Genomic DNA, 115,343 nt, shown 5'->3' with positions numbered 1-115,343 from the left:
CCGATCTTCCCAAGATCAGTGGATATGCTGCCTGACTCCTCTGTTACAGTGGCGGGACCGCGCCGGCATCACACCGGACTTCCCTTTTAAGCTTCTGTCCAAGCGGACAGAGCACCAAGTTCCACGTATTTAATTCAGCTTAAGGCTGTTATCTGCTGCACTTCTGTATCAGTATAGCGGCATACGGAATAATGTTCAAAACTTTTCTTTCAATATTGAAATTGATAAATGCGGCTAATCTCGCACTCGCGAACCCTTCGGCGATATGCCTGTCACACGTTTGAACATTTTGGAAAAGAGCAGCGGGTCGGTGTATCCAACGGAGTGGGCTACTTCACTCACGGACAGCATCGGGTTGCGCAGCAGCTCCGCTGCACGATTCATGCGATACTCCAGGAAAAAGGCCTGCAGTGACTTGCCATATCGCTCTTTGAACAATCCTGATAAATAGGTTCGATCCAGCCCGACAGCCTGTGCGATATCCAGAATTGAGGTGCGCTGGCTGTACCTGTTCTCCATAAACTGCACAGCCTGCCGAATATAAGTTTCTTTAGGCGAAAGAAGCGGGCTTTCTTCCTCTTTAATCGGTGCAGATGCAATTAACGCTGCCATAAGTCGGTATAACAAACTTTGATGCATCACATCTCCTCCTGGAAGTTGGCTCGTTCCCGCTCGAAGCATTTCATCATACAGCGCTGCCATGATATTCGGTTCATGAGCAGTAAACACCGGATGGGCCTCGCTTAACTGTGCACGCTGCATAAAGGCTTTTGCCTGTACACCTCTGAAGCCAAACCATGAATATGTCCATGGCTCCTCTGCATCGGCCTCATAATGGATAACTGTGTCGGGTAATATGAGAAATCCTTGGCCCTCACTCAGATGATATTTCCGATCATCCATATACAGCGTGCCATGGCCCTCATGAATGTAATGCACAATATAGGAATCACGTACCCCCGGTCCCCAATAATGGGCAGGATCACATGCCTCCCATCCATAAAATAATAAGACCAGCTCCATCTGTGTCCAGCCCGCAGAAACGACATTCATTTCAATTTTCCGGCTCATGTTAACCTCCTTTCGACGTTGATGATCAACTATCATAAATGAAACCTGAATAGTCCTCACTTGTAATAACACTAAATTATAACAGGTGAAAAACGCAAATTATTCATGAAAACGAAAACATAAATGGGATTATGCCATGTTTGGGAGGGGTTGAACCATAGTGATATGAGCCTGTTCGGCCTATAGTTGGGGTACAACATTTTTTCGGGAAGGATGAACATGGGATGAATAAAATTACGTTTCTTGGTGCGGGCAGCACCGTTTTTGTTAAAAATGTATTAGGTGATGTCATGATGACGGAGGCTCTGCAGGATTTTGAACTGGCCTTGTTTGATATTGACGCCGAGCGTCTCGGCGACTCCGAGCGCTTGTTAACCAGCTTGGCCCAATCGCTGGGCAGCCGCTGTTCCGTGAAGACATATCATGACCGCAAGGAAGCGCTGCGCGGAGCCAAATATGTAATTAATGCAATTCAAGTCGGCGGGTATGACCCGTGTACGATCACCGATTTTGAAATTCCGAAGAAATACGGCCTGCGTCAAACGATTGCCGATACCCTCGGCATTGGCGGCATCTTCCGCAACCTGCGCACCATCCCGGTGATGCTGGACTTCGCCAAGGATATGCAGGAAGTATGCCCGGATGCCTGGTTCCTGAACTATACGAATCCGATGGCTGTGCTTACTAATGTTATGAACGTGCATGGCGGGATCAAAACGGTAGGACTGTGCCACAGTGTGCAGGTCTGCGTACCCCATCTCTTCGATGCGCTGGGGATCGATCAGACAGGTGTTATCGCCAAGATTGCTGGTATTAACCATATGGCATGGCTGCTGGAGGTTACAAAAGATGGACAGGATCTCTATCCTGAGATCAAACGACTTGCGAGACAAAAGCAGCAGGAAACCCATGACGATATGGTACGTTATGAGCTGATGCACCGTTTTGGTTACTACGTAACCGAGTCCTCCGAGCATAACGCGGAGTATCACCCGTACTTTATCAAACGTAACTACCCGGAACTGATCGAACGCTTCAACATTCCGCTGGATGAGTATCCACGCCGCTGTGTAAACCAGATTGCCGAATGGAAGGAGATGCGGGAGAAGCTGTTCGCAAGCGAAAATATTCAGCATACCCGCAGCCGCGAATATGCCTCGCACATTATGGAAGCCATGGAGACAGATCGACCGTACAAGATCGGCGGAAATGTCATGAATAACGGACTCATCACTAATCTGCCGCGTGAAGCATGTGTCGAAGTTCCTTGTCTGGTTGATGGTTCCGGTATCAGCCCAACATACATTGGCGACCTGCCGCCGCAGCTGGCAGCACTGAACCGCACCAACATCAACACGCAACTGCTCACCATTGAAGCCGCAATGACAGGCAAAAAGGAGCATATCTATCACGCGGCTATGCTTGATCCGCATACTGCTGCCGAGCTGTCCATGGACGACATTGTGGCCATGTGCGACGATTTAATTGAAGCCCACGGCGACTGGCTGCCCAAATTCTCATAATATAAAAATCGAGCACTGTTCCTTTAGAATGTTAAAGGGACGGTGCTCTTTGAATTTATTTTAAGAAGACCATGAACTTTTTCGCCGTACTTTACCGAGATCCCTGAAACGTATACATCGCACCGTACTGTCCTCCCTGAAACTTGTAACATACTGCTACTCCGCAAACAGCAGAAAACGATATCCGATGCCTGGTTCTGTCTGGATATAGATTGGGCGGGTGGGGTCTTCTTTTAACTTTTTACGCAAATGGCCCACATAAATCCGCAGATAGTGACTGTCTGATTCATGATGGTGTGCACCCCATACCTGCTGCAAAAGCTGACGCTGGGTAATAATTTTACCCGCATTGGAGGCAAGCACCTTCAGCATCTCATATTCCGTCGGCGTTAACTTGATCTGCTCTCCATCCAGCTCAACCTGTCTGAGAGCCAAATCAATTACCAATGGACCAAAGCGCAGAACCGGTTCATCGGTTGTTTTGGCCACATGCCGCAGCGCCACCCGGATTCGGGCCACCAGTTCACCCATGCCAAACGGCTTGGTCACATAATCATCTGCGCCACCATCCAGTGCAGCAATTTTATCCGCTTCCTGATCCTTCGCTGTAAGCACAATGATCGGCACCTGTGACCATTCCCTTATCCGGCGAAGTACGTCCATGCCGGACATTCCTGGTAAACCGAGATCGAGTATGATCAAATCAGGATGCATGATGCTTGCCTGCATAATTCCGTTCTCCCCATCAGCACACTCGTAATGCTCATACTGGTGAGCCTGAAGAGTCACTTTTAACAGTTTGCGAATCTGCGGCTCATCGTCAATCACCAGAATACGAGCTCCTGATGCGTCGTTCATCTATTCTCCAACCTCTCCTTGCCCTGAACAGGAACACGGCAATTCTTCTGTTCCCTCAGGCAGTTCTATACGTATTCTCGTTCCCCCATCCGGATTTGCCTCAGCTTGAATTGTACCTCCGTGAACTTCCACGATACCTTTGCAGATGGCAAGCCCCAATCCGGTTCCCGTAATATGCTGCGTGGATGGAGAACGATAAAACTTATCGAAAATGCGAGCGCGCTCCGGCTCCGGAATGCCGATACCCTGGTCATCTACGATGAAGGTCAGGGAAGCTTGATTTCTTTCCTTCTTAACCTGAATAGTAACCCTGCTCTCATCGGGTGAATACTTAACCGCGTTGCTTACGATGTTTACAAGCACCTGTTCCAAGAGCACTTCATCTCCGTAATAAAATACAGGTTCCTCCGGCAACTGCACCGCAATCTCACGATGAAGGCTGAATTCCCTCACCTTCATCAGTACAATGCTGATCATATCCCCTACGTCACACCATTTGCGATTCAACTGCAGCATGCCGCTCTCCAGCCGTACCATCCCCAGCAGGTTGGTCACCAGACGATTCATACGCAGTGCGCCATCGCGGATGTTGCCAGTCAATTCTTTTCGGTCCTCTGCTGTAAAAAGGTGGTCATTCTCAATAAGTCCAGTGGCCGAGCCGATAATGGCGGTTAAAGGTGTGCGCAGTTCGTGGGAGACGGAATCCAGCAGTGCAGTTCGAATACGCTCGGATTCGGCGGTAACCTGGGCGAGGCGAGCCTCCTCAGCCAGCTTCATCCGAGCGATAGCACCTGCTGCAAGGCTTCCGCAGGCATCCAGCAGCAGATGCTGCTCCTGCTGTTTCTCCGTCCCGCCAGCGGTCATGTCTGCGGCAAGCACACCGTGAATGCGATCCTCTGTCCGAAGCGGAATGTACAGGCCGGAGGACTCCCCGAGTTTGGTCGATCCTCTGCCCGCAGTCTGTCCGTGTTTAAACACCCAATCCGCGATAGCCAGCTCCGAGGGACGGGTTCCCCAGATACTCTTCTCTGTACCTTGACCAGATGCATAGTTCATCCCAAGCTTTAGTTCACCCTGCTGATCCGGCAGATAAATGGCTGCCGGACTTCCTATCATAAGGGATATCTGGCGAGTCATGTTATCCAGCAGGGTATCGAGATCCGTAATTGCAGTGATCTGACGGCTCAAATCATACAAGGCATTCGTTACTGCTTCCCGTGATTTAACCCTCTCCAGCTGATGCCGCAGCCGGCCTGCAAGACTTGCCGTCATAACAGCAACTGCCAGATATACTGCGAACGAGATCAGATACTGCAAATCTTCCACAGTAAAACTGAGGTAAGGTGGAACAAAAAAGAAATCAAACATAACAACACTGAGCGCTGCCGCATACACGGCAGGCCCCATTCCACAATATACGGCACTGATCAGTACGGGAAACAGGTAAACCAGGGCAGCGTTCACCAAGTCGCCACTCATGCGGGTGGCATGAAGCACGACAGTTAACAGAATGATGCCAAGTGTAACCCATATATAAGCAGGGGACCTTCTCCAGCGAAACGGCTCCTGTTTACTTTTCTCATGCCTGCCCTTTTTCATATGCTCCGACAAATTGAATTCCACCTGCTTTATCTATAATCATCATCTGCCACGATCAACACATCAAGATGCCTCGACAGACGCACAAGCTTGTTCACCACGGAACCCGATCCGCGTTGGCCGTTCAGCCACCAGATTCGCTTGGCCTGCCCCACCACAAGCTGTGTCGCCTTCGCTTCCGCAGCCTTCGCAGTCAAAATACCAGGCACCTCACCCAGCTTCGAGCTGTAATGGACGTGAAAATGACCCCCGAGCCTCACAGTGAGCTGCTCCAAACCTGCCAGATGAAGCTTCATCTCACTACTCATAGCCGGACCGATGTGTACATGGTGGACATGCCAGGCTGCCTTCAAACGATAAGCCATCCGAAAACCTCTACGGATTAAACGCTCAGCGTGCTGATCGCTGCTGACACATACAAAAACGGATTCCTCACGCCGCCATGGCCCCCGAAGTGTACGTGCTGATGCCTGTGATTCGAGCCGCTCATCCACATCATCTGCAAGTTCACGCAGAGCCAGTTCACGCAGTGCAATCAGATTGCCCATTTTAAAAAAATTCGCAAGTGCCTGCTCGATCTTGGCAGCTGCATAGATTTTACCCTCTCGCATGCGCTGCCGCAAGGCCCCAGGTGCCACATCAATCAGCTGCACCTCATCTGCCGATTGAATAATTCGATCAGGCACCGTTTCCCGTACCCGTACACCTGTAATCTGCTCCACCGCATCGTTTAAACTTTCAAGGTGCTGCACATTCACGGTTGTAATGACGGATATGCCTGCGTCCAGCAGTCGAAGCACATCTTCATAGCGTTTTTGCCTTCTACTGCCAGGCACGTTCGTATGAGCCAGTTCATCCACCAGCACAACTTCCGGATGTACTCGCAATATCGCTTCGGTGTCCATCTCCTCCAGCTGCGTCCCTTGATACAAGCGCTGCTCACGCGGAATGACGGGTAAATGCCCGATCTGTTTCTTTGTATCTGCTCGACCATGTGTTTCCAGCAGCCCGATCCGCACATCGATGCCTTTGTGAAGCAGATCATTGCCTTCCCGCAGCATCATGTAGGTTTTGCCCACACCTGGGGCAGCCCCGATATAGATTTTGAACGTACCGCGCCGAATCAGTTCAATCTGTTCATGCATCTCCTGTTCACTCAGTCTGCGATAGGTCTTGGTCTGCATATCGCTTACCTTCGCTGGAACAACCCACTCACCCTCACGAGCTGACCGATCCGCAACAAGCAGCAGATCAACACCCTGCAGTCTGCGAAGCAGCGCATTAATGATGGAGCCCTGCCATACCTCCTGCCAGCGTGTACGCCGTGAATGTCCCATGATTATCCGGGTAATCTGCTGTTTGATAGCATACTGTGCCAATGTGGCAGGAATATAGCGACGGTGTAAGACCGGAAGTTCCTCCATGTGTCCGCCGATTTTCTCCACCAGTTTCATCATGCTGCGGCGAAATACCGCTGCTTCCCTCGTCAGCGGCTGTTTCATTTGACGGAAGACAACGACATGCAGGCTCCCGTTCAATCGACGGGCAATCTGCTGTCCACGCTGAATGTAGACCGAACCGTTGCAGTGGTACTGCGCGGAGACAAAAATACGTTCCATAATGCCTGTTGTGGGCGGAAGACCCATTTCCTCCCGATGTTCACGCAGAGATTCATTAACCCCTTCTGCTACAAGTTTCAACGCAAGCTCACGTAAAATGCCGAGATTGCCTTCCTGAAAAACGGCTGTGCTGCCGTGGCCCTCCAGGTGACCTTCAGCAAAACGAGTCAAAATGGTTTCTGGTGTAACATCGATCAGCTTCACTTCATCTGCAAGTTCCAGTGTGTCTGCAGGCACGGTATATGCTGCCTTGATTCCCGTCAGCTGTCTTGCCAGTTCGGTATAACCTTCCAGCTCATATACGTTCACCGTCGTCATAACGCTGATGTTGTGGCGCAGCAGGAAACGGATATCCTCCAACCGGGTTGCATGTACTGCACCCTTCCGGTTTCGATGAGCCAACCCATCAACCAGTACAACCTCGGGATTACGCACCAACAATGCATCCAGATTCAAGTCTTTCATCTCTGTTCCATCACTGCTCCGAGTCCAGTGAATGCTGGGTACGCGCTCAAGCTCACCAAGCTGTTCAACCGTTTCAGGCCTTCTCATCGTGGACACAGCACAGATCACCACATCTACGCCCTGTTCGCGCAAATGATTGCCGTCCCTGAGCATATGATAGGTTTTGCCTGAACCGCTGACCGGGCCAATGTAGATTTTCAGTGTGCCTTCCTGCAGCTTCGAAATCAGGTGGAGCATCTCTTCAGGAGATTTGCGCTTGAAGCTGTCCTCCATGCTCATATCCTCCTTTCCGCAATAATAGAGAAAGCCCCCTCCAGGATTGGAAGGAGCCCCCTTTCTACTTTTGTTGTGCTGCAGTGAGTGCCAGGTTTAGCTCCATTACGTTTACATGCGGCTCGCCGAATATACCCAACTGGCGGCCTTGCGTATGTTCCTTGATAAGCTCAGTCAACTGCTGCTCACTTAGTCCTGTCGCTCGGCTGATCCGGGGAATCTGCGCCTCCGCCGCTTCAGGAGACAGATCGGGGTCAAGTCCTGAACCGGAACCAGTAACCAGATCGGCCGGGATTCGAGAGGGTAGAGAGGGATTTTCCTGACGGAGCGCAGCCAGCTTTTCATTCATCTCTGCGATATATTCCGGTGAGGCAACTGCACGATTCGAACCTGCGGAAGCGGTCGGATCGTATTTAGCGTTGGATGCCCGAGGCTGGAACAGCCCCGGCGACTTCACTTCCTGCGCGAGCAGAGAGGAACCGATGATTTTCCCACCTTGAGTGATGAGACTGCCGTTCGCTTGTGAAGGAAACAGCCGCTGAGCCACTCCTGTTGTTACCAGAGGATAGGCCAGACCGCAGAGAAGCATCAGCACAACCGCTAACCGCAGTGCGGGTAAAAACATCTTCATACGAATCACTTCCTGAATGGATTTAGTGTATTAAGTTTAGACAAAAGACTTATAGGTATTGCCTTTCGATGGGGCTGCCGCTAGTTACCTTTTCAATCCGATTTTATTTTTCTCGCGATATCAACGCAGTACGGTTCTTCGCTATTATTCCATTACATCAAGCCCGACAAAATCAAGTCAATGAGCTTGATGCCGATAAACGGTACAATTACACCGCCGACACCATAGATAAACACGTTGCGGCTCAGCAGCCGTTCGGCAGACATCGGACGATACTTGACGCCCTTCATTGCAATCGGAATGAGCAGTGGAATAATAATCGCGTTGAAAATGAGTGCCGACAGAATCGCGGATTGCGGTGAAGAGAGATTCATAATGTTCAGTGCCTGAAGCTGCGGCATAGCGAGAATGAACATAGCCGGAATGATGGCAAAATATTTGGCGATATCATTGGATATGGAAAAGGTGGTCAGCGCGCCCCGTGTAATCAGCAGCTGCTTGCCTATGGAGACCACCGACAACAGCTTGGTCGGGTCGGAGTCCAGGTCGATCATGTTAGCCGCTTCTTTGGCCGCCATGGTTCCCGAATTCATCGCCAGGCCAACATCGGCCTGCGCCAGGGCAGGAGCATCGTTCGTGCCGTCGCCTGTCATGGCGACGAGTTTGCCCTCCTGCTGCTCTTTTTGGATCGCCGCAATCTTATCCTCAGGCTTCGCTTCTGCTATAAAATCATCCACACCGGCTTCCATTGCTATCGTCGCTGCCGTCAGGGGGTTGTCACCTGTGCACATAATCGTTTTGATGCCCATGGCACGCATCTCGGCAAATTTCTCCTTGAGACCGGGTTTCACGGTGTCTTTCAAATAAATTACACCATAGATTCGATTATTGATGGCTGCCGCCAGCGGCGTACCCCCGGCCTTCGCAATGCGTGTCGCAATATCTTCCAGATCCCCCGGCACACGTCCACCTTCGGAGGTCACGTAACGTTTGATCGCATCTACCGCGCCTTTGCGAATTTTCGTGCCATCACTAAGGTTTAAACCGGACATGCGTGTTTCGGCAGTAAACTCAATACTTTCGGCATCCGTGTAGTTGCTTTCGTCCCAGCTCTGTCCCTGCTCACCTGCAAGCTCTACAACAGAGCGGCCTTCCGGTGTCTCATCTCGTACAGATGCTTGAAGTGCCGCCCTTGTCATCTCAGGTACAGTCACGCCCTGAACAGGGATAAATTCGGAAGCCATCCGGTTGCCGTATGTGATCGTGCCTGTTTTGTCCAGAATCAATGTGTCGATATCACCCGCTGCTTCCACCGCTTTCCCCGACATGGCCAGAACGTTAAACTGTGTCACCCGATCCATACCCGCAATCCCGATGGCAGACAGCAGGCCGCCGATGGTGGTTGGTATCAGGCAGACGAGCAGGGCAATCAGCGTTGCCAGATCAAGATGAATACCCAGGTAATTCGCCATCGGAACCATCGTCAGTATGACGATCAGGAAAATCAGCGTTAATACGGCAAGAAGTGTGGTCAAGGCAATCTCATTTGGCGTTTTCTGACGCTGTGCGCCCTCCACAAGAGAGATCATTCGGTCCAGAAACGATTCGCCGGGATCGGTCTGCACCCGCATGATGATGTAATCTGAAGTCACCCGTGTACCTCCGGTGACTGAAGAGAAATCGCCGCCGGCTTCCTTGATCACCGGGGCCGATTCCCCTGTAATGGCCGATTCATCAATCGAAGCCAGCCCTTCGATAATTTCACCGTCCGTTGGAATCAGCTGACCCGCTTCCACACGGACGAGATCCCCTTTTTTCAACTGAGTCGAAGCCACTTGTTTCAATGTTCCGTCTTTCTGAATCAGATTCGCCATCGTATCCGATTTGGTCTTACGCAGTGTGTCCGCCTGTGCTTTCCCCCGCCCTTCAGCCAGCGCCTCGGCAAAATTGGCAAACAGCAGCGTGAAAAGCAGAATGAAAAATACAGCCACATTGTACCCCCGCCCTGCATCAGATGCGGTGAACAAGTGGGGATCAAAACATAACAGCAGTGTGATAAATGTACCGACTTCTACAATGAACATGACTGGATTTTTGATCATCACCATCGGATTCAGTTTTTTGAATGCATCACGCATGGCTTGGTATACCATCTGTTTATTTAAAGACTTTTTGGATGCAGGATGATAATGAGCATGACTGCTGCTTTGATGTTTTCGTTCTTGCGTTCGTTCCACTGCATTCATCGCGAATGCCACCTCCATACGTTATGACTTGCCCTTTTTACTCATTGAACCATCGCCAGATGCTCCGCAATTGGACCAAGAGCCAGCGACGGGAAGAATGTCAGGGCACCCACGACCATAATCATCATCACCAGAATGCCGGCAAATAGCGGTGTATGTGTCCGAAGCGTTCCAGTCGTGACGGGTACAACCCTTTTCACGGCAAGTGAACCTGCGATCGCAAGCATGGCAATCATCGAGATATATCTTCCCAGCAGCATAACAATGCCGATCGTGATGTTGTAAAAGTCTGTATTCGCGTTCAGTCCGGCAAAAGCCGATCCGTTATTGGCAGCACCAGAGGAAAAAGCGTACAGCACCTCGGTCAGTCCATGCGTGCCGCCATTGGAGATGGATGCCGCAGCCTCAGGCCGCATTAAAGCAAGCGCAGTTGGCACGAGAATAATCAACGGATGAATCAGCAGGGCGATACAAGCCAGCTTGATCTCTTTGCCTTCAATCTTTTTGCCCAGAAACTCCGGTGTTCGTCCGACCATCAAGCCGCAGATAAATACCGCAATGATCACATACAGCAGGCCGTTCAGCAGACCTACACCCTTTCCGCCAAATACATTGTTCAGCATCATCTGAGCAAGAGAAACCAATCCCCCAAGCGGAGTAAGTGACTCATGCATATTGTTCACTGATCCTGTCGTTGCCGCCGTAGTTACAGCCGTAAACAGAGCCGATTCTGGAATGCCAAACCTGACCTCTTTACCTTCCATGTTGGTTTGTAATCCATTCGCATCCAGCGCAGGCACTCCGCGATACTCGGAAACAAACACCGTTGTCAGCATCACTAGAAACAGAACTCCCATTGCAGCAAACAACGTCCAGCCCTGCTTACGGTTGTTCACCATCAAGCCAAAGGCATACACCAGCGCCGTGGGCAGCAGCAGCATACAAACGATATGCACCAGATTGCTCAGTGCCGTGGGATTCTCAAACGGATGAGCAGCATTGGTGCCAAACCAGCCTCCTCCGTTGGTGCCAATGTGTTTAATCGACTCCAGCGAAGCCACTAATCCGCGTGTGATGGTCTGCTGTGTACCCTCCAGCGTGGTTGCGTTCACCGCACCGGCCAGCGTTTGCGGCACCCCTTGAAATACAAGGAACAAGGCCACGATGAAGCTGAGCGGTAAAAAAATACGAGTAATCGACCGAACCAGGTCGACATAGAAGCTGCCCAGATCATCCTGGCGTCCTACCAGTCCGCGAATAAAGGCAATCGCCACTGCAAACCCCGTTGCTGCCGAGGTGAACATCGGAAATGTCACCGCCAGCAGTTGAGACAGATACGACAGCGCGTTCTCGCCTGTATATGACTGCCAATTGGTATTGGTCATAAAGGATACGGCTGTATTGAATGCCTGTGCTGCTGGCATATTATCAATCCCGTCCGGATTGAGCGGCAGGAACTTTTGCAGCCGCAGCACCAGAAACATCAGGATCAGCATGACCGCATTGGAGATGAGTATGGCGGTGAGATATTTTTTCCACCCCATTGCTTCATCCTCTCGCACACCGATCAGCCGATATAACAACCGCTCCGGTCCGCCAAACACCCGATCAAGCCCGGTTCGCTGTCTGCCAAACACCTTGACCAGATAACTGCCCATCGGCTTCACCAGCAGCATAATGATTAGCAGCGTAACCGCCACTTGTACTACACCGATACCCATATCTGCATATCCTCCCTAATCAACTAAACGTAAACGTGCCTTTGCTTTTTGTTACTCGCTTCTGACCACGATCAGATCAGCAGGTCAAAAATATGAATAACAGCGTCAAAACTTCTCAGGTTTTACGAGTACATACCCGAGGTAGACCATCAGAGCCAGAACAATAAAGCCGATGAAGATCATCCTTTAGAACCCACCTTTCTTCCCTCAGGCCTTCTCGCAAAACTTCACAAATCCCCAAAACACCGCAAACAACAGTACGATCAGTCCAATCATCGCTGCATCACTAACCATGCGTCCTTCATCCCTCTCTTCTACCGTTCACCTTCCTTGCTGCAGTAAAATCGTAATATGAATCGCTGTAAAAAGGGGGTAAAGAAATACAGCTATGGCTGTAAAAAAAGCGTAAAAAAGACCCGCTCTTCTCAGCAGTCAGCTGAAAGAACGGGTCCATCGTAAATGTATATCCATAATGTATATCCATCTAGGATTACATTGCGTAAGTTATCCCTTTTTAAGAACTGCGGGTAGTCTTGCCCTTCATATCACGAATCTTGGCATTCGGACTACTTTTCATATATTTGTTGAAAAACACCCAGTTTTTCGGAAAGTTGCTTTCTCGAATATCCATGCATGATGCGCAGATTGGTCAAATTTTCACCCATGAACACACGGTTCCCTCCTTAAAATATAAGTTAAACTAAGATGATTACACGGACCACTCCGATGACAGGACAACCTTCCAATCGCTGTTATCCCCAGATTTTTTTGATTCCCTTTTTTCAAAGGGAAAATCCGGTGATGAAGGCGAACGCTTCGCTTTTTCAGGTTTTTTCTGTCCTCTCCGTTTCGGTGTAATTAAATAGTTCAACTTATAGAGGCTAGGGGTGGGTTATCCCTGCCGCTCTTCTTCTAAAATTTCGATATCATATGCTGCCGGATCAAGTATATCGTCCACGTCAGGCGCGAGAACTTCACGCTCATGATCGCTAAGTTCCGCGCCTGAGATGAGATCAGACAGATCTTCTATAAAATAGGCTATATTATCATGCGGATTAGGCAAATAGTGCTTTACTTCGGATATTTGATACGCATCATCAATAGCATAGGTGAGAATGTGAAACTCATTATACAGGGATGACAGCTGTTTAAGTTCTTCTTTCACACGAGTAACCTGACTTACTTGAATAGGCAAGGAAAGCTGAACTACCTTTTCTGATTGATGTGCATCATTCAGGGGTGGCTCTATCGGAAAGTCCAAATCCACATTAATTTTGGACAGATCATGTAGATATGTGCGCATTACCCCCTTAAGGTCACCACCCGTAGGTAGTTTTGCCCAACTCACCCAAATGGATTCTCCGCCCACTGCGTCAGTCGTTTTTTGGTGATCTGTCCATGTGAAGTGTGTTTGATGACCTGCCCTTGGTCGAGCAGCAGCACCTGCGGGGATTCATGGCGAACCTCGGTCTCTTCCGCAATGTGGCGGGATAACGAACGGTTCTCGATGACTTTCACCATCCGATATTCCATCGTCTGTTTGGGATCAGATGCATTCGTGCCGACAAAAGCCATGAACTCTCTATATGCTCGTGCACTGACGGGACAAGTTGTGCTGTGTTTCAGCAAAAGTACTGGATGCTCCTGCGAGCGTTGAAGGGCCTCTTCCCAGTCCTGCAGCTTGTGCAGTTCCAGAACATGCTCGCTTAACATCTCATGGGAATCAGCACCCTTCCGTTTGCTGACCACCGAACCGATGACAACGCCAAGAGCAGCGCCAAAGGCAATGCCCAGTCCAATCTGCCCGGTCGCTGTACCAATACTAACCCCAAGGGCCACCCCAACTGCCAGCCAAAGGGCTTGATGATTCACCTTTTTCTCCATCAAAATCATCCTTCCTCTAAGTATGTATTTAAGCTGTATAAGTTAATTTAAAGATGATATAGATGACGCTGCGATGACAGAGTGTTCATCCGTATATTTGGTTCAAATTATAACACAGCCCCTGCACATGGGCTTTCAGAATCTCCATCTTTCGGGTACATAATGTGATACACTGATGTTAATTTGGAAACGATGAATACAAGAGCAGCTGAAAGGCGGAAAATCGACATGACATACGCTTTTACGATTGAACCACCAGATTACTACGCACTGGACAACGAAGACGAGTTAATTGCCAAGTGTCAGGAGTGGGGCCTGATTTCGGCCAAAGCGACCAAACTCAAAACGTTCTACTATAAAGGAAACGGCCTGAACCTGCCCTGCACCATTCTCGGTTATGTGGATCACATGACGGCAGTCATCGAGCTGGATAATGGGGACAAACACTGTATACATCCATCCTATTTGAAAGAAATGCAGGCTTCCGGCTACAGCACAAGAGGATTAAGTGCAGCGGGAGCAGAGGCAGGCACAGATCAGGAAGCCGCAGAGCAAAATACGGATACGGCTGCTGCAGATGATTCCGCTGCTTCCGTGAACGGTAAATCTACGTCTGTACAATCAGGGAGTGCCGCTGGATCATCCGTTAAAGCCGACTCCCCAGCCGAGCCGGTTGATCCGGAGGAAGACATGGACGAGTCCCATTCATTCTCAGGCCTCAAAGGCGACCCTGACGGATTAGTAGAGGAATACATCGGTCCCCTGACAGGTACTGGAACCGATACAGCTTCGGGAACCAAACCAAAATCCAAGGCTGCCCCCAAGGCCAAAGCCGTCAAAATCGATCTGCCGGATGGCAAAGTGAAGATGAGCGCGGTGGTCAAAGAATTTACGACGGTACCGAATCATTTCTCGGATAATGACGACGAAGTTATTATTTATGAGTCCGTAACCATCACGGAGCCTGACGTGATTGAGGTTGGTGAAGCCTGGTCCAGCCACAGTGCAACGATGAAGAAACAGGAGCTGGAGGTTGGCGACGTACTTAGTTTTGAAGCCAAAATTATTAAGAAAAAGCTGACCCGCAACCCGGTACCTTACAAAATTAACAATCCGTCCAAGATTCAGAAGGAAGATTAGTTTTTCTTCTGAAAAAGTACAAAAAACCTCCACGCTGCATTATGCAGTGACTGGAGGTTTTCATTCAACACATACGACTTATAGCTGTGTCTACGCTTGTCCGGGAGTCGCGCTGATTTGGAACTGTACACCAAATTTATCAGTAACATTACCGTAAGCCGGGCTCCAGAAGGTTTCTTGAATCGGCATATTTACTTTACCGCCTACTTCAAGTTTAGCGAAAATGTCCTTCGCCTGCTCAGCTGTATCCGTATTGACCGTCACCGTGATGTTATCCCCAATGGTGTGCGGCATACCGGGGAGTGTGTCAGATAACATCAGCACCGAGCTGCCAATTTGCAGAGAAGCGTGCATAATCCAATCTTTCGCTTCTGGTGGAATTGGATGATCCGGACTGGATGGGCCTTCTCCAAAAGTCTGCATCGCGAGCACTTCCGCATCAAATGCCTCTTTGTAGAACTCGACAGCTTCACGCCCGTTACCGTTGGTAACAAGGTACACATTCAAGTTAATTGCCATGGATTGTTCATCTCCCCTGAGTTCATGTAATAGGTCAGGCCACTTGCGACAAGAGTATATAGGAATGGATTATCCTTTGACAAGCGCAAATTCCTACTCTTATCAGTGACTATCTCGAAGGTATATTTCCCCAAATATTCTGTGCGCATTCTCCGTGCTTCACTTACGCCTAAACCTGCGCTCAAGAAAAAAGCCACTCGCCCGAGTTCTGCCCGGTAAAATGGCTATAGAGTTCTATTCTGTTATTACCCGTGTGATGCAAGGCTGCGCTAAATTCCCTGTAATTATTGTGCCTGCACAATGCGATCAATTTCACTTTTTAACAAAAGGTATCGATGCACACTTCTCATAATGGGTACCTTGGTGAGTTTGTTTTTATCCACGTATAACTTCATCTGGTCTTTACTCAGCCCCAGCAGGCTGCCCGCTTCAGTTACCGTCAATACCGCCTCGGGATTGGTTGCGTTAAACGTCTTCTTCACCTTTTGGTTCCAGTCTTCAAATACCTGCATAGATTCATGATCTCTCCTATCCATAGCCAGTTATTTTCAGGCTGCATATGTTCAGTATACCATACTTGTGATTATCGTCACTTATGCCTCTTTATGGCATATCGCTGTTATCTCCTGGATTGTATACTGCGTATGCCAAAAAGAGCCGCGAAAACGCGGCCCTACACCAAATCTCTGCTATCGTTCCTTCCTATGCCTCATCCCAAAAACGGCGCAGATTGTGCATCGCAATTTTGGAAGCGGCTTTGCATTCCTCCATGCCTTCGAACTCCACCGTGATATTTCCATCATAACCGGAGTCTTTGATCAGCTTGACGATTTTGCGAATGGGGATATCACCCTGTCCCACGATTGCACCGCGCAGGAAGTTACCATAGGTTGTGGTGAACCACTCCCCTTCCCCCGGATGCTCATCATACGGACGGAAGTAGAAGTCTTTGAAATGAATAAGCGAAGCGTACGGCAGATTTTTCATTACACCGATAATCGGGTTTTCGTCTGCACACATGAAGTTGCCAATATCCAGCGTCGTTTTGAAGTTGGGCCGATCTACGGCATGCAGCACCCGCTGCACCCGATCACTAGCCTGCACGCTGAAACCATGATTCTCAATCGTGGTTGTCATCCCGTACTGCGCAGCATAATCCGCAATGATCTGGCTTCCTCTGACCATGAGCGGCAGATGCTGTTCAAACCAGGCAATGGTTGTGCTCTCCTTGGGCAGCTTGAATGCGGTAACGTCGTGGCGCAGATGCCTGACTCCCATCCGGTGTGCGGTATCCACATGTCTTTTGACCCGGGCCATCTCTTCTTCAAAAGCCTCTTCCGTCTCCTGCACGAAGTTGGCCGGCATCGAGTAGTTCGACAGCTCAATGCCTGCTGCTGCGGCTCGCTCCCGAATCGCATCCGCTAGCTCATGATTATCCTCCACCGTATATCCGTAGGGAACCATCTCCATGTGCTCGCCGCCGTTCGCTGCAATCCAGTCGATGACATCCAGTACCGTCATGGCTCCCGAATTCAGATCATTCAACAAACTGTACGTGCTCAGACCTACCTTCATCTGCTCCACTCCTATCGATATTGTTTGATGAACTGCACGGCTTTGCGAATGTCTTTCTCCGGTTGGTCTCCCACTTCGCGCTCAATGGTCAGATACCCTGTATAACCAATCTCCTGCAGCGCAGTGAAGTAGGCATCAAAATCAACAGCTCCCTCACCCAATGGCACTTCACGGAAAAAAGAACCGGAAGCTACCATTTCGGCGATTTTCTCATGATCCATTGGAGCGTACCCAACAGCACCATACACGTCTCGCGGATCGACCTCTTTCAGCCGCAAACCGTCCTTCACATGGGTGTGCACGATATAATCCTTGAGCAGCTTCACTCCGTGCACCGGATCATCCCCTGTCACCATCACCATATTCGCCGGGTCAAAGTTGACGGATACCCCGTTCGTAGAGAGGGTATCCAAAAAACCTTTCAGATCCGCAGCCGTTTCCGGACCAGTCTCGATGGCAAAGTAGGCACCGACACTTTTGGCGTACTGTCCCAACTCCTCGCAAGCCGTGTGCAGTGTTTCGTATACTTCGGAAGAAGGATCATGTGGAACGATACCGATGTGCGTGGTGACAATATCTGTACCCAGATCAAGTGCCAGATCAACAATTCGTTTAGACTTTTCCACCTTCCATGTATTGTCTTCCTTGACCTGAAAGCCATGACCGCCCAGATCACCAACCAATGCCGAAATCTCAAGGCCAAGACCTTTTATATAGCTTCGGAGCTCTTTACGTGCTGCAGGAGACAGATTCTCCGGTTCCATCTCCCCCTTCACTGCGTAGATCTGCACACCTTCTGCCCCTGCATCCTTGGCTTTCAACAGCCCTTCCCGTACGCCTACGCCAAAACTGTCTACGATCACACCGATCTTATTGGTTAATTTCATGTCGTACCTCCCATGAGATTAGATGAGTTGCGCTGTGTAAATGAATAGTTCAACTTATATCGTATCAACTTGATGGCACAAGCATTACCGACTTGATTTCATAGGGCTTAAACGTCAGTTTAAAACTTCCATTCTCGCAAGCGAGGGGCTCAAGCTCATCTTCCAGCAGGTTAATAATGGAGGCACTCACATTTTGCTCATTCCACTGCACCTGTACCGTTTCACGGCCTCCGCTTGATTCATAGAAACGCAGTACCGTTCCTAATCCGTCCTCTGACACCTTGATCGTATCCAAAATGACATGTTCACTGTGGAATTGAAGCCAGCTGTGTTCTGAGGGTTTTACACCCGCATGTGGTTTGGATGCAGCCACCTGCACCGGATGATTGAGTTCCATCGCACGCCGTACCACATCAGCCTGACGCCAGTCCCCTGCATGCGGCAGCACCGAATATGTGAATTCATGCTGCCCTTGATCGGCATGTACATCCGGCCATTTTGGCGCTCGCAACAGGGAAAGACGAATGGTTCGATCCTTAATGTCGCAGCCATACTTGCAATCATTCAGCAAACTAATACCGCTATTGCCCTCCGAAAGATCAGCCCAGCGATGCCCGCACACCTCAAACTGTGCCCGTTCCCAACTCGTATTGTTATGCGTGGCCCGCTCCAAAGCGCCAAATGGAATCTCATAGGTTGCTTTGGCCGCCACCAGATCTGCCGGAAACGCGACCTTGAGCAACTTGTGACTTTCATTCCAATCGATCCGGGTTTTAAAATCAACGCGCCGCTGATGATGAAATAAAATTATATCCTGGCTAATCTCGGAATCATTCAGCTTCCAACGGAAACGCAGCACATCCTGCACAGAACCTCGCTGTACAACCTCTTTAGAGATAAGTTGCACGGTACCTGCCCGCTGAGATTCAAACCGCGGGTCTATATCCCACGCATCCCAATACGTCGGTTTGTCATGGAAAAACTGCCACTCATTCGCTCGATCGCCTGGCCTCAGCCATTCACGCTCTACTGACTTGTCATACCATCTTGTGATCTCACCCAAGTCGTTGAATTCAAGCAAGTAGAACTCGGTTTCCCAACATGCAGGTATTTGCTCAAACTTAGCTGTCTTTTGGAGCGCTGACCCCACGTCTAGAACCGCATCTGTTGTTCTTTTCCCTACTGGGATGTCACCCTCACCTGTTGCTCCTAATGCGCTTTCCGCTCCCTGTTCTACGGTTACCGCTATTTCTTCTTTTGCATATCGTTCTGCTTCTTCTTTTTCTTCAGCTTCCACACGCAGCATTTCATCTTCTGCCTCACGCAGCCATATGGTGTTATACCCAAACGCAGGAATCGAAGGAACAAGAACATGCAGGCTAACCCTATTTTCATGCTCTTGCCGCTCTACCTCACTAATCAAGCAATTTCCATAGCGATCATACGCCGCCAATCCAGCTAAATCGGCATCCCCGGAGATGCAGATCACTTCGTTTCGTTCCCAGCCAAGACTGTTGAATACAACGTACGGCTTACCTGGTACTTCATCTGTCTTAATGTTATCCGTTAGCGCATCGAGCGAATCCTGCAGCACTTCATCGCCAAGCGCAAACACCTTCGTATACTCCTCAGTAGAAGTTACATAGACTTCGGGAATCGACGTACCCGGGATAATATCATGGAACTGGTTCAGCATGATCAGCTTCCAACCTTCATCAAGCACTTCCTTGTGATCTAACATTCGGCCGTGATTCTGATCCCACTGGCTCCAGATTTCTGCTTCGCGATAGAGCACTTCGGCCTTGCGGTTGCTGCGTTTATTGCGCGCGTGGGTGGTATACGTGCCCCGATGCAGCTCCAGATACAGGTCACCGTGCCACTTCGGCAGCGTTGGTTTACTTGCTGCAATCCCTTCAAAAAAAGCTCCCGCCGTGTTGAATTGACTGATAGGCTGCCCTGCCATCAGATGGGAACGTTCGGCAAACTCCACCATCTCACTCGTCACGCCGCCGCCACCATCCCCGTGTCCATAGAGCAGCATCTGCTCCGCATGAACGTCTTTTTGTTTGTAGGACTGCCAGTGTTCATGCACATCTTTGGGGCGCGTATGTTCGTTGACTCCATGATTCAGGTAAGACAGCACCGAGGTACCGTCAATCCCCACCCATTCGAACAGATCATACGGGAACACATTCGTATCATTCCAGTTCAATTTGGTCGTCATAAAATAAGGAATGTCGGCAAGCCTCAGTATCTGAGGCAGTGAAGCACAGTATCCAAACGTATCCGGCAGCCATTCAATATTTGAACGTTTGCCAAATTCCGACTGATAGAACTGCTGTCCGTACAAAATCTGCCGCACCAAAGACTCGCCGCTCGGAATATTCAAGTCCGGCTCCACCCACATGCCGCCGACCAGTTCCCAGCGCCCCTCGGCAATACGCGCCTTCACCCGTTCATACAGCTCGGGATAATGCTCCTTAACAAAAGCATATAGCTGCGGCTGGCTCTGGGAGTACACAAAATCCGGATACGTGTCCATTAGTGTACACATCGTAGAGAACGTCCGGCTCGATTTGCGCACGGTTTCCCGCACAGGCCAGAGCCAAGCCACATCAATATGAGACTGTCCAACCAGATGCATAAACCCGCTTCGATGCTGCTCCGGGTCTTCCCGCTCCACGATCTGGGCAATTCTCAGCTCCAGCTCGTGCAGCCACACACCATCCTGCCAGCGTCCCGGATCATGGTACATCTCATCCATCACCTGATGGACAGCCCGAACCAGTGTTGTGCGTTTCAAATCCTTCTCCGGTAAAGCCTGCAGCGATTCTGAAAGTACCATTATGCTGTACATCAGGCTCTGCAGTGGTTGATTCACATGCACCAGCGCCGCTCGTATCCCCTGAATTGGGGGCTGAATTACCGCTTGCCGATTCAAGGGATCATGCGGTTCAGGAATGGGGTCATACAGCTCGATCTCCAGCTGCGGCGAGATTCCCACACGTTCTCTTGGAAGAGGTACGAAGGTATGGTTACGATCCAGCCCGTGATAAGGAACACCGTTGACCTTCATCAACCCTTCCCCACCCGCTTCAAAAATGAATCCAATAGCCTCACCCTGCCACGTCTCAGGAATCTGCACTCTTTTGCTCAGAAAATAAGTGGTTCCGTGCGCGCTGTTCAACGGATTCAGGGAATGCTGGATCGCCTCGTGCCCTTCCTGTTCAGATGCGCGCTCCTGACCATACGCATATCCCTGCTCAGGTGCATATTCTTGCTCATACTCGTATTCTCCCGGCCGAATATATCGGGCGCGCTGCATCTGCCACTCGGGAAGCTCAATGACTTCCAGCCACTGCTGCTGTTTCAAATCTTCGATAAACCGCTGGATTCGAATCATCCCTTCACCTCCACCTGCTGTACATGCAGACTGCAAGCTGTCCAGTCCGCAGAGCTGCGTCCGACCATCAGCTTGAACTCGCCCGGTTCCACTACAGACTGGAGGCGGGAGTCGATCAGCGCGAGATGTTCTTTTTGTACAGGAAACGTTACCGTTCGGGTCTCTCCTGGCTCCAGATGGATTTTGCTAATACCCTTCAGGGCAATTTCAGCCCGGGTAACGGAAGCCGATACATCGCTAATGTACAGCTGCACAACTTCTTTGCCTGCTGCGGCACCCACATTAGTCACTTCGACCTGCACCCGCGCTTCATCGTCCGGCCCGATCACTTCCGGTGTCACTCGTACATTGTCGTACCTGAAGTCCGTGTAACTCAGCCCATGTCCGAAGGCATACTGCGGCGTAAGATCCATCTCCAAATAACGTTTGCCCCGCGTCCGTTTCGCATGATAGTACACGGGAAGCTGCCCTTCATGTTTGGGAATGGACACCGTCAGACGTCCCGATGGATTCACATCCCCGAACAGTACATCTGCGACGGCATTGCCCCCTTCCTGCCCCGGATACCACGCTTCAATAATGGCCGGAATGTGCTCATCGATCCAGGGTTCGGCAATCGGCCGCCCGTTAATATACACCACAACGACCGGTTTCCCCAGTTTATGTATTTCCTGTACCAATTCCAGCTGCACACCCATCAGGTTCAACGAAGAACGGTCAATGCCTTCCCCGCATTCCATGTCATTCCACGGATCGTCGTTTACCACCGATGCCCCTGTTCGCAGATCAATCGTACCTTCGCCGAAATCACGCGCACTCGATCCACCCATCACCATAACGATGACATCGGCCTGTTCCGCACATGCCAGCGCCTGCGCAAAACCTTCTCTCGAATCACCCTTGATCCTACATCCGGGTGCATACAGCACCTGATCAGTATCCGTCCCACCGAGTTTGCGCGTGATACCATCCAGCACCGTCACAATCTGCTCTCTCGGCTGCGGCGAGGTATAATCTCCAAGCTGGTTATAGATATGGTTGGCGTTCGGCCCGATCACAGCCAGTTTGGTTCCTTGGGCAGCAAGCGGAAGCAAATGTCCTTCATTTTTCAACAGGACAATCCCCTCTTGTGCCACCTCCCGCGCGAGCTTCACATGCTCATCGCACCCGATAACCTGTTCTGCAAAATCAGGATCGACATATGGCTGCTCAAACAAACCGAGCCTGAATTTCATCTCCAATACCCGCCGCACCGCCATATCCAGCTCCTTCTCTTCAAGTAAACCTTGTTCAAGTGCCTGTGCAAGATGTTTGCGGTACATGAATCCGGACATCTCCATATCTATACCTGCCCGAAGGGACTGTGCTACAGCCTGCTCTCCATTCTCTGCCGTGTTGTGTCCGTTCACCAGCATCTGAATGGCACCAAAGTCGGTAATGACAAATCCGTCAAACCCCCACTCTTCCCGCAAAAGATCATGCAGCAGATACATACTGGACGTACACGGAACGCCATCGATCTCATTATAGGCCGTCATGACCGAGCAGGCTCCGGCTTCCACCGCTTGTTTAAACGGCAGTAGATCGATTTCATGCAGTTCCCGCATTCCCATATGCACTGGCGCCGCGTTGCGCCCGCCCTCCGAACTGCCGTACGCTGCAAAATGCTTGAGTGTCGCCGCCACCGTTCGGTCTGAATCCAGCCGCTCTCCCTGCAATCCATGGACGGCTTCTACGGCAAACTGCCCGATGAGATAAGCGTCTTCGGCAAAACATTCCTCCGTTCGTCCCCATCTTGGGTCACGCACCACGTCCAACACCGGAGAATACGTGGCCGCGCCGCCCTGACTCCGGGTTTCCACAGCGATTGCCTCGCACATCCTGCGATATAGCTCTGTATTCCACGTGCTGCCTACTGTTAACGGTACAGGGAAAACGGTCGCCCCAATGGCCATATGGCCGTGGGAACACTCTTCCCCGAACAGAATCGGAATCCCTAATCGGGAATGTTCTATGGCATATTGCTGAATCACATTCGTGGCCACCGCCCCTTGCCTCGGCGTCAGCCCCGTCTCCAACGTCACTTCCGTCCATGGATCAGCTCTGAGCACACCATACAACGAGCCGACTCCACCCGGCACCATGTCTGCCTTGAACTCTTCGGTTACCTGTACCGTACCGTCTGCTTCCTTCTTGTACGTCTTCCATCCCATGGGCTGAATCAACTGCCCGATCTTCTCAGCGGTGGTCATTCTTTTGAGCAGATCCTGTACCCGTTCATGGATGGGAAGCGATGCATCTTTGTAATCTATTTGCGTTTGCATGTGCACATTCTCCTCCTGTCTGCGAGTTGGTCATACGTGGAGCTTACATCGCTTTGCGATAGTCACTTGGAGCCATGCCGACAACATTTTTAAAAGCACGGTTGAAGGAATTGTAGTTGGTATATCCCACTTCCTCACTGATCTCCTGAATGGCTTTGTCCGTCTGCTGCATGAGCTGTTTCGCTTTTTCGATCCGGTGACTGATGAGCAGATCCACGAATTTCTCTCCAATCTCATCTTTGAAAAGCTTGCTCAGATACTTCGGATTAATATCGAAGAGATCACTCAGGTAATTCAGCGACAGATCCGGATTGTTGTAGTGCTCTTCGATGTATTTGCGAATCTCCAGAATATGCGATCGATGTTTACGCGAACATTGTAATGTCTGCATCTGCTGTGCCAGTTCACGGAATCCTTCCAGACACAGCTCTCTTAGATCATCCAGCGTCTCCCAGCCCTCCAGTCTCGGCAGCAGGGGCGTAAATACAGCCGCCCACGACTCCTGATACTCCCTCGGCAGCTCGGCAAATTCCCGATTATAATGCTGGAACAACAGCTGAACCGTGTTCATAATCTCCTGACGAGACAGAACGGACTCGCGGATCTGCTCAAACAGCCGTTCAAAATGCTGTTCCCAAACCTCGTCCGACAGCCGCATCGCCTGCACGAGCAAGGAGATCGTCTTTAAAAACTCGTACACATCATTGGTCGAACTCGGCACTTCGCTGCATGGAATGATTCGATCCGTTCCAAGCACGGCCTTGAACTCCAGGGCGTGTACAGCCTCTTTGAGCGAAGCCCGAAGCCCGCGAATATCTACAGCAGCCCGGCCGACCCCGATGGTTACGGTAAAATTCAAATACTGACCAACCCGATCCAGGTAACCGCTTAACAAGCGCTGTTCTGTCTCTTCGGACTGTTCGGTCTCAGGTAACCAGAGGATGGCATACAATCGCTGACTTGAGACCCACTCCGCCCATACCTCGGTTCCTTCCTGCCGTGCACTTTCCTGCAAAATGCTCGATAACACAAATTTGAGGAGGGCTTGATCCTGCTGATGATACTCATCCACAAATACATCATATCGATCCATCTCCACCACCATCACAGCCCAGCAATGCTCCAGTTCAGGGAGTTTGAATTTGTTCATCTCCGCAGTTAACTCATGACACGTGTAATCCCTTGTACCTTCCAGCAGTTCCTGAAAGAAGACCTTCTTCTGCAAAATCAGGTTCTCTTCATGCTCCTCCTGATACTGCCTCGTCTGATCAATCATGCGCTCCAGTGTCGTATGAATGAAGCGGAATTCATTCTCTTTGCCATAGTTCAGCGCTGACGGTTTCTGTGAAGAGACGGTTTGAATTAATGTAACAATCTGCTGGATGGGTTTATAGTTTCGTCTGGTCACGTAGATGACCCATACAACCCCGATGAGCACAACGGCGGCAGCGAATATGAACCATATATTATAAAATTGCAATGCAAACTTGACGATCTTCCCGTTATTCAGCCCCGTCTGCACCTTCCAGCCGCTATAGCTGGACGTGAATTCAGAGAATACCTCTCCCGAAGCCGTTGATGGTTTGGACTTGGAGGCAAGCAAACCATCATCAGGTGAGCCGCTGTGCCACAGGCTTCCCCCCGATCGGTTGTAGACGTTCACAAATGTAAATTCAGGGTCATACATCTGCATAATCGATTTACGCAGCGTGTTCAACTCGACGTTAGTTACGACGAGTCCAGTGCCGTTCCCCGCACTCCGCACAATGGTAATAACCTGCTCAGCAGGCTGTGATGGGAACGCCTTAAAGGATCGTGAACCGACCCACTTCTGCTCATCTCTCGTCCGGCTGTCTGAAATAAACACCGCATCGGGGAACTCGTTGATCGGAACGGCCTTGCCATTGCTGAACACCGTGTTGTCGCTGTACCTGACCAGATACATCGAGTCAATCAGTGGATATTCTATCTTCAATTCATCGATGACCTTGACCGCCTGAATGCCGGCATAGACATCCTCACTGCCAGAACCCGAGAAATAATTTTTCAGATTAGAGTTGGTTAAAATCTCTCGCAGTACCTTGAAATCGATGGAACGCAAGGAATTGTCCAGATACTGTGTAACCTGTGAAGCCAAAAATTCATTGGCCTTGAGCGCTTCCCTTCGGTTCTGCTCATTGAATACCTGAAAGAAAATGAAAAATAAAATCGTCGTCACAATAAAAAAAATAGGCAAATACGATAACAGCAAACGTCTGAACCAATTATTGTTCATCTCCGCGCCCCCCACCAATTCATTTCATGCTGCATGACGACAACCACTTACACCCTGCCCCTGTTCACAAACTTTTCATAATTATGCACTGATTATATCGAATGACGTGGGGTTGTCATAGGAGAAGACTGCCCCGGTCACGGGTGACAGGCGGGACAGTCTGGAGAGATTACTTTTTCTCGATTGCGCGCTGATAGATATCCAGATAATTGCTTAATCCGAGTCCATCGAAACCTTTGACGTACGAATCCCAGTCCTTCTCAATGCTCTTGCTGCCGATGATGAACTGAGCCATGTTGGTCTGCACATAATCTTTGATTGCCGTGGTCAATTGAGCTGCTGACTCGGTATCCTCCGGGCGGATAAACACGTTGGCAGGATATACTTCTTTGGGAGCGTATGGTGCATATACTTTCGTCGCTTGAGCAAGCCGTGTACCGTATCCTTCGGCAGACAGCGGATCTTGGCCTTCTGCAAACAGATTACGGAATGTGTTGGACAAGTCGTGCGCACCAATCTGTGACCAGCTCTCGTTGACAACTACGTTTGGATCACGTTCAGGCAGGTTGTAGTAACTGTATTTGGCAGGTTCGCCATTAATGTTCTTCTCATCCGGTCCCGCCTTCTTCCATCCCTTTCCTTCCGTTGGGCCATACTCGGCGTAAAGTGCACCCTCTTCACTGAACATATAATCTACAATTTTGATGGCTGCGATCTGCTGTGCTTCGGTCGCTTTGTTGGTGATGGCAAATTCAAACTCACCTACACTTTGCGTTGCTCCAGTCGTCTGCACCCCGTCCGGCCCTTTGAGTGGAGGCACGATTTCCCAGTGCTGGTGACGGGTAATTTTTTTGTCATACGTATTCACCAGATAGCTCACAAGTGCCGTTGTAATGGAGCCAACCACTTCATCTCCTTCTTTGTTACCCAGTTGACCAATCGCCTGGTCATTCTGTGTGAAGGAAGCCGGGTCGATCAGGCCATCCGCGTACAGCTTGTGCATATACTCCAGCCCTTTTCTCCATCCCTCCTGGTTGGCGGCAAAGCTGACCTTGCCATCGTTTACAATCAGATACTTATCGTTATCGTTGTATATGAAGCTGTTCATCAGATAGGCATCAATATTGCCGTTCCACACATATTTGTTCGGTGCACCTGTGAGCGGAATTTCATCGGCCTTGCCGTTGCCGTTCGGGTCTTGGGTTTTGAACGCCTTCAGAACGGTATACAGTTCATCCGTCGTTGTTGGCATTTTCAGCCCTACCTTATCCAGCCATTCTTTGTTGATCCAATATTTCTGCGCATACGTACAGTGGTAGCATTCATTGAAAATAGGCAGAGCATAGATATTACCGTCCGGTGCCGTTATGGCATCCTTGAAATAAGGTTTCTCTTCCATCACTTTGGTGAGGTTCGGGCCGTACTGCTTGATCAGGTCTTGAAGCGGAAGGAACACGCCTTGTTTACCATAGGTTTGAAGATCCGAGGTAGTGAACTTGCCGTGCAGGAACACTTCAGGATAATCCCCGCTGGCTAACAGCAATTGTCTGCGATCCTGCAAAGCGTCTGTCGGGGCCAGGTCCCATTTCAAGGTCACGTTGAACTTTTTTTCAATAAATTTAGTAAATTCATTGTCTTCCATCGGCGCTTTACCCTGCGGAGCAAAAAAAGTCATCGTTACGGGGCCGCCGCTCTCGCCGCTCCCCTCGCTGCCTGTACCCGCTTTTTCGGATGAACTGCATGCGGACAATATCGTTATCGAAGCGAAGACCAGACACAAAATTGAAATCCAGGATTTTCTCAAGCTGACTCCTCCTTTTTATTCATAACGGCAAACCTTCGGTTAAGCTGTACGGGTTAATTCGGTTCTATAGGTTCCAACCCCAATCCCGGAAGCCGGCGTGTGTCCCCACCTCCTTTCAAGAACCGGCTGCCGCCTGGATAGGCGAAAAGCGATCTTTCTTCTTTCCTACGGATGAAATGTGCAGACTATCCTTTAAGTGAGCCGACCATGACCCCTTTGACAAAATGTTTTTGTACAAAAGGATACATGATCAGAATCGGAATACTGGCGACCACAATCAGCGCATATTTCAGCACCTGCTCAAATCCTTGATCCCGCATCTGCTGACTTGTATTCGCAAGCATGGCCGGGTCAGCCGCATTCAGAATTAACAAGTTACGAAGCACATACTGCAGCGGAAACAGTTTCTCGGAGCGCAGATAGATGAGTGCGTCAAAGTATGCATTCCAGTGGCCTACGGCGTACATCAGGGTCATCACCGCCAGAATCGGTTTGGAGAGCGGCAGCACCACGCTGATCAGGTAGCGGATATCCCGGCATCCGTCCATCTCGGCAGCTTCACCAAGCTCCTCGGGGATCGACGACTGGAAGAAGGTGCGAGCAACGATGACCTGGAAAACGGCAAGCGCCCCGGGAAGCCACATCGCCCAGCGGGTATCCAGCAGATGCAGGTCTTTCATCAGCAGGTAGGTCGGAATCAGACCCCCGTCAAAAAACATCGTAATCATCATGAAGATAATGATCGCTCCCCGTCCATAGAACGACTTGCGGGAGAGCGGATAAGCCAGCATAACCGTCAGCGCCACGTTGATGAACGTGCCAACCACGGTGTAAATGATCGTGTTGTAAAACCCGAGCATGAGCTGCTGGCTTTTGAAAATGGAGATGTATGCCTTGATGTTGAAATCAACCGGGAACAGCCACACCTGACCGGACGTCACGGCACGTGACGAGCTGAACGAGGAGCTGACGATGTACAAGAGCGGGTAGAACACCGTTAACAGAATGGCAATCAGAAAGATATAGTTGATGGTCATGAAAATACGGTCGCCAATGGGGTCTTTGATACGATTCCGATTTATCAAATTAAACATGGACATGCTCCTCCTTTACCACAAGCTGTTCTCGGATACTTTGCGTGAAATGCTGTTGACGATGACCAGTAAAATCAAATTGATGATGGAGTTGAAAAAACCAACGGCTGCGGAGAAGCTGAAATTGGCTCCGATCAGACCGACCTTGTACACGTAGGTGGAAATGACCTCAGAGGCGCTCGTATTCAGCGGATTCTGCATCAGATATATTTTCTCGAAGCCAACGCCCATAATGCTTCCCAGACTTAGAATCAACATGATCACGGTGACCGGAACAAGGGTAGGAAGGTCAATGTGCCAGATTTTCCGCAGCCTGGAGGCGCCATCCATCTTGGCCGCTTCGTACAGAGAAGGATCGACGCCCGCCAGAGCCGCGATGTAGATAATGGATGAGTACCCCATGCCCTGCCATACCCCGGACCAGACGTAGATCGATTTGAAATATTCGGGAATACCCATGAAGTTGGTCATCGGGAAGCCCAGCCAGCTAAATAACTTGTCTACAACGCCCACATGGGGGGAAAGCATCAGAATGATGATGGATACCATCACAACGGTAGAGATAAAATGCGGCGCATACGTGACCATCTGTACGGTCTTTTTAAAGTAACCCGTTCGAATCTCGTTCAGCGCCAAGGCAAGCAGGATCGGTATAGGGAAACCGGCCACGAGGGAATAGAAACTTATGCCAATGGTATTCTTAATCAGCAGCCAAAAGTTCGGGGAATCAAAGAAGGCTTCAAAATGTTTAAGCCCCACCCATGGGCTGCCCCAGATGCCTTTGACCACGCTGAAATCTTTAAAGGCAATCTGCACGCCCACCATCGGAATGTATTTGAAGATCAATAGATACAACACCGGAGGCAGCACAAGCAGGTACAGCTCCCAGTGCTTTTTGAAGCTTTTGATGAATGGATGCTGCCGTTTGGGTGCTGTCTGACGTAATTGCTGCAGCTCCATGTTCGCAGGCATGCTTTCTGTACCTCGACTCATTTGCGTCACTCCTTCTCAACCTCAAGTGTAATAATACATTACATTCGCATCTCTTAATTGTTAGTATTCGATGCTCATTCGTTGATTCTAGCCCAAACAATGTTAACAATCTTATCAGGTAGCGCTTTCTTAATCTGATAGTACCTTGCCGGGTGCTTTTGGATCAATTTGCAATTTTCTCCGACCTCTCTTTATTCTAAAAACCCTTTTAGATCAAGCGTTTAAAGCCATGTGTTGTAGGAATTTGTGCGTTCTATGTACAAAAAATAAAATTCCGGAGGCACTGATATCTCCCCCGGAATTGACATGTGAATTTATGATTTGGTGATCAATCTAAATGTATAAGTGATCGGTGCCTGGTTGCTTGCAGCGGATCGTGGCAGCTCCACGAGCAGCCCTTCTTCGGTCTGCTGAAACGAAAGTACGTCATTCGTACCGATGAGTTCAATACGCTCTACCTTTTCCACATAAGGAATGATCAGTCGCTCTTCCGGGGTCTCGCTCTCGTTGCGATACATGCGGAAGGCATAGACGGTGTGGATCTCTTCTTTCTGTGTGAATGCCCACTCCTTCGTGTAAAACGGCGCGCAAATGCGGGTGCCATAAATGCCCTCGCCGTGTGTGTTCAGCCATTCGCCCAGGCCCTGGATGCCTCGAATGGCCCCTTTGGGCAGACGTCCGTCCGGCTGCGGGCCGACATTCAGTGCCAGATTCCCGCCTTTGGATACGACCTCGAGCAAAATATGTGCAAGCTGCCGTCCCGATTTATACTGGTCATCGAAGCCAAAAGCAAAGGAGTGCCCGACAGTAATACAGCTTTCCCACGGGATATTCATCGGATGCTCCGGGATCGTCTGCTCCGGGGTGACGATGTTCTCATACGGCCCGCCCACTGTGCGATCTGCCGACAGAAGCCAAGGCTGCGTGCTCCTTCTCGCCCGCTCGACCACTTCACCAAGCCGGATATCCTGACCGTGGCGGCCTTCACGTACCCAGCCTGCATCGAGCCACAGACACTCGATCCGTCCGTAGTTTGTCAGCAGTTCCATGATCTGCTCATGGGTGAACTCCACGAACTTTTCCCACATCCATGGATACTTGTGCGGATCATAGGATGGCCCTCGCCACATATGCCGTCCACGCTCCATCCCAGGCGCCCAGTAATAAGGGGTATGCCAGTCCGCTTTGGAAAAGTACGCCGAGATACCTAGCCCTTTCGCTCGAAAAGCGTCAAACAGCGCACGGCATATGTCAGCGTATTTGTGCGTGTGGAACGGCGTGTCCTTGCCTGTAATTCGATAATCCGTTGTTTTGGTATCCCACATGCAGAAGCCGTCATGATGCTTGGTCGTAAACAGGAAATATTTAAAGCCGTTATCTGCGGCCATCTGTGCCCATTCCTCGGGCTGGAACCGAATCGGATTGAAGGTTTTGTTCAGATCAAAATATTCACACTTGAAGTCCTCCATATCGTCCGTCCAGTCCACATCATCCCGTGACCAGTCGCCATCCTCATCACTCAGCGCCCATGATTCCACCAAGCCGAGCTGCGAGTATGGCCCCCAGTGCATCATCAAACCGAGCTTCTGATCTTTGAACCACTCCAGCCGCTCCAGCAGCAGTGGATCTTCCGGCTTTACCCATTCGTCTTCTTTGCTAAAGTTGTGCACGCCTGCTTCAACGATGCGCTCTTCCTGCTCTGGCAGGGGGGAATTGGTTTGAGTCAAAATAAAGCATCTCCTTTAGTTGAAATTTCTCGCGCTGTAAAAAAGATTAAATTTACACTAGGCCACTCCGATTGCAGTACCATCTTTCGATCGCTGTTACCCCCAGATTTCTATGAATTATTTCCCTGATGGGGAAATCCGGTGGTAAAGGCGAGCGCTTCGCTTCTCCAGATTGGTTCTGCACTCTCCGTTTCACGTGTAAATGGATTTTTTATAACGCCTAAGACGGTTTCACCTCGTCGATGGGGCAACTTGGGTACGTCGGGTTGCTTATCCCTCCGTTTGGGTAGAACAAATGACTTAAGATCACTGGTGAAATTTACACTGAGGCACTACGCGGTCAGAACAATCCTCCGAGCGCTGTTACCCCCGGATTTCTTCGAATGATTTCCCTATGGGGAAATCCGGGGATAAAGGCGCACGCTTCGCTTCTTCGGCTTATTTCTGACCTCTCCGTTTTCGTGTAAATGGATGTTTTTACAACGCCCTAAGACGGTTTCACCTCGTCTATGGGGCAACTTGGGTACGTCGGGTTGCTTATCCCTCCGTTTGAGTAGAACAAATGACTTAAGATCACTGGTGAAATTTACACTGGGCCACTCCGTTCACGTGTAAATAAACTTTTACAACGTGATTTCCTTGCCCTCGCGTGCCGATTCGTAGATGGCGCACAGCATTTTCATGACTTCTACGCCGTCCTCGACGGGGCTGAGGGTTTCTTTTCGGCCCTGCGCGCTGTCGATAAAGTGGTTGATTTCATTACGGAATGAGCCCATGAAGTCAAAAGATTTAAAATCGACCTGCGGTGTCATGTTCAGAATGGTATCGAACTTCTCGCCAACAATTGAAATTTCCGGCTCCAGTTCGGCTCCGCCTTTGTCGCCGTACAGCTTAACTGCTGTTTCATCAGCTTTGGCATGGAGAGTGAAGCTGACATCAACCAGCAGGCTTGCTCCATTTTCAAAACGGATCAATGCATTCGCCATATCTTCCACGGTGTTCTGCTCTGCATCGTAATCGGCTGCCTTATAGAACGAAAGATTGCGAATGTTAGCCCGGTTGCCGAGATGATTGGAGACGTTAGCGGAAACGGATTTCACCTTCGGTCTACCCATCAGATACCAGCAAATGTCGATGACATGTACGCCGATATCAATTAACGGGCCGCCGCCGGAGCGGCTTTTATCCGCAAACCATCCTCCCGGATTGCCAAGACGGCGCAGACTGGAAGCTTTGGCATAATAAATTTCTCCCAGCTCACCTTTTTCGATGAACTTTTTCAGAATCTGAGCATTGTCACTATAGCGGCGAACAAAGCCCACCTGCAGCAGCTTACCGCTGCGATGAACCGCCTTTTCTACTTCTAATGCATCCTCAACGGTCTGGCAGAGCGGTTTTTCACAGAGCACGTTTTTGCCTGCATCCAGCGCCGCAATACTGATTTCGGCGTGCGAATCATTCCAAGTGCAGATGCTGACCGAATGAATTTCAGGCAGAGCGAGCAATTCTCTATAGTCCGTAAACACATGGGCTGCTCCATACTGCTTCGCCACATCGGCGGCACGGGTTTCGTTTAGGTCACAGATTGCATAAATCTCTACTTCCGGGTTACTGGCATAAGCCTGCAGGTGACAATCCGATATCGAACCGGCGCCAATGACAGCGACTTTTAATTTGGACATTTCAATACCCCTCCAGTGTTAAAAATGAAAATAAATACCGTTCCGCTCAGTAGAGCCATTTTAGAATAAAAGTTACACGACCCTCGAATCTTAAGGATCACATTTTGATGTATTTCATCTGAAAGCGAACGGATAACAGCGTCTTCTTTCATAGTGCCTACTTTCTTACTGAACCAGCCTATAGAAGATCCACTACAATACACCTCACAGCACTAAGCAAGACGACAAGCAGGTGGGGGCGCCGGATATCGGGATGGCACTTAATGACACATTAGTCACGCCTCCTCCCACAATCGGCGCACGTTATCCATAGCAATACGCGAGGCGGTTCGGCAATCCTCCATGCCTTCGAATTCAACCGAGATATATCCGTCATACCCGGACTGTTTCAGCACGCGGAACACCTCAAGCATGTCGATATCGCCATGACCCACGATGGCTCCGCGCAGATAATTGCCATGGGAAGTCTGGAACCAGCCTTCGCCGGGATTCCGGGTGGAAGGACGCCAGTAGAAGTCTTTGGCGTGAACGATGGACGCGTGATTCATGTTATTTTTCACAGCACTCACCGGATCTTCATCCACACAGAGGAAATTACCGATGTCCAGCGTGGTCTTGAAATTTTCCCGCCCCGTCTCATGTAACAGCCGCTGAATGCGCTCGCTTGATTGCACATAATACCCGTGGTTCTCCACACTCGTTGTAATCCCGAAGCCTGCGGCATAGTCGGCAATTCGCTGACACGCTTTAACAAGCACGGGCAAGTCGGTTTCAAACTGTGCCACCGTTCCTTCCGGCGCAGGCCGGAAGGCCACATCATGCCGCATCAGCTTCACACCCAAGGCAGCAGCCGCATCAACATGGCGCATAACGCTCTGAATTTCTTCTTCCAAAGCCTCGGCATTCTCCTGAACCGCAAAGTTCGCACCAATGGCATAGTTGGAGATGTCGATGCCAACCTCCTGAGCTGCGGCTTTGATCTCTTCAATGAATGCCGGATTGTCGATCAAACTGAAGCCCATCGGCACAATCTCCACATGCTGCCCGCCCTGATCCGCAATCCACCGAATGGCATCCGGCACCGTAAGTTCCTTACGATCCAACGCCTGCTGCAAACTGTACGTACTAAGTCCAACTTTCATCTTCCTCATCCTCCCTCTCTCCTGTGATAGGTGTCCATACCCAACGTATACCTTGTTACAGTCCATAGAGCAATTGCCAATAATCGCATGGCTCACCGATTTTCCTTTTCTAGCCCAAATCCGGCTGATCTACGAACATAACGGCAGCATCTGCCGTTCCATGAAGTTCAAATATGATAATCTCGTTCTCTCCTTGACGGAGAAGAGGCGCAGGGACATATAACGTCTGCTGCGGGCCTTTATTCCAGTAGCGCCCCAGATTGAATCCGTTTACAAATGCAACCCCTTTTGTCCAGCCGTCCAGACGAAGAAAAGTATCTTTTATATCCAACACATCCTCCATATGAAGACTTCCTCGATAAAAAAATGGCTCCTCTGTTACTGTTCTTACGCTACTCTCAAGCTCAGGCAGCACAGCAAAAGATAAACCCGAAAGATCGGTCATCGGCAAACAATGAATCGTCCAATCGTACAAAAACTGAAATCCATGCCGCACACCCTCCGTAATTCCCTTCGGATCTCTCAGGTACGGACCATAATTGATTCGCCCCATATTCTCAACGAGAATGAGCAGCTCTGCACCTTCCGCGGGTACCTCAAAAGATATCGCTGCTTCAGCGTTTCCACGTTCCAGCACCCCCTGCAGCAAGCCATCTACAAACACCAGCGCACGATCACGTACCTCCTGAACAACCAGTTCCTGTCGTTCTCTCGGCCCGGATATCCGCGTCTGATAGCTGATAAATCCGTAATCCTGCCCCAGCTTCTCCATCGGCTCCGGATTTGTACGTCGAATCTTAACAGCCAGTGCGTCCAATTGCTGAAGCAAACTAGCGTGCTGCGCCATCTCCACTCTGCCGTAAGCTGCTGTCCCCATAGGCTCTGGTAAAACCAAATCTCCCGGCTGAAAGCCATGATCCTGTTTTTTAGAATGGCTATACCGCGAGAGAACCTCCCTTACTGCATAAAACTTTGCTGTCGGTTCACCCGATTCGCTAAGCAGAGAGTCATAGTCATAACTTGTAATGGTTGGTTCATATTGATCCTTTTGCTGACAGTTCGCCCCATTATAAAATGCAAAATTCGTACCGCCATGGAACATGTAGAAGTTCACCGACGCGCCCGCCTCCAGCATTTTCTCCAGCACCTTCGCCACATCTGCTGCTTCTCTGGTATGATGTGACTCGCCCCAGTGATCGAACCAGCCATTCCAAAATTCCATACACATGAGTGGTTCCTCGGCTTGATATTCACGCAGCTTGGCAAACGCCCACTCTGTCCCAGAACCAAAATTAACCGTCGCCAAGTGCCCCGCTACGGAGCCAGCCTGAAGCATATGATCCGTTGGCCCATCCGATGTAAAGAGCAGTACATCCATACCCCGGCGTACCATGCCATCCCGCAAATATTGCAGATAACTCGCATCGTTCCCGAAGCTGCCGTATTCATTTTCAATCTGCAGTGCAATAATGGGTCCGTTAGAGGTGCTTAGAAGGGGTTTTAATCTGGGCAAAAGTACATCGTAATACCGATCCACATGTGCCAGAAACGCCGAATCGGTACAACGAAGCCGCAGATGGTCATCCGCAAGCAGCCAGGAAGGCAATCCGCCAAATTCCCACTCCGCACAGATGTAAGGACTTGGACGAACGATCACATGCAGTCCTAAATCTCCAGCAAGTCGCACAAACTTCTCCACATCCGCCATGCCTTCAAAACAATACTCTCCTTGACGCGGCTCATGCATATTCCATGGCACGTAGGTCTCCACCGTGTTGAACCCGCAGGCCTTCAGCTTCAGCAGCCGATCTTCCCAATACTCGGGCACCACTCGAAAATAATGAATGGCCCCCGACAGGATTTGAATCGGTTCTCCATCCAGTATGAATTGTGACCCTTGAACTGATATTACCGTCATCTCACACGCCCTCCCGTTCACTATAAAACAAGCTGAATTGGGATAACGTCGGAAACCACCTGGACTCCTGAATGTTCAGTCGAACCCGGCGTGTAGTCACCTTTGGAAAACAGCAAATTCGCTTATATCCAACCACCGTTCCAGCATAGATGTCCTGCCACCGGCCATCCTCACCGCATACTTCCAGCATGAATCGTTCGATCCGCTGTCCCGATTGAATGTGCTCCATCAGCACCACACGGTTAAAGGTCTGTTCTTCCGGCAAAAACAATTCGATCCACGCTTGCTCTGTTCCTTCGCATGGGCACCAATAGGCTGCTTGCTCCAACTCTCCACCTGAATTCAAAACTTGTGAAACTCCATGTGCTTCGTCCATCGTCTCCGAAGCCTCCGCCTGTGCACCATGCGCCAGGTCTTCACTGAACGTTTTACGCAGCACCGAACCTAACTCACGCATTTGCTGCACATCCTTTTCATGAAGCAGACCGCGCTTATCTGGTGGCAGATTCAGCAAAAAGCAGGCATTACCGCCCACGGCACCGTAATAAACGGAGAGCAGCTCGTCAAGCGTTTTGACCTGATCATCTTCACTCGCATGATAGAACCAACCCGGACGAATTGAAGTGTTCACCTCGGCAGGATACCACACCAGCTGATCAGCATAATCACGAATGACGTCCCGGCTCCCCAGATCACGGTCCTGTGTATTGATCTTCCTCGCAAACGTTCCGTCATCCACCTGCTGGGACTGCTCCTGAATCTTCTCATTATCCTGCATATGCGCCGGTACAACGCTCCATTCCGATTCACGCGTATATCCCGCCTCATTACCACACCAACGTACGTCCGGGCCGCAGACCGAAATGACCGCTTCCGGCTGAAGCTCACGAATGAGCGCATAATAGGCGTCCCAGTCATAGACCTGTTTTTTCCCATTTGGCCCTTCGCCACATGCCCCATCAAACCAGACACAGAAGATGTCACCATAGTTCGTCAGCAGTTCGCGCAGTTGATGAAGAAAAAAGGCATTATACCGCTCCGAATCCCCATAACATGCTTCATGACGATCCCAGGGAGAGAGATACACCCCGAATTTCAACCCGGCATCACGACAGGCATCCGCAACTTCTCGAACCAGATCACCAGAACCATCCCGCCATGGACTTGCTGCAACCGTATGATCTGTATAACGGCTGGGCCACAGACAGAATCCGTCATGATGCTTGCATGTCAAAATCAGCCCTTTCATGCCTGCGTCTTTACATGCCTGCACCCATTGCCCTGCATGTAGTTCAGTAGGGATAAAGATCGCCGGGTCTTCCTCACCCGTCCCCCACTCCCGATCTGTAAATGTGTTCACGGTAAAATGGATAAATGCATAAAACTCCATCTCCTGCCATCTCATTTGGCGCTCGGATGGACTGATTTGTGCCGCGGTTTTAATCCAATCCGCTTGTGCTGGTGAAAGCTTTGAGTTCATGGCTTCCCACTCCCTTATATGAAAAGTGCATTCTGCTTTTATTGCTTTTATCACTTTTGTTCCAGCTATTCATCCACTTTTATAGCCGCCGCTGTGTTGGTTACATCAAGTACACACAATGACCATTATTATTGCTACTACAGCTCTTGTGCTGCGCGAATCAACGCTGCTTTGGCCTGAGCGACAAGCTGAGCATCTACAGGATGATCAAAACTCCCTCCACGCCGCACACCTGATCCCATATGAATCTCGGTGATCCCCGTTCGGCTCACGAGGGTTGGAATCTCCTCAATCGTGACACCTGAACCCGCCATAACGGATATATTTAATGTCTGTCCCATCTCCTGCAGCTGCTGTAGTTCGAGCAAACCTTCAGGGGCAGTAGGCTTGCCTCCCGATGTAAGCACGCGCTCAACGACACTCTCCTCGCTCTTACTCACACATGCACTCTTGCTCTCACCCTTGCTATTACTCTCACATGCACTCTTGTCCTTGCTGTTATTCTCGCTGCTGCTCCTGTCCTTACTTTCACTATTGCTCTTGCTCTTCATCTCCCTCTCATACTCAAGCCTACCCTTACCCTCAATCCCTCCATTGATGCTACCAATGCTCTCCAGTGATCTCACCACATGTGCACTCGAATCGAAGGCGCGATGAAACGTAACTCCCAATCCCTGAGCGCTTAACAGACAAGTTTGTAAAAAGGAGTGATCTACTTCTCCCTCATCGGTGAGAGCTCCAATCACGATGCCTGCGGCACCAAGCTCCCGCGCCACACGTATGTCTTGGATCATCGCCTGAAGATCGTCAGCGCTATAGCAGAACGAGCGGCTATGAGGCCTTATCATGACATACACCGGAATCGATACCTTGGATACGACTTGTTCAATCTGCCCATAGCTTGGCGTAAGACCACCTTCGGACATTGCCGATACCAGCTCGATCCGATCGGCTCCCCCCTGCTCAGCCGCTTGGGCATCTACCGCGTCCACCGCTATGACTTCCAAAGTCGGTTGTCTTTTAATGACCTGCCTATTCATAGGAACACCTCCTCACAAGTAACCACGACAGCAAGGACCGAATAAACGCCTGATCAGCGTTTCTGCGGTCCTTGCTTTATTCATGTGTGAACGTTCAGTTTCCAGAACGCAATTCGGTCTCTTTTCCATGTATACGTGATGTAAAGGTTCTGCCCCTGAGATACGACGGAAGGATAAGAATACTCGCCCGGCTCATCTTCGAGTACAAATTCATCTCCCCAGCTCGCACCATTGTCATTCGAAAAAGCAACCACCAGTGGTGTCCGGGGACTCTCTGTCGCATATCCGCTCACGGGATTGTAAACAATTGCAAGCAAGCCACTCTCCAGCCGTGTGACATCAATTCCGCTATTGTTGTTTGGTAGTTCTGTCGGGTAAGCTTCACACCACGTCCTGCCGCGATCCGCCGAGTCGCTGCGATAGATCTTGCCCTCTGTACTGCGAAGCAGCATATGTACATCATCCGCATTTGGGGTCCATAGAGCAGGCTGAATCAGCCCTTTCGCAATCCAATGATTTGCCCCCACATAAACAGGCAGGTTCATCGGCACAGGTTTACTTTTGGTCCATGTCTTGCCCCCATCGGTTGAAATATCAACAAAAGCTGCCCACACCTGCTTGCCCGGATTCTCCATATCCATTCGCTCAATAGAAGATGGAGCCAAAATGGTTCCATCCGTTAGCCGTAAAGGTTTATTGCGCACCGGACCACGGCCACCCACATCACCGGGAACCAATTCACGAGCCTCCGTCCATGTCTGCCCGCCATCCTCCGAGCGCATGATGCGCGTATGCCAGTCTGTAATTTCGTGTCCCACCTTGTAAAAGAGTACAAGTGAACCCCCATGTGCATACAGCACCGGGTTCCAATGGGCAATACCTTCTTCATCCGCTGCTTTACACGGCGTTGACCACGAGCCATCTTGCTCCTGAACAGCCATCCAGATGGCGGTGTCGCTGGATTTTTCATACGAACCTGCGAACCAGGCAACCACAACAACACCACTTGGCAAAACAGCAACCGTAGACCCGTGACTGCTCTGAAAAAGCTGCCCTTCCTGAAAAACGTACTGTTTGTGAGCCTTAATCGTCATGAGTGAGCCTCCTGTAAGATCAATCAAATAACAGTAAATATCGTTAATCCATTTGATCTGGTCTTGGTTTTAACGGTTTCAATGCTCTTCGTGCTTCTATTGGTTTTATTGATTTAATTCTTTTGCCATCTGCCATTATTCTATTACTTTTGCGGTTTTTATCTTTTCCTCTGCGTTAATTTCTTGTTATTTTTGTTATTTTAAATTGTTATTAAATTATATCTTTAGTTTAGTCTAAAACGTTAGGTTGTGAACGTCAATAATCATATTTTAGGACTTCCTCATTAATAGCTTAGCCTCCCTGGCCCCCCAATTCCTCGCAACATGCCAGCGCATCGCTGGTAGAATTTCCTTTTCATCTACAGTTTCTGAACCCCCCAGTGTTCCTGCAATTCTTCCAAGTCGAAACCTTCTAATCGTTAATGTATTTGCTTTTCATGCTTCCTCCCTTTAAATTCAGGTTGTCGAAAAGGGATTTTTGGGGTGTTGTCTGCCGCATGGCTGCCGTCCCCAAAATCCCCTTTTTACGTATACTCGTGAACTAGAGCAATGACAGGGGTCAAGGCATCAGTACAAAAGTTTCTCTTTCGCCCTTCCCTGCTTCCAGTTCACAGATCGATGGCACAGCTTAGGAACGAAGAGCATTCATGATCCTGCCATGCCTTATGCACTTCCCTCAGATGATGCCTGAGTATTGACCTTGCCTCCGTGTAGGGTGTAAAGCGGCACAGGAACGTAGAGCGCTTTAGTCGGGTGTTTTAACCCCCGATTAGGCACCAAAGTTATCGGGCCATGTGATCCCGCTGCGGGCTCTTAGTTGACCGCTCTTGCGCGCCATAAGCGCGGCTAGCATCAGCCCGTTATTTTTTCGGCTTCTTTTCCTAACTTCCAAACCAGTTACACTTCGTCCAAATAAAAAATATTCCAAGCGGACAAGTTCCACCTAAGCATTTGGATTATTGATTTAATGAGTCTCCCCAAAAAACTGTTTAAGTACAGACAATTGAAGTTGCTCGCTCATTTCTTGTCCCGATCAGAGAGAGCAGCGCCGTACTTGCGCTCAACTTACAGCTAGCGATGCTGCAGGTACGCGCCTGGCCGCTCATGAACGGCTGCGGCACACCAAATTGTTGTAATAACTCCAGGCCCTTGTACCAAGTATTTATAAGTGCCAACTGCACTGTCCTTTAATAAGAAACCTACAATTATTAATATATAGAAGAATAATATACAAAAAAATGATATACTTAATAAGAACAAACGTTCTTATTAAGTAGTAATTAACACCCTTAAAATTCCCTACATAGTGAATAACTGTATTTCCAAGAAGAAAGGATGTGTCGACATGGAAAGTCATTCCGAAACTGTATATGAACGTTATAAAACAGAGATTTATCGCATTGGATGGAGAATCCAATATCGTGCTAAAAAACTTAAAAAGAAGGAATTTGGTTTAGCTGATGAAGTATTTCCTCAAAAAAATTTTGCCAGTAATGTAATCGATAAAGTGACTTTGTGTCAACTGTTAGGAACAATACCTAAAAAAGGAAGAATTATATTGCAGAAAATTTACTTAGAGGGATATACCGAAGCAGATGTTGCTCATGAGCTAGGAATAAGTCAACAGGCGGTGAACAGATGGAAAAACAAGATGTTAAAGACGTTATCTCAGACAGCAAATTTTTGAGCTTACTCAGGAATGCTAAGGAACGCGATTCTGAAGCAATAGTACAACTTATTGAACTATTTAGAAAAGATATCAAACGACTAAGTAAATTCATTTATCTTCCTGATGAAGAAGCAGAATCAGAAATTGTATTAGAATTTTTAGAGTTTGTTCTTAATGAAGAAACAGAATAGGAGGTGATATAATGGAAGACATTTCATTAGACACTATTGGATCTTTAATTGGGACTGTGGGATTTCCTATTCTAGTGGCTATCATACTCTTAAGAACATTATTAGGTGATTTTATTAAGAGATTGGATACGTTAGATCAACGCCTTGTTCAACTCAATAAATCGATTAACTTAGTAGCGGAAACTTTAAAAGAAGACGCCATTTCTAAAAGGAACATCGAAACTGCTGGTGAAATAGAAAAAAAGAATAAAAAGAGTGATTAAAAAGAAGCATATATAAATATGCTTCCTTTTTTTATGTCACCGCACGCAGTGCCCTGTTTCATAACAAGGGTGGTCGGCCTATCAATAAAAAAATAAACTAGTTAGTTGTTAAATGCTTCTTTAAAGTTCCCTTATATATGAGAGCAAGTTAAGCGCGCGCAACTCTCAAAAAAAGAATATTAAAGGAGATTTTAATTATGGCATTTACAAAAGAATATGCAGCAACTGTAACGCTAAACAAAAAAGATGTGCTAGACATGATGAAAGCTCAACGAGTTATTTACAACAGCGGTATTTCTAAGCCAGATAAAGCGCAGCTTATTGCTGATTTGGCAAATGTAACTGGAATTTTAGCAACGATCTTCCTAGTATCCACGCCTGGTGGTCTAGCGGGAGCTTTGGCTCAGGCATTACTAGCATCGACTCCAAGCGAAAAACAAACTTTAGACCTTATGGTTAAAGAGGGCCACTTTAAGATGGGGGATTTGGCAGACTGGTTTGACGATAATTCTGGTTTTGATATCATTGAGGTGAAGCTCCCCTTCATTGAATACGAAACTCAACGCATTCGATTTGTAACAGGTAGAGGAGCAATCCAACGTGTCCACAAAAAAGGTGGACCTTGGATGCCTTACTAAAATAAAACTAAAGAAGCGCTGAAAAGCGCTTCTTTTTTATTAAAAATAATCCTGAATAACCTTCAAATCAAAGTTATTCGAAATTTTATAGTCCATCGATGAATTCTTTTTCGGAGACGCTTTATAGTCATAAATATCGATATACTTATCATCATATAAAAACATTCCAAGTCTTCTGTCTTCATTTACAAATACAAAGATCGTATAAACTTCATTAAATTCTTTAGAATTATTGGAGTTTTTCTTCACTTCGATCGATGATAGACTGTTCAATATTTTTTCTATTTCAACTTTGTCTGTTATAGTAACTTTTTCTTTATTATCCTTTTCGATTTCTATTGAGCTTACAGTATCTGATTTAATATCTTTAAAAACATCGTCTGCTAATGATTTTGTTGAATTTGTTGTAAAGAACCATGTCCCAACAGCTAAGAGTATAATAATGAGTGCAAAAATATAGTAATTACGTTTATTCATATTAAATCTCCTTTTATTATCTTTTTCACTTATTGTAACATTCATCCATTTCGTAATATATATTATTATTGAACTATTCTAAGACGTTACAGTACGCGAAAATAGTCCTGATAATTCTTTACTGGTATTTCTCTTCGTGAAATGACTGAACAAACAAGGAGGATTTATTTAATGCGAACTCAACTCGCGGTATTTTATCTTTAGGATCTTTACTTCTCTCTGCATGTGCAAAATCAACTGAAGATGGCACTCTTACAAGAGTGAAAAACCAAACAATCCAACAAATTGATAGCACCATCAACCTAAACCACCACTAAAATAGAAAATTTGTTTAGACCAGGAAATAAAGAAATTACAGACATCAGTTAGACGGATTTTATAGAAGGTGTCGCTATAGACTTGACCACCTAGGCCCAGTTATCTTCGATTAGTGATAGGATCAAGTTCTGCGGAATGTAATCAGGGGATGTCGATCAACCGGTACTAGCACCAGAAATCATCTACATGTTGAGATCATCATCAATGGCAGGAAGGTGAATGGGTTACGGTTGTAGGGGATACCTTTATATTTATCAAGTCACATACCCGCCCCCATGATCCACACGCACATACTGGCCGTAACCTCTTTGCTTGGGTTACTCGGATCTTGCCAACCGGCCATTATAACCTTACCGCCCTTAGACACTGTTTGCCTACTTCACCTTTCACCAGATGGTTACGGGGCCAAAGCCGGATGTAACCTGGCCGCTGACCAGACGACTGAATCCTGCTGTACCCGGCTGTGGAACCGTAATTGTATCGTATCCTTCCGTTACATAAAGCGTGGCGCATTTCATGGCTTTGGAGATATATGCTTGACTGTGGTTGTACTGGTACAAGGCAGAAACTGCATATGACCTTTAGCTCCCACGGATGAAATCATAGGATCTAACGTAGAGAACTGGGTTTCAATCCGATGGACTCCCGCCAGTAGAATCCAAAGCGCACCGTATTTCTTTGCAAGCAGCTTTATAGATTGGGATATACTCCTGTTTCCAGAAGGTGATTTCCTAAAGCTAAAATTATTTTTATTTCGTGATCTGGCTATTGTCAATCGAACAAGGAAATTCTCATACATGACGCAAAAAAGACGAGGCAGAAGAATCTCTACATCGTCTTTTAACATGTCCCGGTTGTCTGTAGACCTGTTCCATTCATATTCATAAACCTTTTTATAAAATAATATAAATAAAGGGCTTTCAAGTTGCTCTTTTCTACCTATTTGTCCCATTGGAGACCACACCGATCTACTTGTTACGCCGGGCTTTCGTCATTCGGTTGAACATAATCAAAGCCACAACAATCATGGCAAGCATCGCTATATTGCTGGACACCTCTTGCGACAATCCAAACAGCATACACACATTGGTCACCAGCCCTCGCACGATCAATGCAACGACAATCAGCAGAATCGGACTTAAATAGTTGTATCTTTTCATCGTTTGCCACACCCCTGACCCCATTATTCTGTTTGACCACGATCCCGTAACTCGATCATAACAGTCTGCTTCTCCGGTGACAACAAAAGGACACCGTATGCAGTGTCCTTTGTTAGAATCCTTATAATGGTTTTGACGCTGCACCGTTTATAGCGCTGCATTGCTGCACTTCTACTTAGAAAGAGACCCTAGTGCATGCATGTGCCAATCCATTTACAGGTCACCTTTTGTGTCGCGCGTATACCGTTAAACCTAACCTATACCTGCTTGAATTCAATCCAATCGATCTGCAACCCTGGTTTAGTAAAGTCCAGCTTGAGTTCATACAGCCCAGCTTCCAGCTGCACTTTCACCAGCTTCTGTCTGATCCATTTGCCCTCTGTGCCGTTTGTTTGAATCGTCGTAGCCAGCTGATCATTGAGCAGCACATTACATGCACTTTGCGCCAGTTCAGGCTCAGGTGACATGATCTGCACAATAATCCGGTACTGGCCTGCTTCATCCACTTTCATATATACAGGCTCAGCTGCCGCAGGTTTTACCTGTGCATTCGCAGTCAGCGACTGAGCGTCTGCTGCAGAAAGGGACGCGTTCGCTTGGAACGAAGCCACGTTCTCTACAATCTCATGCTTGCGTGAGGATACCGGCGCATTCATGATGAATTTGCAGATGTTGATCGCGGAGCGCTGCAGCTCGCCGCGGGTCAAGGTTCCATTTTCGAGCGATTCAATCGTGTTGTCGTCCCAGCCGTTGATCTCTGCGCCATAGTTTGGCACAACCATGTAGAGGTCATTCTGAGCACGAACCATCCAGTTCGTGAACTTGCGATCGGCTTCTCCGCCTTCTACCACATCGTTCATAATGGCCCACCAGTCGGTCATTACAATGCCGTCGAAGTTCCACTCTCCACGCAAAATCGTTGTGTTCAGATCGTAGTTGGATGCAGCCCAGTGTCCGTTAATCGGATTGTAAGAAGTCATGATGGAGTTCGCTCCACCCTCTTTGACTGCAATCTCGAACCCTTTCAGATAAATTTCACGCAGCGCGCGTTCGGATACAACGGCATCCACTTTGCTGCGGTGTTTCTCCTGGTTATTGCAGGCAAAGTGTTTCAGTGTGGCATTAGAGCCGCCCTTCATGATACCTTTTGTACAGGCTGCGGCAAATACACCCGAGATCAGCGGATCTTCAGAGAAGTACTCGAAGTTACGACCATTCAGCGGACTGCGGCGGATATTGAGTCCAGGTCCGAGCAGAGTGTCCACCTGATTGCGCAGCAGCTCTTGTCCTTCCATCACATACAGTTCTTCCACCAAGTCTGCGTTCCACGTTGCTGCCAGCAGTGTACCAATGGATACTTGTGTCGCCTTCTCCCCACTATCCATCCGGATACCGGATGGGCCGTCTGCCGTACAGGCCACCGGAATGCCATAGTTAAACAGGCTGTCACTCACACCGCCAAAAGCCGATGCGGTTCCCGAAGTCACCAGCGGACTGCTCATGCCTTCGCCGCGTACAAGTGCTGCCAGATCCTGATCGCTTAGCTGAGCCACAAAAGCTTCCAGACTGACTTTACCCGCCTTCACGTCACTCAGTTTATATCCCTGGTTGCCCGTTTGCTCCAACGTTTGCGGCAAATTCTGGGTAATGCGGTCTGCGATAGACACTTTGCGCTTTGGCACAGCTGCATAAGTCAGCTCATATGATCCATCTGCCTTGCGAATGCCCGGTTTCATACGCGTAAAATCTTCTGTTGGCGCCATCGCTTCCTGCAGCTGCTCCACCAGTTGAACCGTATCCACAACGTAGCCATCTTGGCCATCGATGCCAACATGCTCTACCTGCTTCACGCTCGTACCCACATGCAGACGGTATGTTCCCGCTTCAAGCACGTACGCAGAAGCATATCCGGTTACACCCGCATCATCATATGAAGCCATGCGATTTACCGAGAAACGGATCGTCAGCAGCTCGGAATCGCCGGGCTGCAGCAGTCCTGTTTTGCCAAAAGCCGCCAATGCTTTCACCGGTTGTCCCAATTCTCCCTGCGGTGCTTCATAATAAACCTGAACCACTTCTTTACCCGCATAGGTTGTACCGGAGTTAGTCACGTTCACGCGAACCTCAATAGAAGTTTCCCCATTGTTGATCACCGTACGAGCTTCCTCGATTTGTGTGGCAAAGGTCGTGTATGACAAGCCATAACCGAACTCAAATTGCACTTTTTCAGGTCGAAACGTTTCGAAAAAGCGATAACCCACATAAATATCTTCCTGATACAGGTTCTTGAACTCATTTCCATAGTTGCTTGTAGAAGGATAATCTTCGATGGAATACGCAATCGTATCCGTCAGTTTACCGCTTGGTGTCACGTCTCCAGCCAGTACATCCGCAATCGCGTTACCGCCTTCCATGCCTCCGTGCCAAGAGTAAATCACGCCTTGAATCGGATGTAGAACCGTTTCGTTCAGCCAGCTCATATCCATAATATTGGAGACGTTGAGTACCACAATTGTATGCTCAAAATGGTTTGTCACATGCTTCAGCATTGCCTTCTCATCGTCTGTCAAACGATAACTTCCCGGTGCGTCTGCATTATCCTGGTCTTCCCCTGCAGTGCGTCCAATGACAATGATCGCTTTGCTGGATTTACTTCTGGCTTGAGCGACCAGCTCGTCTGTGAGCGGCATTTCCTTCTGATTCCACGGCTCGGCTGCCCAGACTTTTCCACCATCGTCAAACGGATTTTCCTCGATCCATCTCTCATAAACCGCTGCCAGTTCTTCATTAACGGTAATGTTCTTTTTACTGCGCAGTCCGTCCAGCAGATTCGTTGTATACGCGACATGAACGCTTCCGCCTGAACCTGTGCCGCTGCGATAATAATTCACTTGGATTCGTCCAAAAACTGAAACGTTTTCGGAATCGCGAAGTGGAAGTATCTGTCCTTCATTTTTAAGCAAAACCGCTCCTTCGGCAGCTACCGTACGGCTAAATTCTGCAAACCCTTCCAATGGAACACCAATTTGATTTGTACTCAAGTGATTTCCCTCCTGAATGTCATCTCCATATCTGTGAAACGGCTATTTATAAACAAGATTAGATCGTACCCCAATTCACTACGATGGCAAAATAACCTTATTATCGCTCTTTCCCCGCCTAAGCTCATTTAAAAAATAGAACTAACTTCATGGATATGGCAGATTTACTTGTACCTACTCCCATCTTAACAGATTGCAAGCATGAAAATATATGAGAAATATTTATGTTCTTATAACAAAAATAAAAGCTGCGAACAGGGGCTGTTCGCAGCTCTCGCTTCTTTTATATACATACAGGTCAGGTCGTCAGCTTCGCATACACCAGAAAGAACAGCATGTCCTCACCCATAATCACATATCCAGGAACACGATAGATCAGGTCCACTACTACAAAGAGCGCTAACAGCCCCAACATGACCAGCATATGAGTTGGACGAAGGCGAAGATGCGGATGTCTGTAGCGATGAAATACCAAGGTTGTCGACAAGAAATACAGCAGTACCGAGCCAAATACAAACGCAAGCATAAACTCATAGTTCAGCAGATTCTGGTACAGCAGTTGAATTGATGCGGCGATCATACTCAGGGAGATGTAGATAAATAGATGCCCGTAGATGATGGCCTGCCCGGCGGTCTGCATCTCTTTGCTCACCTTTTTCTCCACGTTATCGAAGTACTGCCACCACATGGCGATGACAAACAAAGACGTAAATACCGTGAAAAGAATGGATTTCAGGTCCCATTGATCGGCTGACAGCACCGCGATGATGCTCACAACGGATTCACCGAGCAGAATGAGCGTAAAAAGAGCAAAACGTTCCAGCAGATGATGTGTCTGTACAGGCACTTTCACTAGATTTTTACGGCCCAGCAGAGGCAGAATAATATCAACGGCAATCCCCGCATACAAAATCACGTAACGCACCCACGAATCAAAGAACAGCGAACCCGATGAGATCATGATGCCAATGATAAACGAGAAGCCCAAGAAACGGGCCGCCTGCTGCTGATGCTCGCTTTTCGACTTGTGGATCGTCAGGTACTGAATGGCGGTAAACGCTCTGGAACCGATGTAACCTATGAAGAAGGAGAGATAGTGTTCGTCAAAATGAGTAGAAAGACTTGCCGTCATAATGAGAACGGACAGCAGTTGAAGGATGAGGAAAATCCGATGGCTCAGAATGTCCTGACCATAACGGTTAATGAATAAGGTCTGACCGACCCATGCCCACCATACCGGGATGAAAATTAACACGAACTTTAATAAATATTCAAATGTAATGACGCCGTGCTCGGCATGTAACAAGACATGGCCCGCTTTGGATACTGCCGCGACGAAAAGCAAATCGTAGAACAGCTCCAGCCAGGTGACCTTTTTCTCCATCATCCCTTAATGCTCCTTTGGGTCTAGTCTCAATTAGTTGAAACAAAGGTATTTACAAGTACACTCCGATGACAACGCCTCCAGAGCAGCGGTTCCCCCGGATACCTGAGTATAAAAATTTATAATTTGCTGGACAGTAATTTTCTTCATTTAGAAACTTGATATATTTTATTTAACGAATCAATCAAGTCTTGAGGTTGTGGTAACGAGGCTTCTGAAAATGTTATATTACCACTAGAAGCTTCTATAGAATGAGTAGCAACATTTAAAAAATGAGCACCATCTTCTTTTAATTGTTTAACATTTCGCTGAACTGCGGATGAATTCCACATTTGGGGATTCATATTCGGAGTAAGGAAGATAGGACCATTATAATTTAAAACAGCAAGCGATAACAATCATTAGCGGCACCTACTGAACCGGTTACACCAACTAATAACTTCTTTTTATACATACATTTCCTCCTCACGAATGAGATTGATATATCTCTTAATACTTTTCTTGACTGGTGGGCATGGTGTTCTATTCTTCTCTATCCTCTCAAGGGGACAAGCATTTCTTTGGCATGAGGGTCTAAAATAACATTTGGTACAATTGAGTCTTCGTTCGCACCTCCTGTAACCCACAACATCTTCAAAAATTTCTAAGTACCCGTCCTCCTTCAAATTCCCTACGTGATTATCTTCATTATTAAAAGCAACTGTGCATTTATATATCTTACCGTCTGAACCTATAATTAACGAATTGAGAAATACTTATTTCGTAAAAATTTTTTTAATACTAATTTTTTTTAATTTTTTAACCTTCTCACCATATGAACGGAGTCTTCTGCCGTAGACAATTTCCTTAAATTTCTGTTCAATAACCAGTACAGAGAAACATAAACCAAACCAATCCCTGCTCCCATAAAGGCATACATACTTCCAAACCATTCAGAAACCAATCCGCCGGCTAGATTTCCTAAAGGTGTAGCAATTACTGTTAGACTAATAATTAACGAGATCACTCTACCTAAAATATATTCATCAACAGAATTCTGAATTAAACTCATAAAAATGATATTCGTTATCCCCAGAATAATTGAAGCTAAACCAAGTAGAACAACAGATATAATAGGATTAGATACAAACCCGGAAGATATCCATGCAATTCCCCCAAACATAAACCCAATGATTGTTATTTTTCCAATCTTAATATTCTTTAGTATCGTTGCTAATAATGATCCGATCAGCGAACCAGCTGAAAAAGCAGCTAAATAATACCCATAAAACTCTACACCACCACGCTCTTGGGAATAACTCGGCAGACTCACGACAAACGCTCCTATAAGAAAGTTTGCAATGATAGACCCAATTAATATTTGAGGAATTAAAGAATTTTTAATGTATCTCAAACCTTCGACTAATTCATCAACATAGTTTTTTAACACAACTGATAAATTCGTATCTGATTTCTGACTTTCATCTTTAGTTAGCTGCTTGAATTTGATCATTGTAAATAACAAAGAGGTGACTAGGAATAAAAACGAATTATAAAATAAAACAACATGTGTCGCAGCAATTGTAATTAAAACTCCGGATACAGCCATGAATAAAATATCTGTACCTTGATAAGCAAGTGCCATAAGTGAGTTAGCTCTTGTTAGGTTATTTTTATTAACGATCTTGGGAAGAAGGGACATTTGGGCTGGATATGCAAAGGCACTTGAAGAGGAGGCAGCAAACATAATAAAAAGTAATGTGTATACACTTAAAAAATGATAATGGTGAAAAATAGGAATAGATATAATTAAAATAAATTGGATAATTTGGGTAGAGATTAGTACTTTCTTCAAATTTGCTTTATCAATATATGGGCCAATCAAAAACTGCAGTCCTGATGGGATCATGGTTAAAAAACCTGCTAGTCCCGTAAAGATGCTGTTTCCAGTGAGTTCAAATATTAGCCACATGGCCGCAACAGAGTATAGACTATCCCCAATATTACTGAATAACCTTCCGGAAATTAGGTACCAAAAATCCTTTTTGATAAGTCACCACTCCATTTAAATTATTTTTACCGATAAAAACAATTTAAATTATCTAGGGAATAACTGTCAATATTTATTTGCAAGCAGCTTAAGTAAATTGAGAAATACACTCTTCTCCTGTATGCTGTAAAATGAAACTTAATCTTTCTTAACAGCACATGATTGATTTTAGAAATAAAATTAAATTTAGGAGGTTTCTTCTATGGTGTATGACCACGAGAAGCTAGCCAAAGCTCTTTTAGATAAAACCAAACAGAAAATTTTAGCATCTATTAGTTCCGAGGAAAAAACAATTAAACAAATTGCGGAATCTTTGGAAGAGGAACCTTCACGATTGTACTATCATGTAAAGCAGTTGAAGGATTTAGACTTGATTAAAATCTCCAGAAGTGAAAATTTAAATAACCTTACTCAAAATTATTACCTATCAAATACAGAAAAAAGTGTGAATTTAACATTTGATGGGACATTAGCTAAAGATAGTGCCATCTTATTAAGCCAAAAAATTAATGAAATATATACAAAAGGGTTTTCAGTATTAAATAAAGAGTTTAAAAGAGAAGCTTCAAAAGAAAGTTCCAATGTCGAGGTTACTGTTACTTCATTATCTCTGACTAAGAAACAATGGAAAGCTGTGAATGATAATATACGTCAGATTTTAAATAACATTTATGATGAAATAGAGGAAGATCAGCATGAGGAACCTAACGAAGAATTTGAATACCTATTCCTAACATATAAAAGAGAAATTTAATTATTTCTAAACAAAAAAACATAAACCGAAGCCGTTAAGGCTTACTTTATGTTTTTTCGTTTAACTCATATTATTTAATACTGTCGTAACTGAAAAAAACTGAATTCCTGAATGATCTCAAGGCTCATAAAACAGTTGATGGGGACATTTTAAGCATTTTCACTTATACAAAAATACCGTCGCCCCCATAAATCCCTCCCAGTATTTCTTTCTCAATTATAAAAAACTCTTAAAAGTGGATTTAATTCACCTTTCAGATACTGTGCGATTATCACTTAAGCAGTCACATATCTCCTGACCTCACTCTGAATAAATTAAACCTTCTGCTTACTCTGTCTCTCCTGGTATTATTCGGTAACGGCTGATGCAGGTATCCGTGTTCTCACCTGAATTGGCTGCAGATTGCCTTCAATCTGAGTCCGGTAAGGTTCAAACCATTCCGGCAGCATCAGTTTCTGTCCAAGCGATTCGGCTGGTTCGTCCCGCGCAAAACCCGGAGGATCCGTTGCGATTTCAAACAGGATGCCGCCAGCTTCTCTGAAGTAAATCGCGTTAAAATACTGACGATCCCGCACCGGAGTTGGCTGGTATCCGTAATCACGCACGGCTTCACTCCACTGTGCATGCTGTGCATCATCGACTGCGCGCCATGCGATATGGTGCACAGTTCCTGCGCCGCCCATACCCAGCGGTACGCGGTTGACCGGCACATCCACGATGTTGCCAATGTCTCCGATGGAACGGAAGCGGGCAAACTCTCCATTTTCGCCCACTTTCACAAAACCGAGAATACGCTCAAGTGCATCCATCGTACGCTGCGGATTTACACTGAACAGTACCGCGCCGCCAAACCCTTTGATCGCATGCTCAGCCGGAATCCCTTCCTGTACCCATGTATTCGCAGCACCTTCCTCCCGCTCCACAAGCTCCAAACGGAGGCCTTCGCTGTCTTCAAACTGCAGCAGTTCTTCATCAAAACGTTGGGTTCTGGTTACGTCGATATTAAAGCTTTCCAGACGATTCTGCCAGAAGTTTATGGAGCCTGGTGGAATGACATACGAGGTGATGCCGACTTGACCGCCGCCAATCTGCCCCCGTGGCGAGCCTGCTGCCGGGAAGAAAGTAATGATCGTTCCCGGGCTGCCGTGTTCATCTCCAAAGTACAGATGGTATACATCCGGTGCATCAAAGTTAACTGTTTTTTTCACCAGACGGAGCCCCAGAACTCCAGCGTAGAAGTCGACGTTAGCCTGCGGATCTCCAGCAAAAGCAGTAATGTGGTGAATACCTGTTGTTTGAATGTTCATGATTATTTCCTCCTTGGTTTGAAAAATTCGTATATATTTTCATTTTAATTATCTTTAAATTAAGATATATAACCTGCTGCACTAGTGCTGGATCGGAATTGAAACCCGCACTAGTGGTACAGTGGTATGATTAGTCTAGCAATCAGGAATTTGTTTGATGCCTCTTCCGCGCATACCCTATGGATTCTGTCTGGAAGCCTGTTCTTGTTTCAACTTATCGGGAGTTACGTCATCGCCGTTTGGATCGTAGATGGTGGCATTCAGCAAAATGTCGTTGACCGAACCACGGAAAGTCTGCAAATACTCCTGGCGAAGGCGAGTCTGTTCTGCCTGCTCCATCTCCGTCAATCCACCCGCTTTCGCTTTTCTTGCGAGTTCATTAATTCGTGTCAATGTTGGGATCATCATCTGGATCTCTCCTCCTCTATATTGAAATTGAGATATTTATTTGAGTATATTCTTGTATTGAAGCTGCGGTCACTTACATTCAAATTAAATATCTTAATATAAAGATAATTGATTTCGAATTCATTGTCAACACTTTGTTTAATTTAAAAAAATAAATCCTCCGTTACGCCCTACTCCGTTCAGCTCCATAACGCTGAGACAAAAGGGATCAGCCCCACAGGCTGTTTATCTCCTGCAGAACTAATCCCCTAACTTCTTGATCCAATCAACGCCGTGCTCGATATAGTCTAACGTATTAAACCAACGATTCAGACAGACTACTTCGACAGCAGCTCACTTTCTAATTGGCAGTATTCCATTATGCAAGCTTTTGTCCGCAGTTCGAACAGAAGTTGGCTCCTTCATTTTTGGCACCGCAGTTCGGGCAGAAGTTCGGCTTTTTGCCATCAGCATTAGATGATTGAGATGCACCTTCACTGCTGCTCTGCTGCTGGCCTTGGTTTTGATAATTTGAGTTCTGGTTGTTCTGATTTTGATTCGGGTTCATGTTCTTCAGCATTTCATTCGCCATGTTCATGCCCATCATCATGCCCGCCATATCCGAAGCCGCCCCGCCGCCCTGTACTTTACCAGAGGAGATGCCGTCCGTCATGCTCACCTGCTGGTACTTCTGCAGATTGCCGATCATCTCGTGGGAAGCCGTTTTGGTGATCATATCCTGAATTTCCTTCGGATAGTTGAAGCTCATCACCTGGAAGCCGGTAATGCTGATCCCGATATCCATCATCTGCATATCCAGATCCTCCTGAATACCGCGCGCAATATCAGAAGCATTCGCCTGCAGGTTAAACATATCCTTTCCTTCACGGCTGATCCACTTCATCAGCAGCTGATCCAGCACAGACGTGATACGGATTTTGACATCCTCCACCAGATAACTCTGTTTGATGCCTGCGATTTTATCGATCAGGGTAACATAGTCACTCACTTTAAAGTTAAACGTTCCGTTCGCCCGAATCGGCATACCGCCCGGAAGCTGCGGTGTCGGGATCAATACTGGGCTTTGCGTGCCCCAGCGTACGGTGAACTCTTTGGTGTTTACAAACAGTACCTCTACACGCATACCGCTGTTGAATCCGAACTTGAACCCTTTCAGCGTAGACAGAAACGGAATGATCTCCGAATCGATATTAAACGAACCTTCATCTTCAAAAATACCTTCCACTTTGCCGTTATTCAGAAAGATAGCATCCTGCCCCGCTCGAATAATCAGCTTACTGCCCTTCTTGATCTCCCGGTTACTCCACTTCCAGAAGATCATATCATCTCTGAATTCTTCCCATTCCACCACGTTGGAAAACTGATTTCTGAAAAATCCCATGCTCGATCCCATCCCTTCTATAGTAAACCTGTGAGGTCTCCTCAACTTTACGCTATAACCGATTCATGCTTGTTATACTTCTATGAATGTATTTAGAAAGATCGGCTGCTGCCGCTGTGTGAATGCCCGCCTGCGGTTGTACCTCCACCACCGCCGCCTCCGCCGTTATTGTTATTCTTCTCGATTTTGGTCTTCGTGACCGTTGTGCGGATATATCGATCCTGACGATCAATTACATGCGAATTCTCCGAATCCTCATAGGTTGCTCGATTTACCGTCACACGCCCACCCGAACGATACATCATGACACCAACAACAATACCGCCAATGGCCAGGGATGCAGCAAGCTGAAACCATGTCTTAAACAGAATATTGTCCGGGTTCACCCCGGGTTTGAGATCCAAATACTCGTAAGACAGATTCAAAAACTTTTCAAAAGCCATCCGATAATTGCCGTCTGACAGATCTGGAGCAATTTTGGCCGTAATTTTATCTACCCTGCTGTTATCGACGTACTCTTCACCTTTATAGAAACCCGCTGCGTATACTTTACGATGATACATATCCATTGTTAGCATGACTACATTTCCATGAGGTTTATCATACCCTGGTGCCCGGTTATCATAGAATTCCTCGGTAAGCAGCTCATCACTTTTCTGTTCCTCGTTATTAGTAGTATAGATAATCAAGTCCGTCTGCCGTTCCGCCGAATACTGGTTTGCCAGTGCATTCAGCTCATTGCGGTCCTGCTCGCTTAGCAGATTGGCCTCATCAAAGATGAGATTTTTATTCTCCGCTGCGGATGCCGGTGACATCGGGAAGATCGGAGCGAGCATAGTGACTAGAAGTACAATTAGCACAGCCATCGTAACTAAGGGTCTTTTTTTGCTCACAGGAATCCCCCTCCCATCATCCAGGATACCAGTTTCAGTGACAGCAGCGAAACGGCAGATACCCCTGTGAACCATCCGGCCACTTTAGCTTTACTAATCGGCGGTTTGCCGACAACTTTCCCCGTCTGTCCATTCATGGCGAAGGTGTACTGTTTGCGGTTGTAATCATAGTTGACCATCCATACCGGTAACAGCACATATTCTGCATTCTTGAGCGTAGTATCGATATCTTTATTGGTGTAGCTCACACTGGTATATCCCGATACGGTAGAAGCAATGTAGGAATCAATGTAGGACCTTGTTTTATCCTTGGCCCGTGGGAAAAGCTCATCTTCGGTATAGCTGTATTTTTCCGCAATATATCCCGCCAGATACGGAGTTTTGAACAATTTTAACTCATTGTAAGGAAACGGCTCCAGTTTATCCATCAGTTCGTCGTTCATTTTCTCCGAGGCATCGATGGGCAGATTCACATATTCCAACCGAATTTTACGGTAGATATCAAAATGCTGTGTCTCCGTATAATGGTAGTCACCTTGAGTATAGGACCGTACTTTGGTTCCTTGGGCGTGCACTTCAATTCGGTTATGTAGATCATACAGCCAGAACGGCACGTAGATGCCGGTAATGCTCTGGATGCGATCTGCGGTCATGAAGCCGCCTGGCGTCAGCAGACCGTTCCTGCACCACTTTTTGAAAGCCTGTTTCGCCTGCTCTTTGTTGATGGAAAAAGGAATCACCATCGCCGGGGCCAGACTGCCCGTAAGCCGATCACTAAGAACCACCGCCGCGCCGCAGAAACTGCATGTCGTTGCACTTGTCTCCGGTTCGGTTACGATGTCAGCTCCGCAGCTGGTACAGTGGTACTCTTTCACTTCACCCTCGGTGAACACCTGTTTCTTCAAGGGATCGGGCAGCTGCTCGATGTTGTCCTGACGCCCGCAGCTTGGACAGGATAACGCACCAGAGACACTGTCAAAGATCATTCCGCTGCCGCAGTTTGGACATTTATACTCTAATACCGGCATTTGTTCACCTCCGTGTCTAAATTGGATGTTTTACTTCCGCAGCTTCTCCTGGATTGCCGCCAGTTCCTCATCCGCACTTGGAGCATGATTCTCCTTCTCCCTATTACCCGCATCTGCGTTCATATCCCGCTCCAGTTGTGCAATAAGTTCATCCAGATCGTCTTCCTGCGTGCCTGCGCGAAGCTCTGCCAGGGCTTCGGCTTCGTTCAGTGCCTGATTTGCTTGATCTTCCATCGCTTTAAAGGCGGATTCAGCACGACCAGCAGACGCATTACGTTCATTGGACTGCTGCTGTGCCTTCGCGCTGGCCATGCGCCCTTTCAGCTCCGCATGTCTGGCCTCCAACTGCCCCAGATCTGCGACGAGCTTGTCGTTCATATGTTTCATCATCTGCGCTTTGGCAGAAGCACGGTCATAAGCCGCCTGCAGTTCATTACGTTTGCCCGTCAGCTTCACTTTTTTCTCCAAAAAACTGCGTGCCTTATCTGCATCGCCTGACTCTGCTGATTTCTCCGCGTAGCGCTGCAGCTTATTCACCTCAGCTTGGCACTCATCCAGTGCCCGCTTCGCCCGATTTTCATCCGACAGCACCGCTGCTGTCTCTGCTTTCACCTGTCCCAAGTCACTGTTCAGGTTGCGCATATACTCATTCACCGTTTTCTCCGGGTCGCCCGGCCGGCTAAGCATATGATTCACGTTAGCTTTCATCACGTCTCTAAACCTCGATAAGATTCCCATCGTTGTTCCTCCTTCGGGTATGTTCATATGACTATAATACATGAATAGGACGGCATACGTTTCATTTTTCATAATCAATTCATCACAGCTCTGCAATAAATTTGGCACTTTCCTCAGCTATTTGTTCCGTATTTGTATTATGTAGATAATGTCCACCGTCGATGATCAGGTACTTGCCATTCTTCAGAGCTTCGCTATACATAGCAAGATCTGCCTGCCAATTTTCTACGGGCAACTCTTCACCATTGGATATAAAAAAGTACATCGGCACATCCGGAACGCCTTGTTCAGCTGCCTTCTTGGCATTTGCTTTAATCATCCTGATTTCCTCATTCATGTTGGATGTCTGTGTATTTTTATAGAATAAAGCCCGGTACAGCTCCTCATCATGGGGTGACAGCTGATTCTCCTGAATGGCGGCAGAAGAATCTGCGATCGCCGGAAAAAATCGTGTAATCCCTATGCGTGCTCCCAAAGTTACGACATTCAACATCAGCTTTGAGGGCAGTGGATATTTCTCATACACTTCTGGAATTGCAGGATCTATTCCAATAATAGCTCTTACTTCATCAGGATACTTTTGTGCCCAATATACAGCCTCGATACCCGACATGGAGTGTGGAAATAGTATATATGGCGGACGCTGACCAGCCCTATTCAAGGCTGCACGTGTCTCTTCTAACATCATGTCAATATCCCGAGAGACATCTGCTGTTTCGCTAAAACCGTAACCCGCTTTCTCCACTACAGCAATTCGGTGTTGTACAGATAATTTCGAGTAAAGTGCCTTGAAGTCTAATACGGGTGCAGATGTACCCGCCCCTGAAAGAAAAACGAGCGTCTGCGGCCCGAAACCCTCAGTATAAACATGCATCATGTGATCGTTTACAGAAACCATAACACCTGGTGGGCTTAACATTGCGGATTCCTTCTTTAATTTGATGTGATGGTTCGTAAAACTGATAATCATGAACAGGAACAAAACTCCAATTATTGCGCATGCTGTATACCCTATTCGCTTGAAAGCAGTTTTCATGATATTTCCTCTGGCAGGCTCTCTACCGCTGTAAAAAAGACATCCAGCAGCTCCACACCATACACAGTCCGCACGTATTCTGTAATTATCGCTAAATCTTCTTCCTGCTGATATTCTAGGCAAGGCCGACCTTCACTCCACAATACCCTGCACGGGAACCTCTCCACAACATGTTGAATAATGTGATCCGGGTCTGCCGCTTTATGCATATTTGGCATGTGTAACCACTCCTTTTTCTTAAATTCACTTACAGCATCCCAATGTACCTCTCGCTTAAACGATCAAACACCCCTTTTGCATAATGCTTTAATTTTGAAATAGATGTTCTTTCGATTCAGTGCAGTTCATCACATCGCTCTTCGCATCGCTCCAAAGATGTCTTTCCTGTGCAAGTTAGCTATAATAAAGGGATCAATGATTTTATGAAGGCAGGAACATTATGCGTACACGAGTTCATTTCATCGCTCCTTATGAGTCGATGATTCCTATTATAGAAGAATGCATCCCTCGTTATCCTCAGCTATCCGTTCTAACCGAGGTGGGTGACTTGGCGAAAGGCGTTGAGCTGGCCGTACAGGCCGAGAAAAAGGGAGCAGAAATTATTATCAGCCGTGGGGGAACCGCCCAATTAATCAAACAAGCCGTTACCGTACCGGTTATTGATGTGCAGCTGTCGGGTTATGACATGATTCGTTCACTTACCTTAGCCAGTCAGTATAACGGACAGACCGCGATCGTTGGTTTCTCCAATATTACATCCGGTGCACAATCCATTATCGATCTTATGGATCTGCCGCTCAAAGTGTATACGATCCACAGTTCGGAAGAGGTTGCACGGCTGCTGCTGGAATTGAAGGCATCCGGTTACCAGCAGATTGTAGGTGACGTTATTACTGTTAATACGGCCAAGGCCTATGGTCTGGAAGGATTATTGATCCAATCCGGCACAGAATCCATTCGCAGAGCGATGGAAGATGCACAGCTGGTCTACCGGTATTTGAGTAAAAACCAGACCTTATCTGTCATTCTAAATGATCTGGTTACACAGGAGCATCCAAATCTGTTGATTTTGGGCGAACAAGATGATGTGGTTTTTGAGAACCTAACCGATTTTGACCGCAATCCGCTTACCGACAATCATCTGTACCTGATCAATACCAGTCTTGAATTCCATCAATCCAGAATCCAGAACGTGTTTATGGTGGACGACTACCAATTGACAGTTCAGGCGTACGAAACAACGCTGGATGACAAGAGTTACAAGGTATATCTGCTGGAAAAGGGGGAGCCCTATGCCTTTGCACAATTCGGCATTATGACCTACACGGATTCCTCCATGGAACCCATCGTTGCCGAATCTCCCGCCATGCAGGCACTGTTAAAAAACATCCGTGCGTTGTATGCCCATCATGAACCCATATATCTGCTGGGCGAAGCGGATTCAGGGAAATCTTTTCTGGTCAAACATATGCATCAAATGCACTCCGGCGGCGGCCTGTTATTACAGATTGATCTATCTCAGGTTCCCTCGGGCCATTTGCATAAAATCCCGCTGACCAAAGTGAAAACGGTAGAGCTGAATCAGATTGAATCGCGCCTAAATGACCCCGAGCTGCTGACCTTCATTGAAGCTTGTCTCCAAAGCAGCATCGGCCTGTTTATTCTGAGCGAGCACGTGCCTGACCCGAATTGGACACTCAAGCTGAGTCTGAACATGCTCCTTATGCCGAGCCTTGCTGACCGTGCTGAGGACCTCGAACCATTAATGCAGCATTTCCTGACGGGGTATTACCACAAATACGGAACGACCGCTGTGCGAATCAAGGAGGATGCGCTGCGGCTGATCCGGGATCAAGCCTCACATATGAACGTCAATCAGTTGAAACATCTGATTAAACAAGCTGCACTTAACGAGCCGGATTATGTAATCACAAGCGAAACGTTGAACCGGCTGCTGCACCAGCAGTTTGCTGCGAGTGCAGGTGCAATGAAACTGAACGGTACTTTGAAGGAGATTGAGAAAGAAATTATTCAGCTGGTGCTGCAGGAAGAAAATAATAATCAATCCAAAGCTGCTGAGCGCCTGGGGATTAACCGGGCCACATTATGGCGTAAACTTAAAGATTAACTTTAAGTTTACGTCTTTTTTTTGCTTGTTTGAGGTTGTTCTGCCGGATGCTGCATGAATCTGCCGTAGATTAGGTTGGCTTGAGCTTCATCGGGATCCGGCTCATCCACATGATATTTCTCGTGATATCTATCGTGGCTGCCTCACATCAACAATGTGTTGCATTTTTAAACAACATTACTCTTAATTTAAATTAGAAGTAATTTATTGTTGCTAAATGAAACGATATGGGATAATATAATCCCTGCAAGCGCTTCAAGAAAACGATTACTTCATAAGGAGCTATGACTATGAATATTAAAGCAACTTTAGATCGCATCCCTGGCGGTATGATGGTTGTTCCCCTTTTGCTGGGTGCAACGATCAATACATTTTTCCCGAATGCCCTGCGCATCGGGGGATTTACTGAAGCTCTCTTTGTAAACAGTGCCAGTACACTCATTGCGCTTTTCCTGTTAATTGCCGGTACGCAGATCACGTTCAAAACAGCGGGTTCCTCCGTGGGTAAAGGTTTGACCCTTCTTACATTCAAGTGGGCAATCGGTGCAGGTCTTGGTTTTATCGCTATATTATTTGCTGATTCGAATGGGTTATTTCTAGGACTAGCCCCACTGGCCATTATTGCAGCGATGACGAACTCTAATGGCGGTCTGTATATCGCACTTGCAGGCCAATACGGTAAAGAAGATGACAAAGCAGCCTACCCGTTCCTCGCACTTAGTGACGGACCATTTCTAACCATGGTAGCGCTCTCGATCTTTGGTGCCATGGGTTTTGCGAACGGTATGTTCTCTCCAATGTCCTTTGTCGCGGTATTGCTTCCACTGATTGTTGGTGTCATTATTGGTAATCTGGACCGCAACCTAGCTGAATGGCTGCACAAAGGCAGTGATAAACTTGTCCCGTTCTTTGCTTTTGCACTCGGTATGGGGATCAACTTCTCCTCCATTATCCAAGGTGGACTTGGCGGAATTCTGCTCGGCGTGCTGACCGTGCTTCTTACAGGCGGAGTTGGATACTTGCTTTTCAAAGCCATTGGCTGGAACCCCATTGTCGGTGCATCCGAGGGCTCTACAGCAGGTAATGCGGTGGGCACACCGGCTGCGATCGTAGCTGCCAACGCTTCATTTGGTCCCATTGCGGAGATCGCCACCGTGCAGATTGCGGCAAGTGTAGTAACGACAGCAATTCTGCTGCCTATCTTTATCGGCTTCCTCTCCAAACGACTGGAGAAATCAGGCGGGGTCGCCAAATATAATGAACGACCGACCACATAAACGTAGGCGTGGATTAAGTAATTTCATTTCATAATGGATTTTTAAAGGAGGGATGACTGCATGAAACTGGCCATTATTGCAGATGATTTGACCGGTGCCAATGACAGCGGGGTGCAGCTAGCCCGGCATGGCTTGAAGACAAGTGTTCTATTTAATATGGACGAGGCATCACTGGCCTCTTATGATACCGTTGTTTTTGATACAGACAGCCGTTCCATTGCAGCGGAAGAAGCTTATGAGCGTGTGTATCGTGCAGCCAAACTGCTGACAGAGAACGGGTTTGATACCATTTTCAAAAAAATGGACTCTACCATGCGCGGTAATATCGGCATCGAGATTGATGCCGTATACGATGCTGTAAAACCTGATTTTATGATGATCGCTCCGGGGTATCCGAAAAATAACCGCACCATTCTGGAGGGCATTCATTACCTGAACGGCGTGCCGCTTGCGGAGACAGAAATCGCTCTTGATCCGAAGACACCCGTGACCATCTCCTACCTTCCGGACCTGCTCAAACAGCAGACTAATTACAGCGTAGGTGAGATTACCGTCACCGATCTGGAAGCCGGATCGCAGCAGGTTCATGCCAGACTGGAGCAGTTGAAACAAAAAAGCGTCCCGTATGTGCTGGTGGACTCCACCGAGGAACGGCATTTGGAACTGATATTGCAGATGACGAAGAGCATGCCGTACACTTTTGCCTGGGCAGGTTCTGCAGGTATTGCCAACTACCTTCCGGCTCACTACGAACTGGAATCCAAATCCGCTGCACTAACAATCCCGCCGAATTCCGGACCGATCCTGACCGTGGTGGGCAGCGTAAATAAAAACTCTCGTGAGCAGTTATATCGCCTGCTTCGTCAGTCCCGGATCGCATCCGTGTCCTTCCACTCGTTCAAAGCCGTATCTGCAGAAGCAGACCGTGCGGCAGAGATGGAACGTGTCTACGACGAGGTCAGAACCAAAGCGATGGAGGGACAAGATGTGGTACTCTACTCCACCGCTGAATCCATCGATATTGAGCTGGCACGCGCCACAGGCGAGAATCGGGGCCTGAATCACACGCAGGTCAGCAACGAAATCGTACGTGCAATCGGTGAAATCTGTGCCCGGCTGCTGGAGGAAGGCCTGTTCAAAGGAGTGTCCATGACAGGCGGCGATACAGCCAAACAAATCTGTCTGAAATGGAACATCAGCGGTTTCGAGCTGCTGGACGAGCTTGAAATTGGCGTGCCAATCTCCAGATTTATGGGTATTGAAGATTTATATGTGATTACCAAAGCTGGGGGATTCGGTAAACCCGACGTCTTTATCCATGCGATTCAAAAACTAAAAGGGGGCATTCTCGTATGAAACCCACAGTAGGTATAACAATGGGCGATGCCGCAGGCATTGGACCCGAAATTATTATGAAAGCACTAGGACATCAGGAGGTATATGACCAGTGCAATCCACTTGTGATCGGTGATGCCAAGATGTTGGAGCGTGTGCTGCCTGTGATCGGTTCCAGCTTAAACGTAAATGCCATCCATGAACCTGCGGAAGCAAAGTATGAGTTCGGCACCGTAGACGTCATCGATCTGAATCTGGTGCCTGCCGATTTGGAGTACGGTAAAGTATCCGCTGCAGCAGGTGACGCAGCATTCAAGTTCTTAGCGAGAGCTATTGATCTGGCAAAAAAGAAGCAGATTCACTCGATCTGCACAGCACCGCTGAACAAGGAGGCTCTCCATCTGGGAGGCCATCTATATCCGGGCCATACGGAGATTTTGGCAGACCTGACGGACACCGAGGACTTCTCCATGATGCTGACCACGCCAAATCTGCGCGTCATTCACCTCACCACACATATGGGCCTGATCGATGCTATTGCGAGCATTAACCCGGAAAGAACCTATACAGTTGTGAAGCTGGCTCATGATACGTTGAAAAAAGCAGGCTTTGAGAATCCTCGCGTCGCGGTATGCGGGATTAATCCTCATGCCGGAGAGAACGGCTTGTTCGGTAACGGGGAAGAAGAAGAGAAGCTGCAGCCGGGCATTGAACGTGCGCAGCAGGAGGGCATTAACGTCGTTGGTCCACTCCCGGCGGACACACTCTTCTTCCGGGCGGGCCGCGGCGATTTCGATATCGTCGTAGCCTGCTATCACGACCAAGGTCATGCCCCAATCAAGGTGATGGGCATTGAAGAAGGCGTGAACATCACGGTTGGACTGAAAGGCGGCATTATCCGCACATCCGTGGATCACGGAACTGCCTTTGATATCGCTGGCAAAAACATTGCTGATGATAAAAGCATGCTGGCGGCTATCCGTTCCGCCATTGAACTTGCACCGAAGGATTTGGTGTAAGGGGAGCACTATTATCACGTATACCTATACGTCATAGTAAAGTTAGGAAAAGAAGCAAACCCGTTATTAGCGGGTTTGCTTCTTTGAATTTAATTTATGTATGACTCAGATGACTACAAAATCCGATCACCAAGAGACTCCATGCTGATCCAGGGTAATTATCATAGACATCATATGTCTGTACAATCCACAGCCCGTCCAAAATGACAATAAAAATACCCAGCTAAGTATGTAGGGTGAAACTTTATAAATGATTCATCCTCACTCCTTTAAGGCATGTTATATGCATATTGAGAAATGTTTATTTTTACCCTGACGGGGAGAGGATGAATCGGAGATAAATGATATCACGAGCAGTATTCCTTTGATTCCCTACTCCACACTAACGAACATGGGCAACGGCTCGAATCTCCACCCATTGTTCCGGGAATGCCAGATAATTCACCCCAATCAAACTGCCCGCCGGCCGATGCCCACCGATATATTGTTTGAACATTTCGATGGCGATTTCCCCGTGCTTCTGCGCCTGAGTCAAGTAAATTTCAACATAGGCGAGATTAGACTTTGCTGCACCAAACTGTGCTAAGACGGTATCCAAGTTCTCTAGTGTCTGTAATACTTGTGCCCGAATATCACCCTCTCCAACAAAGCCGCCTTCTGCGCTGTGGGAGAATTGTCCAGAGATGTACAGCGTATTGTCGACGCAGTAGCCTTGAGAGATGCCGTGATCCCAGAGATCATGATTGTACGTTTGAATTGTGGTCATGTAACTATCCCCTTTACTTTAAATTAAGGCTAGTATAGACTGGGCAAAAAGATTAGGATAGTACGCACAATAAGGATAGGTACTATCTGAAAGGATAGTGTAAACATGGGCATATCCGACTTTAACGGCGAGAATACAGCTGTTCAAGACACACCTTTTGGCTACACTATGTCAGTCATCGGTGGAAAGTGGAAGATGATTATTTTATACCTGCTCGCTGCCGAGCAGCCGGTTCGTTTCAATGAAATGCAGCGGCAGATTGGAGCAATTACGTACAAAGTTTTAAGTGCGCAGCTCAAGGAACTTGAGGCTGATGGATTAGTTATGCGTAAAGAGTTCCCGCAGATCCCGCCCAAAGTAGAATATTCGTTGACACCCAAAGCACAATCTCTCTTACCTGTGCTGGAACAGCTGTGTGAGTGGGGCGAAAAAAATCGTTAGATGGGGATGTGGATTTCTTATCATTTCTTATGGGCTTTACTCGAGATTGGCTTATCTTATGCTAAACTGAGTATAATCAGTGAAATGGGCAGTACCCTGTACTATTTCAATACCAAGAGAAACGTTTTAAATCATATGAAGGAAGAGATTGTGAATGGGAAGAAAGCAATCGTTTACGGAGACAGAGCTGCTGGATATGACCAAAAAATTGGTGCTGGAGCATGGGTACGACGGTTTTCACCTCAAGCTGCTCTCTCAGCATCTCTCTGGAGCTCGGAGTACCATCTATCAGTATTACGCCAATAAAGAAGAGATTGTGGCTGCTTGCATGAAGCGAGTCATCGCTAATGTATTGGAACATGCATCAGCCGTTGATGAGTCTGACCCATTAAAAGCGCTGGAAGAACTGCTCCTCATTTACGTTGAAGAGGCTGCACTCCATCAGCTTCTGGGTGATGCGAGTAAAATTAATACCTCCAATTCTGCTGCGGCAGCGAAGGATCTTGAATTTATTGAAGATGCGCATCAGACACTCAAAATTCAATTATCACGTTTGTTTGAACGTGCTCAGCAGAACAAATCCCTCCGCCAAGATATCCCTCTACCTGTACTTATTGGTGTCTTTTTCAACTTGTTTAATACACCTAACATGATGAATTTGCCTACAGCTGATTGGGGCAGACTGCTTTTTCAAACATGGATTGGAGGGGCCAAGAGCTGAGTTTTTTTCTTGGTATAAATTTGACACATGTGTCATTTATATTGTTTAATAAATGAGAACGTGTGTCGCGACACTTCGAATCTGACACAAGTGTCATAAAAGGAGTTGAGAGAGTGTTTTTAGCTGTAAAAGAGTTAATGCATAGCAAATTGAAATTTTTAATGATTATCATTATTTTTGTATTGATCGCTTGGCTGGTATTTATTTTATCTGGTCTAGGCAATGGGCTGTCCACGCTGGCTGCATCTACGTTTAAAAATATGAAAGCAGACTATGTCATTTTTGAAGAGGGTTCCCAGTCTTCCATGAGCAAGTCTTTATTATCTGCTCAACGGGTAGCTGAAGCAGAAAAAATGCCTAATGTCGAAGCTGCTTCACCCATGGGAAGCTCCATGGCAACAGCAATGAAGGGAAAAAGCTCGAAGAATGAAGATAAAGTTGATGTCGCGATCCTAGGCATTAACCCGGGAAGCTTTCTGGAGCCGAATATCGTTGAAGGTCAACCCCTGTCTTTGGATAACCCTACGGGTGTCGTGGTAAATTCAACCTTGAAGGATGAGGGTTTTAAACTTGGGGATACCTTCCAACTCGATGGTACGACAGAGTCCTTAACCATAATCGGCTTTGTGGAGAATGAGACGTATAACCATGTGGCATCTGTATTTACACCGATGGATCAATGGCGGAAGATTGCCTTTGCTGCTCCAGGTTCCGATAAAGGAGTGCCTGAGCCCGTCAATGCCATCATGCTGCAGGGTGAAAATATCGATCAGGCTGAACTCAATGCGACCTTGTCTGGCACAGATACCGTTACTCGGGCGGAAGCGGTACAAGGCATGCCGGGATACAAGGAAGAGAACGGTACGATTCTGATGATGCTTGCATTTTTGCTCGCTATATCTGCCTTTGTACTCGGTGTATTCTTTTATGTCATCACGATGCAAAAGACGAATCAGTTCGGCATTATGAAAGCTATAGGTGCCAGCAACAAGTTTCTGAGTAAAACGATCGTATCGCAAGTATTTGTCCTGTCGGTAACAAGCATTCTGGTCGGTATCTTACTGACTTACGGGACTGCTGCGATTATGCCTAAAGGTATGCCATTCAAGCTGGAGACTAGTCTTGTCGTGACCTATTCCGTCATCCTGCTCGTGATTGCGATGTTAAGCTCGTTGGTATCTGTTCGCAAAATTACAAAGATTGATCCGCTCAAAGCGCTCGGGAGGGTTGAATAATGACGAAAGGTCTGCAGATGAATGAAGTTACGATGATTTACGGTGAAGGCAGTAATCAGATGAAGGCTCTTGATCATGTGTCCCTATCTGTAGAGCCAGGAGAGTTTGCCGCTGTCGTTGGACCTTCCGGTTCTGGTAAAAGTACATTTTTGTCGATCGCTGGGGCCATGCTTAAAGCATCAGAGGGAGAAGTCAGATTGAACGGAAATCTGATCTCGATGCTTACGGAGAAGAAATTAGCTGATATCCGGTTGAAAGAAATTGGGTTTATTATGCAGTCATCTAATTTAGTTCCTTATCTCCATGTCCTGGATCAGCTCCTCATCGTAAAAAGAATGTCTGGAACCCTCAAAAAGGATGATCAGCAATTCGCCACCAAACTGCTGGAAGAGCTCGGACTCGGACAAAAGCTGCGAAAATTCCCGGAGGAATTGTCAGGCGGCGAAAAACAGCGCACAGCGATTGCTCGCGCTTTAATGAATGATCCTAACCTGATCCTGGCAGACGAACCCACCGCAAGCTTGGATACCAAGCGAGCCCATGAAGTAGTCAGCCTTATGGCACAAGAGGTCAAATCACGCCATAAAGCAGCCATTATGGTCACGCATGATGAGCGTATGCTCGCTTACTGCGATAAGGTATACAGAATGAATGATGGAATTTTAACGCTCGCTGCAACGTCTTAGTTGTAACTTTAACCCTATTATTAAAAATGAATTACCTCCCCTATATGGTGAAGAGTCAGCTCCCTACTTGGCAGTTGACTCTTCCTGTTTTTGCGCCAAATTTCCGTTTATCCCGCTCATACCCCATACTTCAGATACTCAATCCGACTCTCACTCATACCTGCTTAAGATGATACAGTTTTCTTATTGCTACGTAATGCTACGTAATGCTCCTTACCACTCCTTAAGTCACCTTATGCCCTTCACCTTCACCTGCAAAAACCAACTGACGCTCATCCTGCGCTGGTCTGCTTCTGCGATAGGCACTGGGCGACATCCCGTTCTGCTTATTAAAAATACGATTGAACTGCGAAAAGCTGGTGAAGCCGCATTGGGCAGCAATATCCGTAATTTTCTCACTGGAATGCAGCAGCAATTGTTGGGCATTTCGAATCCGGGTCATCTGCACATATTCCGTAAACGTGAAACCTGTGACTTTGTTGAACTGGCGCGATAAATGATGTGCACTGACATAAAATCGCCTGGACACGTCATCCAGCGACATCTCCTGCTGATAGTGGCTGTGAATATAGGATGCAACAGCATACATTCGCTGGGTCATGGATGATCCTGTTTCCTCACGAACATAGCCATTCTCCGCCGCATAACGATGAAGACCACATAGAAATTCGATAAATTTATGATGGATAGCAACCGATTGAATGGGAGAAGGTTGCTCTGATATCGCAAAAATGTCGTTGATCGATGCAAGGACTTCCTTCCTCCGCTCTTCCGAAAAGCGGAAAATGGGAACCTGCGCATTAAATATCGTAAACAGCTCGCTGTAACCGTTCTCAAGTCCAGGCAAATGGCGAGGTATAGCAAAATTAATGATTAACCGTTTGGGCGGCAGCCCCTTTGGATATTGGGTTTTATGCAGCAAAGCCGGCTGGAGCAGTACGATATCATAGGGCTGAATCTCGTATAAACTCCCTTCTATAATATGCGCAGCAGTGCGATCGAGCAGAATGCAAATTTCATAAAAATCGTGAAAATGCTGAAACTCCATATTGAGATCATGTGAACGCTCATCATAATCCAGGTGATAAAAAAGCGGTTCCCCCGGCTGGTTCACATGGATCGCATATCCCCTCTCATATGCCAAAACCGATGATGTCATGGACAGGCTCCTTCCCTGATCATTCCCACCTTCATTTTAGCATGAAATGCAATAAAAGGACGGTATTTTCAGCATACATTACGTAGTTTCGATCATTTCACATTTGATATGATGAAGTTAAAATGTCAGCGTTTTCAACGTTCTAGTCGAAGCTTCTATTGTTGTTCAAGTAACCCTCACAGCTTGTACTTACTAAATACCAAGGTGGGAAACACATATGAAATTGAATTCCTTGTCTACTCGAATCCAAACGATTGTGAAACACTTGGAAAGTGCGCGATTAACGTCAAAGACCTATATACCCGAGCTTTACCATAAAGAGAGCGGATACCATACATGGGACCTCGTGCATGAAGATCCTTCTTCATGGAACGTATTCCGCAAAGGTGACGGCTGGGGCGGCAAAGATGTACACAGCTGCTTCAAAACCCGCATTCGTATTCCCGACCACTTGGAAGGAAAAAAGGTTGTCTGCGCCATCGTTACCGGTGCCACAGATATCTGGAACTACGATAATCCACAGTTTCTGGCCTTCCTGAATGGCGAGCTGATCTGCGGTCTGGATGTAAATCATACCGAAATCGACCTGACGCAATCGGCTGTCAAAGGGGAAGAGTTCGAGCTGGCACTGTATGCCTACTGCAGCACTTCCGCAGCTGATGTTTTCCTGAACGTATATATTGCCGAGCATCATGAGCCTGTCTCGAATTTGTATTATGACCTGAAGGCTGCACTGGATGCGGCAGACCTGCTGCGCGAGGATGATCTGGAGCGCCTGAAGCTGATCGAACAGCTGAACGAAGCTGTAAATCTGCTCGATTTACGCCAAGAAAACAGCGCGGCTTTTCATGCATCTGTGCTGGAAGCACGCCAGTATCTGCAAAACCATATCTATGGGGAAACTCGTCCCGAAAGTGATCATATCCCGACCGTTCACTGCATTGGTCACACTCATATTGACGTGGCATGGCTGTGGACGCTGGATCAGACACGGGAGAAGGTCATTCGCAGCTTCGCCAGCGTGCTCTATCTGATGGATAAATTTCCGGAGTACACATTCATGTCCTCCCAGCCGCAGCTTTATGCATACCTGAAAGCAGACTTTCCATCTTTATATGAGAAAATTAAAGAAAAGGTAGCTGAAGGCCGCTGGGAAGCAGAAGGTTCGATGTGGCTGGAAGCGGATTGCAACCTGATCTCGGGCGAATCAATGATCCGTCAGATTATCTATGGCAAACGTTTCTTCAAGGAAGAATTCGGCGTAGAGAACCGTGTGCTGTGGCTGCCCGATGTATTTGGTTACAGCGCAGCAATGCCGCAAATTATGCGCAAGAGCGGGATCGACTATTTTATGACGACCAAAATTGCCTGGAATGATACCAACCAGATTCCAAACGATACGATGTACTGGAGAGGCATTGACGGTTCGGAGGTTCTGACGCATTTCATCACGGCCAAAGACTATATCCCGCACCCGGAATTCGGAAAGCACCGTTTCGAAACAACATACAATGGACGTTTTAATGCTTCACAAGTGAAAGGCACTTGGCAGCGATACCAGAACAAAGACATCAACACCGACGTACTGCAGTGCTTCGGATTCGGAGACGGCGGCGGCGGGCCAACCGAGGAAATGCTGGAACATGGCAGACGGCTTGAGAAAGGACTTCCCGGCGTACCAACGGTAAAACGTACATTTGTGCGTGAATTTTTCGAAAAATTAGAACAGAATTTGGACGGCGTACGCTCGGTTCCGCGCTGGTCAGGCGAGCTGTATCTGGAATATCACCGCGGTACGTATACATCCATGGCTCGTAATAAAAAGTATAACCGCCACAGCGAATTTGCACTGTCCGATGCCGAGCTGTTCTCTATGATCCAACGTCAGGCGGATGCACAAGCCGTATATCCAACCGACGCATTGGAGCATGCATGGAAGCTGACGATGCTGAACCAGTTCCATGATATTCTGCCAGGCAGCTCCATTGAGCAGGTATACATCGATTCGCAGGAACAGTATGAAGAGGTGCTGCGTGTCACGGACGAACTGAAGAGCAGCGCCTTGAACGGAATTGTAAGCCAGATTACGTCGGACGGCGAGGCCATCGTTGTCTTTAACCCAACCGGTTTTGCACGGACAGATGTGGTGGAACTGCCTGCTTTTGCGAAAAAAGTAACGGTACACGATGGAGAGCGTCCAGTACCAAGCCAGTACACCCCAGAGGGCGGACTTGTGTTCCTTGCAGAGAATGTGCCTGCATCAGGTTACAAAACGTTCCGCATCATACCGGATGCCGCTGCTGATCTTGGCAGTGCAGGTGTATCGGCTGCCCAGTGGCAATCCGAACAGCAATCCATCGAGACCCCTTGGTATGATATTCGTCTGAATGAAAGTGCTGAATTTATATCCGTGTGGGACAAACTGGAGGGGCGTGAACTGCTTCAATCCGGTGAGCGCGGCAATGTGCTGCAGGTATTCGAGGATCGTCCTGCGGAGTATGAGGCATGGAATATTGACGATTATTATGAACAGCATATGTGGGAGATCAATGACCTGCAGTCGATGGAATGGGTAGAAAGCGGCCCGGTACGTTCCGTGCTTCAAGTGAAAAGACAATTTATGGAATCTATCATTGAACAAAAGATCATTTTCTACGCACATACACGGCGGATCGACTTCCGTACCTTCGTAGATTGGAAACAGGAGCATTTACTGCTGAAAGCTGCCTTCCCACTCGATATTTGGAGTGAAAAAGCCGTCTATGAAATCCAGTATGGTAACGTGGAACGCGCAACACACCGCAATACGAGCTGGGATCAGGCCCGGTTTGAGGTATGTGGTCAGAAGTGGGCTGATTTGGCCGAAAGCGGCTACGGTGCGGCCCTGCTGAATGACTGCAAATACGGATATGACATTCACAATTCGGTGATGCGCCTGTCCCTGATCAAGAGCGCAACCTATCCAAACGAAAATGCCGACAAAGAGCAGCATGTGTTCACCTACTCCCTCTATCCGCATCAGGGTGATTTCCGTGAGGGACGTGTTATCCAGGCAGCTTATGATCTCAACCGTCCGCTGGTTGGTCTTGAAGTAGATAAGCAAACTGGCACGCTACCGGGTACATGGTCACTTGCTTCCGTGGATCAGGAGAATGTCGTACTTGAGGTCATCAAAAAAGCCGAGGACAACGATGACATGATCATCCGTGTCTACGAGGCTCATGGCCGCCGCAGTCGTGCCTCCCTGCGATTGCCTGAGGGAACAGGTGCCACAGCTTATGCATGTGATTTGCTGGAGAACATCGAAGCGGAGCGCCGCGTAGAGAATGCTCGTATTGCTTTTGACATTAAGCCATATGAGATTCTGACGTTCCGTTTTCCGCGTGTATAAGGCATCTGGCTGAGCAAGATTGTCTTCAAGTGGTGAATACCAGAAAATGTCCAAGCAAAGACGTGTTCGGGAATCTTGTTAGCTGCTAGCCAATAAATTGTTCTATTTATAAAAAGAGTGCCGCTTGTCCTTATGGACGAGGGCACTCTTTTGGTATGCGTTCTATTTTAAATGCTCAGTTATCTCTTAAAATTCCTCGTACTCACTCGGGTCTTGATTCCACAACCGTCCATCCGCACGATTAAACGAAGCGATGACCTTCATCTCCTCTTCGTTCAACTCAAAATCAAATATGTTGATGTTTTCCTGCTGATGCTGCAGTGAACCTGCTTTAGGAATCGGAATAGAGCCGAGCTGAATATGCCAGCGCAGTATAACCTGTGTAGGCGTTTTACCGTGCGTTTCTGCAATGCGAACAATATTCTCGTCCTTCAAAATATCCTGCAAAGCATCATTCCCACGTCCAATGGGACTCCAGGATTCGTTCACAATGCCATGCTTTGCATCCTGCTCCCGCTGCTTCGCCTGATCGAAGAATGGATGCAGCTCGATCTGATTCAAACTTGGTGCGACCCCCGTCTCCTGTACCAGCCGTTCATTGTGCTCAGGCAGGAAATTGCTGACACCGATGGAGCGGATGTACCCGCGTTTTTTCGCTTCGATTAAAGCCTGCCATGCCTCTACATACATATCCTGCTTGGGATTAGGCCAGTGGATCAGATACAGATCATAATAGTCCAGATCGGCTCTGTACAATGACTCCTGAATCGCGACCAACGCTTTGTCATAGGCATGATATCTGCCCGGCAGCTTGGAGGTAACCAGAAGCTCTTCCCTCGTGATGGAGCCTTGTTTGATCGCTCTACCAACGGTAGCCTCATTTTCATAGTTATATGCCGTATCAATCAAACGATACCCTGCATCAAAGGCAGACACAATGGATTGAACGCCCGCCTCGCCTTTTAAACTGTACGTACCGAAACCAATCGCAGGCACTTTCAAGCCATCATTCAACGTGTACTCCGGGATATGATTCATTCGAGAACTCTCCTTTGTAAAAGGTTGTATGATCTTTCCTGAAACAGGATTGAAAAATATAAATCGTTCTCTCGTTATTCTACCCTTCCACGCATGCTTGAATCAATTCCGGCACCTCTACCTCCTAAAGACTTACTTGGCATCTCCTATAATAAGATCCGTTATGATATCCAGCTGTTTCTCTACCGCAATAGGGTCACTCGGAAGGAACTGATCAAAATCAATAGAGTACACATGGCCTGCTTTTCCTGCTGGAGAGGCATCGATCAGTTTCTGTACATCCTTAAGCTTGTCCTCAGCACCCTTATTTACCGCGAGGAACAGACGGTCACCGATAAACTCGGGAATCACCTCGGTGGATACCTCCCATGTTTCGCCATGAATGACGTCGGACTCTACCTTGGCTGCCGGCTTCAATCCAAGATATTTATAAATAATATTGCCCCCCATATTGGTATCTCCATATACAAAAAGGGCATCTGGACGTACGTTTAGTATAGAGAACGTTTCATCCGCACGAACATAAGGGCTGATTTTCGCTTTGTACGCTGCGATTTTGGCTGTAAACTTCTCTTTCCACTGCTTCGCTTCTTCCTGTTTACCAAGAATATCCCCAAACATCGCTATATCTTTGATGGGTTCATTGTTCTGCTCAATCACAATGGTTGGAGCAATCTTGCTCAGCGCATCATACCCCCCCTCCACAATCTCGGCTAGTGCAGGTGTTGTTACAATCAAGTCTGGTTGCAGAGACAGAATCTTCTCCGCATCAGGCGGTATGCCGATATCGGTAATTCCTGTTTTGTCGTTAATATGCGGGTTGTCCAAAACATACGTCGTTGTGCCCACCGGCTTCACGCCAAGTGCGACAAGCTCACCCAGATGAAAGAAACTGACGACACGCTGTGGATGCACAGGAATTTCGGTCTCCCCTTTGAGGTGCTTGTACTTTCTCGTTTCCGATGCAGTGCTGTCTGATGCGGTTGCCGTCGCCGTTTGGCTTGCAGGCTCTTGAGCTGCCGCAGCCCCTCCTGTTGTATTACTTGCCTGACATGCACTAAGAATCAACGATGTACATAATACCATCATGGCTCCAAAGGCAGGTCTTGAAAATCGAAACATGGATGTATCCCCTTCCTTATCCCATTGATAATAAGACTCATTCTCATTATGAGAATGAAAGGGAAGGGAGACAATGGACGATTCCAAGCGGCGTAATGGATTATTCTGAACCTGAGCGGCTTGTTTATGTTCCGCGCGAAACTGAAGCGGGGAACGACCGGTGTGTTTTTTGAATAATCGACTGAAATAATATACATCTGCATAGCCTACCTTGCTTGCCACATCCTGAATCCGTGCATCCGACTTTAACAATAGCTGCTTGGCCCGGTGGACACGCTCATGAATCAGATACTCGATTGGCCCTAGTCCGATCTGATTGCGGAATAAACGCGATAAATAACTTGTACTGCAGTCATATCTGCCAGCCAGCTTCTCCGCTGTAATCGGCTCCCTATAGTGTGCTTGAACATATTTGATCGCGTCGGTCACGATGCTAGTTTTAGTATGCTCTGGTTGCGCTAATGTCTGCAGTTTTTGGCTCAAAACCTCGTACACCATAGGTAAAAAGATGGATTGGGCTTGCAGCCGATCTAAAAGCTCGCTGCTGTTCCAGTGACGTTTCATCGCTTCACATTTTTCCTGAATTGGCAGCATCGCGTTTGGTGTAAACCCATAAGAATGAGTTAAGCTCTCCTGAGCCTCTGATGATGTAGATAACGATGTATATACAACTAGATATCCGCCCCATTCCTGATGATGATCTGGCCCTTCAAAACTCGTGTTCTTGTCCGCTGCTCCATGGAGAATGTAAGGTGAGCGACAATGAACAAATTCACCCGACATCCTCACCCCGATCTCTCCATGCGTAACAATAAAGAAAAACCCCGTATGTGCTTCAAACTCGGACAGATCTGGAACTGCCTCATGTTGTGCACGATAAGACCGAATACATTGCAACCGCACAGCTGATCGACTCCACTGCTCAATATGAGCATTACATTCCGTAGAGCTTTTCATTCACTTCTCCCCCTGCCTGTACCTGTTCCCGAACCTTGCCTCACATCTTTCTACGTCCTCAAAATATGCCCTATTATATCACAGACAAAAAGCCATCAACCGGAGAGGTTGATAGCTTATTTGAATATCTTATGAGCTGCGTATTGGAGCTGTATTACACGGCTGTATTAGGACTATATACGAATCGTTCCAGCATATTTGGACATCAATAAACCCGCAATTCAATAGACTTGGCTGCCCATCAATATTCACGTACGTACTCTTTGGTCTCCTTAAGCTGTACAATATCGTGGCCTGTTGGATTCTGGAAAGCACGCAGTCCAAACGTTGATGCAACCGCAAAGATATGGTCAAAAATATCTGCCTGCACATTCTCATACACAGCCCAGTTGGTGTCATTGCTGAACGCATAAATTTCGAGAGGTAATCCGCGATCCTCCGGAGCAAGCTGTCTCACAATCATCGTCATATCCTTGTTAATCTTCGGATGATGTCTCAAATATTGATGGATATATTCGCGGAACACACCAATATTCGTGAGCTGTCTGCCATTCACATTACTTTCCCGGTTCACTTCGTGTTCGATATTGTACGCCTCGATTTCCTTTAATTTCGACGTGACATAATCGGCCAAATAGTGAATCTTCTCGAACTCGGCCACCATCTCTTCATTGCAGAAACGGATACTGCTGATATCGATATAAATACTTCGCTTGATCCTTCTGCCGCCCGACACCTGCATGCCTCTCCAATTTCGGAACGAGTCTGATATCAGTGCGTAACTGGGGATCATGGTGATCGTTTTATCAAAATTCATGACTTTCACCGTATTCAGAGTGATGTCGATAACATCCCCATCCGCGTTGTATTTCGGCATCTCGATCCAATCGCCTACACGCACCATGTCATTGGACGACAGCTGCACACCAGCGACCAGACCCAGAATAGAGTCTTTGAAGATGAGCATCAATACTGCCGATAAAGCCCCTAGTCCACTGAGAATAATCAACGGATTCTGTCCGACCAGACTGGAGATCACGATAATGCCACCAATGATGAACAGAACGATCTTAGCTACTTGAATATAACTCTTGATCGGACGAATTTTAGACACTTCATAGGTACGATAAATATCGTCGAATACATTAAGCAGCGCATTCAGCACCGTAATCATGATGACAATCATGTAAGTCATTGCCGCTTTTTCAATTAAAGCCTGATAGGCCGGGAAAACGTACGCCGTATAGTAGATGATAACAGCCGGTACGAGGTGTGATAATCTCTGAAACAGCTTCTTCTGAACGACGATGTGTCCCCATTTGAACCGATTATGGCTCACAATCCGATGCACGGTCTTCAGAACAAGTCGTTTGGCCATGTAATTGGCAATCATCGAGACGAGCGCAATAAAAATGATCATAATAATATTGGAAAGATACCCGATGGAGGGTTCGGTCATGCCAAGTTCCTCTAGCTGTTTTCTGATAAAATCCATAGTTTCCTCCTGACGCAGTCTAGTTTAGCCTACTATTATAGAGTAGATACGATTGTAAAGTAAAATGAAGTGCGATGATCCCGCTTGAGAAGAAACCAGGCTCCACCGCAGGCTTTTAACCCTTAACATACCCAATTATCCCTTCCTGTTAACATATGAAATCCTCGAAGAAGTAATGCATCATGCAGCCTTTCATGACTCTTCAGTTCAATATCTCAAATGGAGGGAATCTTCCCAAATCAAAAAAAGACCCGCTCATTCTACAGAATGATGGGTCTGCTCTAATTGATGTCACTTCATCTTCAGTCTACAGCACTCACTTCGCCAATCTCATCAGTTCACTCACTGTAACTAACCGATACCCCTGCATCGTTAGTTCTTCCACCAGCACACGAACCGCTTCTACGGTCTGAGAACGATCTCCGTACCCGTCATGGAAGATCAGCACACTGCCGGATTTCACGACTGAACGGGAATGCTCCAGAATGTGTTCGACCCCGGGATTGTCCCAATCCCGGGCACCACCGTTTACCGTACCAATGGAGTGATATCCTTGCTCAGCAGCCAGGGCCAGAATGTCCTCATTCACACCAAAATATGGCGGTCTGAAGCTGCGGGCTGCACTGCCCGTGACTTCTTGAATAAGACGTTCAGCCTGCTGCAGCTCTTTTTCGGCCTCTTCCAGCGTAAGCTCAGTGAGGTTCGGATGCGTGTATGTATGATTGGCAATCTCATGCCCTTCACGGTGCACCTCTGCCGCAATATCGGGATATGCCTCCATCTCTTTACCAATCATGAAAAATGTCGCATGCCCGCCTGCACGGCGGAAGATTTCCAGCACTTGATGGGTGTATACCGGATGCGGACCATCATCAAACGTAAAGGCCACAACCTTTTCCTGCACAGATACCTGCTCGACTAACGAATGTTCCATCATGTAACCACAATCCCCTCTCTGACTGCTCGGATCAACTCCACCTTATTATTCCACGGCTGTGAGCCAGGGTCTAGTCCATATAGGTTGAAGTTGGTATGTTTACACGGACACTTTAATGACAGAATAACGCTCCAATCGCTGTTATCCCCAGATCTTTTGATTCTCTTCTTTAATCAGTGAGAAATCCCGTGATAAGCTCATGCCTCCGATGCAGCTTTCTTGCAGAAAGCTTTGAGGTGAACGCTTCGATTTTCCGTTTTTTTAAAACTAACCTTTGATTGCACCTGCAATCATACTTTTCTGCACCTGTTTGTTGAGCAGCAGGTAGATCACAACTGTCGGCACTGTCGTAATCATAAGACCCGCTCCGATAATCCCCCACTGCGTAATGTACGTCCCAACCATCGACATCATGCCGACTGTGAGTGTCTGATAGGCCGTATTGTTAATAAACGTGACGGCGAACATCAGCTCATTCCAGCACGACAAAAACGTAAAAATTGCCACCGTTGAGATCGCCGGGGTCACGAGAGGAAGAATGATAGAGAAAAATGTCCGGTAAATCCCGCATCCGTCTATAACGGCGGACTCCTCCATCTCTCTCGGGATGCCTTTGAAAAAACTGCCCAGAATGAAAACCGCCATCGGAATACCGAAGGCCACATAGGGGATGATCAAGGCCCAATAGCTGTTGAGCAGGCCCAGGTTTTTCAAAATAATAAACAGCGGCAGCAGCGCCGCATGAATCGGCACCATCATACCCATGAGAATCATCGTCATGGTCAGCCCGCTGAGCTTCCAGTTCATTCTAGTAATTGCGTACCCCGTCATCGAGGACAGGATTAGCACCAGCACGATCGAGACTACCGTGACCAGCACGCTGTTCATAAAATAGTTCAGTACATGCCCGTCAGAGAGTGCCTTGGTATAGTTGCTCCACAGAAAGGCTTTGGGCAGCCCAGCCACATCTCCGCTAAAAATCTCACTGTTATCCTTCAGGGAGAACAGTGCCAGCCAGATCAACGGGTAGATCTGAATAATTGCGATAAGAATCAAAAATGCCTGCAGCAGCACTTTGCCGATGGTTCCGCCACCGGAACGCTCTGGCCGGGTCTTTTTTTGCAGCATAACATCCATCGTACTCATAACTCTTCCTCCCCTCTACTCTGTCTTGAATAATGAATTAATGAGGATGGTACACACCAGACATTCCACAATGATAAAGACCGAAATTGCACTGCCATATCCGTACCGGAATGTATCAAAAATCGTAGCGTACATCAGCGTGCTCGGTACCTCGGTGCTGTAGAATGGTCCACCGCCTGTCAGTACATAAATCAAGTCGAACACCTTGAATGCCCCGATCACGGAAAATACAAGGCACACCTTCAGAATCGGTTTCATCAGCGGAATCATAATGGACCAAGCCACACGCAGGCGGGAAGCTCCGTCAATTCGTGCCGCTTCCAGTACATCCTGAGATACGGATTTGGCTCCCGCATACATCAGCAGCATATGATATCCCATGTACTGCCAGAGGGTTGGAATGAAGGAAGCTGCCAGGGCCGTATCCTTCTGACCCAGCCAATCCTGCGCCCAGCTGGATAAACCTATATGCTGCAGCAGTACGTTCAACAGACCGTAATCGGCATTGTAGATTTTCGACCACAGCTGGGCTATAACTACCGTCGAGATCAATACAGGAATAAAGTATACAGTCCGGTAGAAGCCTTCCCCCTTCACGTTAGATGCCAGTATTAATGCAAGCACCAGCGAGATCGGCAGCTGAATGAATACGGAGGCACCTGCAAACAGCAGGGAGTTTTTGATGGAGTTGGTCACACGAGTATCCTTAAACATCTCTACATAGTTGTCCAGGCCGATAAATGCGCCTTTCCCTACACCATTCCAATCGAGCAAACTGTAATAACTGGAGACAAAGATCGGAATCAGCACAATGCCGCAGAACAGAATCAGCGTAGGCAGGACAAAGACAGCAATCGTGCCTTTATTGGAAAATACAGAGTTCATTGCTCTTCTCCTCTCAAAGGCGTGACCGGAATATTCCGGACCACGCCTTGTTAGGGCTTTATTTTCATTGTTATAGATGGCAAATGGGTTAGGCTTGGGAAGTCTAAATTTACAGAAAGCCTATACGATTAGATGGGACACTCCAGCAGCTTCACACAGAGATCTGTAAGGACATGTTAGGGTTTATCAGCTTGCCCGCGTACAGATTTGCCTAAGCTCGCTGCCAGTTTAACCTACAGACTCAGCTCCGTTGGTTTCAGCTGCGCCATTTGTTTGCAGAATTCTTCCGGTGTCACGTCACCAGCCAGCAGCTGGGCAATCAGATTTTTATGTGCCTCGGCAGACTCTGCAGGCAGAATGTTATCCCACCAAGCGATGAATGACGTTGCCGTTTTCATGATATCGGCCGCAGACAGATCGAGAGAGGACAAACTGGAGGTGTCGAGTGAATCGGTTTTCCAACTTGGCAGTCCTGCTCCCGCCAGGAAACCCTGTGTGCCGAGCTGCTCGCTCAGATACATCAGGAATTCCGCAGCTTCCTTCGGATGCTTGGTCGTCTGGCTGATATAGAAACCGTCGACGGCTCCGCCGAAGATTTCAGTACTGGTGCCTTTGCCATCCTCAAATACCGGGAATGGAATCACCTTCACTTTGCCTTTGACTGAGGAGGAAGACGGGTCTTCAATGCCTGCATTGACCCAGTTGGCTTGGAACATCATTGCTCCTTTGCCCGCATTAAACGCCCCCAGCATCTCGTCATAGCTCATACTGAACATACTGCTGTTGAATGCTCCGGCCTGAGCCAGCTGCTGCATCTTGGCTGCCGCCGCAACAAAGTCCGGCGAGTCCCACTTGGACGGATCCTTGAACGCTTCAATCACCGCTGCATTGCCTGCCTGACGCATCGCAATCATGTCATACCAGTACATGCCCGGCCAGCGGTCTTTCTCACCGATTACTGCCGGAGTGATCCCTGCTGCCTTCAGTTTGGTGACAGCATCCAACAGCTCATTATATGTAGTCGGAATTTTGGCACCCGCCTGCTCGAACAGTTCTGTATTCACATACAGGTTGGCAATGTGTGTGTACACAGGAAGCGTATAGATTTTGCCGTCCATATTGATTGCTTCAGCCATCCCTGGGCCCATGCGCTCCTTGATATCGTCTGTCAGATAACTTGTAATTTCGAGTACGTTACCAGATTTAATATACGGCTGCATAAAGCTGCCGCCACCCATGCCGTAGAACAAGTCTGGTGATTCCCCCGCTGCGATAGATGTTTTAACCTTGGTCTTGTATTGTTCGCCAGTTGTGCCTGTACGTTCAACCTGGATGTCGGGATGCTCGCTGTTCCATTTCTCAACAATCTCTGGCAGCAGCTTGGCGGATGGGTCCGTCGTGCCAACGGATTGATCCCACAATGTCAGTTTGATCTTGCCATTGCTCTCCCCCTGTGCCCCGCCGGATGATCCGGACGAACATGCCGCCAGACTCCCTGCAAGCCCCAGAGCCAGAAACAGACTTAAAGATTTCTTTAATAGCGCTTTCATCATATGACCTCCCTGATCTTTGTATTGGTTCTATCCACATTTTAGTAATTGGACGCGATGTTCTCCATTTAGAAAACAGGCATTTTGTTGTAATATTCAAACATAAATGAAAGCGTGACCATTGAACAAATTATAAGGTTAACTTCTGACGTTCCGATATTCATTCATTGATCGGCCGACATGTTTTTTGAACAGCACGCTGAAATAATGCGGGTCCGGGATGCCTACCTGTTCTCCGATCTCGTACCCTTTCAAATCAGTCTGCTTCAGCAGCGATTCTGCTTTTTTCATCCGAAGCTGTGTCAAATATTCCACAAAGGTCTGGCCGGTTTCTTTTTTCATCAGCCGCCCCAAGTGGCCCGGACTCACATAAAAAGCTGCAGCCGTACTCGAAAGCCCCACTTCCGCATTGCCCATCTGCTCTTCAAGATATGCCTTAATCTGATCAATCAGATTGCCTTCCTTGGCTTGACGTTTAGCCTGAATAACATCCGCGACCGCGCGGACATGCTGCTCTAACATCATCCGCAGCTCGGGTAGATGCTCTGCCATAAACATCCGGGTAACCGCTTCTTTGTTGAACACCTCTTCACCCTCAAGCTGCTGTTCCATAACGGCACGCTGGCACTCCGTAACCACATCCATGGCTGCCATGCGGAACTGGGCTGCATTGGAGAATGGGGCAGCTAGGATCTGTTCAAGTAAAGACGCAGCTTCCTCACCAGCACCAACACTGATGCAGAACTGCAGCTGCTCTAGAAGTCCTTTATCCGATCGATACGGCTGGCTGCGTTTATCGCTTCGGATCACGAGATCCTCGAAGCAGATGACCTGGTTTTTTCCCGCAAACGTCTGGTAATCCAGAGCACGACATGCTTCACGGTAAGCAGTACAGACTCTCTCCCACCCGGAGTACAGCTGTCCGATTCCGATCGTGACGTCTGCCTCAGTACCGTCAACCTTAAGCAGACATCGCAGTTCTTCCAGAAGCTGCCCGGCCTGCTCGGTAAGCTTGGCATCAGGGTTGGTCGCGAGAATGACAATACGATTGTGTGTGTCCGTGACAATGATTGTGTATATATCCTGCTGGTAATAGGCCTGTACGTGCTTCAAACCCTCCATCCGCAGCAAAATCTGAACTTCCTCTGCAGCAGTCTCCGCTTGTGTAGGTGCAGATGCCTGTACCTCGATGATGGCTATTCGAGACTGCGGATGGTCCGCAGCGATTGGAATGCCGTAGAAACGCACCTGCTCCCGTACCTCATCCTCATGCATCAGGCCTTGGAGCCATTGATTCACAAATCGTTCCTTGAGATACGGCAGACTGCGCTTCATTTCTTCCCGCAGCTTAGCCAATTCATATTCGCGCCCTTTCTCCTGTTCAATGCCCGCTCGCAGCTTGGCCGTAACATGTAATAACTCGGAGGCACGAATTGGTTTTAAAATAAAATCGGATATGCCCAGCTTAATACTCTGACGTGCATATTCAAATTCGTTATGTCCTGTCACAACTACGATTTTGACGTTGGGATATCGCTCCAGAATCAATCCACTCAGCTCAATCCCATCCATCCGCGGCATATAGATATCTGTGAACACGATGTCCGGCCGCAGCAGCTCAACCTGCTGCAGTGCCTCTGCAGCATCGGAAGCTTCGCCAACAATGGTCATGCCCTGCTCCTGCCAATCGATACGCATACGCAGCAGATTTCGGATGAGATATTCATCATCTACAATCAAAACTTTTAATGGCTCCATAATGTACCTTCTCCCTTCGGAATCGTAATCGTTATGGTGGTGCCCTTTCCTAGAGCACTCTCCAGATTCAACACATCTTCTCGATCATAAAATATTCGCAGCCGCTCCGCCGTTCCCCAGAGGCCAAAGCTGGCATTTACATGAGAGTTCGCATTAGGGTTAGGCGCTGGAGTCAGCGGCGAAGAAGTTTTATAGGAATCCGGAGCATTGGTGGGATCTGTCAGGTCATTAAGATAACAGGAATGAAGGGGATCAGCCTGTATCGACTTTGATAACGGCACGTTGACTATGTTCTTCTCTGTACACTGGATCTGCTTCATTTGTTCCTCGGACATACCCGCCCCATCGTCAAAGATGGTCACTGTGACAGCATCCGCCGTCTGCCGGGCCTGAATACGTATAATGCCTGAACTGCCTTTGGCACGAATACCGTGATACAGTGAATTTTCCACCAGCGGCTGCAGTACCAGCTTGGGCATCATCACCTGCTCGCAGTCTGGAGCTATATCGAACTGCACTTCGAACACATCCGGATATCGAACCTGCTGAATGGTCAGATAATGACGTACAATCTCGACCTCTTCCTGCAGTGTAATGACTTCATTGCCTTTGCTCACACTAAGCCGATAGTAACTTCCGAGAGCCTCCAACATCTCGCACACCTTGTCGTTCATGCCCGACATCGCGAGGGAAGTGATCGAATCCAGTGTGTTGTACAGAAAATGCGGCTTGATCTGCGCCTGCAGCATGTTCAGCTCAGCTCGGCGGATCAGCTGCTGTTCCTGAATAATGCGCCTCAGCATCTGATCGATCTGCTCAATCATCTGGTTGTATCCACTGTACAGCTGTTCGAATTCGTAACTGTTCAGCTCAACTTTGACTTTGCGAAAATTGCCGCTTGGCGCTTTTTGCATGGAACGAAGCAGTTTGTGAATCGGCTTGATAACACTGCGGGAGATGATGAAAGAGCTGATGAAAAATACAGACCCGTTCACTGCCAGCAGCATGAGGGCTAGAAAAACCAGGGATTTATTACGCGTGTCTGCCGCACGAGATGGACTTATACTGACGTATTTCCACTGATTTTCACCAGCAGAGCGGTAGGTCACCACATAATCCTGACCACCCGAATGCAGCATTATGGAGCCAGAGGGCTGCTCTTGAAATGCTTGTTTTAACTCAGCCTTGTTGGCTTCCAAAATGCTGTGTATACCTGCTTGTTTCTGAGCCGCAGGCGTAAATGCTTCAGCTTCAGATATTGCAGGTACGGATTCTTTCGGTGCAGTTGAATTGCTGGCAATGACTTGCAGATGCTCGTCCAAAACAGCCACCTGAAACGAATCCTGAGCCGGCAGATTGGCATAGGCCTGAGCTATAGACTTCTCCTTAATGTTCATGACAAGGAACCCGAGCGGGGAGGTATCATCCAGATCCCGCATCAAACGAATGAAAGAAACGACTTTCTCTTTTTCTGTGCTCTTCGTGTTGGCTGCAATTTTGCTGTTATTTTTGATATCATTGCTGTCGTTCTCCACGATCGTATTGTCGCCGCCATTGAGTCTGAGCAGATATCGACCTTTGTAATTTAACGCCTGCTCATACCAAGGCGCATCCTCCACGTTAGCTTCAAGAAAAGCAGGCCACTCCTGCGTTCCTACCGAAAATCGATGCCCCGAGTTGTCGTAAATATAGACCGAATCAATAATTGGAACCGCTTGCATAAGATTGGTTAAATACGCGCTGACCTTGGACTGTGTCTGCAAATTGGAATACACATTACCCTGCCGAAGCAAGTTCTGCAGGTTGGGATCGGAGAAGATCATTTTCGAGTAATTGTTCACGTTCTCCATCATGAGATCCACGTTGGTCTGGATGGACGTAATCGTCTGCAGAGATGCTTCGTTGATCTTCTGCTGCGCGTCATTTTCCGAAATCCGGTTCAATACCAAGGCACTGAACGCCACCGTTAGCAGAATAATGACAAAATACGCAAAGGGGATTTTAAAAGCGAGTGTCTTGGGCTTGCGCAGCATAAGCTCTTTCAAACGAAATGGTAGATTAAAATTCCTTTTCAACATTAGACCCTCCGTTAGCTCAGATTCCGGGGCTTGATGCTCTCTCGGATTTTATACAATTGTATATTATATGCCTGGTTCTGGTGGACCCTCAACTATTTTTATCGCTTTCTGCTGGTTTAGGTTAGTGAAATAGGTTGGGCCTATGATGCTGGCAGAGAAGGGTGAAACGTCAGACGGATTAAAAAAAGCGACCTTCACTATGAGATGTGAAGATCGCTCCAATAATATCTTGAGAGGTGAGGAGACAAGCAGGGGATACGCAGGTGAATACAAACATAAGTAAGCGTAAGCTTCGTTTCGTCCGCAGTCTCGTCTCGTAGATCTAAAGCGAGAATTCGGTAACACCCTTTTTGGAAGCATATTTCAGCGTATAGTTTCCTTCTGTACCGTAAGGCATGGTACCAATCTGGAGGCGGGTGTAATCCAGCCGGCTCTCCCGCAGCACTTTTTTGACCAGGGCTATCGCCCGTTGTTCGTCGGTGACCACACAGAAGATGTTCATCACATATTTCGCTGGATCGACTGTGCTGCTTCCTTGATCACATCCATCGACCTCTCCCAGCTCATGCTCAGTCAGAGCAGCATCCAGGTATTCCATCACCTTCTCTTTCAACCATTGATCACGCTTGCTGCCCTTCGCACTTTTCAGCGGATACTGTACGGCAAGCCAGTGTTTTTCGCTCATTAGCAGTCACTGCCTTTCGATAAATTTATACACTAAAATCCATACAGTACGTGCCTTGGTCTATCTTGTATGCCCTAGTTTTATTTCTTCCATAGTCTCTAAGATGTTTATTCTCAACCCGTTCTTCCAAGAAACCCCCAGCCGCTGTGAAAATAGATGCCCATCATCCGTATGTATTTCAAACACGCTATTTCAAGAGGGGATGAATCCAGCATCAAGTCATATATCCTCTTCCAACTTATGAAATTCGCCTCTCGATCAAAAACAGCTGCAAAACCAGCTAATTCTATGTTAATCTTTAATATATCGTTACGCACGTGAAAGATTCATGTTTCTTCTGATATTTAAGAACAAGAGTTCTTACTCATGGTATAATAGATTTTATGTAAGGAGGTCCTATTCATGGAGTTTAAAAAGGGCGAATTGTTTAACGGACCTGGTGGATTTGCGCTTGGCGCCGCGATGGCTAAGGTGACAGCCAATGGGACTGAATACAGCGTAAAACATAAATGGTCCAATGACTACAAAGAAGATACTTGCAACACCTATCGGCATAATATATGCCCGAATCAACCAGAAACTGTACATCATGGAGATGTTCGTGAACTGGACCTGACGCAGCTTGGAGAGATTGATTGTTTCATATATGGATTCCCGTGTAACGATTTTTCGCTAGTTGGAGAGAAAAAAGGAATAGACGGTACCTTCGGCCCTCTCTACACTTACGGAATTAAAGTCCTAAACCATTATCGACCGAAGTGGTTCATTGCAGAGAACGTTGGCGGATTACAAAGTGCGAACGACGGACAGGCCTTTATTCAAATTCTCAAAGAGATGAGAGATGCCGGCTATCGTCTAACTCCACACTTATACAATTTTGCTGACTACGGTGTCCCGCAGGCCAGACAGAGAATTATCATTATTGGCTTTAGAGATGACTTGAGTATGGAGTATCATGTCCCAGCCCCAACTCATGGACCGGGAAGAGCGCTGCCCTATCGTACAGCTTCAGATGCTCTGCTTGATCCTCCAATATCATCAGACGCTTACAATCACGAATTCACCCGCCATACACAGAAGGTCATTGATATGCTCAACCATATCCCTCCTGGCGAGAACGCGTGGTACCAGGGAATCCCTGAATCTTTGCAGCTGAATGTGAAGGGTGCCCGCATGAGTCAAATCTACAGACGTCTCCACCCGGATTCGCCATCCTATACTGTTACAGGAAGCGGTGGTGGTGGAACCCATATGTATCACTGGTCTGAACCCCGCGCTTTAAGCAACAGAGAACGGGCCAGAATTCAAACGTTTCCTGATGATTTCATCTTCACAGGTGGCAAAGAAAGCGTCAGAATGCAGGTCGGCATGGCTGTACCGCCATTAGGTGCGAAAGTCATCGTAGAATCCGTTCTCAAAACGTACGCTGGTGTGTCATACGAATCCGTGAAGCCCAAATGGGACATTGATCAGCTGCTCAGCCAGACTACACTTAAGGAACTTGTTATTGTATGAAATGAATACTATTACCTCCCTCCGATCCTATGGGAGGTAATATTTTTATTTATGCTGGAATGTACATAAACGAATAGCACAATGAAATAGGATTGGAGATCATCATAGACATGAGATTACTATGTTCAGATATTTTGCCGCTCCGTATAGAAGATCCTCAGAAAGCATTTATAGATTATTTTAATGAAGCAGCTTCATCATGTGACCACTTGGAAATTGCCGTTGGTTATGTATCAAAGGCCTCACTTAAAGAGCTGGGCAGGATTGTTGAGGAATATCGTATCAAAAAAGTTTGTTTAACCATCGGAATGTATTTTTTAGATGGAATGCCAGAAGGTACATATCATACAGCTGTATCCCTTCACGAGGCATGGCAGAACTCTGATATCGACGGTGAAGTGCGAATTGTAAGAGCCTTTAGTTATCATGGTAAACTTTATACTTTTTACAAAGAAGGCCAGCCCATAGCGGGAATCATCGGTTCTCAAAACTTAGGAGCTATTAAACTGGAAGCATCCAACTTACGTCAATACGAGGTCGCGGCAGTGACTGAGGTTCCCGAAGAAATAGAGGAATTAACAGGTATTATTAGCAAACTAAAACGACCAAACTGCTCCGTTCCAATTCAGGATGTACATATAAAGCTCCTTCGTGAAGTAAATCGTGAATTAGTAGATCAAGAATTTGTTACAAGGGTTTCCTCGGATGAGGTTACTGCATATCAGAATCAAAAGACTGACATTTCGTTCGAGATTCCTTTAAAGGTGCCTTCCAACCATGATGATCCCCAAATGCGGGGTTCTAACATCAACGTGTGTTATGCCAAAGGACGTAAACGTGTATGGTGGGAAGTTGAGATTGTAGTTGGCAAAGAAATTAGAGACTTACCGGGATATCCAGAGTATCAAGTACCGTTTATGGTCGTAACAGATGACGGTTGGAAATTTCAAGTATGGACCTGTGGACAGAATAATAAAAACCTCTACTCCAAAGATGATCTGAAGATTATGGGACGCTGGATTAAAGGCCGTCTTGCGGCTGCAGGATTGATCGAATCCATAAACCAGGTAGAAACAGATACGTTATTCGAGGGTCTGATTACCGAAGAAACACTTGAAAAGTATGGGAGAAAGAGCCTTACACTGACCAAAACAGCATTAACAACAACGATTGACAACGGTACAGAAATTGATGTTTGGCTGCTCTCCTTTTTACCGCATACCAATGACGATAGGGAGCTGCTGCTATGAGCTATTTAGAATCTTATCTCCAAACCATTATAGAGCGGGGAAATGTGCAGCTGGCTGAGTCTATCCAAAAAACGGTCAATGACGTTGTTCCTGCATATTTAGAAAACTTTTCGTTCTGTGACCATGAAGTAGGATTACTTTTTGGAAATGTTCAGTCCGGCAAGACCGGCCAAATGTTTGGACTTGCTGCAGCGGCTTCAGATTTAGGATTTCCGGTATTTATTATTTTAACAACCGACAATGTCCTTCTTCAGCAGCAAACGATTCATCGAGTCAGGACTGACCTGCAGCAGTTCTGTATTTGTGACGAATACGACTCCGAGACATTTAACAGAAATTCGCTCATGAAACCTACCATTATTGTTTTGAAGAAAAATGTGAATACCCTAAGGCAGTGGTCCAATATATTAGCTTCCACCGGCTTTATGAAGGGCAATGCATTGTTTATCATTGATGACGAGGCCGATGCGGCCTCATTAAACACGCTTGTGAACAAAAGCCGGAAGTCTTCCATTAATAAATATCTGGATGAAATCAAATCAAGAGCGGCATGCAGCATATATCTCCAGGTAACTGGAACACCGCAAGCGATTCTACTGCAAACAATGGCATCGGGCTGGCACCCCTATTTTACATACTATTTCCGCCCTGGGCGTGGTTATCTTGGGGGCGATTTTTTCTTTCCTCAATACGAGGAGCCAAGATCTGTCGTATTCACTGACACAAGTGAAAATCCATTAAAAGCAGCTGTAATTTCCCACCTAATGGCTTCCAGTCAGATTTTAATCTCAGGTGGCAAGGTCTGCAACTTTTTGATTCATCCAAGTGTTCGTCAGGCAGTCCATACCCAATTTCAGAATGAAGTCTATCGGGAGCTTCAGTTTTGTACGGAGAATATTGATGATCCTGCTTTCATACTCGCGTTAAGACAAGAGTTTGACCGAGCACAGCCCGAAAAATACGAGCGCAAATCGTTTGAAGATGTTTATGCTAACATCAAACGTTTGTTGATCAACCATCAGGTAAATGTGCTTGTAATGAATGGTTCCTCAACCGTTACCAGTGAACAGTATGAGAGTGGTTCGAATATTATCATTGGCGGCAATACCTTGGGAAGGGGAGTTACTTTCCCCGGGCTGCATACGATTCTCTACACGCGTACTGCTAAAAAGCCACAAGCTGATACGATGTGGCAGCACAGCCGCATGTTTGGATATGATCGAGATCAAGGCCTTATGCGAGTTTTTATCGGTCAGGAACTATATAAATTGTTTTCAGACATCAACGCGACCAATAACTCCATCATCTCTCAGGTAGAGCGAGGCTTGAAGCATATCAAAATGTTTTATCCGGAGGGACTGAATCCGACAAGAAAAAATGTACTGGATCATAAAAAGGTGAGCATGATATCAGGCGGTACAAATTATTATCCATTTGCACCAGATAACAATACCATCGAAGATCTGAACCAGCTGTTGCAGCGGTTTGATGATACAGAAGACTATTATCAGGTAAGCTTGCGGCTGATGATTGAAATTCTCATCCATATGACGTCCGAATCTGATTTTCGAATCCATGCTTTTGTCAGCATTATTAATTCAATGTTAGCGGATAACCCTACTTCCCAAGGCATACTTCTTGTTCGCAGAAATCGGAACGTAGCCAAAGGTACAGGTGCGATGCTCTCGTCTAATGATTGGCAGCTGGGTGCATCCATTCAGGATAAGGTTGTACTGACGGTTTACCAGATGACAGGCGAAAAGGGCTGGAACGGACGAAAACTATGGGTTCCTAACATTAAGCTGCCCAGTGATATCGTTTATTATGATGTGAATGACGATGATTAAGGACACTTGTATTTGAAGTTTTCTAAAATAACAGATTCGTATTTTTGGAATTCAAGATGTAATAACCCGCTCCATGAGCGGGTTTTTAGTTCGATATTATAGGTTACTGTATGTGCCATATCCCTTTTAGACGGTTAATGGTATGAATCCATTTAGAAGCTCGCGGCTTACAAACGGTGTTTTGATTCCCGAAGAAACCAATTTCCGATACAGCTGCACTTGCAGGCAGAGCTTGGATCCAATTCACTTTAACAATGAATTCTGCACGATCATCATCGTGTAAAAACTCTTTGAAGTAATTTGCTTTACTGCTGAGTTGATATATCGTTTGCTCTACTCCATCCTGCGGGAAGAACACTTCGTCTGCTTTTTTTGCTGTATCCGTTACAGTACCTACACCAACATACCCAACACCTGGAATATTGGCCCAAACACGATCTCCAATCGATAGTTGATTAAGTGTACGGGAGTACCATTCCCCACCACCACCTGATATAAATCCATACGTCAGGGCATCCGACCAACTGCGATTTGTTCCATCCCCGAAAGAAACATAATATTCTCCGTTCCAGGGCTCTTTATCTTTAACTACATTTGATGCATTATCTAAAGTCTCTTGTGGGTCAATCATCCATGCACGACTTATGTATTTCGTTGAGTCCTCCTCAAAGACAGTGAAGAAGATAACATTGATTGGAATTAGGGAGTCACTAAGATACTCCACAATTCTCTCCGTACTTGAGTCTAATTCAGCTGCTACAATAACAATCTGGTGGGAATGATTGATATTTTCCTCTTCAAGTTTAACCTTAAATTTATTATAATACGCATCCTCTAGACTATGTTGATACTTAGGGTATTTAGCTATATACGACTCATATATTACGGATATTTGACTTGCTGACAAGCCTTTAACCCACGAAGCATAATCCAGTCCCTGTGCAACAACCTCCCGACTAGTTTTATGTTTCTTTAATTCAATAATAATGATAGATCCGCTGTTATCAATTGCTAACAAATCAATGTATGTATTAAACTCTGTCAGGACCTGTCTTCCTATGATGAGCCAATTGTCGTCCAATACAGCAGGATTGGATTGAATGATCTCCTCAAGTTCAATTTCCAAATCTAGAGTTACATTTTTTACGAGTCTAACGTCACTTCCAGAAACTCTCCAAATTCCATGTTTTATCGCCAACATGCTCAACTCATTTCAAATTTTTTTTTCGCTCTCTACATAAATATGCAATCCAACCTTTCTTATCATATCATGCAAAAGTGAGTTTTTCTTTTATTTGTATCTCAAAAATTGAAGAGATCTAAAATGATATGGATGCTGTAATTAAAATAGCGTTTCACAGCATTGCTATAGGACAATAATGCATGATTCCAGAGTACATAAATACTTTTATTGACCATTTATTTAATTTTACTTTTAATATTATTTAATTACACTTTAACTTTATTAAAGATAATGTTATTATAGATTTAAAAGGAGGGGAATTATGGAAAGAAGAAATTTGCCTGACTGGGTGATGTGCTTGGAAAATGAGGATCTCGAGTTCATAAAGAAATTTGTTCTCAAATCAGGCTCTCTGAAGGAGATAGCAAAAATATATGAAGTTTCATACCCGACAGTTCGAATTAAACTCGACCGCTTGATAGAAAAAATAAAGGCAAATGAAACCGAAGAGAATGAAGATTTCATCAAATTCATTAAACATTTATCCATCGACGACCGGATTAGTCTAGACGATGCAAAACTAATTATTGAAAAATATAAATCGGAAAGGAACGATAATCGATGACTGACATATATAACCTTCTTGTCATTGTTGGTATACTAGCAGCTCAATACTTACTATCCACTCGAAATCATGTCCTCTGGGGAGCCATTATCCCTCTCGCTTACATTGCTTTCTCTACGTGGATGTTCGTTACAGACCGGTATGAGAGTGTTCTAAGCTATACGCTGTATTTGCTCTTGGGATTGATCTTCCTCATCTCGGAATGGAGTGTGGGCAGAAAATCACTTCAGCAGAAGAGAAATAAGGAACTAATGAAGATGAGAACGCAGGACATTAAATAAAGTTATACCGACATGAAATGGCCACCTGACCTAGTCGGGTGGCCATTTTTCTAAATAAAAATGTGAAATACTTCATCTACCTATGTAATCTTCTACAATTAGAATTAAATGCTGTTATTAATATTAAAGATGTATACAGCACATCTGACTTATTATATTTAATCCCCCACCAATTTCTTAAAAATCTTTTCCTGCTGCTTCTGTGCTTCTATAGCGTTACGAGCTGGTGCAAAATATTTACCGTCATCCTGATCAATGAATAGAAAATATATTTCTTCGAACCTCGAGTCTCCCCATACAATATCGATCAGTTCGTGTGCAATCTCGTCCCCATTTCGTTTCTGGGTCAGGAATACTGGGAAGTCCTCGGCCCCTTCCAACTTCATATACAATCGCTCAAGAAAGCTCGTATTTTTTCCTGCCTCTACTGTCTCGTATGTATCATCATTTACTTTCATGACTCCTACATATCTGTTAGGACTAAAAAGATTCCGGTAGCCTTTCACTTCAATAGAAACTTCTATAGTCGTTCCATCTATTGAAGATGCTGTATATTGTTGATTTACATCATAAGGGTACTTATACCAGACGGTTATCCCAAGAACTACAAGCATAATAAGCAGTAAAATTCTTTTAATGGTGATGTCCTCCTAAGTTCAGGTTGATAACCCACACCTTAAGCCTTGATTGACTTCCGATATAAATGTACCATAATTTATAATAAATGTAGTTCAGTTAAGATGCTGCAGCATTTTCTTATTACTCAGATAACTATGATGATCAGCGGTCTATCTGTGGAGTTCACTGAACCAATGTTTCATTACATCGTGCTCTATAGTGTTTTTCAAATCACTTTCCTTACCTTAATTAAAGGAGGTATCCTGTGTTTAATATTTTCTCCAAACTCTATTCAGAGTACTTATTAATTCCCAGGCCGCTGCGTTTAATAGTTCTATGGGGACGGATCATTCTATTATTCATCGTAGGATATACATTCAATTGGTTTAACTTTTAAAATAAGCAGTCTAGGTTCTTCTCTCCGCTTTTATCAATCCTCTGATTGTTCAGAACTGTTTTCTTGACCAAGAGACAGGATAGCTGCAGCTACCATCAGGCTTACGCATACCACACCCCTCCATGATCCGGGCTTACGTCCAATCTTCTTTCAGTCGTGAGACGAATAGCCTCTTTCTTCTTCTCTTCACTGTATGGAGAGATCATTGCCCAGATGCAAACTTAATTTTCCAGTCATTCCGTGAGCGGAAGATATGTTCAAATAAAGTTCTCCAGTTGGCCAAGCTTTCTCACTAAAAAATGTATGTTCTTTACCGTCTGCTGGAACAGTTCCAGACATTTTTGCTGCACCAGTTATTGATCCTTGGTTAATCGTGAATGTGAATGGTTGTGAACCTGTGTTTTTAAAGCTCACTTTTACATAGTCAAATCCATCTGGAAATTTAAACTGTTTCGTAGTAGAAGTACCTGCGAGATCTTCATTATTGATTACTGTAGATGTAGGTAAGGATGTAGTAGTAGATTCATCTGCTAATTCTGGCCCTTTAATTGAATCGGTGGTATAGATGTATAGGAAGATAATTACACCGATAGAAATTAGAACTGACAGAAATATTTTTGTGGTATTTTTCATAAAAAGATAATCTCCAAATATAGAATTATTATTGTCAGGAGGAAGATAGCCCTTAGATTTGGTTTCACTCACGGTATTCTTACTCCTGCTATTTCCCAGCAGCATCAAATATAATCTCAAATTGATTACCTTCTGCATCCTCACGAATGTGCCTGTTGTTCTTTATAGCCATAGCCGCGATAAGGAAGGCGGAGTGTGGGACAGCAATCACGTCAGGATCGTACTGCAGAATCATACGTATACAGGCCACCACCATTTTAAACCTGTGCTATGGGAAGAAAGCAAATACCCCTTTCAGTTCCGAATCTAAAAGGGGTGGAACTAACCATCATCTTTACTCTAATATGGCAGATTTAATGTCATAAAGCTTAAAATATCGTCTTCTTGTTTCGTATCCACAGCGATTTTATTACGCTGCATTTTTTTGCAAGATGTACATTCATGTACAATTTGATATCCTTTTTTACTAGAAAATTCGAGTTGAATGGGCTTCATTAATCCTTTACAACTACTTAAACGATCGCCTGGTCTATTGTCTAGATGCTTAGAAAATAAGCAAATTGGACAATGATTTCTAAAGCTTCCGTTTGTTAATGGTTCAACATATGCATGACAGTTTTCACAACGGAAACTTGTATTCTCAGTTTTTCTACTCAACGTATCTTCCTCCAAGATGAATTATTTCATCTGAAGAAAGGGTTCCGTTTAGTTTTCCTATCACAAGATAGTTTCAGGCTTTTAAAGGGAAGTGACAAATTCACCGTCTTGTTTTGCAAAACGATTACTTCTAGTTCCTACTTCACAAAAGCATCTTTCATCTTTTGATCCGAACCACGATTGATTTTCATGTTTTGTATCAACCACTGTAAGACGGACTTACTCCACCTTCCACTAGTAAGTGTTCACCTCTAATCACTGACAAAGGCATTCGTCCCCTAAAAGACACGTTGGCTTTTATCCAGTAGGTGCATATAAGTAAACTCCATTTCATTGAGATAATAGTTAGTTCCATATTTAATTATAACAAAATATATTTTTAGTGAATATTCAAACAAACAATAAGCCATCACATTAACCGCACTACGTACAGAGGTACCGCCATGTACATCATCAGAGATATATCGTAATCGACGTCAGAGAAGCCCGAAGCCTTAGAGCCAGAGCGGTTTACCCTCTCACTCGATCTCCTTCGGCTCATTCCGTTTAAAAGAATGGAAACCTGTTATCAATCGCATGCAGACCGTCACTCCCCTATAGGCTTCTGCATAGAATGGAGAAAATGAAAGAATCTACATTGGAGGTCATGACCATGAACTTGCAACTGCAGGGGCAACAAGAACAAACATTGTTTCGAATGGATCCAACCACGATGAATAACTTAAAATCCATTCAAGACCATGTAACAAATATATGTAAAAACAATGTTAATGCACTTGTTCGAGTGGAGACAGCAGATGGCGATGTCTTTGAAGGGTTACTCATCCACTGCGAAAGGGGAATTGTATACTTAAAACTACCAAGCCCTGTGACTAATCGAGGCTTTGTTCCTGGTTTCCACAATGATGTCGTATTACCCCTAGTGCTGTTCAATTTACTTGCCATTTCATTATTATAGGCTCGACCCGAGCCTAATCCTATAATTAAGGAGTGAAATCTTATGGCATTCATGCCGCCTCAAGGACCACAAGGAGCACAGCAGCCACCATCCTCTCCTCCTCCACAATTCACACCACCGCAACCCGCTGCTGCAGCGTTCGCCATCGACCCCGGAGCTATTGCTGGTTGTTTATTCCGCAACACATACGTGTGGCTAAGAAATGGGAACGCGTTCTGGTTCTTTCCAACCTTTGTAGGGCGTACATCGGTTGCAGGTTTTAGATGGACCGGTCGAAGATGGGTGTTTACTGGAGTTGATCTAAGAAGCATTGTGTCATTTACATGTTTTTAGAGAAGAAGATAGCAGCCCCTTTTCAACTCATCAAAAACAAGAAAAAGCACCCTATCGGGTGCTTTTTCTGATACTACTAATGGAGGCGAGGGGAGTCGAACCCCTGTCCGAAGATAACGACACATAAGCTTCTACGGGTGTAGTCACAGTTTTGATGTCACCCGAGTATCGCCCCGTAACGCAACATAAGTTCTTTTACACTATTTATGTTGCTACTTAGAATCACATAACAAAGAATATAAAATTTCAAACTGAAATGTTTAAGATATATGTTGGCTGTAGTTTGCTCTAAATACAAGTACAAATTCAAATTTTTAGTTGAATTTGAGTATTAGCTTAATCTAAAGATTATCCAATAGATGAGCTATAATTCAATGATTTAATATAATTTTCCATTAATGTCCAGTTAGGTACACCGCTCGAATTGGTAGGGAGCTTTATTTTTGATATTTTCATTCGCTCGACATGCCATTTTCTACCAAAGTTAAATCTATATTTCTCAAGCTTCAATAAAGTTATTATGAACATAGCGATATATGGTGTCAATGGGAACTTAGGATAGAGTACATTAACATCGTCCGAAGCCCAGAAAGGAACTGCTTGGTAGAACGATTCAGCTACCGATCCATTATAGTTAACGCTTATGGTGTTTCCTTCATGGATAGCTGCCTGCCCTACAAAACGCGATACCCCATTGTTCTTATCAATTGAACCTATAAAAGGTGTTCCACCCTCTGTCATATTAGCCTTCGTTAATCTCTTTCCCTTTTTAATCTCGAACAGAGATTGAAGCTCAAACCATTTCCACTTCGCACCTTTTATATCAATTGAATTTTCTGTCGAATTAAAGGGCGCACGAGCTTGATCGAATTGATTAACATCAAAGCTATTTACCCATTCTGGTATTTCCTCATGTGCTGGCAGTAGAATATCTCTTATGGATCTATTGGCTTGTCTTCCATAGCTATAACGGTATCTATTTGCCTTTATGCATACACTATAATATAGTAATTCTTGCTTAGTCATCAGTATTTTGGGACTAAGACATGCTATATGGAAACCAGTATAGTAGGGTCTTTCTTGAATAAATGTAGATAAGACACCATTACCGCTTAACGCACAGGTAAGTTCACCTGCTGGATTAGGCTCTATTCCATCAATAGGTTCAACATATGCAGAAATACCATTATCATTCATCTTTCTGGACACGAAGGGAATGCCTTCAAGCCCACATTGCTTAAGACGATTTAATTCAAGACTATGACCATAACGAACCTCAAACAAATCAATCAGCTTCTTCAACATCATCGCTCCCCAGTGTTCCTCCAAGCATTTTAAAGACTGCATACTTCTTTACCGCTTCTTCAAATGTTTCTTTTGAGATAGCTGAGTAATCAGTTTCCATATATGCCTCTGCACACCATTCATCTTCGTGTGTAACGTACTCGGTTACACTTTCACCTGGTTTTACTTCCCTATTTTTAAATTGTTCAACCCATTGATCTCTAATCGACGGCCAAGCATCATTTAAATCAATTCGCCCTTTGTGCTTTGTTTTAGAGTAGCCATCGTTTTTCCAATAACCGAACCATGTCTTCTTGTTACTTGTTTTATGGGGAACTCCTGCCGTAAATACCATAATACAAGTAATTACTCCAACAGGATAAAACAGTTCATCAGGCATAGACATAACTGCCTCCAGTGTATGATGTTTCAGCAGCTCTTCCCTCATAGGATGAGGGGAAATAGCACAAGACATTGGAACAATTGCAATTCCTGTTCCACCTTTTTGAAGACAACTTAACATATGATTGACGAAAACAAGTTCATGTAACTCAGCATCTCCCTGAGAATAAGGAGGATTAAGCATTCCAATTTGGCAATTATGAGCCTTCATGGCTTTCGTAATAGCCTGATCGAATGAAGATCCTTGATACAGGTTTGCTTTTCCATCGCCTCTTAATATCATATTACTTGCAGCTAATGCATACATATTAGGTTGCTGCTCAACACCAACAAGACATTCCTTCTTAATTAGCTCTCTCTCTACTTCCGTTTTGGAAAGACGTATCATCTGCTGCATAGCTGATATTAAGAAACCACCAGTACCTGCACAAATATCCAAGACTTTAGTTGCAACTACCCTTGTTTTTCCATTCTCATCTGTCTCCGTGTTAACCGATAGGTTAGCTATTAGAGAAAATAATTCAGTTATATGCCTCGGGGTCAGTACTATTCCTAGCGCTTTCTTATCCCCACCAGTGTATTTGAGAAACTCCCCATAAAATTGACCAACTACATCAAAGTCGTGATACACACTTACGAAAGGCCATACCTTTTCATTCAACATTCTAATCAGTTCATGTAGTGTTCCTTTTGGAAACTTAGCCGACCCTTTACCAAGTTCGGGGTGAACCGCAATAGTTGAATACGGCTGAGCCATGTTTGCTTTTTTAGAATTTGGAATTTGGGCTTTTTCTATTTCTCCTTTAATTACATGCATCCATTGTTTCTGAAGATCTTCTGGTGTGTAATCCCCAAAACTCTTTGCAAAAGCCGTGTTTTTCAAAGCAATTAGTGTTCCACTTACAAGAAGAGGCTTCTCATTTTCAGTTAACTTAGCGTGATCTCTCATAAAGTCATGGAGTTCCCTAGAAAATGCCATGAGATCGTCATGACGTTGTTTTGCCACTTCGGTATCGAAAGAGCCATGTCTAATGAAATCTTCATATGGAATGATTGAATCAATCTCTCTATCATGCTCATTAGTAAGAACTTTATATTCGTTAGAATTTTTAGGATACAAAAAAGTGGATATTTTCAACCCAGATTTTGTCTGACCACTAGCCGCTATAGCGATTACGTTATATGATTTGCTTAAGAATTTTGCATAATGAAGCGCACCATCAACAGCAAACTCAACTGGTTTATTTCTATCTGGACTTTCATGATGCTTTATACTACCTTTGCATTCAAATATAATCAGAAAGTCTGGTGATGATGGAGAGCTAATAATGAATTCAGGTGCGCCTTTCCCGCCTTTACCAGACTTACTGGCACCTTTGAGTAGTCTTGTTACTTCCTCTATCTGACTCTTTTGCTCTTCAATAACAATATCGCTCTCAGTATTCCCGTAGCCAAGACCCCTTAGTTGATCTCTTACTATATTCTCTGTGATTCTCTCGTTTACCATTATCAATCATTACCTCAATTCTAAAATAATTCGGCGGTACAATTCCTTTGGTTATTAAAGTATCCCAATGCTCTGGGAATATATAGTTTACTGAATTTAAATGATAACAAACAGCATTTCTTCGCAATTAATATATTTTATTTTACCACAATTATCATCATCTATGGGACTTGTACCATATGATCATACAATGACTTCAACAGCTCCAAATGGACCTTAATAGTATCGGTTATCTTTTTAGATGTCTTTATTTCATTGTTCAAATGATCGTATGTGGTAATGAGGTACGATTCAAACCCTGACTGATCATTAGCATAAAAGTTTGGAAATAAATCCAAGGAATCTGAGTCAATGTTAAACACATATCCATTCCCAGACACTGGGTCATATATATTCCATACATAACCATAACCTATGAGACTTTTTAAATGCTGAGTTATTGTTTCAACAAATCTCGGGTCACTTTCAATCCTATCCCTGACATAAAAACGATCCCAAGAATCGTGTCTAACAGCATGGAAGAGACCTACAGATAGTCCATACTGGTTTAAGGACATTTGAATACACCCATGCTTAGGGAAGGAGTATAACTCCCGCTCACCATAGAACCGCTCTGGCAACAACTTATCAAGCTGTGACTTATGCTTACCGAAGCGAACCGCTATCCAGTTAACTCTTCCATAATTAAACTGAGAGGGCTCTATATGTGAAGCCTTATGATTATCATCCCAATGAGAATATAATCCCAACTTGTTAGCTATTGGTTCAAGCGTATCATGCAGAAATAACAATTTTTTACGGACAGCATTTCTTCTTTGGCGCAATTCGTTTGTGACCAGAGGCGCATTATCTTCAAGTAGGGTTTCGTAATCTTCATAAACAAAGAAATACCCCTCAAAAAGATTAGGTGAAGGCAGTTCAGCGTTATCAGCGTTATTAAATACTGCATTGAACAGCATATTTAAGCTATCATTAGCAAATGGAATGCTCTGAATTTCTTTCTCTCTTAAACGATAACTCTCAATAATGTCCGTGTTCACTTTAACTGATAGCTCTTCAAGCTTCGAAAAAAATATTTGGATATTAGTATTGCTCTTGGATACATCTAGAACCGCGCTGAGTTCCAAGTTATTGTATATTCCATTATGAGTAAGGTTAGCAGAACCACTCATTACTTTACCAGTACCATTTTTATCTATTGCCAATACCACTTTCGCATGGAGCCTTTCCTTCGTAACAATATATATGGAAGCAAAACGATCCAATAGTTGCAGTAAAGCAGATGGCTGATTTAACGAGAAGTCAATAGACAGGAACACTTTAATCTTTTCCTTCTTCAACCCCCATTGATCAGTCAAGCGCTGTATCCAGTCAACCCCACTCTGCTCTAAAAATGCTGTAGCGATAAACAATCTATCTATATTGTTAACGGATTCTATCTTTTTAAGTGCATTCAATGTCTTCCAGTCAAAGAAAACTGTATCCATCTTTTCAATCCTCCCTAAGAGGCTAATATCTCTCTAGTAATTGAGATATATGCACAACGTTCGTAAGCAAATATTCACTTTTCTTTACACTGCCACCTGAAAATTTGTGATAATCTCAGATGTATTTTACTACTTCTCCCATCCCAACTGTATATCTAAATATTTGACAATCATGAATGGATACCCTGCATTCAGAGAAACGAAAAGCGCCACAAGGGCGCTGCGCTATTAATGCTTTGACATGGTAGCTGTATTAAAATCCGACTCATACGTTATCGTTAAGGTTCTTTGTTTTTACTCAAAATATCCACCTGTTACTACATTATCATGATTCCAACCTCAAAATATAGCTCCAGGTTCAATCGATACTGGTTAAAATTCTTTAATTATAAAGCTTTCTAAACCATCATGCATAAGAGGACAACTCAACAGACACCGTTTGAGATGTCTCTTCGAAAAAGATTGTTGTGGAAGCAAAAAAAGTTGTTTCCTGCTCGACGGTAATGACATAGGCTTTTAATCGCTTATTAATTTAAGTTACCCACGTATCACAGTAATTATTTAATTATGTAGACATCTATCTTATTTCTGAATTACCCCTTAATCTAATTGCACGACTGAGTTGTTTCTTTAATTCCGACTTAGCTGCTGCCTTTTCAGTGTCTGACATTTCACTATGGCAACTATATTGCATTATTCTTTTACCACGTAAATCAAACGGTAATTCTTCTATAGTTCCGAAAGCAGTATTGAAGACCATTATTATGTTTTCTTCACCCAATACTCCTTGTGCATACCCCAATTCAAAGAGAACATTGGGATTGGGGGTCTTCTTCCCTTTTTTATCAGATGCTAATACTATAGATATATCAGCTACAAATATAAAACAACTATTAATTTTCTCTAATATTGTCTTCGCAATGTCGGGAGATCCTGATCTATTTGTCGTGTCCTTGTCCAAAGAAAAGGGAATTTGCAACTCTTTGCTTATGTCCCTAATAGACTGCTCTAAAGCAGATTCAATAAAAGTACGATTTGTATTGTTCTGTAGATCACTTTGCCAGGAATAAAAGATATTGAAACCATTAACTTCCATGGACCGAACAATGTACAATTTAATTTCTTCAAGTATGGATATCAATTCATCCTTCTTAATCTCTATTCTATTATAACCAGATATCAGATTTCCCGAGGAAGAGATCGCCGTTTTTATTGTATGGAGTACACTACTAATAATCTCTAGTCTTTCAATTGGAAATATTGACAAAAACACTTCATCAAACCTATTCTCGTTGTAAAAAATGTGATGGAAAGAATCCCTTCGATTAAACACCGCTGAAAGCTTTCCCGATGTTTTAATATCATTTAAAAGTACTTCAATTAAATCTTTACCTTTTTTCAACCTTCTAATTTCATTCTTATTCATATACTATCTATCTCCTTTATGAATGTTTTTCAGATTCAGTTCGATTACATATATGGAATCATTTATTGTTGTGCCAATTGAAATTTATATTTTACATCAGTTGATACACTAAGGCAGACGATCCATATCCTGTTAGGACACGTATTTAAAATCTATCCACTTCTTCACTAACTTGAGCCAATGTCCCCACCATTTATTTTTCTATTTTAGATTATTCTGACTTTATTATGAAGACTACATAATCCTCTTAAGCTCATCAACAGACATGCTTATAAGCTTGCATATCTGCTTCCCAGTCCGATTTACAGCGATATAACTATCTTCACTATCTTTAACTACGTTAAATTTCCAGTGAACGCCTATGCTAGGTGTATACACTGAACTTTCATCAGATATGCAGTATTGAATGATATAATTTAAGTCAGCCCATAAAAATTCATCTTTGAATCGCACCAATAGATGTCCACGATCATTTGTCGCATCGAAACGATCAAGGTTAATCTGTCTCAAATCAAACCAACCATATGTATTTTGCGAAGAAGGGGAAATAACAAAACATCTATTATTTGTATATATACTCGTGTTCTTATATTGTTGCAATCCTAAATTCCTTATCAAGATCTCTCTATTTAAATTGGTTGCTGCTGTATTATCACCCATCGGTTTGCCCCCTTCCCAATTAATTCGATATTGAATACATAATAACTAATTCTCGGTTTTATCTGTTCAGCCCAAAATTAAACTTATTCAGTAGAACTTGTTTACTTTACTATAGATGGAATTAGCTTTACTAGCCACATAAACTTTCTTTATTATTCTGACTTGAATATATATTCAATCCTTTAACGAAAAAAGAGCACCATATAAGGCACTCTTTAGATGGTGATCTAAGTATTAATACATCGTTTCAAAACTATCCACTTTCCAACCGTACTTTGTTTTTACCAGGGTTGCACTATAGATTACAGTATAAAGGTCGCCTTCTACATTCTCAGTAATAGATTGAGTCACAGTAGCTGATTGCTTATTGGATGAGAGCTTGAACGTCGCCTTTTTAATCGGGTTGAATGCAGGTACTAGCCAAGTATAGTCATCGCTCCCCAAGTACTGAGGAGTTACCCGACCTTTACTGTCAGTAAACAGTCCTTCTGCATTGACTCGAGCTATGAAATTATACGTAAAAAGCGGCTCCAGCTTCTTGTCGAAATTATTAAGGGTAGTGGGAACTGATATAGACACCTGTCTTGTACGAGCATTTTGCAAAAGATTCAAAGCCGTTTTAGAAGTAATACTGTCTACTTTTTTCCGTTTAGTATCCTCAATCCCATCCTGACCATAGATGACCTTAATATATTTATTCTTGCTCACGTCCCATTTATAAACCTTCTTATCGTAAATACCATCTGCTTTGGAGAGAGATCGTGTTTCTAGAGCATCATAATATTGCAAACCATAAATTTCATCACTTCCGTCTTTATCAGAATCCTTAATGACGGCCTCCTCTCTTACCAGTGCTCCTGTACTGTAAATTATATTCAACTTCCCAGATTGAAGTACCGTGACATCAACGGACACCCCACCGTTCCCAGCACCATAAACAATAGCTAACGCGTTTTTATAGGCTTTATTTTTAATTTTCTTAAGCCCAACAACATTCTGTCCTTCTACACTCTTGGATGTTACTTTCTTTCCGTCTTTAGTGTAGATACCTATGTAACCAATAATCCAGTCCCCTTGATCTTTGCTTGCAGCTGTAATCACGATCTCTTCAGACTTATCATTATTGATATCGTAGAACATTGGGCTTGAGACAGTCTTGATATCTAATTGAAACTCTTTCGCAAAATTTGCCTGAGCAGTATACGCTGATTGTATCTGAACAGGACTTGCAGAATAAACCGAGGAAAATGAGGATACTCCCATTACCAACATAGAAGTAATCAAAAATGCAGCAGTAATTTTTCTTATCATTTTACATCTCCTTTTAGGTGCAGACCCTATATAATATATAGATTTTCAATTCATTACACATGTGTTTGCTAATTTGTTTTCAAAAGCTTGTTAGAACAGCGTTTCGAGGTTGATATCATATATTGGGGTTTTCTATGATACATGTAACTAAAATGGGGGGGGCAATTGCGTAATATGATCGTATACATAATAAATTCTCTATTACCAGGTTAAAAATCAACATTTTTCCAACCCTAGTTACTTATCATTATGAATTAGTGATTCATTTAGAATCGGCCACCCCCTCCTGCCATTGTCACCTATAACAATAGAAGTAAGCTGAATATACCAGCTGCAATGACAATCAATAATATGAAAATAATTAGACACCCATACTTAAACGCGTCCTTCTTTGTGCTCGCAGAGAAAAATAACCCTATTATAAATATTAGACCAATCAATAATGCAATTATCATAGTAAATTCCCCCTACAGCATATATTCCAATACTTCCTCCTCTCCTCTTACTCAAGCATTCTAATTTGTATTTTCTAATCAATCTAAAGGTTAGTCCCTTTCATATATCTTATTTATATCACTTATAGTCCTTAAAAGGTATATTAAAATGTTTTGTTGTTCTTATAATCCCTAGAACCATTCTTATCTTTTCGTTAACGTGGCTCTAGAGGTGATAATATGTCTGATTGGCTCATTGTAATCGGAGCCCGAATAAGAGCATCACGTATAAGTAAAGGGTTAAGCCAAGAACGTCTAGCAGAGATGTCCGAGCTTAACGCTTCTTATATTGGTAAGATTGAACGAGGAGAGAAGAACATTACCGTTCGAAGCCTAGAGAAAGTCACCACAGCATTGGACATGCCTATATCAGAATTATTTGAACACATTAAACCAATAGGTCATGAAAATATACCTGCTCCATACACATTAGCCAAGATCATAACAATGCTTCAAAATAGAACTGAAACAGATCAACAAAAGGCGCTCGAACTTCTTCAACTTGTCCTCAGTTGGAATGACTAGTTTTAATAAAGCAGTTTCTCTCAGCATGGGGAAACTGCTTTTGACATGAAAGGAGGTGAGAAAAACATGCTTCTTAAAATTACTAAGATAGAGATTCAAAAACAAAAAGTTCAAATAACAATGAAGGAGTGTATTACATGGACAACCAAAAGGAGATTTTGTTCGTAAAAAAACACATTAGTAATGATAATATTCAATGGAATATAACTCTGTACAGACAGCCTATAAACTATTATGTACCTCCTTTCTCTAGTAAAAAATACGGGGTGCTTCATGGGTTCACACTCATTGAAACTTATGGGCTAATGATTAGACAAACAGTATATGGAAGTGAACTAGAGTTCTATGAATGGGACCTAGGCCCACTATCTTGCCAACAGTACGAAGTTAACTATCTAAGTAATCTTCTATGTCGTTCCCCTATACTGGATCGAAATCTGATTTACCGCACTGTGAAAGAGGAGACTTTGACTTGGTGCAACAATCATTGGAAAAGCCCCTTTGGGAAAGTTGCTGAGAAGACACTTCTTCGAAAGACACAAATAGAACTCGAGGGGCCGCCACCCCTACCAGTGAAAAATTCAGAGAAATATGTTTCACGGGCAACGAGGTTAACAACTGCCTACGGAGCTTTAAGAGGACTGAAAATTCCAGATAAATTAAATCCAAAAAATAAAGGCCATTCTTCTAATAACTAGAGGAATGGCCTTTTTGCTATACAGAGAAAATAGGATGAGTGAGAGTAGTCCATGAAAGGAGCGTGAATCTATTGAATGATAAGAAGGGGTTACCTGAGAATCTAACAACTACACTGCGACAACTTGTAATGAACGGACACATCCAGATGGCTGGGACAGTTCTCTACGTATACTTCAAACGATCTTGGAAACTCGATGATCAGCTTTCTGCTTATTATGTCTCCCGATACTTTACTAAATACTTCCCCTCTCAAGTAGCTAAGCATCATCATCAGTCTGAAAAGCAGATATAAAAAGAATCGCATCGCACAGCGATCCTAAAGGTTGATACTAATACGCTATTTGGATTTCCTAAAACATACAAGAAAGGCACTATACCTGATTCTTGAACGGAGGATTAATAAATCAATGGAACACAATGCACATCTGTACAGAACATTTATCGCTAGAACTTTGCGTGAGAATATAGAAAATTATACCGTAAATCAGTTCATTGAAAGATTCTCAACACCACATGATCTGCTTGATACTACTCAGGAAGAATTGATGGAAATACACGGTATAGGCAAAGTCAAAGCAAGTCAGATTATATCTGCAATTGAGATAGTCAAAATGCTTTACACGCCTAGACAGGCAAAGACTATAATTCGCTCTCCTAAAAACGCATATGAAGTATTGCACAACGATCTTGCTCTAAAGAATAGGGAATTTTTCGTTTGCTTGTTTCTTAACACTAAGAACTACTTGATTGCCAAAGAAATCATATCCATAGGCAGTCTTAACGCAGCCATAGTTCACCCTAGAGAATTGTTTCGCTCAGCTATAAAAAGGGCAAGCGCATCTGTTATTTGTGCTCACAATCACCCTAGTGGCGATCCTACACCGTCCCCTGAAGACATTGTTCTTACCAAACGTCTGGTTGAAGTCGGAAATCTCATCGGTATACCCTTGTTGGATCATATGATTATAGGCGATGGTAGCTATGTTTCATTAAAAGAGAGGGGATATATTTGAGCTTGATTACATCATTCATCACTATCATATAATTCTTACATTGTAAATGAAGGCGACTAATCAGATAATAGCGAGATAGATGGTAAATACCCCCTATCTCAAAATCATTCTAAATATCATGGATGGTACTCGAAAAGGAGCGTGATAATGTGTCTTTGACAAGCCTACTTACAAAAAATGAGGAGATTAAAAAGTTGTTTTCTGAAGTACCTAACATGAAGGCATTATTTAAGTCGCCTGATAATGAATCCCCATTCCCATCTAAGCCATCCATAATAGTACCAAGACTAACTTCAGTCGCACCTGTGATAGGAAACGCTTATGATTATTGGCTACGCGCCTATGCTCAGCGAATAAATGGAATCTCCCAAGAACATGATGGAGACAGTCTTGTTGCATCAATTTCAGTTAACTATTTAAGCGAACAAATACCTGGCATAGTTGAACGTTATCATCAGATCATTGAGCGAAGAATTAAATATATTGATGGTACCGAAGAACTTAACACTTCCTTGCTAGAGGATTGTATTTTCTTAGGCTATTTAGATCAATATTACCGCTCAGGCTATATGACTGATAATAATACTATCAGCATTCAAAGTTCTGATGTTGAAGAACTACATCTTCTAACTCAAGCATCTCTGAAGAATTCACATCTATTCAAAATGAAGCAAGACTTGAATTGCAACCCCACCTTTGGGTCTGCAATATCACAGCTTGTTAATGGAGCTGATGGAGACTTAATCCTTGATGGTACACTCATCGAGATCAAAACAGAATCTACATTTGCATGGAAGGTAGGGCATCTTAGACAGCTTATTGGTTATTGGGTGCTATCTTGCTTAACCCCAGACTTCGAAGACCCTATTAAAGCTTTAGCAATCTGGAATCCACGATACTGTAGAATGGTCACCATATCTGTAGAAGACATTTGCCAAACTATAGATATGGTGAAGTTTGTGGATGATTTCATAAAGATTCTTTCTCGCATCGATTCTAGCAACCCAGATAAGCGTAAATTTGAGATGAGAAGCAAATGGATACTAGAAGTAGAAAAGGTGTGGAAAGCAAAAGAAAATCCTATTCGACAGTACTATGCACCAGAATCTAAATAGTTAAGAGTGCTAGAAGACGCCTCTATCCAACGTTAAAGTGTCATAGGGGCTTTCTAGCTCTAAGCTTGGGCAAAGTATCAATACTATCTACCAGCTACCTTCAGGGGAGCTAAGCTCCTCTCTCCAATGACAGAAGCAATCCCCTTCTCTTCAAGAAGCTTCTCATACTCATATTTAGTCGTTCGAGAAAAGCCTGATAGATTACCATCTTGTTTGGCTTTTATATACGATAATATGCGATAGCCCTTGTTTTCGCCAAAGTTATCTTGAAGAATCCTAAGCAACTCACTTTCAGTGCTAGTTACCCTGTCAATGAACTTCACCTTGTCAAAGTAGCGCCGTAGTAAACCCTCTGTCACATTTGAGTTAAAGACATCATTTATACAGACTGTATTCAGCTTCAGTGCTCGTAATAGTTCTGCTGAATTACAAGCCACCTCAAACCGAATAACCCCCTTACTCATCTCGGTCTCCTCTTCTGACTTCCTTCGATTGATACAGTTTGCCTCCCTATTGTAGAACATCATCTTTCTTGAAGAATTTTTAAACACTACGGTATCTCCATTCCCAAGAATGTCTCGTTGATGTCCAGGAACTGAGTGCTTTGCAATTGCAGATAAATAGTCTCGCACTTCGTCTCCAACTTGGAAGTCATATTTAATATCCATTCTTTTTATCTGGGCATCTGAGAGAGGTAGCATTAGTGAGACGTTAGTTGTTTCAACTAGGAAGCTTTCTAACTTATCTAAGAAACTCTGTCTATCTCCTATTGGAATCATGCTGTTACCATGTAGGAAGCCGCCGCATGAATCAATCTCAATCTTAATTTTCTGGCTCTCTACAGTATGTTTAATAAAAACATTATCATAGCGGCCATCGTACGTTCTATATGTGCTTCCAGTATACGTACTAAAGGTATTGAAGCCTCTCCTGTCCCTAAGAGTCATCTCTTTTAAGCTTTCCTCTGGTATAGCTCCGTGCGTCTCAATATGAAGGGTATCTATGTGGATCATAATCTCATCTCTCCTTGTTTGTTCTGTGCATGTTCGGATTCTGAACAATTTCTAGGTTATTATCAGAGATGTTAAACAAACGTCGAAGCTATTCATCGTCATACTCCAATTTTCCTGATAGCTTCAAAAAGTTAAACAAAGGTATCTTCTCTCTTATGCTAAGCATCCTAGTGTTCACCCCTCCAATAAAACAATTTTTTCTCATATTACATTATGGTAAACAAAAAGTAAACATTTATTATAACTTTACTTTCGAGTGGTTATGGTCTATACTCTTATTAGAACAGGAAGGAGAGTCGTACGATGATTTATGATAATACGGGAAGATGGATTGAAGGAGAAGAACTACAGAAACTTACACTCCTTACATTCAGCGAAAGGTTACGCTGGGTACGTGAAGAACTGAATAAGATATATGTAGGACAATACTCTGTAAAACGAGTCTCAAACGACAGCAACACCATTAGCCATACAGGCTTATATAAGCTAGAGAGCTCGGACACACTGCCTAGACAATCAACCCTTGAGGCTCTTGCTGCTTATTATCAAGTTCCTGTCGAAATCTTCACTGCTCACACTCCAAAACGTTTCTTTCTAGGTAGACATTACGAAGAAAGGGACATTCGATCTGCACAATATGAAATTGAAATAAAATATACTATACGTAGTCCAATAGCTAATGATCCTTCAGTTGAAAGAACACTACACCTAAAAGCAAGGCATCTGGATGCTGAAGAGCTACTACTTAGGCTGGAAAACGAAATTGAGTTGACTAAGAAAAGAATTGAAAGACAAAATAAGCTTGATAAGGCATATGACCTTCTAAAAGGTGTTGATTCTACCCATGATTGATCTTACGTCTGGGATTAACCTATCCTCAAAAGAAATCGAGCTTGAAGTTTCGCGGATCACTCCCCAGTTCATTGTGGATAAAGACAATAAAGTCGAATATGCAACTCAATTTCCGAATATGATGTTAACTCTATGGTCATACATTATTCTTCAACAACGTGTCCCTTCTCAAAAGGAATTTGCAGATTACTTCACACAGGTACACAGTGTTAAACTCAATGGGTTTTGCCACAAATCCGTTTTGGCCAGAATCCTTCGAGGTTACCCTTCTCTAGTGAGAGAGATTCATTTCTATTGTCTAGTCTCTGAATCGAGATCTTTCAATCATGTTGGTTACTCACTAAATCAAGATGTCAGGAATGGAGTTGATTTAAACGTCGGCTTAGGAGGAATGGATTATAATGTTTCCTGTTTTGTAGGCACAAAACGTTCTCAGGCCTTCCGTCATGTAAAGAAAACTATGCGTCATACTAAAGTTAAGAATTCTATTGAGTTACCTCTTAATCTATCAAGTGGAAAACAGATAAATGGATGGGTTTTCTTTGATAAACCACACGTTAGCTCCTTATTTTGGAATATCATTGACTATGCATGGCTCCATTACGATCAGCATCCTTTAGATTTAATAGTTTAAGTCCCCCTTCCGTCCCCTAAGGGGACACACAAAGGGTTCTACCCTTTGCAATCCCAGCACTCGGCGTGAGCCGCCCCTTGGCATTTAGCCAAGGGCATAATACAGCGTTGGCTTAGTAAAAACGCCAATCAAGGCTAAAATGAATTCGCTATCGCTCAGCCTTGACTGCCTTACTATCAACTTAACGATCTCATATTACCTGACTCCAATAGGATTCGGGCTTTTTGCGTTTTACAGTGAATATCGAGTGGTGAGAAGCGCTCAAAAAAGAAAGGTGGATAGACTGTATTTACTTAATAGTGACTAACACAGAGGAAAGGAAATGATGGAAAATGAATGTAGTAACTTATCTTCGTGTATCATCTGAACAACAAGCAGAACGTGAATTATCCATCCCTGCTCAACGAGAAGCACTGCAACGATACGCGGACGAGCGTGGATGGTCTATCGTGGATGAATATATAGATGAAGCTAGGTCTGCAAAAACAGATGAGAGACCAGACTTTCAACGAATGATTGTGAATGCTCAGAAAACAGATAAACACTTTGTTGCAATTGTCGTCCACAAGTTTGATCGGTTCAGTCGCAATCGTGGAGATCATGCTGTATACAAAGCGTTACTAAAAAAGCAAGGTGTTACCGTTGTATCTGCAACCGAGCCTATTGATACGGATACGCCACATGGCTTTCTGTTAGAGTCAATGCTGGAAGTTATCAGTGAGTTCTACAACGTTAATCTACGTCACGAAACGTTGAAGGGCATGAGGGAAAATGCCTCTCAAGGATTCCATTGCGGAGGTAGAGTGCCATTCGGTTATCGACGAGTTCAGACAGGCAAAAAGGTCACGTATGAGCTTGGAAGTAATGAAGAGGTCAAATTAGTCCAGCAGATGTTTCAGATGGCGGTAGAAGGTCATGGAGGCAAGCGAATTGCTCGTGAACTGAATCAGCAAAAAGTCATTGAGGGGAAGAGTTGGGCTCCATCCACAGTGCTTGCTATCCTCAACAATTCAGTCTATCTCGGTAAGCGTGTCTGGAATAAGAAGTCGGACGGAGATGGAAAACAGAACGATATGTCCGAGTGGATTGTCGCAGAGAACGCACATCCAGCAATTGTCGATCAACAGCTATGGGATGCCACTCAAGCATCATTGATGGCAAGAAAGATCAGTAAAACACAATAACAGCAGTCTCATCGCAGGTACGCCAAAACGGGTACCTGCTTTTTTTATGCCAAAAAACAAATAAAAGGGAGAGGTATTCAATGAAAGTAGCTATTTATGTCCGTGTGTCTTCAGATCGCCAAGCACAGAAAGAGTTGTCTATTCCAGCACAGGTTAAAGCCATTCAGCAATATTGTCTGGAGAAAGGTTGGATCATCGTTAATGAGTTCATTGAGAAAGGAAAATCAGCAAAGACAGATGATCGTCCAGAGTTCCAGAAGATGATTGCATTGGCTAAACGCCCAAATCGGCCATTCGATGCGGTTATTGTTCATAAGTTTGATCGTTTTTCTCGTAAGCGGGACGACCATGTTATTTACAAAGCACTACTCAATCAATGCGGTGTGAAAGTCATTTCAGTTACGGAGCAGACAGAGGCAGAGACACCACAAGATATGTTGCTGGAAGGGATGCTGGAGATCATTTCGGAGTTCTTTAACGCAAACTTAGCTACCGAGGTAAGGAAGGGCATGACGCAGAACGCAAAGCAAGGGTACAACAACGGTGGTACACCTCCATATGGATATCGTACAGAACATATTGCCCTAGGGAATAGTAAAACCAAAGCAGTATGGATACTCGGCCCACGTGAAGAGACAGATGTCGTAAAATGGATTTTCAACCAGTATGCTCATGAAGGAATGGGTTACACAAAGATCGCCTCTGAACTAAACCGCCGACAAATCCCCTCCCAGAAAGGCGGTACATGGGCATCCAGCACAATTAGAGCTATCATTTTTAACGAGGCTTATGTTGGTCGGCGTTGCTGGAATAAGCAAGATTATCAAACCAAAGGTAAGAAATGGCGTGACCGTTCAGAGTGGATCATTACTGAAAATGCCCACCCTTCAATTATATCGGAAGATATCTTTAACAAGTGCCAAGAGAACGCAAAGAAAAGAAATACTGGCGGTGGAGAAACACATAAGCCTTTCGATAGCAAACTAGCCTCCCCTTTCTGGTTACGAGGGGTTATGGTATGCGAAAAGTGCGGTTCACGAATGGTAGGTAACTCCACATCAAGTAAAATGAAAGGTGGAAAAAAACAATACTATGTATGCGGCGGTTACCTTAGAAAAGGTAAAGACTTCTGTCCATATGCTGGATGGAATAAGGAACGGATAGAAGAGATAGTCTCTAATCGTCTACGCATCCATATATTGAGTCTGATCATGGGGAATAATCTAGTTGAAGAAATGCGTCAATTCTACACCGAGAGTAATCAACAACATACTACTCAGAAAACAATTATGGAAAACGAACTGGAATTTTTGAAAAAACGAATAGAATTAATCGAAGATGACATCTCTACTGGAAAGGCAAAGCCTTACCATCAGGAAATGCTTGCAGAGATGCAAAATGAGCTGAGGGAGAAGTCAGAGTCATACCTTCGGCTAACATCTAACTGGTCCGAATTCCATGTGTCTGAGGAGTATATTGCAGGTATCCGATATGATATTCAATCCTTTATTAGTCTACTAGATCAAGAAGTGCCCAATCCACAGTTATTGCATGCTTTAGCTAGCAAGTATATCTCGAAGCTTTACATCAACAGAGACACTAAAAAGATCTATCTGAGTCTACAACTGACTATGAATGATAAGGTTATGTATGAGAAAACAATGGTGAGTGAATGGAAATAAGTTCTGATTCGTTGTGCCACCACACCTTAAATCAAACAAAATAATTCTGATGCCCTATAGTTGCTGGTAAAACCCCAGTAATTATAGGGTTTTTCAAACCACCATGTATAAGAACAAAGAAAAAAAGCACCCTCTTAGGTGCTTCTTCTGATACTACTAATGGAGGCGAGGGGAGTCGAACCCCTGTCCGAAGATAACGACACATAAGCTTCTACGGGTGTAGTCACAGTTTTGATGTCACCCGAGTATCGCCCCGTAACCGGCTATACGTTGGGTCAGCCTGATTGTCTTCTTCAGCACACCCCAGGCGGAGATGTGACAGCGTATCCCACTACTTGTTAGCCCCTAATCCTGTCACATGGGCGATGCAGGTTAGAAGCACGCACACAGTTTCTTAGGCTGCGAAAGCGTAGTTTGTTTGTTGTTTGCCGTTTAATAGGCTTTAGCGTTGATGAAGCGGACGCGTCCCCACTACCCGCTACCCATGCTCGAACTATCCCCGTCGAATCCATAAACGCCCCCTCATATAAGAAGGGCTCCAGGATTAATCCGTGAATACGGAGCAAAGGTGCTGCACATCTAATCCCTCCAAGGTGAAAAGATGTTTCTTACATACTCGGCATTCCTGTCTGCTACATGAATAATCATATCACAGCTCAGACTGCCGAAATAGTGCAGATTGCTGGAAGGCAATCCAGTGTATTGAGCACAGATACAAGGTTATCCAACTTGGCCTTATAACCACGCCATCAGGCTCAATCGTCTACATATTATACCGCGTCAACCATCGGAAGTAAAGTTTACCCAACTGCATATCGTATCTAATAAAATAAAACACCACATCTTTGCCGTGTAAAGGTGTGCAGGCAATTTGGAGCTGCAGCGATGGGATAACACCAACGTAAACACCTCACACAAACATGCGTAGAATGCACTTTGCAGCCGTTGGTTATATTAATTTACCCACGCTTTAACAAACTTACGCAGACTATACAAAAAAACCTCACGCTCACCTGATATCAGGCAAGCCGCGAGGACTCTTCATTGCATCAAATCATCGATATGCTAAACCAACAAGCTCAACATCTGCATACCAATTTGCTTATACGAATAGTAATTCTCTTTAACGCGCAACCTTCTGCTTTTCACGCAGTGCACGTTGGATATCACGCTGCGCATCACGCTTCGCGGCAGTGTCACGTTTATCATATTGCTTCTTACCTTTACCCAAGCCAAGCAATAGTTTC

The 115,343-nt window shown here is 45.5% G+C and carries 95 protein-coding genes, 1 other RNA gene and 1 riboswitch (2 of these 97 running past the window's edge); of the genes, 30 read left to right on the top strand and 66 right to left on the bottom strand.

Features of this window, described 5'->3' with window-relative positions:
- Positions 1-134, bottom strand: a riboswitch (cobalamin riboswitch); it reaches 62 nt to the left of the window's first position.
- Positions 135-234: 100 nt separating this feature from the next.
- Positions 235-1,071, bottom strand: a complete 837-nt coding sequence (locus MKY97_RS01415; protein WP_342553795.1) for an AraC family transcriptional regulator — start codon at positions 1,069-1,071, stop codon at positions 235-237.
- A 224-nt stretch (positions 1,072-1,295) separates the two neighbouring features.
- Here MKY97_RS01415 and MKY97_RS01410 point away from each other — a divergent pair, with 224 nt between their 5' ends.
- The gene (locus tag MKY97_RS01410) at positions 1,296-2,594 is read left to right on the top strand and encodes an alpha-glucosidase/alpha-galactosidase (protein ID WP_342553794.1); all 1,299 of its coding nucleotides are present in this window, start codon (positions 1,296-1,298) and stop codon (positions 2,592-2,594) included.
- Positions 2,595-2,750: 156 nt separating this feature from the next.
- Here MKY97_RS01410 and MKY97_RS01405 read toward each other — a convergent pair whose 3' ends face one another.
- The 8 genes from MKY97_RS01405 to ytxJ form a co-directional block, all read right to left on the bottom strand.
- Positions 2,751-3,452 (bottom strand): response regulator, encoded by a 702-nt coding sequence (locus tag MKY97_RS01405; protein WP_342553793.1) that lies wholly within the window; start codon positions 3,450-3,452, stop codon positions 2,751-2,753.
- Positions 3,453-5,063, bottom strand: a complete 1,611-nt coding sequence (locus MKY97_RS01400) for an ATP-binding protein (RefSeq protein ID WP_342553792.1) — start codon at positions 5,061-5,063, stop codon at positions 3,453-3,455.
- A gap of 17 nt (positions 5,064-5,080) precedes the next feature.
- A complete protein-coding gene (locus tag MKY97_RS01395; protein ID WP_342553791.1) occupies positions 5,081-7,408 on the bottom strand; it encodes a histidine kinase in 2,328 nt (775 codons plus the stop codon).
- Positions 7,409-7,472: 64 nt separating this feature from the next.
- The gene (gene kdpC / locus MKY97_RS01390; RefSeq protein ID WP_342553790.1) at positions 7,473-8,039 is read right to left on the bottom strand and encodes a potassium-transporting ATPase subunit KdpC; all 567 of its coding nucleotides are present in this window, start codon (positions 8,037-8,039) and stop codon (positions 7,473-7,475) included.
- Between the two features lie 152 nt (positions 8,040-8,191).
- The gene (gene kdpB / locus MKY97_RS01385) at positions 8,192-10,285 is read right to left on the bottom strand and encodes a potassium-transporting ATPase subunit KdpB (RefSeq protein WP_342553789.1); all 2,094 of its coding nucleotides are present in this window, start codon (positions 10,283-10,285) and stop codon (positions 8,192-8,194) included.
- Positions 10,286-10,326: 41 nt separating this feature from the next.
- The gene (gene kdpA / locus MKY97_RS01380) at positions 10,327-12,000 is read right to left on the bottom strand and encodes a potassium-transporting ATPase subunit KdpA (RefSeq protein ID WP_342556195.1); all 1,674 of its coding nucleotides are present in this window, start codon (positions 11,998-12,000) and stop codon (positions 10,327-10,329) included.
- Positions 12,001-12,898: 898 nt separating this feature from the next.
- The gene (locus MKY97_RS01375; RefSeq protein ID WP_342553788.1) at positions 12,899-13,309 is read right to left on the bottom strand and encodes a hypothetical protein; all 411 of its coding nucleotides are present in this window, start codon (positions 13,307-13,309) and stop codon (positions 12,899-12,901) included.
- A 41-nt stretch (positions 13,310-13,350) separates the two neighbouring features.
- Positions 13,351-13,890 carry a bacillithiol system redox-active protein YtxJ gene (gene ytxJ / locus MKY97_RS01370; RefSeq protein WP_342556194.1) on the bottom strand — a complete coding sequence of 180 codons (540 nt, stop codon included), beginning with the start codon at positions 13,888-13,890 and terminating at the stop codon, positions 13,351-13,353.
- A gap of 228 nt (positions 13,891-14,118) precedes the next feature.
- On the opposite strand from ytxJ, the gene MKY97_RS01365 reads away from it, so the two are divergent.
- Positions 14,119-15,030 (top strand): hypothetical protein, encoded by a 912-nt coding sequence (locus MKY97_RS01365; RefSeq protein WP_342553787.1) that lies wholly within the window; start codon positions 14,119-14,121, stop codon positions 15,028-15,030.
- A 90-nt stretch (positions 15,031-15,120) separates the two neighbouring features.
- On the opposite strand, the gene MKY97_RS01360 is transcribed toward MKY97_RS01365, so the two are convergent.
- From MKY97_RS01360 to MKY97_RS01280, 17 genes are all read right to left on the bottom strand, one after another.
- On the bottom strand, positions 15,121-15,549 hold the full coding sequence (locus MKY97_RS01360; protein WP_342553786.1) for a VOC family protein: 429 nt from the start codon (positions 15,547-15,549) through the stop codon (positions 15,121-15,123).
- A 284-nt stretch (positions 15,550-15,833) separates the two neighbouring features.
- Positions 15,834-16,061 (bottom strand): DNA-binding protein, encoded by a 228-nt coding sequence (locus tag MKY97_RS01355; protein WP_342553785.1) that lies wholly within the window; start codon positions 16,059-16,061, stop codon positions 15,834-15,836.
- Between the two features lie 190 nt (positions 16,062-16,251).
- Entirely contained in the window at positions 16,252-17,124 is an 873-nt protein-coding gene (locus MKY97_RS01350; protein WP_342553784.1) for a sugar phosphate isomerase/epimerase, read from the bottom strand.
- A gap of 11 nt (positions 17,125-17,135) precedes the next feature.
- On the bottom strand, positions 17,136-18,011 hold the full coding sequence (locus MKY97_RS01345) for a sugar phosphate isomerase/epimerase family protein (RefSeq protein WP_342553783.1): 876 nt from the start codon (positions 18,009-18,011) through the stop codon (positions 17,136-17,138).
- 64 nt (positions 18,012-18,075) lie between these two features.
- Complete coding sequence (locus tag MKY97_RS01340; RefSeq protein WP_342553782.1) at positions 18,076-21,414, bottom strand: alpha-mannosidase; 3,339 nt, start codon at positions 21,412-21,414, stop codon at positions 18,076-18,078.
- Positions 21,411-23,726 carry a glycoside hydrolase family 3 N-terminal domain-containing protein gene (locus MKY97_RS01335; RefSeq protein ID WP_342556193.1) on the bottom strand — a complete coding sequence of 772 codons (2,316 nt, stop codon included), beginning with the start codon at positions 23,724-23,726 and terminating at the stop codon, positions 21,411-21,413. Before MKY97_RS01335 ends, MKY97_RS01340 begins: the two co-directional genes overlap by 4 nt.
- A 55-nt stretch (positions 23,727-23,781) precedes the next feature.
- Positions 23,782-26,013, bottom strand: a complete 2,232-nt coding sequence (locus MKY97_RS01330; RefSeq protein WP_342553781.1) for a helix-turn-helix domain-containing protein — start codon at positions 26,011-26,013, stop codon at positions 23,782-23,784.
- Positions 26,014-26,182: 169 nt separating this feature from the next.
- Entirely contained in the window at positions 26,183-27,817 is a 1,635-nt protein-coding gene (locus MKY97_RS01325) for an ABC transporter substrate-binding protein (protein WP_342553780.1), read from the bottom strand.
- Positions 27,818-28,002: 185 nt separating this feature from the next.
- Positions 28,003-28,911 carry a carbohydrate ABC transporter permease gene (locus MKY97_RS01320; RefSeq protein WP_090924237.1) on the bottom strand — a complete coding sequence of 303 codons (909 nt, stop codon included), beginning with the start codon at positions 28,909-28,911 and terminating at the stop codon, positions 28,003-28,005.
- Positions 28,912-28,926: 15 nt separating this feature from the next.
- Complete coding sequence (locus MKY97_RS01315) at positions 28,927-29,904, bottom strand: ABC transporter permease subunit (protein WP_342553779.1); 978 nt, start codon at positions 29,902-29,904, stop codon at positions 28,927-28,929.
- Between the two features lie 314 nt (positions 29,905-30,218).
- Positions 30,219-31,631 carry an alpha-L-fucosidase gene (locus MKY97_RS01310; RefSeq protein WP_342553778.1) on the bottom strand — a complete coding sequence of 471 codons (1,413 nt, stop codon included), beginning with the start codon at positions 31,629-31,631 and terminating at the stop codon, positions 30,219-30,221.
- Between the two features lie 623 nt (positions 31,632-32,254).
- Entirely contained in the window at positions 32,255-33,313 is a 1,059-nt protein-coding gene (locus MKY97_RS01305; RefSeq protein ID WP_342553777.1) for a Gfo/Idh/MocA family oxidoreductase, read from the bottom strand.
- A 275-nt stretch (positions 33,314-33,588) separates the two neighbouring features.
- Positions 33,589-34,455: a sugar phosphate isomerase/epimerase gene (locus tag MKY97_RS01300; protein WP_342556192.1), complete on the bottom strand. Its 867-nt coding sequence runs from the start codon at positions 34,453-34,455 to the stop codon at positions 33,589-33,591.
- Positions 34,456-34,564: 109 nt separating this feature from the next.
- Positions 34,565-36,373, bottom strand: a complete 1,809-nt coding sequence (locus MKY97_RS01295) for a beta-galactosidase (RefSeq protein WP_342553776.1) — start codon at positions 36,371-36,373, stop codon at positions 34,565-34,567.
- Between the two features lies 1 nt (position 36,374).
- Entirely contained in the window at positions 36,375-37,853 is a 1,479-nt protein-coding gene (locus MKY97_RS01290) for an alpha-L-fucosidase (protein WP_342553775.1), read from the bottom strand.
- 137 nt (positions 37,854-37,990) lie between these two features.
- Positions 37,991-38,893, bottom strand: coding sequence for a copper homeostasis protein CutC (locus tag MKY97_RS01285; protein ID WP_342553774.1), 903 nt, complete (start codon positions 38,891-38,893; stop codon positions 37,991-37,993).
- Between the two features lie 80 nt (positions 38,894-38,973).
- A complete protein-coding gene (locus tag MKY97_RS01280; RefSeq protein ID WP_342553773.1) occupies positions 38,974-39,987 on the bottom strand; it encodes a sialidase family protein in 1,014 nt (337 codons plus the stop codon).
- Between the two features lie 1,345 nt (positions 39,988-41,332).
- On the opposite strand from MKY97_RS01280, the gene MKY97_RS01275 reads away from it, so the two are divergent.
- The 4 genes from MKY97_RS01275 to MKY97_RS01260 all read left to right on the top strand — a co-directional run bounded on the left by MKY97_RS01275 (position 41,333) and on the right by MKY97_RS01260 (position 42,748).
- Positions 41,333-41,674, top strand: coding sequence for a sigma factor-like helix-turn-helix DNA-binding protein (locus MKY97_RS01275; protein WP_342553772.1), 342 nt, complete (start codon positions 41,333-41,335; stop codon positions 41,672-41,674).
- Positions 41,626-41,847, top strand: coding sequence for a hypothetical protein (locus MKY97_RS01270; protein WP_342553771.1), 222 nt, complete (start codon positions 41,626-41,628; stop codon positions 41,845-41,847). Before MKY97_RS01275 ends, MKY97_RS01270 begins: the two co-directional genes overlap by 49 nt.
- Positions 41,848-41,858: 11 nt before the next feature.
- Positions 41,859-42,110 (top strand): hypothetical protein, encoded by a 252-nt coding sequence (locus tag MKY97_RS01265; RefSeq protein ID WP_342553770.1) that lies wholly within the window; start codon positions 41,859-41,861, stop codon positions 42,108-42,110.
- 197 nt (positions 42,111-42,307) lie between these two features.
- Entirely contained in the window at positions 42,308-42,748 is a 441-nt protein-coding gene (locus tag MKY97_RS01260; RefSeq protein WP_342553769.1) for a hypothetical protein, read from the top strand.
- A gap of 39 nt (positions 42,749-42,787) precedes the next feature.
- Here MKY97_RS01260 and MKY97_RS01255 read toward each other — a convergent pair whose 3' ends face one another.
- The 7 genes from MKY97_RS01255 to MKY97_RS01225 form a co-directional block, all read right to left on the bottom strand.
- Positions 42,788-43,225, bottom strand: coding sequence for a DUF5301 domain-containing protein (locus tag MKY97_RS01255; protein ID WP_342553768.1), 438 nt, complete (start codon positions 43,223-43,225; stop codon positions 42,788-42,790).
- A gap of 704 nt (positions 43,226-43,929) precedes the next feature.
- Entirely contained in the window at positions 43,930-44,103 is a 174-nt protein-coding gene (locus MKY97_RS01250; protein ID WP_342553767.1) for a hypothetical protein, read from the bottom strand.
- Positions 44,104-44,511: 408 nt separating this feature from the next.
- The gene (locus tag MKY97_RS01245; protein WP_342553766.1) at positions 44,512-44,703 is read right to left on the bottom strand and encodes a hypothetical protein; all 192 of its coding nucleotides are present in this window, start codon (positions 44,701-44,703) and stop codon (positions 44,512-44,514) included.
- A gap of 257 nt (positions 44,704-44,960) precedes the next feature.
- Positions 44,961-47,744, bottom strand: a complete 2,784-nt coding sequence (locus MKY97_RS01240; RefSeq protein ID WP_342553765.1) for a glycoside hydrolase family 3 C-terminal domain-containing protein — start codon at positions 47,742-47,744, stop codon at positions 44,961-44,963.
- Between the two features lie 298 nt (positions 47,745-48,042).
- Positions 48,043-49,131, bottom strand: coding sequence for a low temperature requirement protein A (locus MKY97_RS01235; RefSeq protein WP_342553764.1), 1,089 nt, complete (start codon positions 49,129-49,131; stop codon positions 48,043-48,045).
- A gap of 143 nt (positions 49,132-49,274) precedes the next feature.
- Positions 49,275-49,526 (bottom strand): hypothetical protein, encoded by a 252-nt coding sequence (locus tag MKY97_RS01230; RefSeq protein WP_342553763.1) that lies wholly within the window; start codon positions 49,524-49,526, stop codon positions 49,275-49,277.
- A 392-nt stretch (positions 49,527-49,918) separates the two neighbouring features.
- Positions 49,919-51,133, bottom strand: coding sequence for an MFS transporter (locus MKY97_RS01225; RefSeq protein WP_342556191.1), 1,215 nt, complete (start codon positions 51,131-51,133; stop codon positions 49,919-49,921).
- A 226-nt stretch (positions 51,134-51,359) separates the two neighbouring features.
- On the opposite strand from MKY97_RS01225, the gene MKY97_RS01220 reads away from it, so the two are divergent.
- Positions 51,360-51,911: a winged helix-turn-helix domain-containing protein gene (locus MKY97_RS01220; protein WP_342553762.1), complete on the top strand. Its 552-nt coding sequence runs from the start codon at positions 51,360-51,362 to the stop codon at positions 51,909-51,911.
- Positions 51,912-52,258: 347 nt separating this feature from the next.
- Here the strand turns inward: MKY97_RS01220 and MKY97_RS01215 are convergent, their stop codons facing one another.
- From MKY97_RS01215 to MKY97_RS01180, 8 genes are all read right to left on the bottom strand, one after another.
- Entirely contained in the window at positions 52,259-53,218 is a 960-nt protein-coding gene (locus MKY97_RS01215) for a ring-cleaving dioxygenase (protein WP_342553761.1), read from the bottom strand.
- A gap of 177 nt (positions 53,219-53,395) precedes the next feature.
- Positions 53,396-53,623 (bottom strand): DUF896 domain-containing protein, encoded by a 228-nt coding sequence (locus MKY97_RS01210; protein WP_090924289.1) that lies wholly within the window; start codon positions 53,621-53,623, stop codon positions 53,396-53,398.
- A gap of 361 nt (positions 53,624-53,984) precedes the next feature.
- Entirely contained in the window at positions 53,985-55,007 is a 1,023-nt protein-coding gene (locus MKY97_RS01205) for an SPFH domain-containing protein (protein ID WP_342553760.1), read from the bottom strand.
- A 92-nt stretch (positions 55,008-55,099) separates the two neighbouring features.
- Positions 55,100-55,900, bottom strand: a complete 801-nt coding sequence (locus MKY97_RS01200) for a TPM domain-containing protein (protein WP_342553759.1) — start codon at positions 55,898-55,900, stop codon at positions 55,100-55,102.
- The gene (locus MKY97_RS01195; protein ID WP_342553758.1) at positions 55,897-56,928 is read right to left on the bottom strand and encodes a TFIIB-type zinc ribbon-containing protein; all 1,032 of its coding nucleotides are present in this window, start codon (positions 56,926-56,928) and stop codon (positions 55,897-55,899) included. The genes MKY97_RS01200 and MKY97_RS01195 overlap by 4 nt, the downstream gene beginning before the upstream one ends.
- Positions 56,929-56,958: 30 nt before the next feature.
- A complete protein-coding gene (locus MKY97_RS01190; protein WP_342553757.1) occupies positions 56,959-57,666 on the bottom strand; it encodes a PspA/IM30 family protein in 708 nt (235 codons plus the stop codon).
- 82 nt (positions 57,667-57,748) lie between these two features.
- Positions 57,749-58,585, bottom strand: coding sequence for an alpha/beta hydrolase (locus tag MKY97_RS01185; RefSeq protein ID WP_342553756.1), 837 nt, complete (start codon positions 58,583-58,585; stop codon positions 57,749-57,751).
- Between the two features lie 113 nt (positions 58,586-58,698).
- Positions 58,699-58,920: a hypothetical protein gene (locus MKY97_RS01180; protein ID WP_342553755.1), complete on the bottom strand. Its 222-nt coding sequence runs from the start codon at positions 58,918-58,920 to the stop codon at positions 58,699-58,701.
- Positions 58,921-59,141: 221 nt separating this feature from the next.
- Between MKY97_RS01180 and MKY97_RS01175 the strand changes: the two genes are divergently transcribed.
- From MKY97_RS01175 to pdxA, 4 genes are all read left to right on the top strand, one after another.
- Complete coding sequence (locus MKY97_RS01175) at positions 59,142-60,830, top strand: PrpR N-terminal domain-containing protein (RefSeq protein WP_342553754.1); 1,689 nt, start codon at positions 59,142-59,144, stop codon at positions 60,828-60,830.
- Between the two features lie 290 nt (positions 60,831-61,120).
- The gene (locus tag MKY97_RS01170; protein WP_342553753.1) at positions 61,121-62,107 is read left to right on the top strand and encodes a 2-keto-3-deoxygluconate permease; all 987 of its coding nucleotides are present in this window, start codon (positions 61,121-61,123) and stop codon (positions 62,105-62,107) included.
- A 60-nt stretch (positions 62,108-62,167) separates the two neighbouring features.
- The gene (locus MKY97_RS01165) at positions 62,168-63,463 is read left to right on the top strand and encodes a four-carbon acid sugar kinase family protein (protein WP_342553752.1); all 1,296 of its coding nucleotides are present in this window, start codon (positions 62,168-62,170) and stop codon (positions 63,461-63,463) included.
- Entirely contained in the window at positions 63,460-64,461 is a 1,002-nt protein-coding gene (gene pdxA, locus MKY97_RS01160; protein WP_342553751.1) for a 4-hydroxythreonine-4-phosphate dehydrogenase PdxA, read from the top strand. Before MKY97_RS01165 ends, pdxA begins: the two co-directional genes overlap by 4 nt.
- A gap of 382 nt (positions 64,462-64,843) precedes the next feature.
- On the opposite strand, the gene MKY97_RS01155 is transcribed toward pdxA, so the two are convergent.
- Positions 64,844-65,227: a RidA family protein gene (locus MKY97_RS01155; RefSeq protein ID WP_342553750.1), complete on the bottom strand. Its 384-nt coding sequence runs from the start codon at positions 65,225-65,227 to the stop codon at positions 64,844-64,846.
- Between the two features lie 105 nt (positions 65,228-65,332).
- Between MKY97_RS01155 and MKY97_RS01150 the strand changes: the two genes are divergently transcribed.
- From MKY97_RS01150 to MKY97_RS01135, 4 genes are all read left to right on the top strand, one after another.
- Positions 65,333-65,668: a helix-turn-helix domain-containing protein gene (locus tag MKY97_RS01150; protein WP_342553749.1), complete on the top strand. Its 336-nt coding sequence runs from the start codon at positions 65,333-65,335 to the stop codon at positions 65,666-65,668.
- Between the two features lie 154 nt (positions 65,669-65,822).
- Positions 65,823-66,389: a TetR/AcrR family transcriptional regulator gene (locus MKY97_RS01145; protein ID WP_342553748.1), complete on the top strand. Its 567-nt coding sequence runs from the start codon at positions 65,823-65,825 to the stop codon at positions 66,387-66,389.
- A 113-nt stretch (positions 66,390-66,502) separates the two neighbouring features.
- On the top strand, positions 66,503-67,624 hold the full coding sequence (locus tag MKY97_RS01140; RefSeq protein WP_342553747.1) for an ABC transporter permease: 1,122 nt from the start codon (positions 66,503-66,505) through the stop codon (positions 67,622-67,624).
- Positions 67,624-68,310 carry an ABC transporter ATP-binding protein gene (locus MKY97_RS01135; protein ID WP_342553746.1) on the top strand — a complete coding sequence of 229 codons (687 nt, stop codon included), beginning with the start codon at positions 67,624-67,626 and terminating at the stop codon, positions 68,308-68,310. Before MKY97_RS01140 ends, MKY97_RS01135 begins: the two co-directional genes overlap by 1 nt.
- 223 nt (positions 68,311-68,533) lie before the next feature.
- Here MKY97_RS01135 and MKY97_RS01130 read toward each other — a convergent pair whose 3' ends face one another.
- Positions 68,534-69,469, bottom strand: a complete 936-nt coding sequence (locus MKY97_RS01130) for an AraC family transcriptional regulator (protein WP_342553745.1) — start codon at positions 69,467-69,469, stop codon at positions 68,534-68,536.
- Between the two features lie 217 nt (positions 69,470-69,686).
- Here MKY97_RS01130 and MKY97_RS01125 point away from each other — a divergent pair, with 217 nt between their 5' ends.
- Positions 69,687-72,860 (top strand): alpha-mannosidase, encoded by a 3,174-nt coding sequence (locus MKY97_RS01125; RefSeq protein WP_342553744.1) that lies wholly within the window; start codon positions 69,687-69,689, stop codon positions 72,858-72,860.
- A 186-nt stretch (positions 72,861-73,046) separates the two neighbouring features.
- Here the strand turns inward: MKY97_RS01125 and MKY97_RS01120 are convergent, their stop codons facing one another.
- The 10 genes from MKY97_RS01120 to MKY97_RS01075 form a co-directional block, all read right to left on the bottom strand.
- Positions 73,047-73,898: an aldo/keto reductase gene (locus tag MKY97_RS01120; protein WP_342553743.1), complete on the bottom strand. Its 852-nt coding sequence runs from the start codon at positions 73,896-73,898 to the stop codon at positions 73,047-73,049.
- A 132-nt stretch (positions 73,899-74,030) separates the two neighbouring features.
- On the bottom strand, positions 74,031-75,977 hold the full coding sequence (locus MKY97_RS01115) for an AraC family transcriptional regulator (RefSeq protein ID WP_342553742.1): 1,947 nt from the start codon (positions 75,975-75,977) through the stop codon (positions 74,031-74,033).
- A 241-nt stretch (positions 75,978-76,218) separates the two neighbouring features.
- Entirely contained in the window at positions 76,219-77,472 is a 1,254-nt protein-coding gene (locus MKY97_RS01110) for a mechanosensitive ion channel domain-containing protein (protein WP_342553741.1), read from the bottom strand.
- A 316-nt stretch (positions 77,473-77,788) separates the two neighbouring features.
- Positions 77,789-78,409 carry a polysaccharide deacetylase family protein gene (locus MKY97_RS01105; RefSeq protein ID WP_342553740.1) on the bottom strand — a complete coding sequence of 207 codons (621 nt, stop codon included), beginning with the start codon at positions 78,407-78,409 and terminating at the stop codon, positions 77,789-77,791.
- A 267-nt stretch (positions 78,410-78,676) separates the two neighbouring features.
- Complete coding sequence (locus MKY97_RS01100) at positions 78,677-79,555, bottom strand: carbohydrate ABC transporter permease (protein WP_342553739.1); 879 nt, start codon at positions 79,553-79,555, stop codon at positions 78,677-78,679.
- Positions 79,556-79,570: 15 nt separating this feature from the next.
- Complete coding sequence (locus tag MKY97_RS01095; protein WP_342553738.1) at positions 79,571-80,440, bottom strand: sugar ABC transporter permease; 870 nt, start codon at positions 80,438-80,440, stop codon at positions 79,571-79,573.
- Positions 80,441-80,673: 233 nt separating this feature from the next.
- On the bottom strand, positions 80,674-81,993 hold the full coding sequence (locus tag MKY97_RS01090; RefSeq protein ID WP_342553737.1) for an extracellular solute-binding protein: 1,320 nt from the start codon (positions 81,991-81,993) through the stop codon (positions 80,674-80,676).
- Positions 81,994-82,128: 135 nt separating this feature from the next.
- Complete coding sequence (locus MKY97_RS01085; RefSeq protein ID WP_342553736.1) at positions 82,129-83,748, bottom strand: response regulator; 1,620 nt, start codon at positions 83,746-83,748, stop codon at positions 82,129-82,131.
- Positions 83,736-85,826, bottom strand: a complete 2,091-nt coding sequence (locus MKY97_RS01080; RefSeq protein ID WP_342553735.1) for a sensor histidine kinase — start codon at positions 85,824-85,826, stop codon at positions 83,736-83,738. Before MKY97_RS01080 ends, MKY97_RS01085 begins: the two co-directional genes overlap by 13 nt.
- A gap of 322 nt (positions 85,827-86,148) precedes the next feature.
- The gene (locus MKY97_RS01075; RefSeq protein ID WP_342553734.1) at positions 86,149-86,511 is read right to left on the bottom strand and encodes a hypothetical protein; all 363 of its coding nucleotides are present in this window, start codon (positions 86,509-86,511) and stop codon (positions 86,149-86,151) included.
- 402 nt (positions 86,512-86,913) lie between these two features.
- Here MKY97_RS01075 and MKY97_RS01070 point away from each other — a divergent pair, with 402 nt between their 5' ends.
- From MKY97_RS01070 to MKY97_RS01060, 3 genes are all read left to right on the top strand, one after another.
- Complete coding sequence (locus MKY97_RS01070; RefSeq protein WP_342553733.1) at positions 86,914-88,026, top strand: DNA cytosine methyltransferase; 1,113 nt, start codon at positions 86,914-86,916, stop codon at positions 88,024-88,026.
- Between the two features lie 110 nt (positions 88,027-88,136).
- Positions 88,137-89,276, top strand: coding sequence for a restriction endonuclease PLD domain-containing protein (locus MKY97_RS01065; RefSeq protein WP_342553732.1), 1,140 nt, complete (start codon positions 88,137-88,139; stop codon positions 89,274-89,276).
- On the top strand, positions 89,273-91,123 hold the full coding sequence (locus tag MKY97_RS01060) for a Z1 domain-containing protein (RefSeq protein WP_342553731.1): 1,851 nt from the start codon (positions 89,273-89,275) through the stop codon (positions 91,121-91,123). Before MKY97_RS01065 ends, MKY97_RS01060 begins: the two co-directional genes overlap by 4 nt.
- A 103-nt stretch (positions 91,124-91,226) precedes the next feature.
- On the opposite strand, the gene MKY97_RS01055 is transcribed toward MKY97_RS01060, so the two are convergent.
- Positions 91,227-92,324: an endonuclease NucS domain-containing protein gene (locus tag MKY97_RS01055; RefSeq protein ID WP_342553730.1), complete on the bottom strand. Its 1,098-nt coding sequence runs from the start codon at positions 92,322-92,324 to the stop codon at positions 91,227-91,229.
- Between the two features lie 304 nt (positions 92,325-92,628).
- Here MKY97_RS01055 and MKY97_RS01050 point away from each other — a divergent pair, with 304 nt between their 5' ends.
- On the top strand, positions 92,629-92,931 hold the full coding sequence (locus tag MKY97_RS01050) for a DUF2089 family protein (RefSeq protein ID WP_342553729.1): 303 nt from the start codon (positions 92,629-92,631) through the stop codon (positions 92,929-92,931).
- Entirely contained in the window at positions 92,928-93,212 is a 285-nt protein-coding gene (locus MKY97_RS01045) for a hypothetical protein (protein ID WP_342553728.1), read from the top strand. The genes MKY97_RS01050 and MKY97_RS01045 overlap by 4 nt, the downstream gene beginning before the upstream one ends.
- Positions 93,213-93,370: 158 nt before the next feature.
- Here MKY97_RS01045 and MKY97_RS01040 read toward each other — a convergent pair whose 3' ends face one another.
- The 3 genes from MKY97_RS01040 to MKY97_RS01030 all read right to left on the bottom strand — a co-directional run bounded on the left by MKY97_RS01040 (position 93,371) and on the right by MKY97_RS01030 (position 95,517).
- A complete protein-coding gene (locus MKY97_RS01040; protein ID WP_342553727.1) occupies positions 93,371-93,670 on the bottom strand; it encodes a hypothetical protein in 300 nt (99 codons plus the stop codon).
- Between the two features lie 743 nt (positions 93,671-94,413).
- Complete coding sequence (locus MKY97_RS01035; RefSeq protein ID WP_342553726.1) at positions 94,414-94,932, bottom strand: hypothetical protein; 519 nt, start codon at positions 94,930-94,932, stop codon at positions 94,414-94,416.
- A 267-nt stretch (positions 94,933-95,199) separates the two neighbouring features.
- Complete coding sequence (locus MKY97_RS01030) at positions 95,200-95,517, bottom strand: RNHCP domain-containing protein (protein WP_342553725.1); 318 nt, start codon at positions 95,515-95,517, stop codon at positions 95,200-95,202.
- A 652-nt stretch (positions 95,518-96,169) separates the two neighbouring features.
- Between MKY97_RS01030 and MKY97_RS01025 the strand changes: the two genes are divergently transcribed.
- Positions 96,170-96,475: a hypothetical protein gene (locus MKY97_RS01025; protein ID WP_342553724.1), complete on the top strand. Its 306-nt coding sequence runs from the start codon at positions 96,170-96,172 to the stop codon at positions 96,473-96,475.
- A gap of 681 nt (positions 96,476-97,156) precedes the next feature.
- Here MKY97_RS01025 and MKY97_RS01020 read toward each other — a convergent pair.
- From MKY97_RS01020 to MKY97_RS00995, 6 genes are all read right to left on the bottom strand, one after another.
- The gene (locus MKY97_RS01020; protein WP_342553723.1) at positions 97,157-98,116 is read right to left on the bottom strand and encodes a restriction endonuclease subunit S; all 960 of its coding nucleotides are present in this window, start codon (positions 98,114-98,116) and stop codon (positions 97,157-97,159) included.
- Entirely contained in the window at positions 98,094-100,001 is a 1,908-nt protein-coding gene (locus MKY97_RS01015; protein ID WP_342553722.1) for an N-6 DNA methylase, read from the bottom strand. Before MKY97_RS01015 ends, MKY97_RS01020 begins: the two co-directional genes overlap by 23 nt.
- A 161-nt stretch (positions 100,002-100,162) precedes the next feature.
- Entirely contained in the window at positions 100,163-101,488 is a 1,326-nt protein-coding gene (locus MKY97_RS01010; protein WP_342553721.1) for a phospholipase D family protein, read from the bottom strand.
- Between the two features lie 577 nt (positions 101,489-102,065).
- Positions 102,066-102,914 (bottom strand): TIR domain-containing protein, encoded by an 849-nt coding sequence (locus MKY97_RS01005; protein ID WP_342553720.1) that lies wholly within the window; start codon positions 102,912-102,914, stop codon positions 102,066-102,068.
- A gap of 234 nt (positions 102,915-103,148) precedes the next feature.
- On the bottom strand, positions 103,149-103,574 hold the full coding sequence (locus tag MKY97_RS01000) for a hypothetical protein (RefSeq protein WP_342553719.1): 426 nt from the start codon (positions 103,572-103,574) through the stop codon (positions 103,149-103,151).
- A gap of 234 nt (positions 103,575-103,808) precedes the next feature.
- Positions 103,809-104,885, bottom strand: a complete 1,077-nt coding sequence (locus MKY97_RS00995; protein WP_342553718.1) for a hypothetical protein — start codon at positions 104,883-104,885, stop codon at positions 103,809-103,811.
- A gap of 674 nt (positions 104,886-105,559) precedes the next feature.
- Here MKY97_RS00995 and MKY97_RS00990 point away from each other — a divergent pair.
- The 4 genes from MKY97_RS00990 (at position 105,560) to MKY97_RS00975 (ending at position 108,731) form a co-directional block, all read left to right on the top strand.
- Positions 105,560-105,904, top strand: a complete 345-nt coding sequence (locus MKY97_RS00990) for a helix-turn-helix transcriptional regulator (RefSeq protein ID WP_342553717.1) — start codon at positions 105,560-105,562, stop codon at positions 105,902-105,904.
- Positions 105,905-106,041: 137 nt separating this feature from the next.
- Complete coding sequence (locus MKY97_RS00985) at positions 106,042-106,602, top strand: hypothetical protein (RefSeq protein ID WP_342553716.1); 561 nt, start codon at positions 106,042-106,044, stop codon at positions 106,600-106,602.
- A 408-nt stretch (positions 106,603-107,010) separates the two neighbouring features.
- Complete coding sequence (gene radC, locus MKY97_RS00980; protein ID WP_342553715.1) at positions 107,011-107,616, top strand: DNA repair protein RadC; 606 nt, start codon at positions 107,011-107,013, stop codon at positions 107,614-107,616.
- A gap of 149 nt (positions 107,617-107,765) precedes the next feature.
- Entirely contained in the window at positions 107,766-108,731 is a 966-nt protein-coding gene (locus MKY97_RS00975; protein WP_342553714.1) for a hypothetical protein, read from the top strand.
- A gap of 83 nt (positions 108,732-108,814) precedes the next feature.
- Here the strand turns inward: MKY97_RS00975 and MKY97_RS00970 are convergent, their stop codons facing one another.
- Complete coding sequence (locus tag MKY97_RS00970) at positions 108,815-109,744, bottom strand: phage/plasmid replication protein (protein WP_342553713.1); 930 nt, start codon at positions 109,742-109,744, stop codon at positions 108,815-108,817.
- Between the two features lie 303 nt (positions 109,745-110,047).
- Between MKY97_RS00970 and MKY97_RS00965 the strand changes: the two genes are divergently transcribed.
- From MKY97_RS00965 to MKY97_RS00950, 4 genes are all read left to right on the top strand, one after another.
- Positions 110,048-110,596 (top strand): helix-turn-helix transcriptional regulator, encoded by a 549-nt coding sequence (locus tag MKY97_RS00965; RefSeq protein WP_342553712.1) that lies wholly within the window; start codon positions 110,048-110,050, stop codon positions 110,594-110,596.
- Positions 110,589-111,230, top strand: coding sequence for a hypothetical protein (locus tag MKY97_RS00960; RefSeq protein ID WP_342553711.1), 642 nt, complete (start codon positions 110,589-110,591; stop codon positions 111,228-111,230). Before MKY97_RS00965 ends, MKY97_RS00960 begins: the two co-directional genes overlap by 8 nt.
- A 332-nt stretch (positions 111,231-111,562) precedes the next feature.
- Entirely contained in the window at positions 111,563-112,414 is an 852-nt protein-coding gene (locus MKY97_RS00955) for a recombinase family protein (protein WP_342553710.1), read from the top strand.
- A gap of 80 nt (positions 112,415-112,494) precedes the next feature.
- Positions 112,495-114,096: a recombinase family protein gene (locus tag MKY97_RS00950; RefSeq protein ID WP_342553709.1), complete on the top strand. Its 1,602-nt coding sequence runs from the start codon at positions 112,495-112,497 to the stop codon at positions 114,094-114,096.
- Between the two features lie 157 nt (positions 114,097-114,253).
- Here the strand turns inward: MKY97_RS00950 and ssrA are convergent.
- Positions 114,254-114,618: a transfer-messenger RNA gene (ssrA, locus tag MKY97_RS00945) on the bottom strand.
- 601 nt (positions 114,619-115,219) lie between these two features.
- Positions 115,220-115,343, bottom strand: partial view of an SsrA-binding protein SmpB gene (smpB, locus tag MKY97_RS00940; RefSeq protein ID WP_342553708.1) — the final stretch only. It continues 359 nt past the right edge of the window; only the last 124 of its 483 coding nucleotides appear in the window; its start codon lies beyond the right edge, outside the window; the stop codon is at positions 115,220-115,222.

The sequence above is a fragment of the Paenibacillus sp. FSL R7-0652 genome (genome assembly GCF_038595045.1).
Taxonomy (GTDB): domain Bacteria; phylum Bacillota; class Bacilli; order Paenibacillales; family Paenibacillaceae; genus Paenibacillus.
The sequence above is the reverse complement of the archived record's forward strand: the minus strand, read 5'-3'. Positions and strand labels throughout refer to the sequence as shown.

Excerpts from the sequence above, each read along its gene's own strand:
- MKY97_RS01415 (WP_342553795.1), bottom strand. The coding sequence starts at position 1,071 with ATGAGCCGGAAAATTGAAATGAATGTCGTTTCTGCGGGCTGGACACAG.
- MKY97_RS01410 (WP_342553794.1), top strand. The coding sequence starts at position 1,296 with ATGAATAAAATTACGTTTCTTGGTGCGGGCAGCACCGTTTTTGTTAAA.
- MKY97_RS01405 (WP_342553793.1), bottom strand. The coding sequence starts at position 3,452 with ATGAACGACGCATCAGGAGCTCGTATTCTGGTGATTGACGATGAGCCG.
- MKY97_RS01395 (WP_342553791.1), bottom strand. The coding sequence starts at position 7,408 with ATGGAGGACAGCTTCAAGCGCAAATCTCCTGAAGAGATGCTCCACCTG.
- kdpC (WP_342553790.1), bottom strand. The coding sequence starts at position 8,039 with ATGAAGATGTTTTTACCCGCACTGCGGTTAGCGGTTGTGCTGATGCTT.
- kdpB (WP_342553789.1), bottom strand. The coding sequence starts at position 10,285 with ATGAATGCAGTGGAACGAACGCAAGAACGAAAACATCAAAGCAGCAGT.
- MKY97_RS01375 (WP_342553788.1), bottom strand. The coding sequence starts at position 13,309 with ATGCGCACATATCTACATGATCTGTCCAAAATTAATGTGGATTTGGAC.
- ytxJ (WP_342556194.1), bottom strand. The coding sequence starts at position 13,890 with ATGGAGAAAAAGGTGAATCATCAAGCCCTTTGGCTGGCAGTTGGGGTG.
- MKY97_RS01365 (WP_342553787.1), top strand. The coding sequence starts at position 14,119 with ATGACATACGCTTTTACGATTGAACCACCAGATTACTACGCACTGGAC.
- MKY97_RS01360 (WP_342553786.1), bottom strand. The coding sequence starts at position 15,549 with ATGGCAATTAACTTGAATGTGTACCTTGTTACCAACGGTAACGGGCGT.
- MKY97_RS01355 (WP_342553785.1), bottom strand. The coding sequence starts at position 16,061 with ATGCAGGTATTTGAAGACTGGAACCAAAAGGTGAAGAAGACGTTTAAC.
- MKY97_RS01350 (WP_342553784.1), bottom strand. The coding sequence starts at position 17,124 with ATGAAGGTAGGTCTGAGCACGTACAGTTTGTTGAATGATCTGAATTCG.
- MKY97_RS01345 (WP_342553783.1), bottom strand. The coding sequence starts at position 18,011 with ATGAAATTAACCAATAAGATCGGTGTGATCGTAGACAGTTTTGGCGTA.
- MKY97_RS01340 (WP_342553782.1), bottom strand. The coding sequence starts at position 21,414 with ATGATTCGAATCCAGCGGTTTATCGAAGATTTGAAACAGCAGCAGTGG.
- MKY97_RS01330 (WP_342553781.1), bottom strand. The coding sequence starts at position 26,013 with ATGAACAATAATTGGTTCAGACGTTTGCTGTTATCGTATTTGCCTATT.
- MKY97_RS01320 (WP_090924237.1), bottom strand. The coding sequence starts at position 28,911 with ATGTTTAATTTGATAAATCGGAATCGTATCAAAGACCCCATTGGCGAC.
- MKY97_RS01315 (WP_342553779.1), bottom strand. The coding sequence starts at position 29,904 with ATGAGTCGAGGTACAGAAAGCATGCCTGCGAACATGGAGCTGCAGCAA.
- MKY97_RS01305 (WP_342553777.1), bottom strand. The coding sequence starts at position 33,313 with ATGTCCAAATTAAAAGTCGCTGTCATTGGCGCCGGTTCGATATCGGAT.
- MKY97_RS01300 (WP_342556192.1), bottom strand. The coding sequence starts at position 34,455 with ATGAAAGTTGGACTTAGTACGTACAGTTTGCAGCAGGCGTTGGATCGT.
- MKY97_RS01295 (WP_342553776.1), bottom strand. The coding sequence starts at position 36,373 with ATGACGGTAATATCAGTTCAAGGGTCACAATTCATACTGGATGGAGAA.
- MKY97_RS01290 (WP_342553775.1), bottom strand. The coding sequence starts at position 37,853 with ATGAACTCAAAGCTTTCACCAGCACAAGCGGATTGGATTAAAACCGCG.
- MKY97_RS01285 (WP_342553774.1), bottom strand. The coding sequence starts at position 38,893 with ATGAATAGGCAGGTCATTAAAAGACAACCGACTTTGGAAGTCATAGCG.
- MKY97_RS01280 (WP_342553773.1), bottom strand. The coding sequence starts at position 39,987 with ATGACGATTAAGGCTCACAAACAGTACGTTTTTCAGGAAGGGCAGCTT.
- MKY97_RS01275 (WP_342553772.1), top strand. The coding sequence starts at position 41,333 with ATGGAAAGTCATTCCGAAACTGTATATGAACGTTATAAAACAGAGATT.
- MKY97_RS01270 (WP_342553771.1), top strand. The coding sequence starts at position 41,626 with ATGGAAAAACAAGATGTTAAAGACGTTATCTCAGACAGCAAATTTTTG.
- MKY97_RS01265 (WP_342553770.1), top strand. The coding sequence starts at position 41,859 with ATGGAAGACATTTCATTAGACACTATTGGATCTTTAATTGGGACTGTG.
- MKY97_RS01260 (WP_342553769.1), top strand. The coding sequence starts at position 42,308 with ATGGCATTTACAAAAGAATATGCAGCAACTGTAACGCTAAACAAAAAA.
- MKY97_RS01255 (WP_342553768.1), bottom strand. The coding sequence starts at position 43,225 with ATGAATAAACGTAATTACTATATTTTTGCACTCATTATTATACTCTTA.
- MKY97_RS01245 (WP_342553766.1), bottom strand. The coding sequence starts at position 44,703 with ATGAAAAGATACAACTATTTAAGTCCGATTCTGCTGATTGTCGTTGCA.
- MKY97_RS01235 (WP_342553764.1), bottom strand. The coding sequence starts at position 49,131 with ATGATGGAGAAAAAGGTCACCTGGCTGGAGCTGTTCTACGATTTGCTT.
- MKY97_RS01220 (WP_342553762.1), top strand. The coding sequence starts at position 51,360 with ATGGTGTATGACCACGAGAAGCTAGCCAAAGCTCTTTTAGATAAAACC.
- MKY97_RS01215 (WP_342553761.1), bottom strand. The coding sequence starts at position 53,218 with ATGAACATTCAAACAACAGGTATTCACCACATTACTGCTTTTGCTGGA.
- MKY97_RS01210 (WP_090924289.1), bottom strand. The coding sequence starts at position 53,623 with ATGATCCCAACATTGACACGAATTAATGAACTCGCAAGAAAAGCGAAA.
- MKY97_RS01205 (WP_342553760.1), bottom strand. The coding sequence starts at position 55,007 with ATGGGATTTTTCAGAAATCAGTTTTCCAACGTGGTGGAATGGGAAGAA.
- MKY97_RS01195 (WP_342553758.1), bottom strand. The coding sequence starts at position 56,928 with ATGCCGGTATTAGAGTATAAATGTCCAAACTGCGGCAGCGGAATGATC.
- MKY97_RS01190 (WP_342553757.1), bottom strand. The coding sequence starts at position 57,666 with ATGGGAATCTTATCGAGGTTTAGAGACGTGATGAAAGCTAACGTGAAT.
- MKY97_RS01185 (WP_342553756.1), bottom strand. The coding sequence starts at position 58,585 with ATGTTAAGCCCACCAGGTGTTATGGTTTCTGTAAACGATCACATGATG.
- MKY97_RS01180 (WP_342553755.1), bottom strand. The coding sequence starts at position 58,920 with ATGCCAAATATGCATAAAGCGGCAGACCCGGATCACATTATTCAACAT.
- MKY97_RS01175 (WP_342553754.1), top strand. The coding sequence starts at position 59,142 with ATGCGTACACGAGTTCATTTCATCGCTCCTTATGAGTCGATGATTCCT.
- MKY97_RS01170 (WP_342553753.1), top strand. The coding sequence starts at position 61,121 with ATGAATATTAAAGCAACTTTAGATCGCATCCCTGGCGGTATGATGGTT.
- MKY97_RS01165 (WP_342553752.1), top strand. The coding sequence starts at position 62,168 with ATGAAACTGGCCATTATTGCAGATGATTTGACCGGTGCCAATGACAGC.
- pdxA (WP_342553751.1), top strand. The coding sequence starts at position 63,460 with ATGAAACCCACAGTAGGTATAACAATGGGCGATGCCGCAGGCATTGGA.
- MKY97_RS01155 (WP_342553750.1), bottom strand. The coding sequence starts at position 65,227 with ATGACCACAATTCAAACGTACAATCATGATCTCTGGGATCACGGCATC.
- MKY97_RS01150 (WP_342553749.1), top strand. The coding sequence starts at position 65,333 with ATGGGCATATCCGACTTTAACGGCGAGAATACAGCTGTTCAAGACACA.
- MKY97_RS01145 (WP_342553748.1), top strand. The coding sequence starts at position 65,823 with ATGGGAAGAAAGCAATCGTTTACGGAGACAGAGCTGCTGGATATGACC.
- MKY97_RS01135 (WP_342553746.1), top strand. The coding sequence starts at position 67,624 with ATGACGAAAGGTCTGCAGATGAATGAAGTTACGATGATTTACGGTGAA.
- MKY97_RS01130 (WP_342553745.1), bottom strand. The coding sequence starts at position 69,469 with ATGACATCATCGGTTTTGGCATATGAGAGGGGATATGCGATCCATGTG.
- MKY97_RS01125 (WP_342553744.1), top strand. The coding sequence starts at position 69,687 with ATGAAATTGAATTCCTTGTCTACTCGAATCCAAACGATTGTGAAACAC.
- MKY97_RS01120 (WP_342553743.1), bottom strand. The coding sequence starts at position 73,898 with ATGAATCATATCCCGGAGTACACGTTGAATGATGGCTTGAAAGTGCCT.
- MKY97_RS01115 (WP_342553742.1), bottom strand. The coding sequence starts at position 75,977 with ATGAAAAGCTCTACGGAATGTAATGCTCATATTGAGCAGTGGAGTCGA.
- MKY97_RS01110 (WP_342553741.1), bottom strand. The coding sequence starts at position 77,472 with ATGGATTTTATCAGAAAACAGCTAGAGGAACTTGGCATGACCGAACCC.
- MKY97_RS01105 (WP_342553740.1), bottom strand. The coding sequence starts at position 78,409 with ATGATGGAACATTCGTTAGTCGAGCAGGTATCTGTGCAGGAAAAGGTT.
- MKY97_RS01100 (WP_342553739.1), bottom strand. The coding sequence starts at position 79,555 with ATGAGTACGATGGATGTTATGCTGCAAAAAAAGACCCGGCCAGAGCGT.
- MKY97_RS01095 (WP_342553738.1), bottom strand. The coding sequence starts at position 80,440 with ATGAACTCTGTATTTTCCAATAAAGGCACGATTGCTGTCTTTGTCCTG.
- MKY97_RS01090 (WP_342553737.1), bottom strand. The coding sequence starts at position 81,993 with ATGATGAAAGCGCTATTAAAGAAATCTTTAAGTCTGTTTCTGGCTCTG.
- MKY97_RS01085 (WP_342553736.1), bottom strand. The coding sequence starts at position 83,748 with ATGGAGCCATTAAAAGTTTTGATTGTAGATGATGAATATCTCATCCGA.
- MKY97_RS01080 (WP_342553735.1), bottom strand. The coding sequence starts at position 85,826 with ATGTTGAAAAGGAATTTTAATCTACCATTTCGTTTGAAAGAGCTTATG.
- MKY97_RS01075 (WP_342553734.1), bottom strand. The coding sequence starts at position 86,511 with ATGAGCGAAAAACACTGGCTTGCCGTACAGTATCCGCTGAAAAGTGCG.
- MKY97_RS01070 (WP_342553733.1), top strand. The coding sequence starts at position 86,914 with ATGGAGTTTAAAAAGGGCGAATTGTTTAACGGACCTGGTGGATTTGCG.
- MKY97_RS01065 (WP_342553732.1), top strand. The coding sequence starts at position 88,137 with ATGAGATTACTATGTTCAGATATTTTGCCGCTCCGTATAGAAGATCCT.
- MKY97_RS01060 (WP_342553731.1), top strand. The coding sequence starts at position 89,273 with ATGAGCTATTTAGAATCTTATCTCCAAACCATTATAGAGCGGGGAAAT.
- MKY97_RS01055 (WP_342553730.1), bottom strand. The coding sequence starts at position 92,324 with ATGTTGGCGATAAAACATGGAATTTGGAGAGTTTCTGGAAGTGACGTT.
- MKY97_RS01050 (WP_342553729.1), top strand. The coding sequence starts at position 92,629 with ATGGAAAGAAGAAATTTGCCTGACTGGGTGATGTGCTTGGAAAATGAG.
- MKY97_RS01045 (WP_342553728.1), top strand. The coding sequence starts at position 92,928 with ATGACTGACATATATAACCTTCTTGTCATTGTTGGTATACTAGCAGCT.
- MKY97_RS01040 (WP_342553727.1), bottom strand. The coding sequence starts at position 93,670 with ATGAAAGTAAATGATGATACATACGAGACAGTAGAGGCAGGAAAAAAT.
- MKY97_RS01025 (WP_342553724.1), top strand. The coding sequence starts at position 96,170 with ATGAACTTGCAACTGCAGGGGCAACAAGAACAAACATTGTTTCGAATG.
- MKY97_RS01020 (WP_342553723.1), bottom strand. The coding sequence starts at position 98,116 with ATGATGTTGAAGAAGCTGATTGATTTGTTTGAGGTTCGTTATGGTCAT.
- MKY97_RS01015 (WP_342553722.1), bottom strand. The coding sequence starts at position 100,001 with ATGGTAAACGAGAGAATCACAGAGAATATAGTAAGAGATCAACTAAGG.
- MKY97_RS01010 (WP_342553721.1), bottom strand. The coding sequence starts at position 101,488 with ATGGATACAGTTTTCTTTGACTGGAAGACATTGAATGCACTTAAAAAG.
- MKY97_RS01005 (WP_342553720.1), bottom strand. The coding sequence starts at position 102,914 with ATGAATAAGAATGAAATTAGAAGGTTGAAAAAAGGTAAAGATTTAATT.
- MKY97_RS01000 (WP_342553719.1), bottom strand. The coding sequence starts at position 103,574 with ATGGGTGATAATACAGCAGCAACCAATTTAAATAGAGAGATCTTGATA.
- MKY97_RS00995 (WP_342553718.1), bottom strand. The coding sequence starts at position 104,885 with ATGATAAGAAAAATTACTGCTGCATTTTTGATTACTTCTATGTTGGTA.
- MKY97_RS00990 (WP_342553717.1), top strand. The coding sequence starts at position 105,560 with ATGTCTGATTGGCTCATTGTAATCGGAGCCCGAATAAGAGCATCACGT.
- MKY97_RS00985 (WP_342553716.1), top strand. The coding sequence starts at position 106,042 with ATGGACAACCAAAAGGAGATTTTGTTCGTAAAAAAACACATTAGTAAT.
- radC (WP_342553715.1), top strand. The coding sequence starts at position 107,011 with ATGGAACACAATGCACATCTGTACAGAACATTTATCGCTAGAACTTTG.
- MKY97_RS00970 (WP_342553713.1), bottom strand. The coding sequence starts at position 109,744 with ATGATCCACATAGATACCCTTCATATTGAGACGCACGGAGCTATACCA.
- MKY97_RS00965 (WP_342553712.1), top strand. The coding sequence starts at position 110,048 with ATGATTTATGATAATACGGGAAGATGGATTGAAGGAGAAGAACTACAG.
- MKY97_RS00960 (WP_342553711.1), top strand. The coding sequence starts at position 110,589 with ATGATTGATCTTACGTCTGGGATTAACCTATCCTCAAAAGAAATCGAG.
- MKY97_RS00955 (WP_342553710.1), top strand. The coding sequence starts at position 111,563 with ATGAATGTAGTAACTTATCTTCGTGTATCATCTGAACAACAAGCAGAA.
- MKY97_RS00950 (WP_342553709.1), top strand. The coding sequence starts at position 112,495 with ATGAAAGTAGCTATTTATGTCCGTGTGTCTTCAGATCGCCAAGCACAG.